Genomic DNA, 82,187 nt, shown 5'->3' with positions numbered 1-82,187 from the left:
GGCGGACGTGGCCGAACCAGTCGCGGTGAAACTCGTGATCACCGACGAGACGTTGTTGGGCGGTTCGCAGGTGCCTGCCCATATCAGTGGCTATGGTCCGGTGCCCGCGGCGGTGGCCCGCCAGTTGGTGGCCGACGCGGTCGGTGATGAGCGGTCGAAGGCGACGTTGCAGCGGCTGTATCGACATCCCAAAAGCGGGCAGTTGGTGGCGATGGAGTCGCGTGCGCGGTTGTTCCCCAAGGGTTTGGCCGAGTTCATCGCATTGCGTGACGACACATGTCGCACGCCGTACTGCGATGCGCCCATCCGCCACACCGATCACGCCCAGCCCAGCGCCCGCGGTGGTGCCACCAGCGCGGCGAACGGTGAAGGGTTGTGCGAGCGCTGCAACTACACCAAGGAGTCGGCGGGGTGGAAGGTGCACACCTTCGATGAAGACGGGGTACACACCGCGTATTTCGTGACGCCGACCGGTGCGGTCTACCGTTCCACCGCGCCGCCGCTGCCCGGCGCGCGCGAAGAGTTCGAGTGCCCAACCGAACTCATGTTGGCGATCGAATTCGCCAGGCCCCACGCCGCCTAGCCGCGGCGAAGTTAGGGTTGGCGCATGGCCAGCCCGGTGTCGGTGCTCTCTGAGGACGAAAGCTGGCGTCTGCTCGCAAGCGTCGCGCTCGGGCGGTTCGTCACCACGATCGGTACCCGGCTGGAGATCTTCCCGGTCAATTTCGTGGTGCAACGCCGCACGGTGTTGTTCCGTACCGCCGAGGGCACGAAGCTGATCACCGCGGTGATGAGTGACCGCGTGGCGTTCGAGGCCGACGATCACAACATCATCAACGGCTGGAGCGTGATCGTGCGCGGCACTGCCGAACTACTCGAATCGCCCGAGGACATCGCCGCGGCCGAGCGGGCTCAGCTGCTGCCGTGGACCGCGACCGAGAAGCGCCGTTTCGTGCGGATCACGCCGCAGGAGATCTCGGGCCGCTACTTCACCTTCGGGTCGGATCAGACCCAATAAGGCACGCGCGCGCGGTATTGCCGCATGGCGAACGCCGCGAGGATCCAGCCGACGACGGTCAGCGTGAGGACCACCAGCCAGTGGCGCAGTTCCTGATCGGCGCCCAATAGCGGTGCCCGCACGATGTCGAGGTAGTGCAGCAGCGGGTTGAGTTCGACGATCTTGGCCCACGAACCCGCGCCCTGCTGTTGCAGCGTGGCCTCGTTCCAGATGATCGGTGTCATGAAGAACAGCAGCTGCACGAGGGAGGCAAGCAAGGGGCCGATGTCGCGGTAGCGGGTGGCCAGGATGCCGAAGCACAACGACACCCACACGCAATTCAGCACGATCAGCCCGAGCGCCGGTATGACCGCGAGATCGGTCCACTTCCACGGTTTCGGATAGATGATCGCGATGATCACGAAGATGATGATGTTGTGGCCGAACAGGATCATCTGCCGCCACACGAGCCGGTATACGTGCACGGAAAGCGGCGTCGGCAACTGTTTGATCAAGCCTTCGTTGGCGATGAACACCTCGGCGCCCTCGAGGATGGACGCGTTGATCAGGTTCCAGACGATCAGCCCGAGCGTCACATAGGGCAGGTGCTCGGCGAGTTCCAGCTTGAACAGCTTCGAGTACAGCACGCCCATCGCGACGGCGGTGGCGCCGGTCGCGATGGTGATCCAGAACGGCCCGAGCACGCTGCGCCGATAGCGCTGCTTGATGTCCTGCCAGCCCAGGTGCAGCCACAGCTCGCGTTTGCCGAACCCTTCGACCAGGTCGCGGCGTGCGCGGGCAAAGGTCCTGGACTGCGCCGCGGCGTCGGTGAACGTCACTTGTTGCCTTTCCCGTCGCTTCGCTCGTCGCGGAAGAACCTTTCGTTTCTGCCCAACCGCCGCAGGCGAATCCATTCGCGCAGACCCGCAGGGTCGCGGCGCGACACCAGAAAGTACCAGCCGAACCGCACCCACTCCTGCGGCAGGAGCTTGCGCAGGCCTGGCTGCGACAGTAGGTAGCCGCGGTTGCGGTAGGTGAAGAAGCGCTTGGTTTCGTCGTCGGGGTACTGCGTGTGCATGCGCCCGCCGAGGATGGGTTTGAACTCCTCGGTGCCGCACGGATGCAAATAGCTTGCGGTCAAACAGGTTCCGAATGGCAGTCCGGAGCGGACCAGCCTGCGGTGCAGTTCGACCTCGTCGCCGCGCACGAACAGGCGGAGGTCGGGCACCCCGACGGCTTCGACCGTCGCGGCGCGGAACAGCGCCCCGTTGAACAACGACGCGATACCGGGCAGCAGATCGCCGCTCGCCTCGGTTCGCAACTCGTTGACCATGCGCCGCCACACCAGGCCGCGACGCAGCGGGAAGGCCAGCCGCGCTGGATCTTCGAGGTTGCACACCATCGGTGACACCTCGGCCAGGCTGTGTTGCTCGGCGCACGCCAGTAGAGTGCCGAGCACCGTGGCGTCGGCTGGCCTGCCGTCGTCGTCGGCAAGCCAGATCCAATCGGCGCCCGATGCCAGCGCGTGCAGCATGCCCAACGCGAAACCGCCTGCGCCGCCGAGGTTTCGGCGGGATCCGAGGTACGTGGACGGGATGGGTTGGCCGGTCACCAGTTCGCGCACCGCCGGATCGTTGTCATTATCGACGACGATCAGGTGATCCGGGGTGCGGTCCTGGCCGGCCACCGCGTCCAGCGATTTGGCCAGCAGATCGCGGCGGCGGTGGGTGACCACCACCGCGCACACCAGATCAGGGTTTGTCGCTTCCTCGCGCAAGCGCTCGTCAGCCACGCGCGGTTTCCTCAAGCACCTCACGCACATGCCGCGCGGCGTCGTCGCCCTCGTAGGCGCGGACCACGTCCTCGATTCCGCCGGTCATCTTGATGGTGCCGTGGTCGATCCACATGGCCGTCTTGCACAACCGGGCCAGGAATTCGTTGGAATGGCTTGCGAACACCAGGATTCCGGATCGCTCCACCAGATCCTGCAACCGCGTCTGCGCCTTCTTGAGGAACTCCGCGTCCACCGCGCCGATGCCCTCGTCGAGCAGGAGGATCTCGGGGTCGATGCTGGTCACGACACCCATCGCCAACCGCACCCGCATGCCGGTTGAGTACGTGCGCAGCGGCATCGACAGGTAGTCGCCGAGTTCGGTGAACTCGGCGATCTCGTCAACCTTGGCCAGCATCTGCTTGCGGGTCTGCCCGAGGAACAGGCCGCGGATGATGATGTTCTCGAACCCCGAGATCTCCGGGTCCATCCCGACACCGAGGTCGAACACCGGTGCCACGCGGCCGGTCACGGTGGCCGAGCCGCGGGTCGGTTCGTAGATGCCCGACAGCAGCCGCAGCAGCGTGGACTTGCCCGCGCCGTTGTGCCCGACGAGCCCGACGCGGTCACCCATCTCCAGCGACATCGTGATGTCGCGCAGCGCCTCGATGACGACGACGTTCGACTCGTTGCGCCCGATCGCGCCGCCGGCCTTGCCGAGGAACGCCTTCTTCAGCGACCGCGACTTGGCGTCGAAGATCGGGAACTCCACCCACGCATCGCGCGTGGAGATGTGCGGATCAGACACCGGCGACCTACAGGTACTGCCCGGTGCCAGGGTGCGACGGGCCACCGCGCTGGCCACCCGGGACCTGCAGTCCCGGCGGGAGCGCTCCCTGGCGCATCTGCTCCAGCTGCGCGCGGGCCGCCATCTGCTGGGCGAACAGCGCCGTCTGGATGCCGTGGAACAAGCCCTCGAGCCACCCGACCAGCTGGGCTTGCGCGATACGCAGCTCGGCGTCGGACGGAGTGTTGTCGTCGGTGAACGGCAGCGTCAGACGCTCCAGCTCTTCGCGGAGCTCGGGTGCCAGGCCGTCCTCGAGCTCGCTGATGCTGGTCCGGTGGATCTCCCGCAGCCGGTTGCGGCTCGCGTCGTCGAGCGGAGCCGCGCGCACCTCCTCGAGGAGCTGCTTGATCATCGTTCCGATGCGCATGACCTTCGCCGGCTGTTCGACGAGGTCGGTGAGCGACTTGCCGTCAGCGTCCGCGTCGGCGTCGGTGTCGCCGGCAGCGCCGGTAAGGATCTCGATGTTGTCGTCGTCCGGATTGATGGTCATGGCCTTCCAGTCACTTGTCGTTGTTCGGTTGCTCGTCCCCGCGCCAGCGGTAGATGCGGTCCTCGCCGTTGTCGTAGATCTTCTCCCACGACCGTGAGGTATCTAGCGACACTAGCCCGTCCGGCATGACGAACCCGCGGACCACCGGGCTGCTGGTGATCACATAGCGGATGTTGAGCGCTCGTACCGCTTCAGCAACCCGCGGGTCGGTGTCGGCGTCATCGGCGTATGCCCAGAAGATGAACCGGTTATACCCGGGTCCCTGCTGCACCGGATAGTCGTAGTGGGTCCACAGCGGGTGCAGATCGGCGATCGCGTACATCCATGCGGTGCCGTCGGTGTTGGCGTTGCCGATCAGCGTCGTGCCCGCGTCGGGCAGTTCGGCGAGGAATGCGAACGCCTCCAGATCCTTGGCGTCCATGATCACGGAGTCGTATTTCTCACCGAACAGGAACTTGTGGCGCGGGAAATAGTGCCAGGCGCTGACGATGCAGATCACTGCCAGGGCGACGCCGGTGACGCTGAACCACGTCGCGTCACCCCCGCGCCCGGCCCGCCGCCGGACCAGCGTCACTGCGGCTGCCACCGCGGTGAACACGGCGATACCGGCGACCGCGGCCAGCAGGAGGGTCACGACCGCCGACAGCCGGCGTGGGTCGCTGTAGAAGAGATCGCTGAACAGTCCGGTGAGGGCGCCGACGGGTCCGCCGAAGGGTGCCGACGAGTGCACGATCGACACGACGAGCAGCACCCATACCGCGAGAAGCCACCAGATGCGTTTGGCGATCAAGTACACCGCTCCGCCTGCGGCCGCGACGATCAGTGCCCACTGGATCGGGAAGTCGTTGAGGTGGCGCGTGTGCTGCACGACGGCGTCGATCAAACCGCGCTTCTTGCCTTCGTGCGTGACGAACTCATGGCCGACGATGATCTCCGCCTGCTGCAGTACGCCCAGAAACTGGGGGAGCAGCAGCGCAACGGTCGGTGCGCCCACGATCAGCAGCGTGCCGAGGTCCGCCAACCGCCCGCGTACTGGACGCCACAGCGCATCGAACAACCACCACGCACCGACCAGCAGAACCGTCACGACGCCGCCGGTGATGTGCACCGAGAACACCCCGAGCAGGGCCAGCACTGCCAGCGGGATCCGGTCACGGTGGCGCACGGCGGATGTGACCAGCGCGAAGGTGGGTACCGCGATGCCGTACGCGGCCATGTTGGGCATCGACGCGGTGTCGAACTCGACGTAGGGCAGCGCCGTGAAAGACGCCGACAACGCGGCCGCCGTCGCAGCCGCACCCGCGGTCCACCATTGCGAGGCATGGCCGCGCACCAGGTGCCAGGTCAGGATGCCGGCGCTGGCGGGGATGAGCCACACCGCCGCGGTGACCGAGCTGACGGTGTAGGCGGTCGTCGGCGCGGCTCCTGTGAGTTGACTGAAAATCGCGGCGAGGGCATGGAACGCCGACGGGTAGTAGAGCGCCTCGTGGGTTTCGACGTTGCGAAGTTCGCCCATGTGCGTCGGAGACGCCTGACCGGTGTCGAGAATGAACCGCACGGTGTTGGCGTGCCAGACGGAATCCCAGTTGCTGGGAATGGACTGCCAGTGCGCTATGCCTGCCGCGGCCGCCGCGAAGGTCAGCACCGCACCCAGCGCCACGCCCAGCATGACCACCAGGGCCGGGCCCCGGGAGACGGCAAGTGCCTCGGCGTCGCGGTCGCGGTAGCGGGCAAACATCCGCCGCACCGCCGCGGAAACGCCGCTGATGGCGATCACAGCAAACAATGCCGACCACAAGTTCCACGGCACGCCGAGCGCGCCGAATGGAACGATTGCCAGCGCGACGAGCCCGTAGGTCAAGGCCGGGCCCACTGCGGCAGCGGTCGGCAAGGTGAGCCCGCCAGCCCGTCCGATTACGGCTCCGGGGATAACCAGCAACAACAGTGCGATTAGCACTCCGAACCCGAAGCCCACTGGACTAGTATGGCTGCCCAGGGCGACCCGGTCCGAGCATGGCCTCGGTAGCGGAAACGCGCGGTCGGGCGCCCACCAAATCGTGTCGGTTTGTGATATTTGCGGACGCTCTAAGGTGGCTGGCATGGCATACGACGTCGCCCGGGTGCGTGGCTTGCACCCTTCTCTGGGCGATGGATGGGTGCATTTCGATGCGCAGAACGGCATGTTGGTACCCGACTCGGTCGCTACGACGGTCTCGACCGCATTCCGTGGCTCGATGCCGACCGCGGTCGGACCGCATCCTTCTGCGCGCCGCAGTGCCGCCGTCCTCACCGCCGCCCGCCAGGCGGTCGCCGATCTGGTCAACGGGGATCCACGCGGCGTGGTGCTCGGGGCTGACCGGGCCCACCTCCTGACCTCACTGGCAGAAGCGTCCTCGGCGCGGGTCGGCCTCGGCTACGAGGTGGTGGTGACGCGGCTGGACGACGAGGCGAATATCGCCCCGTGGCTGCGCGCCGCGAATCGTTATGGCGCCAAGGTGAAGTGGGCCGAGGTCGACATCGAGAACGGTGAGTTGCCGGCCTGGCAGTGGGAAGGGCTCATCGACAAGCCGACCCGCCTGGTGGCCATCGCGTCGGCATCATCGACCCTCGGTACCGTCACCGATCTGCGCGAGGTGACCAAACTGACCCATGAGGTCGGTGGCCTGGTGGTGGTCGATCATTCCGCAGCCGCGCCCTATCGACTGCTCGATCTCGACGACATCGATGCCGACGTCGTCGCGCTCAACGCGGTGCTGTGGGGTGGTCCGCCGATCGGTGCCCTGGTGTTCCGTGATCCATCGCTCATCGATTCGTTCGGCTCGGTGTCACTGAACCCCTACGCCACCGGCCCCGCGCGCCTTGAGATGGGCGTACACCCGTTCGGCCTGCTCGGCGGCGTTGTCGCGAGCATCGAGTACCTGTCGAACCTCGACGAGTCCGCGAACGGAACCCGGCGCGAAAGGCTCGCTGTCTCAATGCAATCGGCCGCGGCATACATGGGCCGGCTGTTCGAATACCTGCTCACGTCACTGCGGTCGTTGCCCTTGGTGATGGTGATCGGAAACCCGGAGACCCGGATTCCCGTGCTGAGCTTCGCGGTGCGCGACGTGCCTGCCGAGCGCGTGGTGCAGCGCCTGGCCGACAACGGGATCCTGGCGATCTCCAACGCCAGCTCCAGGGTGCTCGACGTGATCGGCGTCAACGACATCGGCGGCGCGGTGACCGTCGGGCTCTCGCATTACTCGACCACGGCCGAGGTCGACCAGCTCGTGCGCGCCCTCGCGTCGCTCGGTTAGACCGTCAGCAGGATCTTGCCCGACACCTCGCCGGAGGCGAGCATTTCGTGGGCTCGCTGAGCCTGCTCGATCGGCAGTTCCGCGCCGATGATCGGCTTGACGCGGCCCTCGGCGATCAGCGGCCAGACGTTGTCGCGCACCGCCGCGACGATCTCGCCTTTACCGCCGGGACCGTCGACGGGCCGGGGGCGCAACGAGGTCGCGATGACGCCCGCGCGCTTGGCCAGCAGCTTGCCGATGTTGAGTTCGGACTTCACGCCGCCCTGCATGCCGATGATGACGAGCCGACCACCGAACGCGAGTGCGTCGACGTTCCGATCCAGGTACGCCGCGCCCATGATGTCGAGGATCACGTCCGCGCCGTTCTCGGACCGCAGCCGTTCGACGAAATCCTCGTCTCGGTAGTTGATCGTGATCTCGGCGCCCAGTTCACGGCACAGCTCAAGTTTGTCGGCGGAGCCGGCGGTGACGGCGACCCGCGCGCCGATCGCGCGGACGACCTGGATGGCGTGGGTGCCGATGCCGCTCGCGCCGCCGTGCAACAGGACGAGATGGTCCGCGGACAGCCCGGCCGTCATCACGAGGTTCGACCAGACGGTGCACGAAACTTCCGGCAAGCCGGCAGCATCGCGAAGACTGACGCCCTCGGGCACCGGAAGCACCTGGGCCGCGGGCACCGAAACATACTCGGCATAGCCGCCCCCGGCCAGCAATGCGCATACGGGTTGCCCGATCGACCATCCGGTGACACCCGCGCCAAGTGCCGCGATCGTGCCGGAAACCTCCAGGCCGATGATGTCACTGGCGCCCGCCGGGGGTGGATAGTTACCCGCGGCCTGTAGCAAGTCCGCGCGGTTGACACCCGCGGTGTGAACCTTGATCAGGATTTCAGAATTTGCTGCCGTGATATCGGCGACGTTTTCCCAGGTCAGTTGACCGTCCGCGGCGGCGGCGATTGCATGCATTAAATCAACGCTACAACCCTGCAATTTCGGCCGCGCAGCAATACTGACGTCCCTTACGATTGCGCCCATGGAGGGGATGATCGCGGGGCGCACGGCTGGTGACATGCCGGGTCTCGATATCGCCGAGCAGAGGTCGTGGCAGAACTACCTCGACTCGGCCCTGCGCTTGTATGCGACGTTGAATCGCTCGCTTGTCGATGCGCATCACTTGACGCTGAACGATGTGCGTCTGCTCGACATTCTGGACAAGTCACCGACCGGCTCGGCGCGGATGGGGGATCTCGCCGAACGGTTGATGTCGTTGCCCAGCCGGGTCACTCGGCAGATCCGTCGGCTCGAAGTCCAGAACCTGGTGACCAGGTGTGCCAGTCCCGACGACGGCCGCGGCGTGATCGCCACGATCACCGACGACGGTCGGACCGCCGTCCGTGAGGCGATGGTGACCTACGGACAGGGCGTACGCGCACACTTCCTCGGTCGGCTTTCCCGACCACAGATGGCCGCGATGGGCGAGAATTGCCGCCGCATCAGCGCCGCGCTGAAGAACGGAGCGCCGCCCGCCAAGATCGGCCGGGTGTGAAGGCCGTACTCTTGTCGACGGTGGCGTGGCAGAGCGGCCTAATGCACTCGCCTTGAAAGCGAGAGACGGCTAACACCGTCCGGGGGTTCAAATCCCTCCGCCACCGCCAACAACCACCGGTAGCGAGAGCTGCAAGGTCCATGGCGACACTTGTGTCAATAGGTGTCGCCATCACTGGAGCGTTGGCGACACCTATGCCCAACGGCGGCCGCGCGGGCGCTCAGATGATTCTCGAGCGCGGACGCGCCGATGGACTGCCGAGCTTGCTGAACGACGAGGTGCCCTTCCCCGGCGGTGACGATCCGGATATCGCGGCTGAGTACGCGGCGCTAGAGGTGGGCGCGGTGGTGGCTTCGGTGACAGAAGGCGGGCTGACTTACATCGTCGCCGCCGGCGGTGGCACCCTCGCTGTGCTACTACTCGGCTACCGCGGAATTCGATGGCTACGCGCGGCTCACCGCGCTGCGGGGAACGCTGAGCGGGCATCACGTCTCGGGGTAGACGTGACCGCCGTCGGCGGTGTAGCCCTCGACCGGCCGCAGGACGTAGTCCTCACCGATAGTGTCTGTGCGGTAAAAGGTTTCGAAGAGACCGGCCGCTTGGTCGGCAGTGAACACTTCATCCCGGCTGATTCGCTCGATGCTGCGCGGAAGGATGATCTCGACATCACGCTCGGCGCGGCCGGCGCTCGGGTGACCGACGACAGAGCGCACCGAGACGGCGCCGATATCCGCCCCGCCCGGCATGCACAGTTCGACCACCATCGCCTCGGCGGTACCCGCGGCCTGCAGGTAGCGCGACGTCGTGAAATCTTCAGGCGCTCCGAGCGGTGCGCGGGCACTCAACACGACCGCCCACGGATCCGCGCCGTTCATGCTCTCGAGATCGCGACGCATCATGCCTCGATGATGCTCGCGGCTCAGGCCCACCGAAATATCGCGATCAGACTCGTGCAGAACCTGGTAGTCGTGGGTCGGCGCCAGGGTGGCTGTGAATGCCGAATACGCTTCCGGGCCTTTGGCATACGCCGAGAGATACTTCAGCACATCGACAGTCGAGGACATGGATCCGCGCTCACCGCGCGCGATTGCCTCGTCGGCGATGTTCGCGGCTTCGGTGTTGTCGCCGGCGGCGATCAGGGCAGTGACGAGGCGCGTGAGCCCCCTGGACGGGGCGATGCCGTCGTCGGCACGACGCAGCGCCGACACGAAATCGGCGGCGGTGGGATGCGCGGCGATGAAGTCAGCGCGGATACGTTCGAAGTCATCGAGCACCGGATCCCAGTCGGGCTGGTCGGTGGCCGCGACGTCGCGTGAAGCCCGGCTCAGGCGTAGGGGCTGAATCGTGAAGGCTCCGTTGATGCGTCGGTTGATCCGCATCTTCGGGCCCATATTCACGTCGGGAAGGAACGCAGCCCAAAGAACCTCGTCGACGGCCAGCGGTTTGATGGTGACACCCCACGTGATCCGGAGCGCCTCGGAGCCCTCGTGAAAAACCTGCGTGCTGATGGAGGTCAGGTAGACGTCGTCGAGCAGAAATCCTTCCTCGCTGACGAAGCGCATACCGCGGGCACGGCACGCCGGGCGGAACGCGTCAGCCCACGCCTGACGGGCCGATGACCGCGGCATCGAGTACGCGCTTACACGCGCTGCGCGACATAGGACGCGGCTTCGTCCACCATCCCGTTCGTCGCGTAGAGGTTGTGCGTGCCCGCGTCGCCACCGCTCGGTGAGCACACCGGATCGGTGTCGATGCACAGGTCGATGGTCTTGTCCGCGTAAAGGTGACCGATGTTGATCGGCGGGGCGGTGGATTGGACGATGTTCATGAACCCGGTCGACGGCTTGCCGAACAGCGTCACCGCGGCCACGCTGTCGGCGACGTCCGGCGGCATCGGGCCCGTGATTCCAGGGGGCAGCACGAAGTTCGCTGGGACGGCATCCGCGGTGATGTACGCGGCGACCGCGGCGCCCTGCGAGTAGCCGCCGAGCACCGTCTTGGTGTTGGGGCAGTTGGCCGCGATGTCGCGAACTTTGTTACTGGCGTCGATGACTCCGTCGGCGGCCCTCGGAAAGTCCAGGGACGCCGGGTAGTTCACCGCGTACACGTCCATCGACTTGTCACCGAGTTTTCCGCGCAGCGCATCGGCGAACGCCTGCCCGGTGACACCGACGCCTGGCGGTTCGAACGTGCCGCGTGCGAAGACCACCTGCACATCGGGGCAGGGCGGCGCAGCCCCGGCCAAGGGAGCGGCGATCAACGACACGAACGCCAACGCCACAGTCAAAACCCCCGTCGCTACCGCGACAGCCAGCCGCGGCAGACCTGAGCTTGAGCTCATTGTCGACCCCTTGGTCCGGTAGTTCCGATCCAATCGGCTGACCCGACTGCAACTCTGCGCGAGCGCCGACATCGGAATTCTCTAGCACTTCTAACCGTAGGCATCTGTTGCCGCGATCGCACCAATCGAAACGGTTCGATTGTGTGGTTTAGTTCACAGTCGGGCCGCGGCCCGCGCCAACATCTGCACTCCGGAGACGATCTGCGATTCCGTGAGGTTCGCATACCCGAGGATCAGGCCCGGAGGCGCGGTGGCCGGATCGGAGTAACACGGCGCGAGCGGTTCGACCCGCACGCGCAGGTCGGTGATTCGGCGGACCATCGCGTCGATCGGGAAGCCGGCAGGGAACTGCACGGTGAGGTGAACTCCCGCCGCCGCGCCCAGCACCGTTGCCTGGGGCAGGTGCGCCGACAGTGCCTGGAGCAAGGTGTTGCGACGGCTGACGTAGCGCCGCCGCATCTGACGCAGATGGCGGTCGTAGGCACCGGAACTCAGCATCTGGCTGAACGCAATCTGGTCCATCACCGAACTTCCGGTATCGGCAAGGGCTTTGGCGGCCCGGACCGGCGCGACGAGCTGATCGGGCAGCACCATCCAGCCGATCCGCAGACCAGGTGCGAGGGTCTTGCTCGTCGAGCCGAGGTACACCACGCGGTCGGGCGCGACGCCCTGCAACGCACCCACCGGTGCGCGGTCGTAACGGTATTCGGCGTCGTAGTCGTCCTCGATGATCAGTCGGCCATCCTGCGCCCACTCCAGTAGTGCGGTCCGGCGCGCCGCTGACAGCACGACGCCGGTCGGTGACTGATGTGCCGGCGTGGTCAGCACCGTGGCGGCGTTGCCGCCATCCAGAGCCGCGACGTCGAGTCCGTCGGCGTCAATCGGGATCGGAATAGGATCGATACCGTTGTGTTGCAGTATCTTTCGATGTAGCCAGAAGCCGGGTTCTTCCATCGCCATCGGCATCTGCACGCATCGGGCGAGCAGCGCGACGGCCTGGCTCGCTCCCGAGCACAGGACGATGTGGCGCGGGTCGGCAACGACACCCCGGGTGCGTCGCAGGTAGTCGGCCACCGCGGCTCGAGCGGCGGACAGTCCGTGGGGTGTCACGTAACCGAATGCGCTGGACTCGATCTCGGCCAGACCCTGGCGTAATGCCCGAAGCCATGCTTGCCGGGGAAAGCTGGTGAGATCCGGTGAGCCGGGCGCGAAGTCGAGGGCGAAACGGTGCGCGACGTCGGACTGGGGCCGCGACGATTCCGGTGCTGCGGCCACCGCGGCCACCCGTGTACCTGCGCCCTGTGTGCCGTGCAGGAAACCCTCTGCGGTGAGCTGCCCGTATGCCTCGACCACGAGGCGGCGCGACACTCCGAGGTCGGTGGCCAGCACACGCGTTGACGGCATCCGCGCACCTGGTGTCAGCCGGCCCGCGCGAATGGCGTCGCGCAGCCCGTCGGCGAGTTGGCGGTGCAGCGGGGTCTTGCTGCTCCGGTCGAGTTCGACAAGCACTTCGGGACCCGAAGTGGTACCCGAAATCACCATGAAATTGGAGCCTACCCGGAGTCCACCGGCGGTCTAGCGTGAAGGCATGTCCACCACGGCGACAGGGACGCGTTCGCGCTACGCCGAAGTGGTGCTGATCGTGTTCGGGATCTACTCGGCGCTGCTCGGGTTGTTCATGCTCGTCGCCCCCGGCACGTTCTTCGACACGCTCGGCGCGTTCGGCGTCCGCAACGACCACTACATTTTCGACAACGCGTCCTTCGAACTGCCCCTCGGGCTACTTCTGCTCGGTGCGGTGCGTCGGCCCACGTGGCGGGTGCCCGCGCTGGCATTCGCCACCGCGCACTGGGCGCTGCACGCCGTGAGTCATCTGGTCGACACCGGCCACGCCGCGGGCAGGTGGGTCGGCTGGTTGGAAGCGGTCGGTTTGGTGTTCACCACAGTCCTGCTGGCAATCGCGTTGCGCGCCAGCATGTCCGATGAGAAAGCGGGGGTTCGATAGATGCGTGTTCTGGTGGCCGGTGCGACCAGTGTTCCGGGAATTCCATTGCTGCGGGAGTTGACTGCGCGCGGCCACGAGGTGATCGGCGTGACCCGTTCGCCCGCGAAGACCGGCCAGATTTCGGCGGCCGGCGCCAAACCCGTGGTCGCCGATGTGCTCGACGCCGGCCAGATCGACGCTGTGGTAGGCGAATTCACGCCTGAGGGGGTGGTCAGCCTGCTGACCACGCTGCCCAAGCTGGGCCCCATGCGGATCAAGGACTTCGACCCGGCCAAGGAGCTGTGGAGTCGAGGTGCCGGAAATCTGGTCGCCGCCGCCCAGCGTGCGGGCGTGCGCCGAGTGGTTGCGGAATCGGTGATCTTTGCCTATGGCTACGGGTCCACCGGACCGGACCTCATGGACGAGTCCGATCCGAACCCGGGACCGCCGCCGCTCGGCGGTGCCGAGATACTCGACGCGTTGCGTGGCATGGAACGCAACGTGCTCGGGTCAGGCGAGAAGAGTGATACCGAGGGAATCGTGTTGCGCTACGGCGCTTTCTACGGTCCTGGCGTCACACACGACGATATGTTCCGCCGGCTGGCGAAATGGTGGCTGCTGCCCGCGATGACCGGCAACGGCATCGTGTCATGGGTGCACATCGAGGATGTCGCCCGTGCGACCGCCGACGCGCTCGAGCGGGGCCGCGGCGGCGAGATCTACAACATCGTCGACGACCGTCCCCAGTCCTTCGGCGACTACGTCCGCGAACTCAACGCGACGCTGAACCGGCCACGACCGTGGTCGATCTCGCATCGCCTGGTGCGTCTCGTCGCGCCATACGCGGCGACGGCATTCGGGACGACCCGGCTTCCGCTGTCGAACGCGAAGGCCAAAGCCGAACTGGGCTGGACGCCTATTCCCCGGTGAACTGCGGCGGCCGCTTCTGGAACATCGCGGTGACCGCCTCGGCCAGATCCTTCGACGGCAGGAACGCCGAGTTCCACGCGGCCACGTAGCGCAGGCTCTCCGACACCCGGGCGATGCGCTGCTGATCGAGCACGTCCTTGACACCCGCGACGGTCAGCGGCGGGTTGGCGGCGATCTCGGTGGCAGTCGCGCGCGCCGCGGCGAGCGAGGCGTCGGCGTCGGCGTAGACGTCGTTGACAAGACCGATCTTCTCGGCGCGTGCCGCATCGATGTCCTTACCGGTCAAGGTCAGCTCGCGCAGGTGTCCGTCGGTCAGGATCAACGGCAACCGGGCGAGGCTGCCGACGTCGGCGACGATCGCGAGCTTGACCTCACGCACCGAGAACTTCGCGTCGGCACTGGCATAGCGGATGTCCACCGCGCTGATGAGGTCCACGCCGCCGCCGATGCACCAGCCGTGGATCGAGGCGATGGTCGGGGTGCGGCAGTCGGCGACCGCGGTGATGGCCCCCTGCATCTTCTGCAGGCGCTTGTGGAACTCGGCACGGGACTTCGCACCGGCGTCGAGGCCCGGCATCTCACCGCCCATCGCGGGCAGGTCGAGGCCGTAGCTGAAGTTCTTCCCGGATCCCGTCAGCACGATCGCGCGCACCTCGGGATCGGCGTCCAGCGTGCCGAACACGTCGGGCATCTCGGCCCAGAACGCTGGGCCCATCGCATTGCCCTTGCCGGGTCCGATGAGCGTCACCTGCGCGATGTGATCGGAGATTTCGACGGTAACGGACTCGTACGTGTCAGCCATGCAGGCGACACTACTCAGCATGGACGAACTCGAACGCGCCGAGTCGACGCTCGATGTGCTGCAGCAGGTACTACGGGGCATCGGTGACGACGACCTCGGTAACCAAACACCGTGCCGCGAATTCGACGTGGCTTCGTTGACGGACCATCTACTGAACTCGATCACCTTGATCGGCACCGCGGCCGGTGCGCAGATCCCCGAGCGGGACCGTGACGCATCGGTGGCCGATCAAGTCGTCGGCGCCGCGCGGCCCGCCGTCGCGGCGTGGCGGCAGCGTGGCCTCGACGGCATGGTGCCGTTCGGGCCGGGCGAGGCGCCCGCGGCGATGATGGCCCGCATCCTGTCGCTGGAATTCCTGGTGCACGCCTGGGATTACGCGGCAGCGACCGGCCAGACGGTGCGCGCATCCGACGAGCAGTCCGAGCGTGTGCTCGAATGGGCGCGGGCGATCATCACGCCGGAAGGACGCGTGCGTGCCGGGTTCGACGATCCGGCCGACGTACCCGACGACGCGTCGGCGCTCGACCGGCTGTTGGCGTTCACCGGCCGCAGGCCTTAGACGCGCTGCAGGTAGAAGTACAGGTAGCGCCCGTCAACCACGGCGCCCTTGCCGTTCATGATGCCCATGACGGTGTTGTCGTCGACCTTCTTGAAGTGGTCGTGCACCGGACGGCCGTCATAAACCATGGTCGCCGTCACCTCGCCGCGGAACTCCTCGAGCCACAGGCTGGCTTCGCCATTCATCGCTTCGGTGTTGGAGAACTTGTTGCCGTCCGCGTCGAGGCACACAAGCGGCTTGGCGTCGGACTGCGAGTTGAAGGTCTTGCCGAACCAGTTGAGCCGCTTCATGAATCCGTTGGCCCTGTGCCCGGTCTGGAACTCGCCGCCCCGCCACTCACCGATCATGAAATCGATGCTCACGGGCCTCAGAACGGCCCAGAGCGCGTCGAGTTCGGCGTCGGGGATCTGGCCCTCCCGCTTGGTGAAATCGTCGAACGTGGCGCGTGCGTCGGCCATGTGTCTTCTCCTCGGCGGGGCTAGATCCAGCGCTGTGCGAATTCCAGGAAGGCGTCGTTCTCGTGCGGGGCACCGATCGTGACGCGCACGCCGTCCTCACCGTACGGTCGCACCACGATGCGGTTGTCGGCGGCCCTCGCCACGAAGTCCAGCGTGCGTTCGGCCAGCGGCAGCCACACGAAATTGGCCTGCGAGGGCGGCAGCTCGTACCCGGCCTCGCGCAGCGCGGCGCTGACCCGGGTGCGTTCGGCCACCACCGCGTCGGTACGGGCGAGGAGTTCGTCGGCGGCATCGAGACAGGCGATGGCCGCGGCCTGCGAGATGCTGGTCGCGCTGAACGGCACGTACACCTTGCCCAGGGCGGTGACGATGTCCGGATCGGCGACGGCATAGCCGACGCGCAGGCCGGCCAGCCCGTAAGCCTTCGAGAACGTGCGCAGAACGACGACGTTGCGATGTGCCCGCACCAGCCCGAAGCTGTCCGGCGCCATGCCGTCGCGGATGTATTCGACGTACGCCTCGTCGAGCACGATCAGGATGTGCGGCGGCACCGCGGCCACGAACCGCGCCAGCGCGTCGGGGTCCACCACGGTGCTGGTCGGGTTGTTCGGATTGCAGACGAAGATCAGCCGGGTGCGGTCGGTGATCGCCGCGAGCATCGCGTCGAGATCGTGAGTATGGTCACGCAACGCGACCTGGACGCCGGTCGCACCGGCCGTGCGCACCTGCAGCGGATAGATCTCGAAACTGCGCCACGCGAACAGCACTTCGTCGCCGACGGTCGATGTGATTTGTATCAACTGCTGGCACAAGCTCACCGATCCGCAGCCCACGGAGATGTTCTCGGGAGCGAAGTTGACGTGCTTGGCGAGGTGTTCGCGCAGGTCCTGGTATCCGTTGTCGGGATAGCGGTTGATGTTATCGGTGGCTTTGACGATCGCATCGCGCACACTCGGCAGCGGACCGTGGACGGTTTCATTGCTGGCGATCTTGATTGCGCCCGGTACTGTTTTGCCTGGTGTGTAGGCAGGAAGGTCTGCCATTTCGGGTCGCAACCGGATACTCATTTGGCCAGCATAGGGGAGGCTGTGTACGCTGTGCCCTCGGCGGTTTCGGGCACCAGGACGGAGTCCGGTACCCTCACAGAAGTTCAAAGGAGGCGTGCCAGAGCGGCCGAATGGGACTCACTGCTAATGAGTTGTCCCCCTACCGGGGACCGGAGGTTCAAATCCTCTCGCCTCCGCCACGGTTGACCCGTCAACCGAACAACTGAATATGCACTGCGCCCGTAGCTCAACGGATAGAGCATCTGACTACGGATCAGAAGGTTAGGGGTTCGAATCCCTTCGGGCGCGCACACGAAAACGAGGCGCGGTCACCGACCGCGCCTCGTTTTGTTTCAGTGCGTGCTGCCCAGGCAGTAGGTGCGTGGCGGCAGCGGATAGTTGTAGGCACTGGTGTCGGGCGGGCACGCCTGCGCGTCGTCGCTGTCGAGCTTCTGGACGACTTTGTAGGCCTTGTCGTCGGTCGTGGCGCAGTCGAGTTGTTCGAGTAGGTCGGTGCCCGGCTGCGGGTGGTAGCAGTGGCCGACAGTCAGGTTCTCGACGAGGCACAGCCGGCCGACAGTGTCGGTGTCGCCGACGCTCCACGTGTAACCGATGTAGTTCGTGTTGGCACACGGCTGGTCGGTTTCCATCACGGCGCCCACGGTGTAGCTCGGGTCGGTGCTGCACGGGCTGCGCTGGATATCGGTCCCGGTTTCGGGCTTTCCGGGACTGATGGTCACGCAGTCCCCGACCGAGAAGCTGGTGATCTCCTGTTTGGCCTCCGACGCGGCGCGGCGTTCCTCGCGTTTCTCGGCGAGGCCGAACTTGGCGAAGAGCACAAGCGCGGTGCCGATGACCACCAGCGCGATGCGGACCTTTTTGCTGCGCCACCACCGTTGCTTGGCCGGCGCCGGTGTCTGGTTTGTGGTCATGAGCGAACCCCCTGTGATTCTCAGTTACGTGAGAGAAGGATCATAGCTACATCGATGTTCTGGCGCGCGGCGGCCGCATTTGGTCCTTCCAGCGATAGCTGAATCACCAGAGTGTGCCATTGCGCGATGGCTTCGAGATCCGCGATCAGCGCAGGCTGATTGACAGTAATCAGTGGTCATGTTGACAGATGTGCATCGCGGTACTTACGGTACCGGCACGCATTGCGCGTCGGTTGGGAGATTTGCTTATCGGGGGAAGGCGGGGGATGTGAGCCGGACGATCCGACGTCTTCAGGAAACTAAGAGACGTCATATAGCAAAGTGTTCAGCTAGGCGGATCTGCTCGACGGCTTGCGCCTGATCGGTCCACTGGCGCGGGTGCGGACGCTGCGGTGTCGGCGGTGGAGGGGTTCGCCGACACCGCGGCGAATACGTTCGAGATGCGGGCGAGAAGGGACGGCCGTGCAGCGTGAAGGAGTTGGCGACGCATTCGAGACCGGCCCGTTCCTCCCGGCCGGCCAGGTGGTCGCGTTTCCAGACGTGCTGAGCGGCTATTCGACGAGCGAAGCGCTACTGCCGTACTTGGCCGAAGGCGAGCATCGCCATGTCGATGAGGACCGCCACCTGCTCGACGAAGAAGCCATGCGTCTCGATGCCGAAAGACTGGCCCGCGATGTCGCGCGCTATCACGCGGTGCGCCATGTTGCGCGCGACGAACGCGCGCGACTCGGTGACCCCAACGTACGTAGCTGATTTGGTCAGCGTGGCCGCCGACGGCAACTCTCGTCAACGGTGACGGTGACGAGCTGGCCGTGCTCGATCCCGCATCCGTTGCGGTGCTCTATATCCTTGCGCTCATCGACTTTTGAGCGGAGCTCGCTACTTCTTGAAGGCGTCTTTCACTTTCTCGCCGGCGTCCTTCAAATTCGACTTCGCTTGGTCGAGCTTGCCTTCGTTCTCGGTGTCGCGGTCGCCGGTGGCCCGCCCGACTCCTTCTTTGGCCTTGCCGGCCACGTCGTCGAGCTTGTTGCTGATCTTGTCGTTCGTGCCCATCGTGGGCCCCCTATTGCATGTCGACTCGGACTTGAGGCAATAGCGGGATACCCGATGCTCGGCGTTTTCACTCCGAGGTGACGGTCGCCGCGATGTCGCAGGCGATTTCGTACAGCACGGCGTCGGTCACATGCTTGCGGGCGGCTTGGCGGTTGAGCCGCAAGACAGACGACAGCAGGTCGATGTGGCACGTCACCTGAACCCGCGCCAGTTCCCACGGCACGTGGAGGCCGTGGTGTTCTTCGAGGAGTCGCAGCAACACCGAGACGCGGTCGTTCAGCCACGGCGATCGCCCGGTCACGGCCGTTGCCGATGTTCGCATCTGGCCGGCGTAACGGCCCCGCCAAGGACTCTGTACGGATCTTTGATGGGACTGGCGGGGGAGGCCCGTTGGCCTGGAACGGGCCCGAACCCGGACGTCACCGTGCGGTGAACCGCAGCCTGTGAATGCTGCCGTCCGCATGACCTTGGCGGTCGCCATCGCGTGTCTATGACCCATCAACCCGTACCTGCCCCGACAAATACCGTTGTGCAACCGACTTTACGTGAACGTCAGGCCACAGGTCGGATCAAGATCAAGATTGGCGCAGGCTCATGTCCACAGGACCGCGATTCCGGCAGCGAGCAGAGGCAGAACGCCGGCGGCGACGAACAGTGGCATCACCGGCCGTCCGGAGCGGCGCTCGCGCACCCTGCCGATGCCGAGCACCGCACCCAGGGCGATCAGGATGACGAGTTTGACGCCGATCTTGGGATAGTTCAGCTCGATGCCTGCCGGCCACGGTGCGGCGAGGGCCAATCCGGTCACCAGCGACAGTGTGATCCCGTAATCCATGACCTTGGTGATCTGGAAGCGGCGGGCTGCCGCTTCGGCGACCCAGGCGCCGACCATCACGGCGAAACCGATCAGATGCAGATAAACAACTACGTTGCGTAGTAGGTCCATGGGCGGATTCTAGGGTGCGCACCGGACCAGGCATAGGTCAGCGCGCCTCGCTCAGCTAGGGAAAGGAGCGGGACGCGCCAACTCTCGCCCAGAGTAAACCTGAACCAGTTCATATTCCAGGGTTCCTCATAACTGGTGAAGCATGTCCGCGCAACCGGAGTGACGTACTGTGGGATTGATGCGGCTGCTGCTCATCGCCGATACCCACGTGCCCAAGCGCGCCCGCGATCTGCCTTCACCGGTCTGGGATCAGGTTGACCACGCAGATGTCGTCATTCACGCAGGCGATTGGGTGGAACCATCATTGCTCGACGCGCTGAGCGCGCGTGCCGCCCGGCTTGTCGCCTGCTGGGGCAACAACGACGGCGCCGAACTGCGCAGGCGCCTGCCGGAGCGCGCGGACGTGACGTTGGCGGGTCTGCGATTCACGGTCGTACACGAAACCGGTGCTGCCACCGGACGTGAGGCCCGGGTCGCCAGGGACTATCCAGACACTGACGTGCTGGTGTTCGGCCACAGCCACATCCCATGGGACACCACGGCGAAAACCGGTCTGCGCCTGCTGAATCCGGGCTCTCCGACTGATCGGCGGCGCCAACCGTACTGTACGTACATGACGGCGCAGGTGTCGGGCGGCGTGCTCTCCGATGTCACGTTGCATGCACTGGATCGGCGATGACGCGGCGTGATCGCGCGCGGCTGGACGATGTGCACGAGATCGCCGGCGCGATGCCGTACGTCAAGCGGATCGAGGGGCCGAAAGGCAACCCGATCTACCAGGTCGGCGGAAAATCGTTCGTGTTCTTCCGCACGCCGCAACCCGATGCGGTCGACCCCGAATCCGGTGAGCGCTACCCGGACGTGATCATGATCTGGGTGGACAGTGAAAGCGACAAACTCGCGCTCGTGCAGGATCCGCGATCGCCGTTCTTCACCACGGATCGTTTCGACGATCACCCGTCGGTCCTGTTGCGCGCCAGCCGATTAGGCGAAATCAGTCGCGGCGAATTGCGCGAGTTGATCCAGGACGCGTGGCTGTCGCGGGTCTCGTCGCGGCGCGCCGAGAAATGGCTGGCCGAGCACGGCGGCGGAGGCTAGCCGGCCTCGGCGGCGCAGATCAGTTCGATGTGCTTGGTGGCCCAATCGCCCAATGGCTCAAGAGCATCCAACAACGCTTCACCGGCAGGTGTCATCGAGTACTCGACCCGCGGCGGCACCTCGTGGTAGCTCTCCCGATGGACGACGCCGTGTCGTTGCAATTCCTTGAGATGCTGGGTCAGCATTTTCTGCGATACGCCGGGCAGGCTGCGGTGTAGTGCGTTGAACCGCTTGGGCCCCGCCTGCAACTCCCACAGGATCAGTGGTTTCCACTTCCCGTCGACCACCGCGAATGCCGCGTCTAATCCGCATGTGTACTTGCCCAATTGACTCATCTCATCGTCCTAGCAGCTCAGGGCCAATAGTTTCGGAAAGGTAAGTATCCCACTTTAAAGTGGGTACTTGTCGTGAAGTCAGTGTCTCTTCAACGATGGTGACATGACAACCACACCGCACACGATCAGTTTCCTCGGACTGGGAGAGATGGGTTCGAAGCTCGCCCGCACCGCCATGAACGCCGGTTATCCGGTCACCGTTTGGAATCGCAACCCGGAACGGGTCGCAGCGTTGGTCGCCGACGGGGCGAGCGCCGCACCGTCGCCGGCCGAAGCGCTGGACGCCGATGTCGTCGTGGTGTGCCTGTTCGATCACGCCTCCGTGCACGAGGTCCTCGACCCGGTGGCAGGCAAGCTGGCCGGGCGGCGCGTGGTGAACCTGACCACCACCTCGCCGGAAGGGGCGCGCGAGCTGGCCAGGTGGGCTTCGGAACTCGGCGCCGACTATCTCGACGGCGGCATCATGGCCACGCCGGAGATGATCGCCACGCCGCAGTCCGCGATCCTCTACAGCGGCGCAGCGACGGTGTTCGAGGACTATCGCGAACTGCTCGAAATATGGGGCACCGCAGAATATTTCGGCGCGGACGCCGGCATGGCATCGCTGTATGACCTGGCCTTGCTTTCCGGGATGTACGTGATGTTCGCCGGGTTCTTCCACGGTGCGGCGATGGTCGCGGCGGCCGGTGTGCCCGCCAAGGAGTTCGCGGTCCGTGCGGCCAACTGGCTGGCCGCCGTCGTGCCGGTCATCACGGAGTATGCGGCGGTCATCGACGGAGGTGACTACGGCGTCCCCGGCCAGCAGAGCCTCTACTTCTCCGACATCAGTGACATCGTCAACGCCAGCCGGGACCAGGGCATCAGCACCGAAGTCGTCGACGTCGTGCAACGGCTCATCCATCGGCAGATCGACGCCGGCCATGGCAACGACGGCTTCGCCCGCATCTTCGAGAGCATCCGCGCCGCATGACCGCGACAGTGAGCGTGCTCGGACTCGGGCCGATGGGGCAGGCGCTGGCCGGGGCGCTGATAGCCGCGGACCATCGCACGACCGTGTGGAATCGGACACCGGCGAAAGCGGACCCGCTGCTGGCCCGCGGAGCGGTGTGGGCCGACACACCGGCCGCGGCCGTCGCCGCCAGTGATCTCACCCTGGTGAACGTGGTCGACCACGCCGTGGTGGACGCGGTGCTCGGCGACGCGGGCGACGCGGTGGCGGGCCGGGTGATCGTTGGGCTTTCCTCGGACATCCCCGACGCATCGCACCGCACGGCGGAGCTTGTCGCGAGCCGCGGCGGCCGCTATCTCGACGGCGCGATTATGACGCCGACCGATACGATCGGAACCTCAAGCGCCAGTATTCTTTTCGCGGGGCCTCAGGACATCTTCGATGCCCATCGGCCGGTGTTCGACGCGCTGGCGAGCAGCACGTGGGTCGGTGCGGACATCGGTCGTGCCGCCGCATTCGACATGGCCCTGCTCGACTTGTTCTGGACCTCGGTGAGCGGGTTCGTACACGCACTGTCGGTGGCAGGAGCTAACGGCATTTCCCCGACGGAATTGCTGCCGCACGCCAACGGCATCGCCGCGATTCTTCCGCCGATCTTCGGCGAGATCGCCGAGCGGGTCGAGGCAGGCCGCCATGACGAAGCCAGCGCTCCGGTGTCTTCGGTGGCCGCCTCGGTTCGGCATCTGATCGCGGCGTCGCACGCGGCGGGCTTCGATGCAGGCGCGTTGGAGGCGTTCCGGGAATACGTCGACGTCGCGGTTGACGCCGGGCATGGCGCGGACGAGATCAGCCGCATCGTTCCGGCGAGACTGGAACAGGGCCGAGTGGCCGAGTCGCTCGCTACATAACTATACGAGTAGCTCAATCTTCTCACTTGTATTGACAAGTGTGGTGGTGTGGACCACAGTGTCCGCATGGGAAATCAACAGCACTACGACGTCGTCGTGGTCGGCGCCGGCATCGTGGGCCTCGCGCACGCGTATCACGCACATCAGCGCGGGCTCACCGTTGCCGTCATCGACCACGCCGACGGCGTCGTGGGCGCCTCCGTGCAGAACTTCGGCCACGCCTGTATCACCGCACAATCGGGCGTTGCGCTCACGTACGCCCGCAAGGGCCGCGGCCACTGGCTGAACCTGTCCCGTAAAGCGGGGTTCTGGTCGGCCGAGGCCGGCACCTACTGCGTGGCCCGGCACGACGACGAACTCGCCGTGATGAACGAGTTCGCGACCACACGGCCCGCCGGTGAGGTCGTACTTCTGGACCGCGAGGAGATTCTCGAACGGATCCCGGTCCGTGCGGCACACGTGAGCGGCGGCATGTACCTGCCCAACGACTTGCAGGTCGACCCGCGCACCGCAGCCCCATCGATCGCAGGCTGGTTGTCCTCGGTCGGCGTCGACTTCTTCTGGCGCACGGCGGCAACGGGTTTCGAACAAGGCGTCGTACACACCTCGCGCGGACCGTTGCGCGCCGGAACCACCTTCGTCACCGTCAACTACGACATCGACCGGCTCTTCCCGGAGTTGGCCGAGCGCGACGGCCTGCTGCGCTGCCGCCTGCACATGCTGCGCGCACGGCTACCGCTGGCCTTCGCGCTTCCGGCCCCGCTGTTCACCGGGTGGTCCCTGGTCAGGTACTCGGGTTTCGAGAATCTGCCCTCGACCGCCGCGGTCGCCGAGCGGCTGCGCACAGAACATCCCGCCTACGTCGCGATCGATCTCCACCAGATGTACACCCCGCAGCCCGACGGATCACTGCTGATCGGCGACACCCATTATCGCGACGTGTCCGCGCCCCCGTTCCAATCCGAGGAAGGGTTCGCCGTGCTCATCGAAGAGGCCCGAAAGCTCTTCGGGGTCAAGGACATCGAGATCAGCGAACGATGGCAGGGCGTCTACAGCTCGGCACCCGGCAAGGAGTTCCTCATCGAGGAGCCGATCGAGCGGACCCACGTGGTGACCGTGACCACCGGAATCGGCATGACCACGAGCATGGGCCTGGCCCAGGACAGCGTCGAGAACGCACTTACCCGCGACGGCTTCGTCGCACACGTCTAACCCGAGAGGAAAAACCGATGAGCACCAACCCCAATGAGCCGATAACCCTTGTCGTCTTCGACATGGCGGGAACCACGGTCGAAGATTCCGGCCTGGTCCAGCAGTCCTTCCTGGCCGCGGACAGCCACGCCGGCCTGTCGAAGACCGACACCGACCGTGAGGAGATGTTGCGCTACGTCTCCGACACCATGGGACAGTCGAAGATCGTCGTGTTCCGCCACCTGGCCCGCGGTAACGAAGAACAGGCACAGGCCGCCAACAAGGAATTCGAACGCTGCTACAGCCAACTGGTCGCCGAAGGCAACTGCAGCGCCATCCCCGGCGCCGAAGACGCGATCACCTCGTTGCGGTCCCGCGGCATCAAGACCGCGCTCACCACCGGATTCGCCCGAGAAACCCAGTCGGCGATTATCGACGCGCTCGGCTGGCACGATCTTGCCGACCTCGTGTTGTGCCCCGAGCCCGGAATGCGGGGCCGGCCGTACCCGGACATGCCGCTGACCGCCCTGATGCGCACCGGAACCGACTCGGTCCGTTCGATGGTCGTTCTCGGGGACACCTCATCCGATGTCATCAGCGGCCTGCGTGCCGGCGCACGGGCCTCGATCGGCGTCCTCACCGGTGCGCATGACAAGACCCAGCTCTCCGACGCCGGAGCCACCCACATCATCGACAGCGTTGCCGACTTGCCGTCACTGCTCGCAACCCTGCGCTGATCGACTCCCGCCTTCCGTTCTCGTCTGAGGAACCTGCCGCTGTCGCGCCAGCGCAGCTTTTGCATCACACCTATCAAAGGTGCATTTCATGTCTAACGCAACGACATTCAAGGCCCAGACTCCCATCCGGCGCTATGAGCGCTGGCGCTTCCAGATCTTCGCCGTCACCTGGATCGCCTATGCCGGTTTCTATTTCACGCGCCAAGCCTTCTCGGTGGCCAAGCTCGGGATCCTCGAGGATCCGGTCTTGAGCATGACTCTCACCAAGAGCACGATGGCGAATCTCGATGCGGCATACCTCGCCGCGTACGCCGTGGGCCAGTTCGTCTGGGGCCAGGTGTCCGACCGGTACGGCCCACGCGTGGTCGTCCTCGGCGGGCTGGCGATCTCAGCGGTCGCGACCCTGTTCATGGGCCTGCTGCCCGCGTTGGTGTTCCTGCTTCCGCTCATGATCGTGCAGGGGTTGGCCCAGTCCACCGGATGGTCCGGCACCCTCAACAACATGGCCCAGTTCTTCTCGATCGGGGAGCGGGGCCGGGTCCTCGGCCTGTGGAGCACCAACTACGCGTTCGGCGGCCTGGTCGCCGCGCCGCTGCTGGGATGGGCGGCCTACACGGTGTTCGGCAGCTGGCGCGCGGCGTTCTTCACCGGTGCGGCCATCGTGCTCGGCGTGTTCATCGTGGTGCTGCTGTTCCAGCGCAATCGGCCTCAGGACGTCGGCCTGCCGCCGATCGAGGAGTACCACGCCAAGGAGGAGATCGCCAAGCTCGACGATTCACCCGTGGCGGAGGCTGTCGCCGAACCGACACCGTCCTGGCGGGAATCACTTGCGGTCGTGCTGCGTGATCGCATGGTGAGAACCCTTGGTGCGTCGTACTTTCTGCTCAAACCGGCACGATACGCCATTCTGCTGTGGGGGCCGGTGATCGTGGCAGAGCGGTTGCAGGATGGCGACAAGTTCCAGGCGGTCACCATTCCGGTGGCGTTCGGCGTCGCGGGCATCCTCGCCCCGATCCTGCTCGGCCGCGTTTCCGACCGGGTGTTCAAGGCGCGCCGGATCCCGGCGTGTGTGCTGAGCCTCGCGGTGCTTGTGGCGGTGCTGGCGTTGTTCGCGCCGCTGACCGCGACCGGCAACGCCTGGATCATGACGGCGGTGCTGGGTCTCATCGGCCTCAGCATCTACGGTGCCGACGCGATGATCTCGTGTGTGGCGGCGGTCGACTTCGGCACCTCCAAACATGCGGGCACCGCGAGCGGCCTGATCAACGGCTGCGGCTCCACCGGCGCGATCCTCGGCGGGCTGCTTCCGGGATACCTGAGCACCTCGGCGCTGTTCTACGGTTTCGCGGCAGCCGCATTCATCGCGATGCTGCTGCTCATCCCGCACTGGAACCGGATGCCTGCCGCGGATTAAGAGCGGGCGTCGATCGTTCGGGCGTTGACGATGCTGAACGCGACCAGGTCCGGTCGGTACCGATCGTCGGCGTACTCGAACACCCGCCCGTCCTGATCGCGCGACGTGCGGCGCTCGCGGAGCAGTGGACTGCCCGGGTCGATTCCGAGGTTCTCGGCGTCGACCCGGGCAGCGGCGACTGCGTCGAGCACATGCTCCATCGAATCGAAATAGACGCCACGGCTCGCGAGATAGTCGGTCATCGAACCGGAATCGGTGTCGAAATCGAACAACAACGAACCCACGGAGTCGATGAAGGTGCTGCGTTCGATCATCGCCGGCTCACCGTCGAGCAGCCGCACGCGTACGACGTCGACCACGAATTCGTCGGGGTTCAGATCCAGTGCGACCATCGCCGGCTCGGACACCCGGCGACGCGCGACCTCGAGGGTCCGGCTGCCCGCGGTTCGGCCGTTGCGCCGAGCCCACTGGGTGAACGGCGTGAACGTATCCAGAGTCTGCGTGGCATCGTGACTTCGCACCACGGCCGGCTTGCCTTGCGAGAGTTGAATCAGCCCTTCATTTTTCAGCGTTGCGAGGGCCTGGCGTACCGGCCCGCGCGATACCCCGAACTCGGCGCACAGGGCGCTCTCGGCCGGCAGCGACTGACCGATCGCATAGTCTCGCCGCATGATGCGTTGACGCAGTTCGCCTGCGACGTGGATGTGACGCGGCTGCGAGGTGGACGAGGTCATCCCCGCATCACCCCTTCTGGCCGGTTGTCATTACAACTCAATACGCATAGTAGCCAGACCGTTCTGGAAGCCGGTGCCACGCGGGAGTGGCAGGCTCGTATGCATGGAGCAGAAGCCACCCACCGCAACCATCGAGTCCGCGCACCGTGACCACCTGCAGACCCTCCCATTCGACGACACCCGAGATTTCGAGGACACCGACAGAGGCTTCATCGCCGCGCTCGATCCGTGCGTGATCGAGGGCGCCGACGGCCGGGTGGTGTGGGACAACGACGCGTACGCATTTCTGACGGGCGATGTGCCGACTTCTGTACACCCGAGCCTGTGGCGACAGTCGCAGCTGTGCGCCAAGCAGGGGCTCTACAAGGTGGTCGCGGGTATCTACCAGGTGCGTGGGCTCGACATCTCCAACGTCACCTTCGTCGAGGGTGACACCGGCATCATCGTCATCGACCCGTTGATCTCCACCGAGACAGCCGCGGCTGCGCTCGCGTTGTACCGCTCCCACCGCGGGGACCGGCCCGTCGTGGCAGTGATCTACACCCACAGCCACGCTGACCATTTCGGTGGTGTCCTCGGGGTGACATCGCAGGCCGACGTCGATGCCGGCGACGTCGCGGTGCTGGCTCCGGAAGGGTTCGTCGAGCACGCCGTGCAGGAGAACGTCTATGCCGGTACGGCGATGCTGCGTCGGGCGAGTTACCAGTACGGGCCGTCTCTGCCGCGCGGACCGCGCGGCCACGTCGGTTGTGGGCTCGGGCAGAACACGTCCACCGGCGAGGTGGCGATGATCGTGCCGACCATCGACATCGGCCGCACCGGGGAGACGCACACCATCGACGGCGTCGAGATCGAGTTCCAGATGGCGCCGGGGACCGAGGCGCCCGCCGAGATGCACTTCTACTTCCCCAAATTCCGTGCGTTGTGCATGGCCGAGAACGCCACCCACAATCTGCACAACCTGCTGACACTCCGTGGTGCACTGGTGCGTGACCCGCACGCCTGGGCGGGCTACCTGACCGAGGCCATCGACACGTTCGCCGATCGGACTGACGTCGTGTTCGCATCGCACCATTGGCCGACATGGGGCCGCGAACGCATCGTCGAGTTCCTTTCCCTGCAACGTGATCTGTACGCCTACCTGCACGACCAGACCCTGCGACTGCTCAACCAGGGGTACACCGGCGCCGAGATCGCCGAAGATTTCCACCTGCCGCCTGCCCTGGAGAAGGCCTGGCACACCCACGGCTACTACGGCTCGGTCAACCACAACGTGAAAGCCATCTATCAGCGCTACATGGGCTGGTTCGACGGCAATCCGGCAAGGCTGTGGCCACATCCGCCCGAGGCGCTCGGGCCGCGCTACGTCGCCGCGATGGGCGGCACCGAACGCGTCGTCGAACTGGCGCAACGTGCTTTCGGTGAGGGCGATTTCCGTTGGGCCGCAACCCTGCTCGACCACGTCATCTTCACCGACGCCGACCATCCAGCGGCGCGTACGCTCTACGCCGACACGTTGGAGCAGCTCGCGTACGGCGCCGAGAACGCGACGTGGCGCAACTACTTCCTGTCCGGGGCCACCGAATTGCGGTCCGGAAAGTTCGGAACCGCAGGCCAGGTCGCGTCACCGACCATGCTCGCGCAGCTCTCGCCCGAGCAGCTGTTCGACACGCTGGCCATCAACATCAACGGGCCGCGGGCATGGGATCTCGACGTCGCCCTCGATGTCACGTTCGCCGACACCGGCGACAACTATCGTCTGACGGTGCGGAACGGGGTGCTGGTCTACCGCAAGGTCGCCGCCGACGAGTCGACCGCCTCGGCGACGGTCCGGCTCGCGAACAAGCTTCGTCTGCTCGCGCTCATCGGCGGCGACAGTGATTCCGCGGGCCTCGAAATCGCGGGCGATGCTTCAGCTCTGGCATCGGTCGTCGCCGTACTCGATCGACCGGACCCGAATTTCGACATCGTCACGCCCTAGGGCAGCCCACCGTCGGCGCGCAAGATCGAACCCGTGGTGAAGCTCGATGCGTCAGACATCAAAAACAGTGCCGCGCCGACGATCTCGGCCGGATCGCCGGCCCGTTGCAGGCTCAGATGCCCGAAGGGCTGGCCCGTCATGTCCCACGCCTTGCTGATGTCGGTGAGGAACGGGCCCGCCATCAACGTGTTGACGCGCACCGTGGGGCCGTAAGCCTTCGCGAGCCCTTCGGTCAGGGTGTTCAACCCGGCCTTCGCGGCCGCGTACGGCAGCATGTACTGGTCCGGCCGCAGCGAGCCGGACGAACTGACGTTGACGATCGAGCCGCCGCCGTCGGCAACCATGCGCTCGCCGATCAACGCCGACAACCGGAACGGCCCTTTGAGATTGAGGTTGAACACGGCGTCGAAGAGCTTCTCGGTGACCGATCCGAGCGACTCGTACAACGGGGACATCCCGGCGTTGTTGACCAGTACGTCGACTTTGCCGAACCGGTCATAGGCGGCCTCGGCCAGACCGTCGAGCTCGTCCCAGCGCCCGACATGCACCTGATACGGGAACACGCGCCTGCCGGTCGCGGCGGCGATCTCCTCGGCCGCCAGCACGCACGACTCCATGTTGCGGCTCGCCACCATCACGTCGGCCCCGCAGCGGGCGGCGGCCATCGCCATCTCCCGGCCGAGCCCGCGGCTGCCGCCGGTGACCAGCACGACTTTGTCGGTGAGGTCGAACAATTCGTCGGCGTAACCCATGCCTCACCTTTCTCCGGCCCGGTTCGGGCCTGTGCTCCTGCGGCCATATGGTGTCACGGTGCAACTGCTTCTGGTCCGTCATGCGCTGCCCTTACGCAGCGAACCCGGTCAAGGTTCGGATCCCGTGCTGTCGGAGACCGGCGCCGAACAGGCCGGCCGCCTGCCCGCAGCGCTGGCCAGGTTCCCGATCTCGCGTGTCGTGAGCAGCCCGCAACGGCGCGCCGTCCAGACCGCTGACCCGGTCGCGGCCGCGTTGGGGCTTTCGGTCGAGGTCGACGAGCGGCTGGCCGAGTACGACCGCGACATGTCGCATTACGTGCCGATCGAGGACATCGCCAAAGAAAATCCCGAAGAACTCGCGCGGTTGGCCAACGGGCACCTGCCAAGCGGGGTCGACGAGGACGCGTTCAAGGCCCGGATCAACGCGGCGGTCGCCGACCTCGTCGCGGCAGGCGACCACGACGACACCGTTGCGGTGTTCAGCCACGGCGGTGTGATCAATGTGCTCCTGCACGAGATCCTGGGCACCGAGCGGTTGCTGTCGTTTCACGTCGACTACGCGTCGGTCACGCGGCTGCTGTCGTCGCGCTCCGGCAGGCTCGCGGTCGCGGCCGTCAACGGCACCGAACATGTATGGGACCTGCTGCCCAGAAATGTCCGGTGGTAGACAATGACCGTGACTTCACTGGAAGGCCTCGACCTCGCCGCGTTGGACCGCCATCTCCGTACCGAGGGCATACCCCGCACGGGTGAACTGCGCGCCGAACTGATCGCCGGCGGCCGCTCCAACCTCACGTTCCTGGTGTTCGACGATGCTTCGAAATGGGTGCTGCGGCGCCCGCCGCTGCACGGCCTGACCCCGTCGGCACATGACATGGCGCGGGAGTACCGCGTGGTCGCGGCACTGGCCGACACGCCGGTTCCGGTGGCCCGCGCCGTGACGATGCGCAACGACGATTCAGTGCTGGGCGCACCGTTCCAGATGGTCGAGCACGTGGGCGGACGAGTCGTGCGTACCCAGGACGAGCTTGCCGCGCTCGGCGATCAGACCGTGATCGACGGCTGCGTCGACGCGCTGATCAAGGTCCTGGCCGACCTGCACGCGGTCGACCCGGCCGCGGTCGGTCTCGGCGATTTCGGCAAGCCGGACGGTTATCTGGAGCGGCAGGTGCGGCGTTGGGGTTCGCAGTGGGAGCACGTCCGGCTGACCGACGATGCGCGCGACGACGACGTCCACCGGCTGCACGCCGCGCTGGGCGAAGCGGTTCCGCCGCAGAGCCGCAGCTCGATCGTGCACGGCGACTACCGCATCGACAACACCGTCCTCGACGCCGATGACGCCACGAAAGTCCGCGCGGTGCTGGACTGGGAGATGTCCACGCTGGGTGATCCGCTCAGCGACGCCGCCCTCATGTGCGTCTACCGCAGCCCGATGTTCGAGTTCGTCCATTCCGACGCCGCCTGGACCGCGTCCACGCTGCCGTCGGCCGACGACATGGCGCAGCTCTACTCGGTGCAATCCGGTCAGGAACTCGCGCACTGGGACTTCTACATGGCGCTGGCCTATTTCAAGCTCGCGATCATTGCCGCGGGCATCGATTTCCGCCGCCGCGAAGGTGCGGACGGACCGGAACAGGTCGGTGAGGCCGTGGCACCGCTCATCGCCGCAGGGCTGAGCGCGCTCGGCTGATCGGCACGAGGGTCAGCTGCCCAGGGCGGCCTTGAGGTTCTTCTTCGCGGCCCGGCGCAACTGGAAGATCCGTGCGGTGCCCGCGGCAACCGTGAGCAGCCCGCCTGCCACCGCGGCCCCGAGGATGGCCACGCCCAGCGGCAGGGTCCAGTGCCAGCCGAGGAACGCGAACTCGGTCGACGTGGTGTTCTGCGCGATGAAGACGAGCAGGACGATCAACACCAGGAAACCCATGATCAGCGCTGACCACAGCGCTGCGGCGCGGGTGAACCTGGGTTGGGCTTCCGGCTTGGTTGGCTTGCCGGTCTCCGGCGGGAGCGGCGAGCCGGGCATCGGCTCCGGCAAATCGGGCGATGCTGACTGATCGCTGGTCATGCTGCCATCTTTGCCCGTATCGCTGCCAAAGCAAACCACCCTGAGGTAAAGCGCGGCGGCATGTCGGGTGTGCCGTTAGGGTCGTGAAAGGCTCGTGACGCCGAAAGGACGTGTGCATGCGGCACCGATCACTGGCACTACTCGCATTTCTGCTCGCCCTGTTGGTGCCACTCGCATCGGCCTGCGGCAGCTCCAATCCCCTCGGCGGGGGGCCGATATCGGGTGACCTCAAATCCATCACCGTGGGGTCAGCCGACTTCCCGGAATCCAAGATCATCGCCGAGATCTACGCCCAGGCCCTGGAAGCCAACGATTTTCAGATCAGCAGGCAGTTCGGCATCGGCAGCCGGGAAACCTACGTGCCTGCCGTGCAGGACCATTCGATCGATCTCATCCCCGAATACACGGGTAACCTCCTGCAGTACTTCGACGAGGAGACCACCGCGACCACCCCCGACGCGGTGCTGATCGGGTTGCTCAAAGCGCTGCCCGGTGACCTGTCGATCCTGTATCCGTCGCCCGCCGAAGACAAGGACACCCTCGCGGTCACCGAGGCGACCGCGCAGCGGTGGAACCTCAAGACGATCGACGATCTCGCGAAGCACTCGGCCGAGGTGAAAGTCGGCGCGCCGTCGGAGTTCCAGACGCGGGTGACGGGCCTCGTCGGCCTCAAGGACAAGTACGGCCTCGACATCGCGCCCGCCAATTTCGTCGCGATCAGCGACGGCGGCGGGCCTGCCACGGTGCAGGCGCTGAACAGTGGCGCGATCACGGCCGCCAACATCTTCAGTACGTCGCCGGCCATCGAGCAGCACCGCCTTGTGGTGCTCGAGGATCCGAAGAACACGTTCCTTGCCGCCAACGTCGTCCCGTTGGTGGCTTCGCAGAAGATGTCCAACGACCTCAAGACCGTGCTTGACGCGGTATCGGCCAAGCTCACGACCGAAGCGCTGATCGAGCTCAACACCGCGGTCGAGGGCAACCAGGGCGTCGACCCCGACGAGGCGGCCCGAAAGTGGGTTCAGGACAACGGTTTCGACAAGCCGGTGGTGAAGTGATCACATTCGAAGGCGTCACCAAGCGCTACCCGGACGGCACGGTGGCCGTCGACAATCTCAGCCTCGAGGTGCCGCAGGGCACGCTGACGGTGTTCGTCGGGCCGTCGGGCTGCGGCAAGACCACCTCGATGCGGATGATCAACCGCATGATCGACCCGACGTCGGGCACGCTCACGGTCAACGGCGAGGACGTGACGACGGTCGACCCGGTGAAGCTGCGACTGGGCATCGGCTACGTCATCCAGAGTGCGGGCCTCATGCCACACCTGCGGGTGGTCGACAATGTCGCGACCGTGCCGGTGCTGCGCGGCGAATCCCGGCGCAGCGCCCGCAAAGCCGCGATCGGCGTGATGGAACGCGTCGGCCTGGATCCCAAGCTGGCCGACCGGTACCCCGCGCAGCTGTCGGGCGGTCAGCAGCAGCGCGTCGGCGTGGCCAGGGCGCTGGCGGCCGACCCGCCTATCCTGCTCATGGACGAGCCGTTCAGCGCCGTCGATCCCGTCGTCCGGGAGGATCTGCAGACCGAAATCCTCCGCCTGCAAAGCGAATTGCGTAAAACGATCGTGTTCGTCACGCACGATATCGACGAGGCCGTCAAGCTGGGGGACAAAGTCGCGGTGTTCGGCCGCGGCGGCATGCTGCTGCAATATGCCGATCCGGCGTTCGTCCTGTCGAACCCGGCCAACGAACTCGTATCGGGATTCGTCGGTGCCGACCGGGGATATCGCGGGCTGCAGTTCTTCCACGCGACCGGGCTGCCGCTACACGAAATCAAACACGTCGACGAAAACGACATCGACGCACTCGACCTGAGCCCGGGGGAGTGGCGGCTCGTCATCAAGTCGGGCGCACCGTACGCGTGGATCAACGCCGATGGTGTCGAAGTGCATCGCAAGGGCAACGTGCTCTACGACTGCACCATCGGCGGTGGGTCGTTCTTCCCGCCCGACGGCAGCCTGCGGCAGGCTCTCGACTCTGCGCTGTCGTCACCGAGCGGGCTGGGAGTCGCCGTCGACGAAGACGGCAGGCTCATCGGCGGGGTTCGTGCCGAGGATGTGCTTGAGGCACTCAAGGAGCAACGCCGCGTGCCGGAGTTGGGTTAGCGCATGCGGTATCTGCTGACTCACCTCGACGACCTGTGGGCGCTGACGGTGATCCACCTGCGCCTGTCGTTGGTGCCCATCGTGCTGGGTCTGCTGATCGCTGTCCCGCTCGGTGCCGTCGTACAGCGCACCACCACGCTGCGGCGACTGACGACCGTCACCGCGAGCATCATCTTCACCATCCCCTCGCTCGCGCTCTTCGTGGTGCTGCCGCTCATCATCCCGACCCGGATCCTGGATGAGGCGAATGTCATTGTGGCGCTGACCCTCTACACCACCGCACTGCTGGTGCGAGCGGTGCCCGAGGCGCTCGACGCGGTGCCCGAGCATGTGCGCGACGCCGCGACCGCCATCGGTTACCGGCCACTGGTTCGCATGCTGAAAGTCGAACTGCCACTGGCCATCCCCGTCTTGGTGGCCGGGGTGCGGGTGGTCGCGGTGACCAACATCTCGATGGTGTCGGTCGGCTCGGTGATCGGCATCGGCGGGCTCGGTACGTGGTTCACCGAGGGCTATCAATCCAACAAGAGCGATCAGATCATCGCCGGGATCATCGCGATCTTCGTGCTGGCGATCGTGATCGACACGCTGATCATGTTGGTCGGCAAGGCGATCACGCCATGGACCCGGCAACCACGCGCGTCGAAGGTGAAGGCGGCCGCATGAATTTCCTGCAGCAGGCGCTCACGTTCATCTTCACCGCCGCCAACTGGACGGGCCCGGCCGGGCTGGGTATCCGCATCGTCGAACATCTGCAGTACACGGTCGTGGCGGTGGTGTTCTCCGCCCTGATCGCGGTGCCCGTGGGAATGCTCATCGGGCACACCGGACGCGGCACGTTCCTGGTAGTCACCGGGGTGAACGCATTACGTGCCCTGCCGACGCTCGGTGTGCTGCTGCTCGGTGTGCTGCTGTGGGGGCTCGGGCTGGTGCCGCCCACCGTCGCGCTCATGCTGCTGGGTATCCCGCCGCTGTTGGCAGGCACGTACGCCGGCATCGCCAACGTAGACCGCTCGGTGGTCGACGCGGCCCGCTCGATGGGCATGACCGAGAGCCGCGTGCTCCTGCGCGTCGAGGTGCCCAACGCATTGCCGTTGATCCTGGGCGGGCTGCGGACCTCGACGCTGCAGATCGTGGCGACCGCGACGGTGGCCGCCTACGCGAGCCTCGGCGGGCTGGGCCGCTACCTCATCGACGGGATCAAGGTTAGGCAGTTCCACATCGCGCTCGTCGGCGCGCTCATGGTGACCGCGCTCGCGCTGGTACTCGACGCCGCGCTGGCCTTCGCGGTATGGCTGTCGGTGCCGGGCACCGGGCGATTGCGCTCCTGGCGCACCGGCGGAGGCCGGCTGCCGCAGCCCTTGATCGACGACGAGATCGCGCTGGATTCACGGTCTCCCGTGCGCTCGGGCGGGAGTTCCGGAGTCGGCTACGAAGGCAGACCCCCGTCGCATACGGTAGAAGGGTGAGTGAAGAGGCGCACACCAGCGAGACGGAAAGTGCCTGGCCGGCGGTATTGACCTGGCGGGCGCACGACGTGCCGAGGATGGAATCGGTACGCGTGCAACTGTCGGGCAATCGAATCAAGGCATACGGCCGCATCGTGGCGGCGGCCACCGCTTCGCACCCGGCTTTTTCGGCGTCCTACGACCTTGTCACCGACGAGACCGGCGCCACCAAGCGGCTTTCTCTCACCGTCACCCTCGCGGAACGTGAACGTCAGCTCTCCATCGCCCGCGACGAGGAGAGCATGTGGCTGGTGCAGGACCACACCCAGACCAAGAAGTCCGACTACGGCGGCGCCGTCGATGTCGACGTCATCTTCAGCCCGTTCTTCAACGCCCTGCCGATCCGGCGGATGGGGCTGCACCAGCGGGCCGATTCGGTCACCCTGCCGGTGGCCTACGTGCGGTTGCCCGAACTGACCGTGGAAACCGCGACCATCAGCTACAGCAGCGCGGGCCCGGACCTCGATGCCGGCATCAAACTGCACTCGCCGGTCGCCGAGACCACCATCACCGTCGACTCCGACGGCTTCATCGTTGACTACCCAGGACTGGCAGAGCGGATCTGATCACGCCGCCGGCCCGCCCGGCGGCAGCCAGTTCGTCCCGCCAGTTGTCCGCCCCCACGACCGTCGTGATGATCTCCGGGCGGCTGAAGCTGTCGTAACGCATGCGCGCGGCGTGGCCCAGCTCGACGAGCTCGGCGACCGAACCGCTGCTCGCCAAGGCATCCCGCGCGCGGGTCAGCAGTTCGATGCCATGTTCCAAGGCAGGCAGCAGCTGTCCGGCGTTCGCCTCGCACATCGCGCGCACCAGGTCCGGCGCGGTCGCCGCGACCCGGGTGCCGTCCCGGAACGATCCGGCGGCCAACGCGAAGGCCAACGGCACCTCACCGGCGATCTCGGCGAGAGTCTCGGCGAACAGGTGCGGCAGATGCGAGATCGCGGCCGCGGCGGCGTCGTGCTCATCGGAGCGGGCCGGCACCACCACCGCCTGGCAGTCGAGCGCCAACTGCGTCACGAGTGTCCACACCTGCGCGTCGACGTGGTCGTCGACGCTGACGACCCACGGCGCGCCGATGAACAAACCCGGATTGCCCGCCACCCAGCCCGAGTGCGCGGTGCCGGCCATCGGATGGCCGCCCACGAAGCGGTCGAGCAGCCCGAACTGCTTGACCTCACGCAGCACCGCGCCTTTGACGCTGGTCACATCGGTCAGCGGACAGTCCGGGGCGGCTTCCCGGATGTGGCCGAGCAGGATCGGCAGCGCAGGCATCGGCACCGCCAGCACGATCAGCGCATTACCGTCAGCGGCCCTGTGCAGGGCTTCGTCGAGGTTCTCGGTGACATCGAAGCCGTCGAACCGCGCGGCCTGCACTGCTTCGATCGAACGGTTGTAGCCGAATACCTCCCGCCCGGCCGCCGCGGCAGCACGTACCACCGAGCCGCCGATCAGACCGAGCCCCAGCACGCACACGGGAGTGTTCGTCACGAATAAAGGTTGGCACATCGCCCCGGCCGGCGACGAGGGTGATCCCTGGTCAAACTCGCTGGTCGGCGACTACCGTAGGCGCACATGGGAGCACAGCGCGCGCCGGCAGACCTGCCCGACGGCTTCGGCGTGGCCGTTGTCCGAGAGGACGGCAAGTGGCGGTGTATGCCCATGCGCCGCGGCGCGCTCAACAGTTTGAGTGTCGCTGAGACCGAACTGCGCGAGATGCGCAGCGCAGGGGCGGTGTTCGGCTTGCTCGACATCGATGACGAGTTCTTCGTGATCGTGCGGCCCGCGCCGGCCGGAACGCGGCTGCTGCTGTCGGACGCCACGGCCGCGCTGGACTACGACATCGCCGCCGAGGTCCTGGAGAAACTCGACGCCGACATCGAACCGGACGACCTCGACGACGCCGACCCGTTCGAAGAAGGCGACCTCGGGTTGCTGTCCGACATCGGCCTGCCCGATGCGGTGCTCAGCGTCATCCTCGACGAAACCGACCTCTATGCCGACGAGCAGATCGGCCGAATCGCCCGCGAGATGGGTTTTGCCGACGAACTGTCGGCCGTGCTGGACCGCCTCAATCGGTGAGATCCGACGAACAGCTGATCCGCGCCGCGCTCGACGCCGCCGGGTCGGCAGGCCCCCGCGACGTGCCGATCGGAGCCGTCGTGTTCGCACCCGACGGCACCGAACTCGCGAGGGCGGGCAATGCGCGCGAGTTGCTGGGCGATCCGACCGCACACGCCGAGATGGTGGCGATGCGGGCCGCGGCCGTCGTGCTCGGCGATGGCTGGCGGTTGGAAGGCACAACGCTGGCCGTGACCGTGGAACCGTGCACGATGTGCGCCGGAGCACTGGTCTTGGCCCGCGTGGCGCGCGTGGTGTTCGGGGCGTGGGAACCCAAGACCGGCGCCGTCGGCTCGCTGTGGGACGTGGTTCGCGACCGCAGGCTCAACCACCGGCCCGAGGTGGTTGGCGGGGTCCTGGCCGACCAATGCGCGGGCCTACTCGAGGACTTCTTCGCGCGTCAGCGCTGAGTGTGCGCTCACGGCGCCCAGTGTGCGGCTGCGGCGCCTGCTCGGCCGATTTCTCGCCATGGTTGCACAGTCAGCGTGCTGTCCAGCGCGATTAGGGCCTACGCGGCTCGCCCGGTAAGCTGCCACACGGTGGCGTGTCCGAGCGGCCTAAGGAGCACGCCTCGAAAGCGTGTGACGGGTAACCCCCGTCCGAGGGTTCAAATCCCTCCGCCACCGCCATAACTCCTCACCTGTCAGCGCAGGTGACGGGGCGTTTTTCGTGTTTGGTGTGCATCTTCGGATGAGTCGGGCTGTGCAGGGTGCGGTCTTTCGTCCGGCCTACAACACAATCGACATCGAACTGTTCGGCGACCCACTCACGTCGTCAGATCGCCTAGGTTGTCTCAGTCTTCAGGCCACAGCTTGGCTGAAAAAAGGAATATTCCCCAACTGAATGCCGCGCCGTATTCGTCACCGTTCCATGAGAAATCGTAATGTTCGTGGGCGGGCAGATATTTCTGGAATGGCGGTGACTGATCGCGCAGCGTGAGTGGACCGAAGCGATCTGCGAACTCTGATACGCCCGCACTCCATGGTGCGACATCGGTCGGATCATCGACCTTGGGGAGTGCACCTCGAACGTATTCGTACCGTACTGAACGGAGTATCTCGTTTTCGTCGCCTGATGCGGTGAAGTCAAACTGCGGCCACAGCACGCTGGTGCGCCTCACTGAGATGGCGCTTTGGTCCGCTCCGACTATCGCCTTCAACCTAGGGAACCGTGAGGCGTTGCTGCCGAGGTCATGGACGACACGATTGCCTATGCTCTCCGCGGCCTCCAGAGAAAGATCGTAATCTGACAGCTTCGCATCAATGTCGGCGCGTTTGGGGAGCATGCCCAGCTTCATCGAAGCCAGAACGTAAATTTCGAAATCGAAAAACGTAGTTCTCTGAAGAGCATCCATTAATTACCTCTTTGCTCCAGTCGGGCTTAGCCAATGTACGGCAAGAATTGGTAAAGGTCACCTTTGAAGACCTTTACGGATCCGTCGGGGAATACTTGCATCGCTACCCGCTGGGGCAACATCGCCGGTAACACCATGTTTGTTCCATCAGGAAGGTTCGCGATTCCACCGGTCGCGCCATAAGCGGTTCTTGAAGCGATGTTCACTGCCTCTGCCGCCTCGGCCTGACTGAGGTGCAAGTCGGTGACTCTCTGGGCCAGAGTCGCATTCTGGGACACGCCCGCGCCTTTGGGAATCGCGGCAACATCGTGACCGATCTGGGTGGCGATCGAGGTCAGGTCCCCTCCCGTGCCGGGGTAGATGCCGAAGTCGGCCAGTCGGGCTCTGAGTATCGCTTCCTGCGCCTCGAGCGAGGCTAATTCGGCTTGGCAAGCGCTGTATTGCGGCGGCGGGAGCGGACCGACGATTTGCACGGCGCATCTGGAGTTGTAGGAAGCGATGTCGGCTTGAAGTTTTTCCCACGCTGCCAGTGCCTGCTCTTTGGTGAGGAGTTTCGCGTCGTCAATTGGCGATTCTTTGAACTCATTGCTGACGAGCTGAATCGAGCCGTCGCGTTCGCCGTCGAACCGGATGCCGTCCAGTTCGGTGGCCTTGGCTTGCAAGCGTTGGCCGATGAGTGTGTCGGTCTGGACGAGCTGCTCGGCGGTCCAACGGACGTCTTCGGCGTGTTCGGTGGCAGCGGTCTGGCGTGCGGCCATGGTGAAGACGTCGACTCGGCGGGTGTCGGTGATCGAGAGGTTCTCGCCGACGCGGAAGCCGTCGTTTTCGGCTGCGGTGATGGCCTCCACGGCTTTGCGTCGCGCCGCTTGGATGTCTTGGCCGCCGTGCTCGGCGATGTCGGCGGCCTCGCGCAGAACGCGGACCTGGCTCTCGACGACGGCCGTGTCGGCGGTCACGCGGTCAAGCGCGGCATCCTTCGCGTCGCCCTCCCACGTCGTGCCACCGGGTGCTGCGACGTGCTGCCGATGCTGTTCGAAAACCTCTTCGGACTCTGTGGCCGCGGTCCGCCAACCCACCGCCGCGTTGGTCAAGTCCGGGGTGTCCCAGCCCTCGATCTCCGACCGGCGGGGCAGCGACCCGGAGGACGCTGCGCTCACACGGACACCGTCGTGATCGCGTCAGATTCGTTGCCATCGGTCGTGTCATAGCGGGCGCCGCTAGCCGACATGTCACCGGCCTGGCCTGCGATCCGGCTGGACTGCCGCCCGCGCGCCGCGGTGAGCGCCGCGTTCACGGCGGCCACGCCGGCGCTACTGGGCCGCGAGGCCGACAACCCGCCGAGCTCGGCACCGGCCAGCGCCGCCCGGGCGGTAGCTTCACTGCTGGCGGCGGCCGCCTGCAGACCGCTCGCGTTCACTTCTAGTTCGTTTGCCACGCCAATCCCCCAACCGGCCAACACACAGGTCGTGAGCGTACCTGAACGTTGCCGAGGCAGTACGGTCTCGAGTACGCCGCATCAGGCAGGGCCACTTGCATTTTCGAGGTCAGCTCGAACTAGTCGGGATGATCCGACACGGGCACGGCAGGACTTGAGGCCATTTGCTCCGTCGCGGACCGCCAGCCGGGCGGGCGCGTTTGGCTGAGCTAATGAGGGCTAATGGTTCGCTGCGCTTCTAGATAACCGCGAATAGTCTGCTCCAAGTTGTTGGTCCGACGATCCCATCGGCGCTGACTTGTTCTGCGGTCTGGAAGTCGATTACAGCCTGCTTGGTCAGCGGACCGAAAACGCCGTCAGAGAACAACCCGGAGGCAGCAACCAGATTGAGCTGCCGCTGGATGCGCTTGACGGTGACCCCCAGTGCGCCCTCGGCAACCGGTGTGCCGGGGAACGGCCTTGCGCCAGCAACGAGTTCCCACAAAGCCGAGACCGCATCGCCCCCGCGAATGCAAAACCACAGCGCGAGGTTTTCGCCCGATTCGCTGGTACTCATGGTCACGAGCAGCTCGCCCCCGATCCCCTTCATCTGCCCCTCAGGAGACTCGATGTTTCTGGGTAGCAAGCGGATCGGAGCAGCCTGCTCAGAGTCGAATACACCACCGTTGCCGTTCGTGGACGACCCTCGGACGCCCTCACCCGGGCCCTTGCCGATACCGTGCACTCCGATGCCCGTTTCACTGGTGCCGACGACAGCGGTGTTGGACTTGCTGTCGCCGTGTAAGCCAAAACCTGACGTACTGAAACCGACGACCGCGGTGTTGGTCTCACTGATGCCATGTACACCCCAGCCGGATGTACTGTCGCCGACTGTCCCGGTGTTGGACGCACTTATGCCGTGCACACCTATTCCCGACGTACTGGAAGCGACAACCGCGGTGTTGCTCTCACTGACGCCGTGAAGGCCGAACCCGGTGTTGCTTGTGCCGTGGACGCCAGTGCCCGACCCGCTCGTACCGAAGACGCCAGTTCCGCTTCCGCTACCGGGGTTGGGCAGGTTATCGAAGCTGCTAAGCGGGTTTCCGAGGCTGCTGACGTTTACTCCTGCCACGGCCGTGCCGCCACTCATGACAGCACCGAGTACGCCTATTTGCCCGGAGTTGTCCTGGCCGTACACACCGGCGACGCGCACGATTCCACCGCTGACGGTCTTGCCGTAAACCCCGATCGTGTTGCCGCTGCCATACACGCCCACTCCCTGCACATCTGATTCGCGTGGATCGTTCCCACTAGTCGCCCCCGCTGCGAGTCCTGCTGGGTGGCATGTACCCACCACTCCGGCACGGTTGCCGACGACGTTGACGCCGTAAACCTGGACGGTCACGTCAGTGGAGAATCCTGAATGGGGAAAGCCTGAACCGGCAGAAGAAGGTCCCAAGGCGGAGAATTGGTCCGAATTCGGCATGGAGGGAGTCCTTTCTTGAACTGGAGCCTATTGCTGCACGCGATCTGACAGGTTTTCTGCCAACCGCATGACGGGGATCGTCCTGATCCCGTCGGTCCGCTGCTCGTAGACGTTCCAACCCTTATTCAGGCGAGCGGCGGCGAGGGCGTAGAGCCGGTCGCGGTCGGCATCCTCGGCCTCGCGGGCGACGAAGGATCCGCCGCGCGGTCCGATGTGAAGTTCGCAGTCGGGATGGGCTCGCAGGTTGTGGAACCAGGCCGGATGACGGTCGCGGCCGTAGTTCGACGCGATCAGGATGACGTCGTCGCCGTCGGTGAAGTAGGCGAGCGGCGTCTCATAACGCTTGACACTGCGGGCGCCGATCGACGTCAGCACCAGGACCGGGATACCCACACTCAATCGCAAGCGTCCACCCGTGGCCTTCTGGACCGGCGCCTCCAAGGGCACCACGAGTTTGCGCCACATCGTCGAGAAAGGCTTGGTGGAGAACAGCTTTCCGCCGAACCACCACGCCATGTCACGCTTCCAGGTGGGCCTGTTCTCAAGTTCGACCCGCGGAATCCCGTTCACGGTGCCAGCGCGCATGACTGCCTCCCAACTTCGTGACCAACGCAAGCCGCCCGGGCCCGCTGATGAGCAGGCTCACCACGCCCGCGAGGATCAGGAGTGCCTCCCGGAACTCGGGCAGCGGATCGCCGCCCGGCAGTGGCTCGGGGATGCCGCCCGCGATGAAACCGAGCACCAGCAGCCCCGCGACGTTGAGCGCGTTGACGATGGTCGCGACGCGGAAGAAAACGCCGAGCAGGATGCCGATCCCACCGCCGAACTCGACCACGCCCACGATCCATCCCACGAAGTCGGCGAACGGCACGCCGAGTTGCCCGACGAGGTAGGCGATGTTGGCGTGGCCACCGGGCGCGAAGAGCTTGATGCCGCCGTGCAGGATGAGTCCGCCGCCGAGAAACACGCGGAGCGGCAGCGGTGCCCAATCCCGCCACACGGTCATGGCAGTGCCGCGAGATAGCGCGTGGCCGCGATGCCTGGCATGAAGAAGTACGCGCCGCCGACCGTGCGGACGAAGCGGGGCAGGCCCGTGACGCGCTTGCGGATCGGCTCCTGCTGCACGGTGAAGGTGCCGCCGGCCTCACCGTGCCCGTTGCCGCGCGGGCCCGTGATCGGATCGTCCTCGGCGTAGCTGCCGTCGAACTTCGTGCTGTTGACCCAGGTGTGCTGGATGAACTCGAACTGCCTGCCGAGCTGGGTGTTGAAGCAGATGAAGTGCAGGCCGCGGTCGACGCCGTCATCGGCCGCGCCGATCAGGTCGGCGGGCTCCATCGACGGGGCCAGCGGCGGCCCGTAGACCCGGCCGCGCCGGATGATGCGATGACGCTTGCCGACGTCGATCGATCGGTCGGAGCCGGGGAACGGGTCGAGCGCGTCGCGCGGGTTCGACCGTCGAAGGTGTGAGCCGATCGGGCACTTGAGGCCGTCCGCGTCTTCGGACCGGAAATACATGAAGTCGTTGTCGTCGGCCAGCGCGGGATCGTCCGCGGTCGGCGCCTTCACGAGCGGTGCACCGCTGGGCCAGCGGCCGACCATTTTCGCCGCCAGGCCGACGCACGCGGGCACTCGGTCGAGCGCGTCACCGGACCTGTCGGCCAAGCTGTTCCAGAAACCGGCGACATCCTGTCTGAGCTGACGGACGACCAGGTAGCTGCCGTCTTTACCGAAATCGCGACGGCCGCGATCGTCGGCCGCCTCTGGCAGTAGGCCGCGAGGGTCGGACGCGGGGTCGATGAGGGGCCGGTCGGTGAACTGCCCGTAGGCATTCGGATAGCCGAGCACGAACTCGCCCGCCGCCACGGTGTTGCCCGCCGGACCGCCCGCGTCGTAGCCGTCGATCAACGGCTGCGAGATGCCGTCCCGAAAACCGAAGTGCTCCTTGCGTCCCGGCAAGGTCAGCGAATCTATACGCGAGATGACGCGAAACCCGTTGCCGGACAGATCGTGACGGTCTTCGAGGCCGGAAACCACCTCCGCGTCACGCCCGTAGAGCATCAGGAGCACATCGACGCCGCTGCCGTCCCAGCGCCAATGGTCCGGCGAACTCCCGTCGTAATCACCGAGGATGCGGCGGCGATGATCGGTGCCGGTCATGCCTTCCCGGAATTCGCCTGCCAGCATGCCGACATGCTCGGCTGGCAGGCCCAGCCGCACCAGGCCTGCCGGGGTGAAGGCGATGTTCGTGCACGTGTCGGTCGGTTCGGGCCGAACGGTGCTGTCGCGCAGGGGAAGCCGACCGATCCAGCGCTTGGCGGCCGCAACGTCGTCGATCCCCAGCAGCAGGAACGCCGCGTTGTCCAATGCGCCGTAGCCGTGCAGGATGATGCCCTGAATGTCGTCGAGTTGCAGCGTCATAGCCGGTCCCATGGGATGCTGTCGAGCCGCTTGGCCACCCAGTTGGATTCGGGAAGGTCGTTGCCACATCCGAATCGGCGCAGCCAGCGGCGCGTTCCGGCGTCGTCGGTCTTCTCGGACAGGCCCTGCCGGATCGCCTCGTTGTTCGCGATGTTTTTTGTCGTCAGGTGCGGGTAGGCGCTGTACCAGACGTTGCTCGGGGCTTGACGGGTGGGCAACAGCCGCTTGTATGCCTTCTCGTCGGTGATGCCGCCGAAGAACAGGAAGCGGGTACGCGGAAACCCTTCGCCATTGCTGAAGATCGCGTTGAGTCCCCAGAAGGCCTTGTCGATGAAATCGTTCATGTAGCTCTCCAGGCTGCCGTCGTAATTACTGGAGAAGAACAGGCCCCGGTTGTCGTTCATCCGCACCCACCGGGCGAAATGAATGGTGTTGAGCCCGGAAAGCGTTCCGCGGTTATAGATGTGGCGGGTCGCGTAGTCGGTGAGGAACAGGATCGCGGTGGTGGTCAGCCGCCGGAACGGTCCGGGTTTGAGGAACCCGACGGCGACGATCTGGTTGTGCGCCCAGAAGTCCTCGTCGTCGCGGAACTTCTGCACCGCATCGGGTGCGGCCGCGCGGGTGTCGGGCACATCGCGCTTCTCGTGGTAGCGCAGCAGCACCGCGAAGAGGCCGAGCCCGAGAATCACCAGAGGCAGAAACAACACGGTCACCAATGCGAACGCGGTGATCCAGAAGTACTGGTGGGTGGCCTCTTTGGCCCGCCACAGCAGCGAAGGTGGGGAGGCGGGCCGCAGCGCCCAGGCCAGGTCGTCTCGATCGCGCACGTAGTCGGCGATCGCGCTCTTGATCTTCCCCGGGTCCAGCGATCCGAAGTCGTTGGCATCCAGGAACGCGTTGATCTCGCGCTGTAGTACATCTTCCTGCTGGATCTGCACGAGTGAGCGGCCCCGGCGGTTGATGTGGGCGGCGGCGGCCTTGACGGCATGAGCCTGCAGGAACGCCCGCCGATCACTCACCGACGCCGGAACCGGATAGCCGACACAGTGTGAGAACACTGCGTCGAGTCCCGGTCCGCAGACCGTGGCCAGCTCGTCGATGTGCCTGCCGAGCGGTGCGTCGACGTCGGTCAACAGGGCGAGCTGCGCGGGCACGGGTTTGCCGTCGAGATCCTCGGTCGGGTCGAACAAAACGAGCCTCGCGAAGTGCACGCCGCTGAGCCGTTCGAACGGCATGATTTCCCACCGCTCGACGTGCTCGGGGATGCGCCCGAGCAGTTCTCGCAGCGAGTCCAGTCGGTCGCCGCTGACTTCGGCGAGTACGGTGAAGGCTTCCTGGTGCGGCATCGGTATCACCCCGTCGGGCGAATGACGAACCACCCGACGCGTTTTCGCCAGAGCCATACGACGCCGAGGTAGAGGCCGGGGCTCACCAGCCGGATCTCGTCGCGCACCATCCGGGCGAGCCACGAGGTCTTCGAGTAGTCGATGAGGACGCAGTCGCCGCCGTCGACCCAGCTGTCGGCAACCGACAGCCGGGCCTTGACGAGACGCAGACCGAACGGCGTGACCTTGTTGCGCAAGACCGCCTCGCGGCGGTCGAGCACCTTGCCCTGCCACACGATGACCCGCACGAGCAGCGCCAGCGGCTTGGCCAGCCAGGTGCCCGGCCAAGCCAGCAGCGTGCCGCTGGTGTCTCCGTCGGGTATGGGGCCGGCCGGCGACTGCCGGAACAGCGAGTCGAGCATGCTGTTGCTGTAGCGAAGCAACGCCGCCTCGTTGAGCGGTGTCGCCCGGTTCAGCTCCGGCCCTGGGCTTGTCATCGCTTGGCCTTGCCCAGACGCGCCCACGGCGCGAACGCGTTGCGCTGCCCACGCAGCACGGGCTCGAGCTCGGGATAGTGCCGGATCAGCACCGAGCACATGTCGTTCTCGTCGATCCACGTCATGCCCTCCGGCGTATAGACGCGTGGGGTGAAGTCGACCGTGAAGAACCGGTCGCTCTTGAGTCGCCGGGTCGCCATCAGCACGAAGATGCGAAACGCGGTGTCGCTGAAGCCGAAGCCGTCAGGCAGCTTCTCGCCGAACATGCCGACCATCGCGTCGACCTTCTCGATGTCACCACCGTAGATCTCGCGCATCTTGATGGCAGTGTCGCGGTCCCCACCACTGATCTCCTCGAACGACGTGGCCGGCTTGAGCCGCAGCTGACGGCGGAACTCGTTGTAGCGCGGCACCCCTCGCTCGCGGGACCGGATGAGGTCGGTGGAGATCAGGTCGATGACCAGGTTGTCGGTGCGGTCGAAGCGGCGCATGAAGTTCGGGCTGTTGTGCAGCGTTACCGCGCCCGGGTGCGCCACGCCGAGCGAGTACAGGCAGTTCACCGCCCCCACGCTCTTGAGCACACCGCGCGAGTTCGCGCCGCCGTGAATACTGTCGAACGAAAGCTGCTGCGGTTCAGCGGCTCCCGACAGGCTCAGAAATTCGTAGTCGTCGGGCACCAACGGGTGCATGCGGTAGACGGTGACGAAGTCCTCGGTGATGGAGTACGGCGCGGAGTGGTGGTCGGTGGCCGACCCCAGGACCCCGCTGACCGCCTCGCTCGGGCTCACCCGGCCGAACAGTTCCTTGACGCGCTCGCCGGCGAGTCCGAACCAGTTCGCGCGCATCCCGATCTGCAGCGTCGGATGGCCGAGAATCGCGGGCGTCCATTCGATGGTGTGGATCTTGGCGATCAGTGCGGCGTTGATCATGCGCGCCTTGTTGAAGATCTGATCGCCGGTCCACGTCGGATAGGCGGCCTTCAACCGGTCGCAGATCGCGTTGTGCTCGCGCAGGAAGATCGTGCCCATGAGTTCCAGGCCGAGCCACCAGCCGTCCGCCCCGCCGGACGCCCCGAGCAACTTCGGGTCGAGTTCGATGAACCCGTCGGCGTCGATGCGCACCTTGCCGTCGTTGAGCTTCTTGTCCGTTCGGATCGCATTCTGGAAGTCCGGAGTGCTGCCGTAGATCTGCGACGCATCCCACCAGTGGGTCTCGGTGTTGATGAACGTCGTCTGCCCGGGTGTCGGGTTGGGGTCGGCAGGCGTCGACGGAATGTTGATCGTGTCACCGGACCATTCCGTGTCGCCCTCGGGCACCGGAATCTCGATCATCTTCTTGGGATCGGTGTCGTGGCTGAACCAGTCGCGAGTTTCGAACTGCAGCCAGGCCGCCGCAAGGACATTCAGGGTTTCGGCCGGTTTGAACTCGTCTCGGCGCAGCAGCTCATTGCTGATGACACGCGGATTGGGGTCCATCAGCTGCGGCATCGACTCCGCATGTCCCTTGTCCAGCGGCACATTGCGGCCGAAGCGGGTGTTCGCCATACCCATCGATGGCGCGGCGAGATCGTTGTAAGACCCGTCGACCGTTCGGACGGTCAGGTACTCGGCGGGCTTGTGGTCCGGCGCCGCGGGCGGGTTGCCGCGGTAGGAGTCGTAGAGGTTGTGCTCGCGCAGCGCGTCGCGGATCCCGATGAGTGCGCCGAGCCCGAGCCACGGTGGCAGCTTGTCCCACCCGATCCGGCGGTCGACCGCCTCACTGACTTTGATGGACCACCTCATGAGCAGTGATGGCATCCTGGCCTCCTTTCCAAGCGGCGATGGCAAGTGCGGTGTTGATTGCGGAGATGACGACAGCCACCCGTCCCTGTTTGCGTGGCAGGTCGCCGCGGGCTGCGGTGACGGCGGCAGACACAGTGTCGGTGGCGTGGATGAGTACCGCGAGCTTTTCGGCCCGACGCAGTTCGTCGCCGCTGAGCACGAGAAGGTCGAGCCCGATGAGAACGGTTCGGATGCCGAACATCCGGAATGGGTAGGTGCCGGAGCGGTCCGCGGTCGTATCGACCCCCAATCGGGTCAACAGCTTCTCCGGGGCCAGCAGCCCGGCCGTCCCGTTGAGAATCCTGATCACTGCGAGCGTCTTGCGCGCGGCCGTTGGGATCGACACCCGGACACCTCCACTCGACGACTCGGCGTGTGGATAGATCGTGCGGCCACACCCGCGAGATCGAACGAGTAGTCGGCTACCTGTTTTCGCCCGGCGCGGACCGGATCCGCGTTGAATGGGCGCATGGAGCTCATGTCGCCGACCGATTCGATGTTCTTGATCGCCGAAACGCGTGAGCATCCGTTCCACGTCGGCGGGCTGGCGCTGTATGAGCCGCCGCAGGACGCGAGCCCGAGCTTCGTGCGTGACCTGTACGAGGAGATGATCGCGCACACCGACTTCCAGCCGGTGTTCCGCAAGCATCCGGCGACGATCCTCGGCGGCATCGCCAATGTGGGCTGGGCCTTCGACAACGACGTGGACCTCGACTACCACCTGCGCCGCTCGGCGTTGCCGTCGCCCGGCCGGGTGCGCGACCTGTTGGAGCTCACGTCGCGGTTGCACAGCGGCCTGCTCGACCGGCACCGGCCGCTGTGGGAGGCCCACCTGATCGAAGGTCTGCAGGACGGCCGCTTCGCGGTGTACACCAAACTGCACCACGCACTGATCGACGGGGTCTCGGCGATCAAGCTCATCCAGCGCACGCTGACCGAGGACCCAGATGACACCGAGGTTCGTGTGCCATGGACGCTGCCGCGCCGCAAGCGCGCTCACCAGGGCGGCTCGCCTACGTCGATGTTGCGAACCGCGGCGGACACGGCATCCTCGGTCGCCGCGCTCGCGCCGTCGACGCTGAAGCTGGCCCGCGCAGCTCTTCTCGAGCAGCAACTCACCTTGCCGTTCGGCGCCCCGAAGACGATGTTCAACGTCAAGATCGGCGGCGCCCGCCGCGTCGCCGCCCAGTCGTGGCCCCTCGAACGGTTCCACCGGGTCAAGTCGGCGGCCGGCGTCACGATCAACGACGTGGTGCTCGGGATGTGCGCCGGTGCGTTACGCGCGTACCTGACCGAGCAGGACGCATTGCCGGACCGCCCGCTTGTCGCGATGGTTCCGGTGAGCCTGCGCTCGGAGAGCGAGGCCGACGCCGGCGGCAACATGGTCGGCACGATCCTGTGCAACCTCGGCACCGACCGCGAGGATCCCGCCGACCGGCTCTCGGTGATCAGCCAGTCGATGCGCGACAACAAGAAGATCTTCTCCGAGCTGCCGCGCGTGCAGGCCTTGGCGTTGTCGGCGCTCATGATCGCGCCGCTGGGACTGGCAGGCGTGCCGGGGTTCACGCGGGCGACCGCACCGCCGTTCAACATCGTGATCTCGAATGTGCCCGGTCCGCGCCAACCGCTGTATTGGCGCGGCGCGCGCCTCGACGGTAACTATCCGCTTTCGATCGCGCTGGATGGCCAGGCCATGAACATCACGGTGGTCAGCAATGCGCGCAACCTCGACTTCGGGCTCGTCGGCTGCCGCCGCAGCGTTCCGCATCTGCAGCGGATGCTCAGCCATCTCGAGAGCTCGCTCAAAGCGCTCGAGCGCGCCACCGGCGCATGAACGCAAAGGCGTAATGGGTAGACCAAATACGCCGTATCGCGCAAAATGGTTGCCGTGACGGATAACGGCGCCGACGCCCTCGGTCGGATGCGGATTCTCGACGCGAAACCCGTGAACCTTGACGGTTTCAGTGTCGCCAACCCTGATCTCGGCCTGGCCGCGATGAGCAGCCCCAACGACCCGGACCCGTCATTGGTCGTGCGAGACGGGCACGTCGTGGAAATGGACGGCAAGGCCGCCGAGGACTTCGACGTCATCGACGAGTTCATCGCCCGCTACGGCCTCGACCTCGACGTCGCACCCGAGGCGATGGCGCTCTCGGACGTCGAACTCGCCCGCATGGCCGTCGACCTGTCCGTGCCGCGTGCTGAGGTCGTCCGGCTGATCGGCGGCACCACCCCGGCCAAACTGGCCAAGGTCATCGCGGTCCTCACCCCCGTCGAGATGCAGATGGCGATGGCCAAGATGCGGGCCCGCCGCACCCCGAGCAACCAGGCGCACGTGACCAATCAGCTCGACGATCCGATGCTGATCGCCGCCGACGCCGCCAGTGCGGTGGCGTACGGCTTCCGGGAAGTCGAGACGACCGTCCCGGTGCTGGGCGATGCGCCGTCGAATGCCGTTGCGCTGCTGATCGGTTCGCAGGTCGGGGTGCCCGGGGCGATGGCGCAGTGCTCGATCGAGGAGGCGCTCGAGTTGCGGCTGGGCCTGCGCGGGCTCACCAGCTACGCCGAGACCATTTCGATCTACGGCACCGAGCAGGTGTTCGTCGACGGCGACGACACCCCGTTCTCCAAGGCGGTCCTCACCTCGGCCTACGCGTCGCGCGGTCTCAAGATGCGGGTGACGAGCGGCGGTGGGGCCGAGGTGCTGATGGGCGCCGCCGAGAAGTGCTCGATCCTCTACCTCGAATCGCGTTGTGTGTCGCTGGCTCGGGCGCTGGGCTCGCAGGGCGTGCAGAACGGCGGCATCGACGGAGTCGGCGTGGTGGCCTCGGTGCCCGAGGGCATGAAGGAACTGCTGGCCGAGAACCTCATGGTGATGATGCGCGACCTCGAATCCTGCGCGGGCAACGACAATCTCATCTCGGAGTCCGACATCCGCCGCAGCGCCCACACGCTACCGGTACTGCTGGCCGGCGCCGATTTCATCTTCTCCGGCTTCGGCTCGATCCCGCGTTACGACAACGCGTTCGCGCTGTCTAACTTCAATTCCGATGACATGGACGATTTCCTTGTGCTGCAGCGGGACTGGGGTGCCGACGGCGGGCTGCGCACGGTATCGGCCGAGCACCTGGCCGCGGTGCGCCGCCGCGCCGCAACGGCTGTGCAGGCCGTCTATCGGGACTTGGGCCTTGCCGACTTCGACGACAGCCACATCGACGAAGTTGTGCTTGCCAACGGGTCCCGCGATCTCCCGCCCGGAGATCCCAAGGCGGTCGCCGAAGCCGCCAACGCTATCGAGGCCAAGCAACTCACGGTGTTCGACATCGTGGCCTCGCTCAAGCGCACCGGCTACGACGAGGAAGCCGAGGCGATCATGCGCCTGACCGCCGAACGCCTCCGTGGCGATCAACTGCAGACCTCGGCCATCTTCGACGAGCGATTCCGGGTGCTGTCCAAGATCACCGACCCCAACGACTATGCCGGGCCCGGTACCGGATACACGCTCAGCGATCAGCGTCGGGCCGAGATCGACAACATCCGCCAACAGCGCACGGCGGCTGAGCTCACGGCCGATCAGGCCGAGCATGCCGGACACATCGTCGTCGCCGACGTCGAGCCGGCCCGGCAGGGCAGCGATCCGCGCGAGGTGTGCATCGGGTTGTCGCCGGCACTGGGCCGCAGCGTGTGGCTCACGCTGTGCGGGCTTCCGATCGGGCAGGTGATCCGGCAGATCTCGGCGGGGCTCGAGGAAGAGGGCTGTGTGCCGAGATTCGTGCGTATCCGCTCGACGATCGACGTCGGCCTGATCGGGCTGACGGCCGCCAAGCTGTCCGGATCCGGCATCGGAATCGGCTTGCAGGGCAAGGGCACTGCGCTGATTCACCGCCGCGACCTGGCGCCGTTGGCCAACCTGGAACTGTTCAGCGTCGCCCCGTTGCTCACCGCGCGGAACTACCGGGAGCTGGGCCGCAACGCCGCGCGCCACGCCAAGGGCATGGCGCCGGTTCCGATCCTGACCGGTGGCACCGACGAATCCATATCAGCGCGCTACCACGCGCGGGCCGTTGCGCTCGTCGCGCTGGAACGTGACGCGAGCGAATCGGGCCAGGCGCCCGTCACGGTGGAGGTCACCAGGAAATGAGCGAGAAGTTCACTGTCGATGCCGCCGTCGACGGCAAGCTCGAACTGTCCGATCTGCGGATGGATCCGGCTGTTCTCGCGCACCAAGCCGTGATCGCCGAGGAGAACGGCAATCCGCAGCTAGCCGAGAACTTCTTGCGGGCAGCCGAATTGGCGACCATCGACGACGAAGACGTGATGGGCCTCTACGAGGCGCTGCGCCCACACCGATCGACCGCGGAGGATCTGGCTGCCCTGCAGGCCTCGTTGGAAGGGCGTGGTGCGGCGCGTTGTGCCGAGCTCGTGCGCCAGGCCGCCGACGTCTACGCGCGCCGGGGCCTGTTGCGGTGAATGGTGTCGCGAGGATCGTCGCGGGCATCGATGTCGGCAACCACACCACCGAGATCGTCCTGGCCCGCGTAGCGAACGGCGCGGTGCATCCCGTCGGACACGGGCAGGCACCGACGCGGGGACGCAAGGGCTCGCGGGACTCTCTTGAGGGTGCGGCCGCGCTGCTGCACCGCATCGAGGTCGAAACCGGCACCCGGGCCGACGAACTCGTGCTCTCGGCGATCCGGCCGGTCGACACCGAAACAGCGCCACTCGCACCGGCCGCATCGCCGCACGCGCCGGTGCGCAGCCTGCGCCGGCCCGATGCCAGTACGCCGGCAGGAACCGGGTACGCGGTCGGGCGCCATGTGCCCTTGGCCGACCTGAGCGGTGCCGTATCGAACGGCCCGGCGATCGTATCCGTCGACGGCGACACCGATTTCGAGGACGCGGCCGCGGCGATCGGCGATGCGGTCGGGCGCGGCTGGAACATCGTCGGCGTGCTGGCCGCGCAGGACGATGCCGTGCTGATCCGCAACCGCATCCCGGTTGATGTGCCAGTGGTCGACGAGGTGAACCTCGCCGATCTGGATGACGGAGCGCTGGTCGCGGTCGAGGTCGTGGAAGAGGGGCGCGCGTACCGCGCCCTTGCCGATCCGATCGCGTTGTGCGCAGCACTGGAACTGGGGCATGACCAGATGCGTGAGGTGGCCGAATTCACCAGAGAGCTTTCGGATTCGCCGGCCATCGCGGTGACGCCACGCACCGGACCGCCCGATCCGCCCGCGGTGGACGACGACTACGTTGAGTTCACGGTTGACGGGGAGGGCGTGCGCTACTCGCCCGCACAAGCCCACAGCATCCTGCGCCGTGAGCCTCCCGGTAATGTGGCGCGGATCCGGTTGCGGTCGCTCCCGACCCGCGAAATGGCGGTCGACGACGCCTTTTTCACCGATCTTTCCGCGCTGGACAACGGAGCCTGGCTGCGCCGTGGCGTCGCCGACGCCCGGGGTACCGTCGTCGCACTGCTGGCCGCCGACCATGTGGAGGATGCCGCGGTGACGCTCGGTGAACTCACCGGCCGGCCCGCCCGCACGATCGCGACCGAACCCGAGGCCGCGGCCCGGGGTGCGCGAACCACACCGGGCCTGCCGACGGATTCCGTGGTGTGCGATATCGGTGGCGGCACAATCGATCTCGTCGGCGAAGACCGCATGGTAACGGCCGCGGGTGCGGGTGAGACCATCACCGTCGCGGTCGCACGCATGCTGAACATTCCACGGGCCCTCGCCGAGCGCGTCAAACGGACCCCGGCCATCCGGGTCGAGGGGCCACATGTCGCGCACGAAGAAGACGGACGTCGACTGTTCTTGGACTCCCCGGCACCGGCCGAGGCGATCGGACGGCTGTGCACGCGCGGCACCGTCGGTTTGGTGCCGTTCTCGAACAAGCTGGCCGCCGAGGAATGGCGCAGCCTGCGGCTGGCCATCAAGCAGGAAACCGTCGCGGCGAACATCGCGCGGTGTATGAAGGCGTTCGAGAAGCCGCCGACCGCATTGGTACTCGCGGGCGGCGGCGCCCTCGACGACGAACTGCTGCGCACGGTGGGTGAGTCGCTGCGGACGGTCCCCATCGTGGTGGGGCGCGCCAACATCGACGGCATACACGGACCTCGGTTCGCTGTCGCGTCGGGCCTCGTGCATCTGTCCGCAGCCGGACATTAGAACGGCAGGTCGACCCCGCCGCCGGTGGTGTTCGCTTCGTCGTGGTTGGAGTCGACGTAGCCCAGCCGATAAGGAATCACCGGGTCGGTGCCGACGGGCACCAGGGGATCGGTATCGGAGACCTGTGAGTGAGTGTTCGTGTCGGCGGCGCTGGCGATCGGTGCGAAGGCAACGGCCCCTCCGATCGCGGCCGCGGCCAGCCACGGTGCGATGAACTTGATCGGCATCTTCATGATGGCCTCCTGAGTCGGTGTCGCGTTTGCGATACCAACTATCGCGCCGCGGCGGCCCGAAGTCGCCACCGCTGACACCCATTCGGCGGGTACGGCTAGCCGGTAGCGGGCCGCAGGAAGTCGCCGGAGATCTTGACCGCGGGAGCCGACGAATCCCCGCCCACAACGAGAGTTGCGAACGCGATGTCACCGGCGATACCGGCGAACCAACTATGGGCATTGGCGTGGGAAAGTGCTTCGCCGCCGAACTCGGCTGTGCCGGTCTTGCCGCCGAGATCGGCGATATCGCCGAGCTCGCTGGCAGTGCCCTCGGTCACGGTCTTGCGCATCATTGCGCGTAACGCCTCGACGACGTTCGGCGGCAACGACACCGACTCCGTGTCGGCCGTCGTCTTCTCGCCGTCGACCAAGGTCGGCAAAACGGTCGAGCCGTGTGCCAGGCTCGCCTCGGCGACCGCGAGCCCGAACGGGCTGACCGTCACGGTGCCCTGCCCGATGCCGTTCTCGACCTTCTGAGCGGCATTGTCCGCGTTGGGAACTCGGCCCGTCACGGTGGTCAGGCCGGGGATGGTGAAGTCGACGCCGATGCCGAAGTCGCGGGCGGTGTTGGTGAGCGCGTCGGCAGGCAGCTTGTCGGACAGCGCCGCCATGCTGGTGTTGCAGGAGTGCGAGAACGCCGACGTCAGCGGCACCGTACCCAGATCGAAGTTGTCGTCGTTCGGGATCGTCCGGTTTTCGATCGTGAGTTGGCCGGGGCAGGCCACCGGGCTGTCCGGAGTCGCCAGGCCGGCCTCCATTGCCGCGGCGGTGGTGATGGTCTTGAACGTCGACCCGGGCGGATACAGACCCGAGAACGCGATTGCCCCTTGCGGGTCAGCGGCGGGATTCTGTGCGGCCGCAAGGATGCCGCCCGTGGAACCCGAGATCGCGACCAGAACCGCGGGGCGGGTTTCCTGAGCGACGGCTTGCTGGGCGAGCAGCTGCATGCGCAGGTCGAGCGTCGTGCGCAGCGGATCGGTCGGTGCGGGCGGCGTCGATTTCAGCTGCTCAGCTGGAGCGCCATCCACGTCTACCAGATACACCGACCAGCCGGCGTTCTTGGTGATCCGGTCATGCCACAACTGCCCGAGGCCGCTGATCGCGGGCGACGACAACTGGCGGTCGGCCGTCAGCAGCTCACCCTGTTCGGCGACGGTGACACCCGCGATCTGGGCGAGCTGATCGCGCACCTGTGCCAGGTCGTCTTCGCGCAGTTTCATCACGGTCACGCGATCGTCGGACGTCGAATTGAACTGCGCGCCGATCGATTCCGCGGTGGTCGTGGCGTCGAACCGCGCCAGCAGCGCGGCCAGCGGCGCAGCCGAGGCCAGGTGGGTGCGGTCGAGCGTGATCACCCCGACGGTCTGCCAGGTCATCAGCGGTTGCCCGGTCCGGTCGAGCACCGGTGTCTGCAACTCGCTGTCCTGGCTGTACTGGAACGTCAGGCCGGGTTGCAGATCGCGGTGCAGCAGCGTCGGCGCCCAGGCGATCAGCCAGTCGTCGCCGGTCTTGGCGGCGGTTCCGGTGGTTTCGTAGCCGAATTCGTGTCCCTCGCCCCACGACCACTGGTACTTCAGCGTCGAGCCGGCGTCGTCGCCCTCTTGCGGTTCCGCGCTGACCTTGACCGTCGCGGCCTCGCCCATGCCGTCGAACATCGACGCGATCACCGGCTCGGCCGCTGCCGGATCGCTCGTCTGGACTGCCGCGGCGTGGGCGTCTTTGCGTTGCAGCGCATCGGCGAACGCGGCGAAGCGGTCGGCAGGGTCAGGGGACGACGAGCAACCGACGACCGAAAGCAGCAGGCCGAACAGCAGCAGCCACGCACATGCGAGACGATTCATCCCTCCAGCTTTACAGCAGTGTCCGCACCTGCTCGGGCAGGGCCACACCCAGCGCGCCGCCCAGGCAGATCACCCCCCGTCGTCCTCGGACGGCTTCTCGGCGGGTGCGTCGGCTTGGTCCTTCTTCGGCTTGAGGTCTTTCTTGAGTTTGTCGACCGCGCGAGACACCGCCTTGGGCAGCGTGTCGCGCTGCTCGGAAAGTTTCGGCTTCTTGGGCCTGGTCGGCTTCGCCGGTGTCGTCTCGTCGTTTGCTTCTTGCTGTTTCGACTCTCCGGGTTCTTTCGGCTCGTCCTGTTCATCCGGCTCGGCCTGACTCTCGGGCTTCTCGACTGTCGGCCCGTCCCGGTCGGTGGATATCGAAGGCACCGTCGGGAATCCGTTGCGGAAGTTGTCGACGCCCTCGTCGATGGCCTCGGGCAGCGCTTCGATGGCGTCGGCGATGCGGTCGTGCGGTGTGAACAGTGAGAACCGCGTCGGCTTGTCGGCATCCTGGTAGTCGCGGTCGGTGTAGCCCATGTCGATCACGACTCGAAGCGTTGGCTCGATGGCGCCGAGCACGGGCTCGGTCAGCGCGGTCGTCTGCAGTGCGGCGGAGAAATCACGTATCGGCTGCAGCAGCGGGAGGTGTTCGGCCCGGATCAGTACGTACGTGTCGGTGCCGCCCTCCGGGGTCGTCACGACCAGCACCGCTTGTTCGTCACCGTCCAGGTCGACGTTGTCGGGCCCATGGTCTCCGTGCACGTATTTCATGCCGGCCACCGCGTTCGCGATCGACAACGGGTTGGCGTAGGCCGGGAAATCGGCGATCAGGTCGTATTCGAGCGATACGAAGGTTTCGTCGTAGGGCGACGGGACCGCGGCGCCGGTACTGACGAATCCGGGGAATGCCATGCCCGGGAAGCGTGAGTAAATGCCGCCGTTGGGCACGAACGGCGAAGCCAGGAACAGGAACTTGAGGTCGTCGGTCGCAGGTGCGGCCGGGTCCGACAGGAGTGAGCGCTTGTACTTCTCGGCGACCAGGGAGCCTTCGGAGTACCCGACGATCAAGACGGTCCTGTCGTCGGCGATCTCGGCGTCGACGACGTCGCGCAGCGCGGGGATCCCGGCTTCCACGCTCGGATCGACCGGCAGCAGCGCCGGATACGGCACGCCGACGAAGGGATGATCGTTCGCGACGAGTTGCCCTTGGAACTTGTTCTTGATCCGGTCGCTTGTCGTATTTCCTGCGCCGCCCACTCCGACGACGACGTCGTTGGACGGAATGGCGACCGCGGTGGCGCTTGGGGCTTGGCCAAAGGTCAGTGCCGTGGTGATGCCTGCGGTGGCTCCGGCCACCATGACTGCGGATCCGCGCTGACGTTTGCGATGCCTTGCCACCTTGCTCCTCTGGTCGACTGGACGGAAATGGGGTGTGGGCCCGGGGATCCTCCCGGGCCCACACTTGGCTGATGACCCGTTACGGGCAGGTGACTTCGAGCTCGAACGGCTTGGTGACCGCTCCCGCCATCGGATTGGCCATATCGGCACCCGTCGCATTGCCCTTGATCGTGTACTTGTTGCCGTCCTTGGTGGCTTCGGCGCTGCCGCCCGGCACGCCTGGGGTGTAACCGAGGCTGACGCCGTCGATGTTGCCCAGCGCGACAGCGCTGACGGTCGGCTGGTCGCCTTCGGACAGCGTGGCGGTGACGGCTGACATGCCCTGGCCGACGGTGACCGAGACGTTGCCCGCGACCGTCGCACATACGACGCTGCCTTCCACCGGGGTCTCCTTGCCGTCGATGACGACCCGCGCGGTTCCCGTGCCGGTGGTTGCTGTGGCATCGCCGGCCTGAACCGACGCCGACGGCGAAACCGAGGCGGTTGCCGTCGGTGATGCCTCGCTGGAATCCGAACTCTTCTCATCAGACGAACAGCCAGACAGACCGGCGACGACGATCGCGGCGCCGCCGACAGCTACCAGGAACCCACGCTTCACCACTGTTCTCCTCACGGTTGTGCGGCCCGTCAAGATCGGCGGACCGTCTCCGAAAGTATGGGGTCAGCTCGGTTGTCCGGTACCCGATTGGGCGAATTGCTCGGGCAGGGCCGCGGCGGCCCGTAAGTTCAGCATCATGGAGACTTTGCGAACACCGGATGAGCGGTTCGCCAGCCTGCCCGAATTCCCTTATGCCCCAAAGTTCTGCGTGGTCGACGATGGGGAAGGCGGGACCCTGCGGATGGCCTGGGTGGAGGACGGCCCGGCCCACGCCGAACCGGTCCTGTTATTGCATGGGGAACCATCTTGGTCGTACCTGTACCGCCGCATGATTCCGATCCTGGTGGCGGCCGGGCACCGTGTCATATGCCCCGATCTGGTCGGGTTCGGTCGATCTGACAAACCGACGCGGATCGGCGATCACAGCTACGCGCGGCACGTCGAATGGATCCGGGCACTTGCCTTCGACGTGCTGAATCTGCACCGGGTGACTCTGGTCGGCCAGGACTGGGGCGGACTGATCGGGCTGCGGCTGGCCGCCGAACACCCCGACCGGTTCGCCAATATCGTTGTGGCGAACACCGGTCTGCCCACCGGTGACATCCCGATGCCCGAGATCTGGTGGCAATTCCGCTCGGCCATCCAGGGCCTGCCGAAAATCGAAGTAGGAAGGTTCGTCGCGGCGGGGTGCCGCCGCCCCATGAAGGAGGCGGTTCGGGCGGCCTACGACGCCCCGTTTCCCGACGATTCGTACTGTGCCGGGCCCCGCGCGATGCCCGGTCTGGTGCCCACCACGCCAGACGATCCGGCCGCCGAAGCCAACCGTTCAGCGTGGAAAGTGTTGTCGGCGAGCCAGACCCCGATGCTTGTCGCGTTCAGCGACGGTGATCCGATCACCGGCGCGATGGCCCCGATCTTTCAGCGCGAGATGCGCGGTGCGCGAGGCATCGAGCATCCGGTGATCGCCGATGCCGGCCACTTCCTGCAGGAGGATGCCGGCGAGGAACTCGCCGCGGCGATCGTGGCATTTCTCAGGGACAGGTGACCGCGATGTCGAACGGCATGTCGACGGGTATGCCAGGGTTGGCCGCGTCGGTACCCGCGCCCGTACCTGTGATGGTGTAGCTCTTGGCGTCGCGCGAGGCCACGACCGGTGAGCTCGAGAGCCCTTCGATGTAGGCGAGTGACGGCTGGTCGGTTCCTACCTCGCCGATGCTCACCGACTCCACCGCGGGCGCCTCGCCGTCGGTGAGGATCACCGTGGTGCGCAGGCTGCCCTCGATGTTGATGGTGGTGAAACCATCCTTCGTCTCGCAGCCGACCGAGGTGACCGGCCCGGTGTCGTTGCTGCCGAACGTCACCTTGGCCTCACCCGACTGCGAGCCGCCCGTCGAATCGGATTCCTGCGACGAACACCCGACAACTGCGGCCAGCATGGCCGCGCACCCAGCGGTGGTGGCGGCGATTCGGTGCATCACGAGCAGCAGTATGGTGCCGTCCGCCCCGATGACGGAAATCGGACGCGCATCCGGTTGAATACCTGCTGTGGACCAGCCGTACTTCACCGTGGAGGCCGAGTTAGCCGGCCGACTCGGCCGGGTCGGGACCATCCACACCCCGCACGGCGACATCCACACTCCGGCTTTCATCGCCGTGGGCACTCAGGCGACCGTCAAGTCGGTGCTGCCGGAGACAATGAAACAGCTTGGTGCGCAAGCCATCCTGGCCAACGCCTATCACCTGTACCTGCAGCCGGGCCCCGACATCGTGGCGGAGGCCGGTGGGCTTGGCGCATTCATGAACTGGCCCGGGCCGACGTATACCGACAGCGGCGGGTTCCAGGTGCTGTCGCTGGGCGTCGGATTCAAGAAAGTGCTGGCCATGGACACCCAGCGCGTGCAGGCCGACGACATCATCGCCGACGGCAAGGAACGCCTGGCGGTCGTCGACGACGACGGCGTCACGTTCCGGTCGCACCTCAACGGCTCGACCCACCGGTTCACGCCGGAGGTGTCGATCGGCATCCAGCATCAGCTCGGCGCCGACATCATCTTCGCGTTCGACGAACTCACCACGCTCGTCAACACCCGTGGCTATCAGGAACGTTCGGTGCAACGCACCCACGAGTGGGCGGTGCGATGCCTGGCCGAACACCAGAGGCTGCAGGAGTCGACACCCGAGCGGCCACGGCAGGCACTGTTCGGTGTCGTACAGGGCGCTCAGTACGAGGATCTGCGGCGCCAGGCCGCGCACGGGCTGACCACCATCGTCGGCCCGAACGGGGAAGGCTTCGACGGGTACGGCATCGGCGGGGCTCTGGAGAAGCAGAACCTGGCGACCATCGTCGGGTGGGTCAGCAGCGAGTTGCCCGCCGACAAGCCGCGCCACCTTCTCGGCATCAGCGAGCCGGACGATCTGTTCGACGCGGTCGCGGCCGGAGCCGACACGTTCGACTGCGTATCGCCGTCACGCGTGGCCCGCAACGCCGCGGTGTACTCGGCGAACGGGCGCTTCAACATCACCGGGGCCCGGTACAAGCGGGACTTCACCCCGATCGACGCCGAATGCGATTGCTACACGTGCGCCAATTACTCGCGCGCGTACATCCGCCACCTGTTCAAGGCCAAGGAAATGCTGTCGGCGACGCTGTGCACGATCCACAACGAGCGGTTCGTGATCCGGCTTGTCGATCAGATCCGGGCCGCGATCGTCGCTGGCGAATTCGACGAACTGCGCGCGCATGTGCTCGGCCGCTATTACGGCACCCCCGTCCGGTAGCTGACCTGGCGCCTTCTTCGACGCGTGCACAATAAAAGCATGACGACCATCGCGGAAGGCGAGGCTCCGCAGGCCTTGATGCTTCAGCTGTTGGACCCTTCCAACCGGGCCGATCCATATCCGCTGTACGACCGGATCCGGGCGTTCGGGCCGCTGCATGTGGCCGACGCGGCTCTCACGGTGTTCAGTTCGTACCCGGACTGCGACGAGGTGTTGCGCCACCCGTCGTCGTGCAGCGACCCGATGAAGTCGACGATGGCGCAACGCCAGTTGGCCGAGGAAACCGAACCGCGGCCGCGAGGCACGACCAGCTTCCTGTTCCTCGATCCACCCGACCACACGCGGCTGCGCAAGTTGGTCAGCAAAGCCTTTGTGCCCAAGGTGATCAACGCACTCGAACCCGATATCACCGCGCTGGTCGACGGGCTGCTGGACGCCGTCGAGGAGCGGGGCAGGTTTGAGGTGATCGCCGATCTCGCCTACCCGCTCCCGGTCGCGGTGATCTGCCGGCTCCTCGGCGTCCCGATCGAGGACGAGCCTCAGTTCAGCCACGCCTCGGAGCTGTTGGCGTCGGCGCTGGACCCGTTCTTCACCGTGACCGGTGAATCGTCGGATCTGTTCGATCAGCAGATGAAGGCCGGGCAGTGGTTGCGCGACTATCTGCGTGAGCTCATCGAAAAGCGCAGGCACGCACCGGGTGACGACCTGATGTCGGGGCTCATCGCGGTCGAGGAGTCCGGGGATCAGCTCACCGAGGACGAGATCATCGCGACCTGCAATCTGCTGCTGATCGCCGGCCACGAAACCACGGTGAACCTGATCGCCAACGCGATCCTCGCAATGCTTCGTCATCCCGCGCAATGGGCGGCGCTCGCCGGGGACCCGGCCCGGGTGTCGGCCGTGGTGGAGGAAACCATGCGGTACGACCCGCCGGTGCAGCTCGTATCGCGAACCGCTGGTGACGACATGACGATCGGTGACACCGCGATCGCCAAGGGCGACACGATGTTGCTGCTTCTGGCCGCCGCACACCGCGACGCCGCGGTCATCGACCGGCCCGGCGAGTTCGATCCGGACCGCGGCGCGATCCGCCACCTCGGGTTCGGCAAGGGGCCGCACTTCTGCCTGGGTGCGCCGTTGGCTCGGTTGGAAGCCGCGGTCGCGCTATCGGCCGTGACGCGGCGCTTCCCGCGGGCCGGCCTGGCCGCTGAGCCGGCGTACAAGCGGAATCTGACCTTGCGGGGAATGTCGACGCTATCCGTCGCTATATAGCGTCTTCAACGCTGATTACGTATCGAAACCGATCAAACCCGACGAAAATCGCACGTTCCCGGTACGGTCGTGCGCATGCGCATCCTGTTGGTGGGCGCCGGTGGCGTTGGCTCGGCATTCTGTGCGATCGCGGCGCGGCGCGATTTCTTCGAGCAGATCGTGGTGTGCGATTACGACGAGAACCGGGCGCGCCAGGCCGCCGACGCGGTCGGTGACCCGCGGTTCAGCGCCGCACAAGTCGATGCGACGTCGGCCGACGCGGTGGCCGAACTGGTCCGCAGGCATGGCATCACGCACGTGATGAATGCCGTCGACCCGCGGTTCGTGATGCCGATCTTCAACGGTGCACTGGCCGGTGGGGCCGACTACCTCGACATGGCGATGAGCTTGTCGCAGCGCCACCCCGACCGGCCGTACGAGCTCACCGGCGTGAAACTCGGTGACGAGCAGTTCGCGGTTGCCGACGACTGGGCCGGCGCAGGCCGGCTCGCACTGGTCGGCATCGGTGTCGAGCCAGGGCTGTCCGATGTCTTCGCGCGGTACGCGGCTGACCACCTGTTCTCCGAGATCGACGAACTCGGCACGCGCGACGGGTCCAACCTCGTGGTCGAGGGATATGACTTCGCGCCGTCATTCTCCATCTGGACCACGATCGAGGAATGCCTGAACCCGCCGGTGATCTGGGAGCGCGACCGCGGCTGGTTCGTCACCGAACCCTTCAGTGAGCCCGAGGTTTTCGACTTTCCGGAGGGCATCGGACCAGTTGAGTGCGTCAACGTCGAGCACGAGGAGGTGCTGTTGATGCCGCGCTGGGTGGAGTGCAGACGCGCGACGTTCAAATACGGTCTCGGCGGGGAGTTCATCGACGTTCTCAAGACGCTGCACAAGCTCGGGCTCGACCGGACGGAGAAGGTGCGCGTCGGCAGCGCGAACGGACCCGTCGAGGTGAGCCCGCGCGATGTCGTCGCCGCCTGTCTGCCCAATCCGGCGACCCTCGGCCCGCAGATGCACGGCAAGACCTGTGCGGGTTTGTGGGTGACGGGCACCGGGAAAGACGGTCAACCGCGCTCGACGTACCTGTACCACGTCGTCGACAACCAGTGGTCCATGGCCGAATACGGCCACCAGTGCGTGGTGTGGCAGACCGCGATCAATCCCGTTGTCGCCCTTGAGCTCCTGGCATCCGGGGCGTGGAGCGGGGCGGGTGTGCTTGGCCCGGAGGCATTCGACGCCGTGCCGTTCCTGGACTTGCTCAAGGACTACGGCTCGCCGTGGGGCGTCAAGGAACTCTGAGCGGCAGTCGTTGTTCGGCAGGCGTCACCTCGCGTTGACGCCGCGGTGAGCACCATGGCAGCCACGATCGCCGCGGCGGTGACGAGGGCGGTTGCCGGCCAGCCCATCCACCCCACGGCGGCCGCTCCGAACGCAGTCCCGGCACTGCCGCCGATGAAGTACACCACCATGTAGGCGCTGTTGAACCTGGCCGGCGCGGTGGGTTCGATCGCCAGCACCGTGCTCTGGTTGGCTACTTGGGCCGCGAAAAGGCCCGCATCGAACAGCGCCAGACAGACGAGTGTGGCGACGGTGTTCGACAAGCACAGCCCGAGGATGACCGTGGACAGAGCCGCGATGACGAGCCCGACCAGAATCACCGTCCTGGCGCCGACTCGGTCGGTCCATGAGCCGGCAACGCGAGTGGCCACCATGCCGAGAAGTCCGGCGACCGCGAACAGGCCGATCTGTTCGGCCGAGTACGAGAACGGTGGTTGCGCAAGGGCGACCGCAATTCCCGCCCACACTGCGCAGAACGCGAAGAACCACAGTGCCCCGCGTCCCGCTGCGATCCGCAACGCCGGGAAACGGACATACAGGCCGGGAAGCCCACGCAACACCGCGAGGTAGCTCGTGGTGACGCTGCCGCGTGCGCCAGGCAGAACGCTGAATGCGAACAATGAGACCGCGACGCAGAGCAGGGCGAAAACCAGAAGTGTTCCGCGCCAACCGAGTATCTCGGTCAGCCAGCCGCCGAGGATTCGACCGCCGATGATCCCCGCCGAGATGCCGGCAGTGACGGTCCCAAGGACGGTGGCTCGCTTTGATGCCGCCGCGAATCGTCCGGCAACCGAGCTCAGTTGCGCCCCGACCGTCGAACCGGCGCCGATCACGCCGACGGTCAGACCCAGCAGCCAAACCGTGCTCGCGGCGGCATTCGCCGTCAGCGCGAGCGCAAGCATGCCGAACTGAACGGCGAGAACGTATCTCGGCGGGAATCGATCCACGAGCGGTACGAGCACCGCCAGTCCGAACAGATAACCGAGCGGCCCGAAAGCCAGTGCCACACCGATCTCGGCGATCGAGATGTCAAGTGATGCAGCCACGTCCGCGACGGCGGGCTGTAACGGATAGATCGTGGCCGTGCCGAGCGCGGCGGCGAATGCCATGAACCACATGGCGGTTCTGTGCAGCGCCGGGGAGTGGGCGACTGAAGCGGTTTCCATGCTCGCGACGCTATGGGCGCGAACCGTGACAGTGCTGGCGGAAATCGGACGGTGCAGTCGGTGGTTGACGCGCCAGCGGCCGAAGCCTAACTTACAACTTGTAAGTTAGGTGAAGGGCTCACAGCATGGGTGACGACGCGCGGCGCTACGTGGTGATCGGTGGTGGGCTGGCGGGGCTGGCCTCTGCGGTATGGCTGGCCGAGGCAGGCAAGAACGTGACGCTGCTGGAACGCCGCGGCAGGCTCGGCGGTCGCACCCACGCGATGCGCGCAGACGCGGTCGACGACATACCTGACAACGGCCAGCACGTCATCGCCAGCGGCTATCAACATCTGTACCGCTACCTGACCAGTATCGGCACCCGGCGCCACATCGCCTTCCCGAAGTCGTCGACCTTGCGCTGGCCCGATGGACGCAAGGTGCGCATGCAGACCACGGGCATCGGTGCGATCCGCACGCTGTTCGGTGTCCACCCCGATGCCGGCTGGGGCGACCGCCTACGCGCTGCCCGCGCGACGCTCCGGCTGGGCTGGCAGGCACTGCATAAGCCCGACGATCTCGCCGACCTGTCCACCGAGCAGTGGTTCGAGCGGGTCGGCATGCCACCCCATGCGCGAGAAGCGTTGTGGGACTGGCTTGCTCTCGGCATCGCGGCCGAGCCGGTATCGCGGGAATCGGCGAAAGTCTTCGCCAACGTGATGGCCACCGGCTTTCGCCTCGGCATCAAGCACCGTACGCCGGTCACGATCGGCTACCCCACGGTCGATCTGGACACCCTGTACGTGACGGGCGCAGTCAACCTGTTCGAGGAGCGCGGTGTCGAGGTGCGCTACCGCTCGGTGGCCCGGCGGATCAGAATCGTCGACGGCCGCGTCGTCGGGGTGCTGCTGGCGGACGGGACGGAGATACCGGCCGATGCCGTCGTGTGCGCGGTGCCCAACTCCAACATCGGCGGCCTGCTCGACGACCTTCCCGAGCACCCGGAAATCTACGCGGCCGCAGACAAATTGGGGTACACGCCGATCGTCAGCACCAACCTGTACCTGGACCGGCCCCTCGGTACGGAATCGGCGTTCGAAGGGCTGATCGGCGGCACGGGCGTCATCGATGAAGTCTTTGACCGGCAAATCATGCACGGTCGAAAGACGGACCGGGCATGGCTCTACTGCCTGACCACCAGCGGTGCCTACGAACAGATCCACAAGTCCAACGAAGAGATCGTCGCCGAGCAGATGGACCTGCTGCGTCGCTACTACCCGAAGGCGCACGACGCGAGAGTGCTTGAAGCGCAGGTGGTGAAGATGCCGAAAGCGACGTTCTCCCAGGTGGTCGGCACCGATGCGCTGCGTCCGGGGCAACGCACGTCGGTGCCGTCGCTCGTGATCGCCGGCGACTGGACCGCCACCGACTGGTCGGCCACCATGGAGAGCGCCGTGCAGAGCGCGGCGATTGCCGTGGATCTGCTGCTCGGCCGCACACCGTGACCAGGCGGCGCATGCCGGGCGCGCAACGCCGCGCGCAACTGCTCGACGTCGCGCGTGACATCGTCGCCGCCGACGGATTCGCCGGGCTCACGATCGAGCGCGTCGCCACTCAGGCTCATGTCACCCGCACGGTGGTCTATCAGCAGTTCACGGACCTGCCCGGGCTGACCACGGCACTGCTCGACCGCGAGTCGGCGATCGCCTTCGCCGGCATGGGCAGCGTCGATCGACCCGATACCGACCCGGATCGCCTGGGCCGCGGAATCCTCGCGTACCTGCATGCGGCGCCGACCAGTTGGCGCATCATCCTGCGTCCGTCCGACGGTGCGCCGCCCGAGGCGCGCATCCGCATGGAGCTGGGCCGCGGCTACGCGCGGAAGGTGGCCGCGAGATCGCTGGCGTCGGCCGTGAATGCCGATGTCGATCCGGATGGCCCCACCGTGCGAATCCTGTTGTCGGGCATCGAAGAGTTGGCCAGGCTTCATCTGGAAGACCCCGCCCGCCATCCCGACGATCTGGTGATCGCGTACCTGCGTTCGCTCATTGCGTGGGCAGGCGAGGCGGAGCGCGCGGCTACAGCGGGTTGAGGATCCGCTGCAGGAACTGCCGGGTGCGCTCTTCGGAGGGCTCGCCGATCACCGACGCCGGCGGACCCTGCTCGAGGATCACGCCCTGGTCGGTGAACAGCACCTGATCGGAAACCTGCTTGGCGAACTGGATTTCGTGCGTCACGATCACCAAGGTCCAACCTTCGACCGCGAGATCGCGGATCACCGCGAGCACTTCACCGACGAGCTCGGGATCGAGTGCCGAGGTGGGCTCGTCGAACAGCACCACCTTTGGCTTGAGTGCCAGGGCCCGGGCGATGCCGACACGCTGCTGCTGACCACCCGACAGTTGATAGGGGTACTGGTCGCGTTTGTCGGCCAGCCCGACCTGGTTCAACAGCTCGACGGCTTCCGCTTCGACTTCGTCACGCGGTCGCTTCTGCGCGACCAGCGGGCCTTCGGTGACGTTCTGCAGCACGGTCTTGTGCGGGAACAGGTTGTGGGACTGGAATACGAAGCCGCTCTGCGCCCGGTAGCGCCGTAGTTGGTCGCGTGGCACGGGCGCGGAGAAGTCCAACTCGACATCGCCGACCCGCACCACGCCTGAGTCGGGTGCGTCAAGCGCGTTGAGGGCCCGCAGCAGCGTCGTCTTACCGGACCCGGACGGGCCGATGATCGTCGTCGCACTTCCGCGGGGCACGGTGAAAGAGACACCCTTGAGTACTTCGTTGTCGCCGAACGCCTTTCGGACGTCTCGGGCATCGATCCGATTCTCGGTCATCTGGCCACGTACCTTTCCAGTCGGCGTTCGATGCGACTCTGGCCGAACGACAGCACCAGGCAGATCACCCAGTAGTACACGGCCGCAGTACCGTACAGCGCGAAGAACTCAAACGTGGGTGCGGCGATGATCTGGGCCTGCCGGAGCAACTCGGTGACGAGGATCGTCGAGGCCAGTGACGTGTCTTTGACGAGTGAGATCAAGGTGTTCGAGAGCGGCGGCACCGCGACCCTCGTGGCCTGCGGCAGGATGATGCGCCGCAGCGAGCCGACATAGCTGAGCCCGATGGTCTCGGCCGCTTCCCACTGCCCCTTGGGGATGCTCAGGATCGCCGAGCGGATGATCTCCGCGGCATAACCGCCGACATTCAGGCTGAATGCGATCACCGCCGCCGGGAACGGGTCGATCTTCACGCCGAATTCCGGAAGCGCGAAGAACACGATGAACAGCTGTACCAACAGCGGCGTGCCGCGGATGATCGAGATGTACAGCCGGGCCACATTGCTGAGCACCACGTTCGATGACAGCCGGGCCAGTGCGACGCCGAGCGCGATCACCAGCCCGATGACGAAGCTGATGATCGTCAACGGAATCGTCATGGTGATGGCCGCTTTCGCGAGTGGCCACAGATTGTCGGTGATCAGCTGCCACGTCGAACGCGGTGCGGGGGCGCCTTCGGCCGCCGGTGCAGGCGCGCCGGACGCATTGGCCTTGAGGTAGCGCTGTGAGATGTCGGCCAGGGTGCCGTCGGCGCGCAGTTCATCCAGTGCCCGGTTGAGTTCGGGCAGCAGGCCGCTGTCCTTGCGTGCGGCAAATCCCTGCTCGCTCTTCTCGCCGACCTTGCCCGCGATCTTCACCGACTGATCGTTGGTTTCGGCCAGGTACGCATACACCGCGATGCTGTCGTTGACCACGACGTCGACGCGGCCCTGGTTGAGCAGCGTGATGGCTTGCGTGAACCCTTCGACCGCCTCGACCCGCGCGCCGGCGTTACGCGCGATCTCCGACCAGTTGCTGGTGGCGTTCTCCGCGGCCACCTTGCCTTTGAGATCGTCGAGCGAGCTGATCGAGTTGTCGTCGGCGCGCGTGACAATGACGCCTTCGCCGACTGTGTACGGTTGCGACAGGTCGTATTTGGCCTGGCGCTCGGGCGTGATCGTGACTTGATTGGCCACCACGTCGAATCGGTTCGCCTCAAGCGCGGCGAAAATCGAATCCCACGGCGTTTCAACGAATTCGACCCGAACGCCGATCTTGTCGGCGACCGCGCGGGCGACGTCGACGTCATAGCCGGTCAATTGTCCGGTGGCGGCGTCGTGGTAGCTGAACGGTGCGTACACACCCTCGGTGCCCACTCGTAGCACACCCGACGACTTCAACGGGTCCTCGGTCGTGGCCGCCTGGCCTCCGCACGCCGACAGCACAAACATCACGAGCAGCAGGATCGCGGGTAGGCATCTTCGTAGGAAGCGCATCGCCGGACGCTAACAAGCTCGCGCCCGTAGGTGAAGGGTTCTGCTCAGTCGGGCCGGTAGATCCACGGCTGGCGCGGCAGCCGCGCCGGATCGAACTGCGCCAACAACTCGTCCATGGTCGTCGCAGGCCAGCCCAATGACTCGGTGATCTGCGCGAAGGCGCGCTCGACCCCGATCTCGGCGAGCGTGATCGCACCGTCGCGTTTGGCGAGTCGCGCGCCGTCCTCGTTGAGCACCAGCGGGACGTGCGCATATGTCAGCTCCGGATAATCCAGCAGGCGGGCCAGATAGGCCTGACGCGGTGACGAGCTCAACAGGTCATCGCCCCGCACCACCTGGTCGATTCCACTCGCCGCGTCATCGACCACGACAGCGAGGTTGTAGGCCGGTATGCCATCGCCGCGGCGCACCACGAAGTCGTCCACGATGCCCATGTACGAGCCGTGGACCAGATCGGTGACCGTGTAGACGAACGTGTCGGTCCGCAGCCTCAAGGCGGGCGGACGGCCGGTCTCGTCGCGGCGTTGTGCGCGTTCGGTTTCGGACAGATCGCGGCACGTACCCGGATACGCGCCCTGCGGCGCATGCGGCGCCCGCGGCGCTTGCGCGATGTCCTTTCTGCTGCAATAGCATTCGTACAACATGCCGTCGGCGGTCAGCCGGTCGATGACCGTGTCGTAGCGGGCGCGGTGGGTCGTCTGCCATTCGACGGGCTCATCCCACGTGACGCCGATCGCCGCGAGATCGTCCACCTGGCGCGCGCCGATGTCGGTGAAGGTGCGGTCATCGAGGTCCTCGACGCGCAGCAGGAACCGGCGCCCGGTCGAGCGCGCGAACAGCCACGCCAGCACCGCGGTGCGCAGGTTGCCGATGTGCAGATCGGCCGATGGACTCGGCGCGAACCGTCCGGCGGGGGAGAGGTCCACGCCCGCAATCTAGCTAATCGCGTTCCCAGGGCGCCGTCTCGCCCATCTTCTCGTAGTACTTCGCGAGGTGGCTCTTGACGCGCTCGATGTCGTCTTTCGGCAGGTCGATGCCGCCGCGGGCGCCGTCCATGATGCCGCCCGCGGCCATCACGCCGCGTGGCACCACTTTCAGCTTGCCGTTCACCACATCGGCGATGAGCAGCTTGTAGGCGGTGAAGTTGTCTTTGTTGTCTTTGTCATACCAGACGTGTGCGTCGCGGTACTTCTCGTTGGGTTCGTCCTGCGCATCTGCCCACTTACGGACACGCTTGTCGGCGGCGTCGCCGTCCCACTCACGGTCGCGATCAGCGAGCGGCAGGTCCTGAAATGCGGTAACGGACATACAAAAGGCGTGCCCGAACCATTCGGCCGATAAACCTGCCTAGAGCCGTCACGCACCACTCCGGCGCTCCAGCGCGTCGATCACCACCGGACAGATGTCGACGTCGTAGAGGCGCTCGATGGCCTGCAGGCCGCCCGGGCTCTCGGCGTTGATCTCGACGACCTTGTCGCCGATCAGATCGATGCCCACGAAGAACATTCCGTCGTGTACGAGCTTGTCGCGCATCATCTCCACAACCGCCCGCTGCTTGCCGCTGACGTCTTCGGAGCGCATCCGCCCGCCCTTGCAGATGTTGGCCCTGGGATCATTGCCCTTCGGGACACGCCGGAACGCCGACACATGGCCGTCGGCCTCGATGAGCTCGCCGTCGAGCAGGAAGATCCGCATGTCGCCGTCCTCGGCGCCGTCGATGTATCCCTGTGCGTAGATGTAGCCGTCTTCCCGTACCGACTCCATCATCTGGTTGAGGTTGGGCTCGTCGGCGCCCTCGACCAGGAACACGTTGCGGCCCTTCGCACCGTACAGCGGTTTGATGACGCATCGTCCCTCCGCGGCGATGAACTTCCGGATGTCGTCGCTGTTTCGGGTGAGCAGGGACCGGGGCCGCACCTCGGCCGGGAACTCGTCGAGGTAGAGCTTGGCGGCCGCCCGCATGAGCACCGTGGGGTCGTTGACGACTGTCACGCCCCGCGCCATCAGCAGCTGCCCGAACATCGACCCCAAGCTGCTGGCCCACGGTCGCTCCTGCAGATCCTCGATCGAATCGTTGCGCAGGAACGCCGCGTCGAGTTCGTCCAGCCGGATGCAGTCGGGCGAGCTCTCTTTTACTCGGTCGACGAATGCCGTGAGCGTGTCACCGTCGCGGGCGACGCCAGGGCGTGCGTGTGCCCGTATCTCGCCGTCGGGTTCGCCGATCCGTACATCGTCCAGGCCGACGTACCAGACCTCATGGCCCATCAGGGCTGCGCATTTCGCGAGCCGGGTGGTCGTGTACTCGTCGACCTCGGTCTCCACCCGGTTTACCAGGAACGCCAACCTCATGCGATCACGTCCGTCTCTATCAGGTCGGCGGCGGTCATTCCGGCGCGCACGCGTTCGAACCGCTCCTCAGAGCCGGGGGCGCACAGCCAGTGTGGACGCGCCCACGGAGGTTTGAGCACGCCCTGCTGGATCAGCTCGTCCACGAGCGGCGCATGGTCGAGCGACAACTTGCCTGCCAGCAGCGGGTCGATGCTGCGTCCCTCGGCGAAGTATCGGAGTACTCGCTCGATGCCCCGCAGATAGATGATGTCTTTGGTGGAACCACCGCCGTAGGTCGCGCGGCTCGTCACCGACCACGCGGTGCGTGGTGCGAAGCCGTGATGGTCGGTGAGGTGCTTGAAGATCGCGACGAAATCCGTATGGGCCAACATCATCGACGCGGCGACGACCCTCGCGGCGAGGACACGCATGCGGCGCGGGTCCAGCCCGCCGACGACGTACTCGGCCAGGAGCGCCAGGCCCTCCTGCGTCTCCTCGTAAGCCGGTAGTCCAACGGCCAAGAGCTGCAACGGTTGTGCTTCACCGTTGCGATAGGTCAGCACATGGGTTCCTACCTCGTGCTGGATGAGGGGCTCCACCCGGTCTTTGCGGAACGCGGCGGTGGCCGGAATGTAGAGCCGGCCGAACGACACCATCAAATCGGCTGCGTCGTCGCGGATCTCGACTACGACGGGAAACTCTGGATAGGCCGATCGATAGGACTCGAGTTCGGTTCGGGCCGCCTCGGCGAAGGCTGTCGCGGTGACGCTGGGTGAGGTGATCGGCTGCGGATCGATCGCATCGAGCAGTGAACGGGCTGTCGCGCACAGCGATTCACCGGGTTCGCCGTAGAGTTGCAGCGCACCGTATCTGAACCGGGTCGTCCCGCGATCCTCGAGCATGGTGATCTGCCGGGCGATCTCGTCGCGTTTGGCCCGGAACAGTGAGTTGAGCGGCTGGCTCTCGACCCGCTCGATCTCGATGTCGTAGAGGCCGCGCCTGAGCAGATCCGCGTCGAACTCGAGTGCCCTCGACTGCAGGGTCGGCACCGACTCGAAACCGGACCGTTCGAAATCCCGCCACGCGTCGGCGCCGTTGACCGGAGTGACGTTGAGCAGAAGGTTGAGCTCGCGCTCGATCTCCGTCAGACGTGCGTCGACGTCCAAGGCGTCCTGCGCTAAGGGCGAAGCTTGACCCATTGAGTATCGATACCCAATTGACGGTGTGGTCAATCCAGGGTGCGGCACCCCTCCTCGTCGACCGGCTAACGTTCGTGAAGTGACAGAGCGGCAGATCAGCGGCGGCACCATCCGGCTCGACGCACGAGACGGGCTCGAGCGTGCGCGAGGCGTTCCGTACGGCACGGCCACGCGGTTCGGTGTCGGCGAGCCGGCCACCTGGCCAGGCGTCCGCGACGCGACGCAGCCTGGGCCGGCGTGCCCCCAACGGCCGTCCCGGCTGGCCGGGGTGACGGGATCGGTGCTGGACGGCTTGACGACGAGCGAGGACTGTCTCGTGCTCAGCGTCACCGCGCCTGCCGATGCGCACGACCTGCCGGTCATGGTGTGGTTTCACGGCGGTGCCTATGTGTCGGGGAGTGGCGAGTCGCAGAAGTACGACCCGGCGCTGCTCGTGCGTGACGGCAATGTGGTGGTCGTCAACGTGACGTACCGGTTGGGCATCTTCGGCTACCTGGGCCCTGTCGGCGAAGACAACCTCGGCCTGCGCGACCAGATCCTCGCGTTGCGCTGGGTGCGAGACAACATCGCCGCATTCGGTGGCGACCCCGGCAACGTCACCGCATTCGGACAGTCCGCCGGCGCTCACTCGGTCATGTCGCTGATGCTGTGCGAGCCCGACCTGTTCCACCGGGCGATCGTGCAGAGCGGCCCCCTGGAGATGGACAACGGCCGCGACGACATGGCGATGGCGATGCAATCGGCCCTGACCGCGGCATTGGCCGACAGCGATCCGGTGCAGGCCGCCGTCGAGCAGCTTCTGGCGGCGGAAGCCGCCGCGGTGCTGGCGGCGCAGCCGTTCGGATTCCTCGGCGGGCTGGCATTCGCGCCGCGGCTGGGCCGCGACCCGCTGCCGCCCGCGGACGAGGTCGACAGCCGAATCGCCTACGCCGCCAGGCGAATCGAATTGCTGGCCGGATGGACGAAGGACGACGGTGCCCCATTCGTGGCATTGGCTCCGGAGGCCAGCGCCGAGGCGCTGACGAAATACGCGTTCGCCGATCCGACGCGGCGGTTCGTCGAGGCATGGACCGAGCACGGTGGCCGGGCGGCTACCTATCGCTTCGACTGGACTCCCGACCAAGCCCCGATCGGCGCCTGCCACTGCATGGAGTTGCCGTTCTTGTTCGAGTCACCCCAGGCGTGGTCGGATGCCCCGATGCTGGGCCCCGACCGGAAGATCGATCAACAACTCGCGTTCGAAATGCGCACGCGCTGGACGCAATTCGCGCACCACGGGGTGGAGTCGCTACCCAGTGCGTCACTGCGATTCGGCTAGGCTGTTGTCTCACATCTTTTCGCCGGGCATCTTGCTGGCCTGCACGATCCACGACCGCAGCTGCTTGTCATCGAGCTCGTCATCCTCGCGGATGTCGAGGTAACGCACCTCGGGATGTTTTGACGCCTTCGGCGGCATGGGATCAAGCGAGGTCCCTTTGAGGAATTGCACCTGTACGTAATTCGTATAGCAGCGGAACGACAGGAACCAGCCGTCGTCCTTGTGGCCGTAGAACGGCTGGTTCCATTTGACGGCCTTGTGCACACCGGGAACCGCGCCGACGATGAGTTTGTCGAGGTGCTTGCCGACGTCTCGTTTCCAGTCGGGCATCGCGGCGATGTAGTCGCGTACGGGGCCGTTGCCCTCGCCCTTCGGTATCTGCGGGTTGCCGCCCGACAGCAGCTTCGGCTCGTTCATGTTGTCTCCCACATGAAGCCGTCGGGATCCGTAAAAGACCCGGCCGGCCCGTTGACGGCGAGGCGGTGCGAACCGGTGCCGTCGGAAGGAACTCCGGCGGTCTTGGCCAGACTACGCCGACCGTAGAGCGCCAAAGTGACTGGTGCGCTGGAGAACTGGACGTACTTGCTGCCGTAGCTCTTCGCCACTTCGAGCCCTTGGTCGACGTAGAACTGCTTGCTCGCGCGTACGTCGTCGACACCTAACTGCAGGACGAACTCGTCGATCTGATGGTTCTGCGGCCCGCGGTTCTTCTTCGACGACGCCGCGACCGTCCAGATCGTGCCGTCGGGGCTCGCTATGACACCGCCGTAACCCCAGAAGGACTTCTTGGCCGGCTTCACCTCCGTCGCGCCCGCCTGTAGGGCCGCACCGACGAATGCGTCGACGGTCGACGGCTGCGGCACCACAAGCGACAGCGTGAACCCACGGAATCCGCTCGTCGGCGCATCCGACTGGCGGGCGCGCACCGGCAGGTCGCGGCCGAACGCGGCCTTGTGAAAGGCGTCGGTCGCGGCAGGATCGGGCGTTTCGATGGTGACGTACTCGATGTGGGTCACGTCGGTTCCTTTCATCGCTGGAACGCTTCACTAGCTTTGAGAGTAACACTCTCAATTTGAGAGTAGTAGTCTCATCTTGTGGCATCTTCGAACAGGCCGGGCCAGGCCAGGACCCGCTTGGCACGCGCCGCCGTCATCGCGGCAGCCCGCGCTCTGTTCCTCGAGCGCGGCTATGGCGCCACGACGGTCGAGGCCATCTGCACCCGGGCGGACGTGCCGCCGGCCACCGTGTACCGGCTGTTCTCGTCCAAACGCGGAATCCTCAAGGAGATCCTCGACGTGTCGATCGCCGGTGACGACGAGCCGGTGTCATTGCCGGGACGGTCGAAGATACGAGTGCTCGTCGACGACCCAGATCCCAAGAACCAGCTCGCCGGCTGGGTCGCGGTCGCCTCCGACGTGAACTCCAGGACCGCGCCGATCTACCGAATCCTCGTCGGTGCGGCGAATTCGGATCCCGACGCCGCAGCGCTCCTCGACGATCTGAACGGCCAACGGCGGGAAGGCCAAGGGCAGATCGTGCGCTCGTTGGCCCGGTCGGGCTCATTACGACGCGGCCTCGGGGAGCGCGATGCCGTCGACATCGTCTACACCCTCATGTCGCCCGAGGTGTACCGCCTACTCGTCGTCGACCGGGAATGGACCACCCGGGATTACGAGCGTTGGGTCACCCAGGCCCTTGGCGATGCCCTTCTGCGCTCAACCGGCTAGGCCCGGAACGATGTCGTCGAGGCTGAAGGAGACGGGCTGCTCGAGCTGTTCGTAGGTGCATGACCGGGTATCGCGGTCGGGACGCCAGCGGTTGAACTGGGCGGTGTGGCGGAAACGACGGCCCTCCATGTGGTCGTAACGCACCTCGACCACCCGCTCGGGACGCAGCGGTACAAACGACAGATCCTTGCCGGCGTTCCAGCGTGACCCGCCGCCATACCTGCGCGCGAGGTCCGGATCGGCCGCCACCTGTGCGGCCCAGTTCCACGGGTGGCCATCGAAGTTCGTGACGAGCGGTTGCAGCTCGTCGAACAGCTGGCGCCGCCTGGCCATGGGGAACGCACCGATCACGCCGACTGAAGCCAGCTCGCCGTCGTCGGTGTAGAGCCCCAGCAACAGCGAGCCGATCGCATCGTCAGCCGATTTGTGCACGCGATACCCGGCAACCACGCAATCGGCTGTCCGTTCGTGCTTGATCTTGAACATGACCCGCTTGTCCGGCTGATAGACGAGGTCAAGCGGTTTGGCGATCACCCCGTCCAGGCCGGCACCTTCGAATTCGTCGAACCAACGCTTTGCGGTCGGCAGATCGGTCGTCGCGGGAGTGACGTGGATCTTCGGGCCCGCCTGCGCGAGCGCCTCGCCGAGTGCGGCCCGGCGCTCGGCGAACGGGCGTGTCGTGTAGTCGTCATCGCCCAGCGCGAGCAGGTCGAACGCGATGAACGCCGCCGGGGTCTGCCCGGCGAGCATGGTGACCCGGCTGGCGGCGGGGTGCAGACGCAGTTGCAGCGCCTCGAAATCCAGGCCGTCGCCCGTCGCGATGACGATTTCCCCGTCGATCACACACCGGCTCGGCAGTTCGGCCTTGGCCGCCGCCACCAGTTCCGGGAAGTACCGCGTCATCGGGCGTTCATTGCGGCTGCCGAACTCCACGTCGTCGCCGTCGCGAAAACAGATCGTGCGGAACCCGTCCCACTTCGGCTCATACGACATGCCCTCGGGGATCTTCTTCACCGGTTTCGACAGCATCGGTGAGACCGGTGGCATGACGGGCAGGTCCATGGAGCCATTGTTGCGTGCGGCGATGACATTGCCGATGTCCCACCAACCGAGGTGGACTGGCGAATCGAAATCGGGTGCAGGAGCACCGCACTTTCTGCGCCTTAGGTCGGTTACGGTGGCTCCAGCGAAAAGGCGCTATTAGCAGGTAGTTTCGAGTCAGGGGCGTAGGGTCGGCCGGTGGATGGCGGCGAGCCTGACGGCGGTTTAGGCTGCAGCCATGAGGGGGACTCTTGTTGCTTGTTGCTTGTTGCTTGTTGCTTGTTGCTTTGACAGGCTGCCGCCAAGCACCAACCATGCCCGAGCCGACACACGTCACGCTCACCCCGCCCGGAGGGCAGTCCTCGGCAGTCGCTGCACCGTCGTTGGCCGCTACGAAACGGATCGCGGTCATCGGTGACTCGTACACCTCAGGTGCTGGCGCGCAGCCGTGGCCGCAGATCGTGTGGGACCGCCTCAGCGAAGATGACATCGACGTCGAAGCCGACGTCAAGGGCGAAGGCGGCTCGGGCTATGTCACACCGGGCAGCAACGGCGGCACGACCTTTGCCCAACGAGTGGCGACCACCGTACGCCCCGATGACACAATGGTCGTGTTTTTCGGCTCGCGCAACGATCGCGGCGTGCCCGCCGACACGCTCGGTGAAGCGGTCCGATCAAGTTTTGCCGAGGCCAAACAGATCGCACCGGACGCCCGATTGCTCGTTATCGGCCCGGCGTGGCCAACTGCCCCAGCGCCTCCCGAAATCGAAGCAGTGCGAAATGTCGTGCGCGACCAAGCCGCCGCCGCCGGAGCCACATTCATTGACCCCCTTGCCGAGGGATGGCTGGTCGGTGATCCCGCATTGATCCAGCCTGACGGCATCCACCCCACCGACGCTGGTCAAGTCATCCTCGCCGATAAGCTCGCCCCGGTTATCAAGGGCCAACTGCAACAAGCATCCCCATCTGCCCCGTGAGGCGAAACTAGGCATGCCAACCGGGGCGAGAACTCCCGTCTTCGCCAACTTCGATGATATTGCCCCGGCTTGCTGGTCTACGTGAGTATGGAAACCGTGGACTTGCCAGTGCAGCCCCCGATCGACCCGATGCTCGCCAAGGCGCAGGTGAAGGTGCCCGACGAGGCAGGGGTGTGGTCCTACGAGCCCAAATGGGACGGCTTTCGCGCACTGGTGTTCCGCGACGGCGACGACGTGGTGCTGCAATCGCGCAACGGAAAAGAACTCGGCCGGTATTTCCCGGAGATGCTCGACGCGCTGCGCGACGAGCTCGTCGACCGCTGTGTGCTCGACGGCGAGGTCGTGGTGCCCCGCGAGATCGGCGGCCGCATCCGGCTCGACTGGGAATCTCTGTCGCAACGCGTCCATCCCGCCGGCAGCCGGATCAAGATGCTCTCCGAGCAGACGCCCGCGCACTTCATCGGATTCGACGCGCTGGCCACCGGAGATCGCTCGCTGATGGGCGAGCCGTTCCGGGCCCGCCGCGACGCGCTGGTGGGCGCCGTCAAGAACAAGCAGTGGTGCCACGTCACGCGCACCACCGAGGATCCGGAAGTGGGCACGCAGTGGCTCAAGACCTTTGAGGGTGCCGGGCTCGACGGCGTGATCGCCAAGAGACTCGACGGCCCGTATCTGCCCGGTAAACGCGAGATGGTCAAGGTCAAACACCACCGCGACGCGGACTGCGTGGCGATCGGATACCGCATCCACAAGAGCGGTGAAGGCATCGGGTCTATCCTGCTCGGCCTCTACCGCGACGACGGTGAACTGCAGATGGTCGGCGGGGCAGCATCATTCACCGCCAAGGACCGGCTCAAGCTGCTGGCCGATCTGGAACCGCTGCGCGACGGCGACGAAATGCGCGAGGGCGATCCGAGCCGGTGGAACTCGGCAGCCGACAAGCGCTGGATCCCGGTACGGCCCGAGAAGGTCTGTGAGGTTGCCTATGACCAGATGGAGGGAAACACCGCACACGGGCAACGGTTCCGGCATGCGGTGAAGTTCTTGCGGTGGCGGCCCGACCGGGAACCGTCGAGCTGCACGTTCGACCAGCTGGACACCCCGCTGAACTACGACCTCTACGACGTTCTGGAGAAACGCTGATGGCAACGACCGCAACGGAACTCGATGTCGAAGGGGTGAAGGTCCGGCTGACCAGCCCGGACAAGGTGTACTTCCCGAAGCTGGGCAAGGCCGGTACGAAGGGCAAGCTGGTCGAGTACTACCTCAGCGTCGCCCCCGGCCCGATGCTCGCGCTGCTGAAAGACCGGCCCACGCACCTGCAGCGGTTCCCAGACGGCATCGAGGGGGAGGAGATCTACCAGAAGCGGGTGCCGCAAAAGCATCCCGACTATCTGGAGACCTGCGTCGTCACCTTCCCGTCCGGCCGCACGGCCGACGCGCTGAAGGTCACGCATCCGGCGTCGATCATCTGGGCCGCCCAGATGGGCACGGTCACGCTGCACCCTTGGCAGGTGCGTTGCCTCGACACCGAGCATCCCGACGAGTTGCGCATTGACCTCGACCCGCAACCCGGGACAGGTTTCAAGGAAGCCCGCACGATCGCGTGCGACGTGCTCAAACCGCTGCTCGACGAACTCGACTTGATCGGTTACCCGAAGACCTCGGGTGGCCGCGGTGTGCACGTGTTCCTGCGGATCAAGCCGGACTGGGACTTCATCGAAGTGCGCCGGGCCGGGATCGCACTCGCCCGCGAGGTCGAGCGTCGGGCCCCCGACGCGGTGACCACATCCTGGTGGAAGGAGGAACGCGGCGAGCGGTTGTTCATCGACTACAACCAGAACGCGCGCGACCGCACCTTCGCCTCGGCGTACTCGGCCCGCAAGACTCCGATTGCCACGGTGTCGACACCGTTGAGCTGGGACGAATTACGCGACGCCGACCCGGACGACTATACGATCGCGACCGTGCCGGATTTCCTTGCCGGACGCGAGGATCCGTGGGCCGACATCGATTCGAAGAAGCAATCGCTCAAGCCACTGCTCGACATGGTCGCCGCCGATGAAGAACGCGGCCTCGGCGATTTGCCTTACCCGCCAAGCTATCCCAAGATGCCCGGCGAACCGCCGCGCGTGCAGCCCAGCAAGAAGGTCGCCGAGCACTGGGACGAGCAAGGCAACCGGCGCCAGGACTAACCATCGCCGTTTGTCGGTGGGTCCGGTGCAGGGTGGTACTGCGGGTGCGGGTGTGGTCGGTGTGGTGAGCATGCAAACCACGGGTCGCAGCGCAGCCGGGCACCACACAGTACAGTCGTGATGCTCGAGGGCACGGCGTAGCCGGCGGTTGATCTGGCGGGTCGCGCGACCCCGCACCGATCGCCTGGCCGTGCCGTTCGAACCTTACTTCGCAGGTCGCATTGCCCACCGACAACGAGGATCTGAGACAAACGGTGTGAGACAAGAACCGAGCACCACAACTTGGGGCGACAAGGCGAGGAGGGGCGGTTCGGACGTTGTCTCGTTTCAGAAACGAGACAATCGAGGCCGTGGCCGGGCGGTAAGGCTCATCTGAGAGTGAGATCGCGACCTGGCGTGTCGGGGCCGCCGGGACGGATTGTCACTCTTGTGGGGGTTGGTTCGAGCCCTCGGACTGTGGGCTCGATAGCACTCCATAGGTTCTCGCAGTCGGGTCCGTAGAGGTAGATCATCGCGGTGCCGCTGCCGACTTCATTTCCATCAACCTCGCCGAGCCCGGGTCGGGAGTCAACGACTTCCATAAGGCGATCTTCCACGGCCAGAATGAAGTCGAGCGGTGGCTCGACGTCTTCCCACTCGAGAAGGACCGCATGCTCCTCGGGCACCGAATCTTCCGTTGGTGATGGCGACATCTCGGGGGTCCTTTCGGGAGAGGCAGGCTACTTTTGGCCTTTACGCCGTTTCTTGTTGGTACTTTGCTTTTTCTTCTTCTCGCTCTTGCGGTCAGACTTATCCCCGGACTTCGATGATCCCGAATCGTCGCTACGCTGGCTACCGGACTCGTTGGCTTGCCGCGCGCTGTCGCGGGCAGTGTCGCGTTGTTTGTCGGTGACGGCTTGTGCCTGGACTACGTCTTCGGCGCGACGCTCTTTCGGTGTGGAGGTCCGCTCCGGGGATTGAGTTCCCCATCGCTCGTGGTGGGCGCTGGCCGCTTCTGTGTATTCTGCTGCACGTTTGTTACGGGGGTCGATTCCGTTGATCTTGTCGAATCCGCCGTTGGACTTATCAGCGGTGTCGAAGTTCTGCTCGCGAACCTCCTGCTCCAGGCCCCGTTGCTCTGCATGATCGTCGGTGCGATGAACTGGAACCGTCTCATGGGGAGGGAGATCTTTGCGGCGTCTGTGTTCGCCGGCGCGGCGTTTCAGGTCGTTGGTGCGTCCCGTCTTGACCACCCCATCGGTCGCATGAACTTCGTAGACACCGCCTTTAGCGTCCGAGGCCAGGCATCCACATGGCCCGTCCGCCGCATTATCAGTTGCCACTGGCGGTTTCGCCGTTGCCGGGGGCGCGTTCGGGGCTTTGGGAGTGCTCACACCAGGCACCGGTGGTTTCGCCGCGGCTGCGGCAGCTACGTCCTGAGCGAGTTGCGCGGGTGGGGTGGGGGTGGCCTTGGCGACGTCGATGACGTCGTCGGCGTGCTTGGCCAGTTGTTCGGCGGCGAGTTCGGCGCCCTCTGTGACGACTTTTTTGGTTGCGCCTTGTGGGGTGACCATGGAGGCGGCGCCGAGCACCGTGGAGGCGATGCCCAGGGCTTGGTTGTCGGGCATCGCGGCCGCGGCGATATCCACGGCGGCACTGGAGATGTTGACGGTGGCCGAGGCGATCATGGCAGCACCGGCGGGTCCGCCGACGCCGGTGACCGCCAATGCGACACCGCCCACGAGCAGTGCCGATTCGAGTGGGTTTTCCTTGACGAATCCACCCACGGCTTTGGCGCCGGAGACGGTGGCTGACACCGCCGTCGACGCTGCCGAGGTCACGGTGTCGGCGACCGAGCTGACCGCGTTGGTGACGGCATCGAAAAAGCCCAACGGCACCGCGCCGGGCCCGGCCAGGTGCAGGGGTGGGTCGATATAGACCGGCCAGGTGGTGTGCGGTTGGGGGTCGATGACCTCGGCCAGCACATACAGCTGGGGGGCGAGTTGTTTGACCACATACGAGCTGGGCACCAATGTGCCGGTGGCATCGCGGGTTTCGGCGGGT

General features: G+C 65.9%; 88 protein-coding genes and 4 tRNA genes. 44 read left to right on the top strand and 48 right to left on the bottom strand.

The window, feature by feature from the left end:
* Both ACRCUN_RS30235 and ACRCUN_RS30230 read left to right on the top strand, forming a co-directional pair.
* Positions 1–583: HNH endonuclease (locus tag ACRCUN_RS30235; RefSeq protein WP_462145302.1), on the top strand; the 583-nt coding region annotated here is incomplete at its 5' end.
* 24 nt (positions 584–607) lie between these two features.
* On the top strand, positions 608–1,018 hold the full coding sequence (locus ACRCUN_RS30230; RefSeq protein ID WP_462145301.1) for a pyridoxamine 5'-phosphate oxidase family protein: 411 nt from the start codon (positions 608–610) through the stop codon (positions 1,016–1,018).
* Here ACRCUN_RS30230 and wzm read toward each other — a convergent pair.
* Genes wzm through ACRCUN_RS30205 form a run of 5 tightly spaced genes read right to left on the bottom strand, consistent with a single transcriptional unit; the run spans position 1,006 to position 6,080 of the window.
* Positions 1,006–1,836 (bottom strand): galactan export ABC transporter permease subunit Wzm/RfbD, encoded by an 831-nt coding sequence (wzm, locus tag ACRCUN_RS30225; RefSeq protein ID WP_462145300.1) that lies wholly within the window; start codon positions 1,834–1,836, stop codon positions 1,006–1,008. The two genes, ACRCUN_RS30230 and wzm, sit on opposite strands and share 13 nt — an antisense overlap.
* The gene (gene glfT1 / locus ACRCUN_RS30220) at positions 1,833–2,747 is read right to left on the bottom strand and encodes a galactofuranosyltransferase GlfT1 (protein ID WP_462145308.1); all 915 of its coding nucleotides are present in this window, start codon (positions 2,745–2,747) and stop codon (positions 1,833–1,835) included. Before glfT1 ends, wzm begins: the two co-directional genes overlap by 4 nt.
* Positions 2,748–2,781: 34 nt before the next feature.
* Positions 2,782–3,576, bottom strand: a complete 795-nt coding sequence (gene wzt / locus ACRCUN_RS30215) for a galactan export ABC transporter ATP-binding subunit Wzt/RfbE (protein ID WP_462145299.1) — start codon at positions 3,574–3,576, stop codon at positions 2,782–2,784.
* A 7-nt stretch (positions 3,577–3,583) separates the two neighbouring features.
* Positions 3,584–4,105, bottom strand: a complete 522-nt coding sequence (locus tag ACRCUN_RS30210; RefSeq protein ID WP_462145298.1) for a bacterial proteasome activator family protein — start codon at positions 4,103–4,105, stop codon at positions 3,584–3,586.
* A gap of 10 nt (positions 4,106–4,115) precedes the next feature.
* On the bottom strand, positions 4,116–6,080 hold the full coding sequence (locus ACRCUN_RS30205; RefSeq protein WP_462145297.1) for a DUF6541 family protein: 1,965 nt from the start codon (positions 6,078–6,080) through the stop codon (positions 4,116–4,118).
* Positions 6,081–6,204: 124 nt separating this feature from the next.
* Here ACRCUN_RS30205 and ACRCUN_RS30200 point away from each other — a divergent pair, with 124 nt between their 5' ends.
* Positions 6,205–7,401: a cysteine desulfurase-like protein gene (locus ACRCUN_RS30200; protein WP_462145296.1), complete on the top strand. Its 1,197-nt coding sequence runs from the start codon at positions 6,205–6,207 to the stop codon at positions 7,399–7,401.
* Here the strand turns inward: ACRCUN_RS30200 and ACRCUN_RS30195 are convergent.
* Positions 7,398–8,366 (bottom strand): NAD(P)H-quinone oxidoreductase, encoded by a 969-nt coding sequence (locus tag ACRCUN_RS30195; protein ID WP_462145295.1) that lies wholly within the window; start codon positions 8,364–8,366, stop codon positions 7,398–7,400. The genes ACRCUN_RS30200 and ACRCUN_RS30195 overlap by 4 nt on opposite strands.
* Before the next feature lie 67 nt (positions 8,367–8,433).
* Between ACRCUN_RS30195 and ACRCUN_RS30190 the strand changes: the two genes are divergently transcribed.
* Both ACRCUN_RS30190 and ACRCUN_RS30185 read left to right on the top strand, forming a co-directional pair.
* Positions 8,434–8,946, top strand: coding sequence for a MarR family winged helix-turn-helix transcriptional regulator (locus tag ACRCUN_RS30190; protein WP_067851500.1), 513 nt, complete (start codon positions 8,434–8,436; stop codon positions 8,944–8,946).
* A gap of 19 nt (positions 8,947–8,965) precedes the next feature.
* Positions 8,966–9,055 (top strand) — tRNA-Ser (locus tag ACRCUN_RS30185).
* A 376-nt stretch (positions 9,056–9,431) separates the two neighbouring features.
* Here ACRCUN_RS30185 and ACRCUN_RS30180 read toward each other — a convergent pair.
* The 3 genes from ACRCUN_RS30180 to pdxR all read right to left on the bottom strand — a co-directional run bounded on the left by ACRCUN_RS30180 (position 9,432) and on the right by pdxR (position 12,829).
* Positions 9,432–10,574, bottom strand: a complete 1,143-nt coding sequence (locus tag ACRCUN_RS30180) for a hypothetical protein (protein ID WP_462145294.1) — start codon at positions 10,572–10,574, stop codon at positions 9,432–9,434.
* An 11-nt stretch (positions 10,575–10,585) separates the two neighbouring features.
* Positions 10,586–11,287 (bottom strand): cutinase family protein, encoded by a 702-nt coding sequence (locus tag ACRCUN_RS30175; RefSeq protein ID WP_462145293.1) that lies wholly within the window; start codon positions 11,285–11,287, stop codon positions 10,586–10,588.
* A gap of 153 nt (positions 11,288–11,440) precedes the next feature.
* A complete protein-coding gene (gene pdxR, locus ACRCUN_RS30170; RefSeq protein WP_462145292.1) occupies positions 11,441–12,829 on the bottom strand; it encodes a MocR-like pyridoxine biosynthesis transcription factor PdxR in 1,389 nt (462 codons plus the stop codon).
* 46 nt (positions 12,830–12,875) lie between these two features.
* Between pdxR and ACRCUN_RS30165 the strand changes: the two genes are divergently transcribed.
* Both ACRCUN_RS30165 and ACRCUN_RS30160 read left to right on the top strand, forming a co-directional pair.
* Positions 12,876–13,292: a hypothetical protein gene (locus ACRCUN_RS30165; protein WP_462145291.1), complete on the top strand. Its 417-nt coding sequence runs from the start codon at positions 12,876–12,878 to the stop codon at positions 13,290–13,292.
* Positions 13,293–14,201 (top strand): NAD-dependent epimerase/dehydratase family protein, encoded by a 909-nt coding sequence (locus ACRCUN_RS30160; protein WP_462145290.1) that lies wholly within the window; start codon positions 13,293–13,295, stop codon positions 14,199–14,201.
* Here the strand turns inward: ACRCUN_RS30160 and ACRCUN_RS30155 are convergent.
* A complete protein-coding gene (locus tag ACRCUN_RS30155) occupies positions 14,188–15,003 on the bottom strand; it encodes a crotonase/enoyl-CoA hydratase family protein (protein ID WP_462145289.1) in 816 nt (271 codons plus the stop codon). The genes ACRCUN_RS30160 and ACRCUN_RS30155 overlap by 14 nt on opposite strands.
* 19 nt (positions 15,004–15,022) lie before the next feature.
* Here ACRCUN_RS30155 and ACRCUN_RS30150 point away from each other — a divergent pair, with 19 nt between their 5' ends.
* Positions 15,023–15,562: a TIGR03086 family metal-binding protein gene (locus tag ACRCUN_RS30150; RefSeq protein WP_462145288.1), complete on the top strand. Its 540-nt coding sequence runs from the start codon at positions 15,023–15,025 to the stop codon at positions 15,560–15,562.
* Here the strand turns inward: ACRCUN_RS30150 and ACRCUN_RS30145 are convergent.
* Both ACRCUN_RS30145 and hisC read right to left on the bottom strand, forming a co-directional pair.
* Positions 15,559–16,020: a DUF4334 domain-containing protein gene (locus ACRCUN_RS30145; RefSeq protein WP_462145287.1), complete on the bottom strand. Its 462-nt coding sequence runs from the start codon at positions 16,018–16,020 to the stop codon at positions 15,559–15,561. The two genes, ACRCUN_RS30150 and ACRCUN_RS30145, sit on opposite strands and share 4 nt — an antisense overlap.
* 20 nt (positions 16,021–16,040) lie before the next feature.
* On the bottom strand, positions 16,041–17,087 hold the full coding sequence (hisC, locus tag ACRCUN_RS30140) for a histidinol-phosphate transaminase (RefSeq protein ID WP_462145286.1): 1,047 nt from the start codon (positions 17,085–17,087) through the stop codon (positions 16,041–16,043).
* Between the two features lie 88 nt (positions 17,088–17,175).
* On the opposite strand from hisC, the gene ACRCUN_RS30135 reads away from it, so the two are divergent.
* Both ACRCUN_RS30135 and ACRCUN_RS30130 read left to right on the top strand, forming a co-directional pair.
* Positions 17,176–17,266: transfer RNA gene (locus tag ACRCUN_RS30135), tRNA-Ser, on the top strand.
* A 36-nt stretch (positions 17,267–17,302) separates the two neighbouring features.
* Positions 17,303–17,375 (top strand) — tRNA-Arg (locus ACRCUN_RS30130).
* A 44-nt stretch (positions 17,376–17,419) separates the two neighbouring features.
* Here ACRCUN_RS30130 and ACRCUN_RS30125 read toward each other — a convergent pair.
* A complete protein-coding gene (locus tag ACRCUN_RS30125; RefSeq protein ID WP_462145285.1) occupies positions 17,420–17,998 on the bottom strand; it encodes an LppU/SCO3897 family protein in 579 nt (192 codons plus the stop codon).
* A gap of 462 nt (positions 17,999–18,460) precedes the next feature.
* On the opposite strand from ACRCUN_RS30125, the gene ACRCUN_RS30120 reads away from it, so the two are divergent.
* The gene (locus ACRCUN_RS30120; protein ID WP_462145284.1) at positions 18,461–18,751 is read left to right on the top strand and encodes a hypothetical protein; all 291 of its coding nucleotides are present in this window, start codon (positions 18,461–18,463) and stop codon (positions 18,749–18,751) included.
* Between the two features lie 126 nt (positions 18,752–18,877).
* Here ACRCUN_RS30120 and ACRCUN_RS30115 read toward each other — a convergent pair whose 3' ends face one another.
* The 3 genes from ACRCUN_RS30115 to ACRCUN_RS30105 form a co-directional block, all read right to left on the bottom strand.
* Positions 18,878–19,051: a CsbD family protein gene (locus ACRCUN_RS30115; RefSeq protein ID WP_462145283.1), complete on the bottom strand. Its 174-nt coding sequence runs from the start codon at positions 19,049–19,051 to the stop codon at positions 18,878–18,880.
* A gap of 67 nt (positions 19,052–19,118) precedes the next feature.
* Positions 19,119–19,373: a hypothetical protein gene (locus ACRCUN_RS30110; protein WP_462145282.1), complete on the bottom strand. Its 255-nt coding sequence runs from the start codon at positions 19,371–19,373 to the stop codon at positions 19,119–19,121.
* Positions 19,374–19,643: 270 nt separating this feature from the next.
* Complete coding sequence (locus ACRCUN_RS30105) at positions 19,644–19,997, bottom strand: Fe-S protein (protein WP_462145281.1); 354 nt, start codon at positions 19,995–19,997, stop codon at positions 19,644–19,646.
* A gap of 178 nt (positions 19,998–20,175) precedes the next feature.
* Between ACRCUN_RS30105 and ACRCUN_RS30100 the strand changes: the two genes are divergently transcribed.
* Together ACRCUN_RS30100 and ACRCUN_RS30095 are read left to right on the top strand one after the other, a co-directional pair.
* Complete coding sequence (locus ACRCUN_RS30100; RefSeq protein WP_462145280.1) at positions 20,176–20,676, top strand: metallophosphoesterase family protein; 501 nt, start codon at positions 20,176–20,178, stop codon at positions 20,674–20,676.
* Positions 20,673–21,095, top strand: a complete 423-nt coding sequence (locus ACRCUN_RS30095) for an MmcQ/YjbR family DNA-binding protein (RefSeq protein ID WP_462145279.1) — start codon at positions 20,673–20,675, stop codon at positions 21,093–21,095. The genes ACRCUN_RS30100 and ACRCUN_RS30095 overlap by 4 nt, the downstream gene beginning before the upstream one ends.
* Here ACRCUN_RS30095 and ACRCUN_RS30090 read toward each other — a convergent pair.
* Complete coding sequence (locus tag ACRCUN_RS30090; RefSeq protein WP_067851531.1) at positions 21,092–21,430, bottom strand: winged helix-turn-helix transcriptional regulator; 339 nt, start codon at positions 21,428–21,430, stop codon at positions 21,092–21,094. The two genes, ACRCUN_RS30095 and ACRCUN_RS30090, sit on opposite strands and share 4 nt — an antisense overlap.
* Before the next feature lie 103 nt (positions 21,431–21,533).
* Between ACRCUN_RS30090 and ACRCUN_RS30085 the strand changes: the two genes are divergently transcribed.
* The 5 genes from ACRCUN_RS30085 (at position 21,534) to ACRCUN_RS30065 (ending at position 26,629) form a co-directional block, all read left to right on the top strand.
* Complete coding sequence (locus ACRCUN_RS30085) at positions 21,534–22,400, top strand: NAD(P)-dependent oxidoreductase (protein WP_462145278.1); 867 nt, start codon at positions 21,534–21,536, stop codon at positions 22,398–22,400.
* A complete protein-coding gene (locus ACRCUN_RS30080; RefSeq protein WP_462145277.1) occupies positions 22,397–23,287 on the top strand; it encodes an NAD(P)-dependent oxidoreductase in 891 nt (296 codons plus the stop codon). The genes ACRCUN_RS30085 and ACRCUN_RS30080 overlap by 4 nt, the downstream gene beginning before the upstream one ends.
* 66 nt (positions 23,288–23,353) lie before the next feature.
* On the top strand, positions 23,354–24,499 hold the full coding sequence (locus ACRCUN_RS30075) for a TIGR03364 family FAD-dependent oxidoreductase (protein ID WP_462145276.1): 1,146 nt from the start codon (positions 23,354–23,356) through the stop codon (positions 24,497–24,499).
* A 17-nt stretch (positions 24,500–24,516) separates the two neighbouring features.
* Positions 24,517–25,215, top strand: a complete 699-nt coding sequence (locus ACRCUN_RS30070) for a phosphonatase-like hydrolase (RefSeq protein ID WP_462145275.1) — start codon at positions 24,517–24,519, stop codon at positions 25,213–25,215.
* 88 nt (positions 25,216–25,303) lie between these two features.
* Positions 25,304–26,629 carry an MFS transporter gene (locus ACRCUN_RS30065; protein WP_462145274.1) on the top strand — a complete coding sequence of 442 codons (1,326 nt, stop codon included), beginning with the start codon at positions 25,304–25,306 and terminating at the stop codon, positions 26,627–26,629.
* On the opposite strand, the gene ACRCUN_RS30060 is transcribed toward ACRCUN_RS30065, so the two are convergent.
* Positions 26,626–27,363 carry a GntR family transcriptional regulator gene (locus ACRCUN_RS30060; protein WP_462145273.1) on the bottom strand — a complete coding sequence of 246 codons (738 nt, stop codon included), beginning with the start codon at positions 27,361–27,363 and terminating at the stop codon, positions 26,626–26,628. The genes ACRCUN_RS30065 and ACRCUN_RS30060 overlap by 4 nt on opposite strands.
* A gap of 103 nt (positions 27,364–27,466) precedes the next feature.
* Here ACRCUN_RS30060 and ACRCUN_RS30055 point away from each other — a divergent pair, with 103 nt between their 5' ends.
* Positions 27,467–29,344, top strand: coding sequence for an alkyl/aryl-sulfatase (locus ACRCUN_RS30055; RefSeq protein ID WP_462145272.1), 1,878 nt, complete (start codon positions 27,467–27,469; stop codon positions 29,342–29,344).
* On the opposite strand, the gene ACRCUN_RS30050 is transcribed toward ACRCUN_RS30055, so the two are convergent.
* A complete protein-coding gene (locus ACRCUN_RS30050) occupies positions 29,341–30,096 on the bottom strand; it encodes an SDR family NAD(P)-dependent oxidoreductase (RefSeq protein ID WP_462145271.1) in 756 nt (251 codons plus the stop codon). The two genes, ACRCUN_RS30055 and ACRCUN_RS30050, sit on opposite strands and share 4 nt — an antisense overlap.
* A gap of 58 nt (positions 30,097–30,154) precedes the next feature.
* Between ACRCUN_RS30050 and ACRCUN_RS30045 the strand changes: the two genes are divergently transcribed.
* Together ACRCUN_RS30045 and ACRCUN_RS30040 are read left to right on the top strand one after the other, a co-directional pair.
* Positions 30,155–30,763: a histidine phosphatase family protein gene (locus ACRCUN_RS30045; RefSeq protein ID WP_462145270.1), complete on the top strand. Its 609-nt coding sequence runs from the start codon at positions 30,155–30,157 to the stop codon at positions 30,761–30,763.
* A gap of 3 nt (positions 30,764–30,766) precedes the next feature.
* The gene (locus tag ACRCUN_RS30040; protein ID WP_462145269.1) at positions 30,767–31,786 is read left to right on the top strand and encodes a phosphotransferase family protein; all 1,020 of its coding nucleotides are present in this window, start codon (positions 30,767–30,769) and stop codon (positions 31,784–31,786) included.
* Between the two features lie 12 nt (positions 31,787–31,798).
* Here the strand turns inward: ACRCUN_RS30040 and ACRCUN_RS30035 are convergent, their stop codons facing one another.
* Positions 31,799–32,161, bottom strand: coding sequence for a LapA family protein (locus ACRCUN_RS30035; protein ID WP_462145268.1), 363 nt, complete (start codon positions 32,159–32,161; stop codon positions 31,799–31,801).
* A 116-nt stretch (positions 32,162–32,277) separates the two neighbouring features.
* Between ACRCUN_RS30035 and ACRCUN_RS30030 the strand changes: the two genes are divergently transcribed.
* From ACRCUN_RS30030 to ACRCUN_RS30010, 5 genes are read left to right on the top strand one after another with little or no spacing between them, the layout of a single operon-like run.
* On the top strand, positions 32,278–33,219 hold the full coding sequence (locus ACRCUN_RS30030; RefSeq protein ID WP_462145267.1) for an ABC transporter substrate-binding protein: 942 nt from the start codon (positions 32,278–32,280) through the stop codon (positions 33,217–33,219).
* Complete coding sequence (locus ACRCUN_RS30025) at positions 33,216–34,322, top strand: ABC transporter ATP-binding protein (RefSeq protein WP_462145266.1); 1,107 nt, start codon at positions 33,216–33,218, stop codon at positions 34,320–34,322. Before ACRCUN_RS30030 ends, ACRCUN_RS30025 begins: the two co-directional genes overlap by 4 nt.
* A 3-nt stretch (positions 34,323–34,325) precedes the next feature.
* On the top strand, positions 34,326–34,988 hold the full coding sequence (locus ACRCUN_RS30020; RefSeq protein ID WP_462145265.1) for an ABC transporter permease: 663 nt from the start codon (positions 34,326–34,328) through the stop codon (positions 34,986–34,988).
* Entirely contained in the window at positions 34,985–35,791 is an 807-nt protein-coding gene (locus ACRCUN_RS30015) for an ABC transporter permease (protein WP_462145307.1), read from the top strand. Before ACRCUN_RS30020 ends, ACRCUN_RS30015 begins: the two co-directional genes overlap by 4 nt.
* Positions 35,788–36,396: a putative glycolipid-binding domain-containing protein gene (locus tag ACRCUN_RS30010; RefSeq protein WP_462145264.1), complete on the top strand. Its 609-nt coding sequence runs from the start codon at positions 35,788–35,790 to the stop codon at positions 36,394–36,396. Before ACRCUN_RS30015 ends, ACRCUN_RS30010 begins: the two co-directional genes overlap by 4 nt.
* On the opposite strand, the gene ACRCUN_RS30005 is transcribed toward ACRCUN_RS30010, so the two are convergent.
* The gene (locus ACRCUN_RS30005; protein ID WP_462145306.1) at positions 36,359–37,303 is read right to left on the bottom strand and encodes a prephenate dehydrogenase; all 945 of its coding nucleotides are present in this window, start codon (positions 37,301–37,303) and stop codon (positions 36,359–36,361) included. The two genes, ACRCUN_RS30010 and ACRCUN_RS30005, sit on opposite strands and share 38 nt — an antisense overlap.
* A gap of 99 nt (positions 37,304–37,402) precedes the next feature.
* Between ACRCUN_RS30005 and ACRCUN_RS30000 the strand changes: the two genes are divergently transcribed.
* From ACRCUN_RS30000 to ACRCUN_RS29990, 3 genes are all read left to right on the top strand, one after another.
* On the top strand, positions 37,403–37,909 hold the full coding sequence (locus tag ACRCUN_RS30000) for a tRNA adenosine deaminase-associated protein (RefSeq protein WP_085142898.1): 507 nt from the start codon (positions 37,403–37,405) through the stop codon (positions 37,907–37,909).
* Positions 37,906–38,358 (top strand): nucleoside deaminase, encoded by a 453-nt coding sequence (locus ACRCUN_RS29995; protein WP_462145263.1) that lies wholly within the window; start codon positions 37,906–37,908, stop codon positions 38,356–38,358. The genes ACRCUN_RS30000 and ACRCUN_RS29995 overlap by 4 nt, the downstream gene beginning before the upstream one ends.
* Positions 38,359–38,486: 128 nt before the next feature.
* Positions 38,487–38,577: transfer RNA gene (locus tag ACRCUN_RS29990), tRNA-Ser, on the top strand.
* Positions 38,578–38,741: 164 nt separating this feature from the next.
* Here the strand turns inward: ACRCUN_RS29990 and ACRCUN_RS29985 are convergent.
* The 11 genes from ACRCUN_RS29985 to ACRCUN_RS29935 all read right to left on the bottom strand — a co-directional run bounded on the left by ACRCUN_RS29985 (position 38,742) and on the right by ACRCUN_RS29935 (position 48,608).
* Positions 38,742–39,302 (bottom strand): hypothetical protein, encoded by a 561-nt coding sequence (locus ACRCUN_RS29985; RefSeq protein WP_462145262.1) that lies wholly within the window; start codon positions 39,300–39,302, stop codon positions 38,742–38,744.
* Between the two features lie 26 nt (positions 39,303–39,328).
* On the bottom strand, positions 39,329–40,393 hold the full coding sequence (locus ACRCUN_RS29980; RefSeq protein ID WP_462145261.1) for a WXG100 family type VII secretion target: 1,065 nt from the start codon (positions 40,391–40,393) through the stop codon (positions 39,329–39,331).
* A 62-nt stretch (positions 40,394–40,455) separates the two neighbouring features.
* Positions 40,456–40,737: a hypothetical protein gene (locus ACRCUN_RS29975; protein ID WP_462145260.1), complete on the bottom strand. Its 282-nt coding sequence runs from the start codon at positions 40,735–40,737 to the stop codon at positions 40,456–40,458.
* A gap of 238 nt (positions 40,738–40,975) precedes the next feature.
* Positions 40,976–41,986 carry a peptidoglycan-binding domain-containing protein gene (locus ACRCUN_RS29970; RefSeq protein ID WP_462145259.1) on the bottom strand — a complete coding sequence of 337 codons (1,011 nt, stop codon included), beginning with the start codon at positions 41,984–41,986 and terminating at the stop codon, positions 40,976–40,978.
* 243 nt (positions 41,987–42,229) lie between these two features.
* Positions 42,230–42,787, bottom strand: a complete 558-nt coding sequence (locus ACRCUN_RS29965; protein WP_462145258.1) for a nitroreductase family deazaflavin-dependent oxidoreductase — start codon at positions 42,785–42,787, stop codon at positions 42,230–42,232.
* A complete protein-coding gene (locus ACRCUN_RS29960) occupies positions 42,744–43,208 on the bottom strand; it encodes a DoxX family membrane protein (protein ID WP_462145257.1) in 465 nt (154 codons plus the stop codon). The genes ACRCUN_RS29965 and ACRCUN_RS29960 overlap by 44 nt, the downstream gene beginning before the upstream one ends.
* On the bottom strand, positions 43,205–44,620 hold the full coding sequence (locus ACRCUN_RS29955; protein ID WP_462145256.1) for a Dyp-type peroxidase: 1,416 nt from the start codon (positions 44,618–44,620) through the stop codon (positions 43,205–43,207). The genes ACRCUN_RS29960 and ACRCUN_RS29955 overlap by 4 nt, the downstream gene beginning before the upstream one ends.
* Complete coding sequence (locus ACRCUN_RS29950; protein WP_462145255.1) at positions 44,617–45,966, bottom strand: hypothetical protein; 1,350 nt, start codon at positions 45,964–45,966, stop codon at positions 44,617–44,619. The genes ACRCUN_RS29955 and ACRCUN_RS29950 overlap by 4 nt, the downstream gene beginning before the upstream one ends.
* Positions 45,967–45,971: 5 nt before the next feature.
* Complete coding sequence (locus ACRCUN_RS29945; RefSeq protein WP_462145254.1) at positions 45,972–46,442, bottom strand: hypothetical protein; 471 nt, start codon at positions 46,440–46,442, stop codon at positions 45,972–45,974.
* Complete coding sequence (locus ACRCUN_RS29940; protein WP_462145253.1) at positions 46,439–48,238, bottom strand: peroxidase family protein; 1,800 nt, start codon at positions 48,236–48,238, stop codon at positions 46,439–46,441. Before ACRCUN_RS29940 ends, ACRCUN_RS29945 begins: the two co-directional genes overlap by 4 nt.
* Complete coding sequence (locus ACRCUN_RS29935) at positions 48,198–48,608, bottom strand: hypothetical protein (RefSeq protein ID WP_462145252.1); 411 nt, start codon at positions 48,606–48,608, stop codon at positions 48,198–48,200. Before ACRCUN_RS29935 ends, ACRCUN_RS29940 begins: the two co-directional genes overlap by 41 nt.
* Before the next feature lie 123 nt (positions 48,609–48,731).
* Here ACRCUN_RS29935 and ACRCUN_RS29930 point away from each other — a divergent pair, with 123 nt between their 5' ends.
* The 4 genes from ACRCUN_RS29930 (at position 48,732) to ACRCUN_RS29915 (ending at position 54,435) form a co-directional block, all read left to right on the top strand.
* On the top strand, positions 48,732–50,096 hold the full coding sequence (locus ACRCUN_RS29930) for a WS/DGAT/MGAT family O-acyltransferase (RefSeq protein WP_462145251.1): 1,365 nt from the start codon (positions 48,732–48,734) through the stop codon (positions 50,094–50,096).
* Positions 50,097–50,183: 87 nt separating this feature from the next.
* Positions 50,184–52,403 (top strand): propanediol/glycerol family dehydratase large subunit, encoded by a 2,220-nt coding sequence (locus ACRCUN_RS29925; RefSeq protein ID WP_462145305.1) that lies wholly within the window; start codon positions 50,184–50,186, stop codon positions 52,401–52,403.
* The gene (locus ACRCUN_RS29920) at positions 52,400–52,732 is read left to right on the top strand and encodes a diol dehydratase small subunit (RefSeq protein WP_462145250.1); all 333 of its coding nucleotides are present in this window, start codon (positions 52,400–52,402) and stop codon (positions 52,730–52,732) included. The genes ACRCUN_RS29925 and ACRCUN_RS29920 overlap by 4 nt, the downstream gene beginning before the upstream one ends.
* Positions 52,729–54,435: a diol dehydratase reactivase ATPase-like domain-containing protein gene (locus tag ACRCUN_RS29915; protein ID WP_462145249.1), complete on the top strand. Its 1,707-nt coding sequence runs from the start codon at positions 52,729–52,731 to the stop codon at positions 54,433–54,435. Before ACRCUN_RS29920 ends, ACRCUN_RS29915 begins: the two co-directional genes overlap by 4 nt.
* On the opposite strand, the gene ACRCUN_RS29910 is transcribed toward ACRCUN_RS29915, so the two are convergent.
* The 4 genes from ACRCUN_RS29910 to ACRCUN_RS29895 form a co-directional block, all read right to left on the bottom strand.
* Entirely contained in the window at positions 54,432–54,668 is a 237-nt protein-coding gene (locus tag ACRCUN_RS29910) for a hypothetical protein (protein ID WP_462145248.1), read from the bottom strand. The genes ACRCUN_RS29915 and ACRCUN_RS29910 overlap by 4 nt on opposite strands.
* A gap of 95 nt (positions 54,669–54,763) precedes the next feature.
* Positions 54,764–56,548, bottom strand: coding sequence for a penicillin-binding transpeptidase domain-containing protein (locus ACRCUN_RS29905; RefSeq protein ID WP_462145247.1), 1,785 nt, complete (start codon positions 56,546–56,548; stop codon positions 54,764–54,766).
* A gap of 69 nt (positions 56,549–56,617) precedes the next feature.
* Positions 56,618–57,925 (bottom strand): PE-PPE domain-containing protein, encoded by a 1,308-nt coding sequence (locus tag ACRCUN_RS29900; RefSeq protein ID WP_462145246.1) that lies wholly within the window; start codon positions 57,923–57,925, stop codon positions 56,618–56,620.
* 79 nt (positions 57,926–58,004) lie between these two features.
* On the bottom strand, positions 58,005–58,523 hold the full coding sequence (locus ACRCUN_RS29895) for a lipoprotein LpqH (protein ID WP_462145245.1): 519 nt from the start codon (positions 58,521–58,523) through the stop codon (positions 58,005–58,007).
* A 136-nt stretch (positions 58,524–58,659) separates the two neighbouring features.
* Here ACRCUN_RS29895 and ACRCUN_RS29890 point away from each other — a divergent pair, with 136 nt between their 5' ends.
* Entirely contained in the window at positions 58,660–59,568 is a 909-nt protein-coding gene (locus ACRCUN_RS29890; protein WP_462145244.1) for a haloalkane dehalogenase, read from the top strand.
* Here ACRCUN_RS29890 and ACRCUN_RS29885 read toward each other — a convergent pair.
* The gene (locus ACRCUN_RS29885) at positions 59,555–59,998 is read right to left on the bottom strand and encodes a lipoprotein LpqH (RefSeq protein ID WP_462145304.1); all 444 of its coding nucleotides are present in this window, start codon (positions 59,996–59,998) and stop codon (positions 59,555–59,557) included. The genes ACRCUN_RS29890 and ACRCUN_RS29885 overlap by 14 nt on opposite strands.
* Before the next feature lie 70 nt (positions 59,999–60,068).
* On the opposite strand from ACRCUN_RS29885, the gene tgt reads away from it, so the two are divergent.
* The 3 genes from tgt to ACRCUN_RS29870 all read left to right on the top strand — a co-directional run bounded on the left by tgt (position 60,069) and on the right by ACRCUN_RS29870 (position 63,866).
* Entirely contained in the window at positions 60,069–61,301 is a 1,233-nt protein-coding gene (gene tgt, locus ACRCUN_RS29880; protein ID WP_462145243.1) for a tRNA guanosine(34) transglycosylase Tgt, read from the top strand.
* A 39-nt stretch (positions 61,302–61,340) separates the two neighbouring features.
* The gene (locus tag ACRCUN_RS29875) at positions 61,341–62,573 is read left to right on the top strand and encodes a cytochrome P450 (RefSeq protein ID WP_462145242.1); all 1,233 of its coding nucleotides are present in this window, start codon (positions 61,341–61,343) and stop codon (positions 62,571–62,573) included.
* Between the two features lie 75 nt (positions 62,574–62,648).
* Positions 62,649–63,866, top strand: coding sequence for a saccharopine dehydrogenase family protein (locus ACRCUN_RS29870; RefSeq protein WP_462145241.1), 1,218 nt, complete (start codon positions 62,649–62,651; stop codon positions 63,864–63,866).
* On the opposite strand, the gene ACRCUN_RS29865 is transcribed toward ACRCUN_RS29870, so the two are convergent.
* Entirely contained in the window at positions 63,833–65,071 is a 1,239-nt protein-coding gene (locus ACRCUN_RS29865; RefSeq protein ID WP_462145240.1) for an MFS transporter, read from the bottom strand. The genes ACRCUN_RS29870 and ACRCUN_RS29865 overlap by 34 nt on opposite strands.
* Before the next feature lie 125 nt (positions 65,072–65,196).
* On the opposite strand from ACRCUN_RS29865, the gene hpnE reads away from it, so the two are divergent.
* Both hpnE and ACRCUN_RS29855 read left to right on the top strand, forming a co-directional pair.
* Complete coding sequence (hpnE, locus tag ACRCUN_RS29860) at positions 65,197–66,555, top strand: hydroxysqualene dehydroxylase HpnE (protein ID WP_462145239.1); 1,359 nt, start codon at positions 65,197–65,199, stop codon at positions 66,553–66,555.
* Between the two features lie 11 nt (positions 66,556–66,566).
* Positions 66,567–67,142: a TetR/AcrR family transcriptional regulator gene (locus tag ACRCUN_RS29855; protein WP_462145238.1), complete on the top strand. Its 576-nt coding sequence runs from the start codon at positions 66,567–66,569 to the stop codon at positions 67,140–67,142.
* On the opposite strand, the gene ACRCUN_RS29850 is transcribed toward ACRCUN_RS29855, so the two are convergent.
* The 6 genes from ACRCUN_RS29850 to ACRCUN_RS29825 form a co-directional block, all read right to left on the bottom strand.
* The gene (locus tag ACRCUN_RS29850) at positions 67,129–67,884 is read right to left on the bottom strand and encodes an amino acid ABC transporter ATP-binding protein (RefSeq protein WP_462145237.1); all 756 of its coding nucleotides are present in this window, start codon (positions 67,882–67,884) and stop codon (positions 67,129–67,131) included. The genes ACRCUN_RS29855 and ACRCUN_RS29850 overlap by 14 nt on opposite strands.
* The gene (locus ACRCUN_RS29845; RefSeq protein WP_462145303.1) at positions 67,881–69,314 is read right to left on the bottom strand and encodes an ABC transporter permease subunit; all 1,434 of its coding nucleotides are present in this window, start codon (positions 69,312–69,314) and stop codon (positions 67,881–67,883) included. Before ACRCUN_RS29845 ends, ACRCUN_RS29850 begins: the two co-directional genes overlap by 4 nt.
* Positions 69,315–69,403: 89 nt before the next feature.
* The gene (gene gluQRS / locus ACRCUN_RS29840) at positions 69,404–70,285 is read right to left on the bottom strand and encodes a tRNA glutamyl-Q(34) synthetase GluQRS (protein ID WP_462145236.1); all 882 of its coding nucleotides are present in this window, start codon (positions 70,283–70,285) and stop codon (positions 69,404–69,406) included.
* A gap of 13 nt (positions 70,286–70,298) precedes the next feature.
* Positions 70,299–70,667, bottom strand: a complete 369-nt coding sequence (locus tag ACRCUN_RS29835) for a hypothetical protein (protein ID WP_462145235.1) — start codon at positions 70,665–70,667, stop codon at positions 70,299–70,301.
* A 48-nt stretch (positions 70,668–70,715) separates the two neighbouring features.
* Entirely contained in the window at positions 70,716–71,708 is a 993-nt protein-coding gene (locus ACRCUN_RS29830) for an ATP-grasp domain-containing protein (RefSeq protein WP_462145234.1), read from the bottom strand.
* The gene (locus ACRCUN_RS29825) at positions 71,705–72,886 is read right to left on the bottom strand and encodes a peptidase MATCAP family protein (protein ID WP_462145233.1); all 1,182 of its coding nucleotides are present in this window, start codon (positions 72,884–72,886) and stop codon (positions 71,705–71,707) included. The genes ACRCUN_RS29830 and ACRCUN_RS29825 overlap by 4 nt, the downstream gene beginning before the upstream one ends.
* 79 nt (positions 72,887–72,965) lie before the next feature.
* Between ACRCUN_RS29825 and ACRCUN_RS29820 the strand changes: the two genes are divergently transcribed.
* A complete protein-coding gene (locus tag ACRCUN_RS29820; RefSeq protein ID WP_462145232.1) occupies positions 72,966–74,204 on the top strand; it encodes a carboxylesterase family protein in 1,239 nt (412 codons plus the stop codon).
* 9 nt (positions 74,205–74,213) lie between these two features.
* Here the strand turns inward: ACRCUN_RS29820 and ACRCUN_RS29815 are convergent, their stop codons facing one another.
* Positions 74,214–74,621, bottom strand: a complete 408-nt coding sequence (locus ACRCUN_RS29815; RefSeq protein ID WP_462145231.1) for a DUF1801 domain-containing protein — start codon at positions 74,619–74,621, stop codon at positions 74,214–74,216.
* On the bottom strand, positions 74,618–75,235 hold the full coding sequence (locus ACRCUN_RS29810; protein WP_462145230.1) for a glyoxalase: 618 nt from the start codon (positions 75,233–75,235) through the stop codon (positions 74,618–74,620). The genes ACRCUN_RS29815 and ACRCUN_RS29810 overlap by 4 nt, the downstream gene beginning before the upstream one ends.
* A gap of 63 nt (positions 75,236–75,298) precedes the next feature.
* Here ACRCUN_RS29810 and ACRCUN_RS29805 point away from each other — a divergent pair, with 63 nt between their 5' ends.
* On the top strand, positions 75,299–75,931 hold the full coding sequence (locus ACRCUN_RS29805) for a TetR/AcrR family transcriptional regulator (RefSeq protein ID WP_462145229.1): 633 nt from the start codon (positions 75,299–75,301) through the stop codon (positions 75,929–75,931).
* On the opposite strand, the gene ACRCUN_RS29800 is transcribed toward ACRCUN_RS29805, so the two are convergent.
* Entirely contained in the window at positions 75,920–76,993 is a 1,074-nt protein-coding gene (locus tag ACRCUN_RS29800) for an ATP-dependent DNA ligase (protein WP_462145228.1), read from the bottom strand. The two genes, ACRCUN_RS29805 and ACRCUN_RS29800, sit on opposite strands and share 12 nt — an antisense overlap.
* A gap of 230 nt (positions 76,994–77,223) precedes the next feature.
* Between ACRCUN_RS29800 and ACRCUN_RS29795 the strand changes: the two genes are divergently transcribed.
* The 3 genes from ACRCUN_RS29795 (at position 77,224) to ACRCUN_RS29785 (ending at position 80,144) form a co-directional block, all read left to right on the top strand.
* On the top strand, positions 77,224–77,949 hold the full coding sequence (locus ACRCUN_RS29795; RefSeq protein ID WP_462145227.1) for an SGNH/GDSL hydrolase family protein: 726 nt from the start codon (positions 77,224–77,226) through the stop codon (positions 77,947–77,949).
* Between the two features lie 87 nt (positions 77,950–78,036).
* Positions 78,037–79,092 carry an ATP-dependent DNA ligase gene (locus tag ACRCUN_RS29790; protein WP_462145226.1) on the top strand — a complete coding sequence of 352 codons (1,056 nt, stop codon included), beginning with the start codon at positions 78,037–78,039 and terminating at the stop codon, positions 79,090–79,092.
* Positions 79,092–80,144, top strand: coding sequence for a DNA polymerase domain-containing protein (locus ACRCUN_RS29785; protein WP_462145225.1), 1,053 nt, complete (start codon positions 79,092–79,094; stop codon positions 80,142–80,144). Before ACRCUN_RS29790 ends, ACRCUN_RS29785 begins: the two co-directional genes overlap by 1 nt.
* Positions 80,145–80,863: 719 nt before the next feature.
* Here ACRCUN_RS29785 and ACRCUN_RS29780 read toward each other — a convergent pair.
* Positions 80,864–82,108, bottom strand: a complete 1,245-nt coding sequence (locus ACRCUN_RS29780; protein ID WP_462145224.1) for a hypothetical protein — start codon at positions 82,106–82,108, stop codon at positions 80,864–80,866.
* Between the last annotated feature and the right edge of the window lie 79 nt (positions 82,109–82,187).

It is taken from the genome of Mycobacterium venezuelense (genome assembly GCF_054919535.1).
This window is presented reverse-complemented; position numbering and strand designations above follow the sequence as displayed.

Bases quoted from the DNA above. Each gene is read 5' to 3' on its own strand.
- ACRCUN_RS30230 (WP_462145301.1), top strand. From the start codon at position 608: ATGGCCAGCCCGGTGTCGGTGCTCTCTGAGGACGAAAGCTGGCGTCTG.
- ACRCUN_RS30210 (WP_462145298.1), bottom strand. From the start codon at position 4,105: ATGACCATCAATCCGGACGACGACAACATCGAGATCCTTACCGGCGCT.
- ACRCUN_RS30200 (WP_462145296.1), top strand. From the start codon at position 6,205: ATGGCATACGACGTCGCCCGGGTGCGTGGCTTGCACCCTTCTCTGGGC.
- ACRCUN_RS30195 (WP_462145295.1), bottom strand. From the start codon at position 8,366: ATGCATGCAATCGCCGCCGCCGCGGACGGTCAACTGACCTGGGAAAAC.
- ACRCUN_RS30190 (WP_067851500.1), top strand. From the start codon at position 8,434: ATGGAGGGGATGATCGCGGGGCGCACGGCTGGTGACATGCCGGGTCTC.
- ACRCUN_RS30180 (WP_462145294.1), bottom strand. From the start codon at position 10,574: ATGCCGCGGTCATCGGCCCGTCAGGCGTGGGCTGACGCGTTCCGCCCG.
- ACRCUN_RS30175 (WP_462145293.1), bottom strand. From the start codon at position 11,287: ATGAGCTCAAGCTCAGGTCTGCCGCGGCTGGCTGTCGCGGTAGCGACG.
- pdxR (WP_462145292.1), bottom strand. From the start codon at position 12,829: ATGGTGATTTCGGGTACCACTTCGGGTCCCGAAGTGCTTGTCGAACTC.
- ACRCUN_RS30165 (WP_462145291.1), top strand. From the start codon at position 12,876: ATGTCCACCACGGCGACAGGGACGCGTTCGCGCTACGCCGAAGTGGTG.
- ACRCUN_RS30160 (WP_462145290.1), top strand. From the start codon at position 13,293: ATGCGTGTTCTGGTGGCCGGTGCGACCAGTGTTCCGGGAATTCCATTG.
- ACRCUN_RS30155 (WP_462145289.1), bottom strand. From the start codon at position 15,003: ATGGCTGACACGTACGAGTCCGTTACCGTCGAAATCTCCGATCACATC.
- ACRCUN_RS30150 (WP_462145288.1), top strand. From the start codon at position 15,023: ATGGACGAACTCGAACGCGCCGAGTCGACGCTCGATGTGCTGCAGCAG.
- ACRCUN_RS30145 (WP_462145287.1), bottom strand. From the start codon at position 16,020: ATGGCCGACGCACGCGCCACGTTCGACGATTTCACCAAGCGGGAGGGC.
- hisC (WP_462145286.1), bottom strand. From the start codon at position 17,087: ATGAGTATCCGGTTGCGACCCGAAATGGCAGACCTTCCTGCCTACACA.
- ACRCUN_RS30125 (WP_462145285.1), bottom strand. From the start codon at position 17,998: ATGACCACAAACCAGACACCGGCGCCGGCCAAGCAACGGTGGTGGCGC.
- ACRCUN_RS30115 (WP_462145283.1), bottom strand. From the start codon at position 19,051: ATGGGCACGAACGACAAGATCAGCAACAAGCTCGACGACGTGGCCGGC.
- ACRCUN_RS30110 (WP_462145282.1), bottom strand. From the start codon at position 19,373: ATGCGAACATCGGCAACGGCCGTGACCGGGCGATCGCCGTGGCTGAAC.
- ACRCUN_RS30105 (WP_462145281.1), bottom strand. From the start codon at position 19,997: ATGGACCTACTACGCAACGTAGTTGTTTATCTGCATCTGATCGGTTTC.
- ACRCUN_RS30100 (WP_462145280.1), top strand. From the start codon at position 20,176: ATGCGGCTGCTGCTCATCGCCGATACCCACGTGCCCAAGCGCGCCCGC.
- ACRCUN_RS30095 (WP_462145279.1), top strand. From the start codon at position 20,673: ATGACGCGGCGTGATCGCGCGCGGCTGGACGATGTGCACGAGATCGCC.
- ACRCUN_RS30090 (WP_067851531.1), bottom strand. From the start codon at position 21,430: ATGAGTCAATTGGGCAAGTACACATGCGGATTAGACGCGGCATTCGCG.
- ACRCUN_RS30085 (WP_462145278.1), top strand. From the start codon at position 21,534: ATGACAACCACACCGCACACGATCAGTTTCCTCGGACTGGGAGAGATG.
- ACRCUN_RS30080 (WP_462145277.1), top strand. From the start codon at position 22,397: ATGACCGCGACAGTGAGCGTGCTCGGACTCGGGCCGATGGGGCAGGCG.
- ACRCUN_RS30075 (WP_462145276.1), top strand. From the start codon at position 23,354: ATGGGAAATCAACAGCACTACGACGTCGTCGTGGTCGGCGCCGGCATC.
- ACRCUN_RS30070 (WP_462145275.1), top strand. From the start codon at position 24,517: ATGAGCACCAACCCCAATGAGCCGATAACCCTTGTCGTCTTCGACATG.
- ACRCUN_RS30065 (WP_462145274.1), top strand. From the start codon at position 25,304: ATGTCTAACGCAACGACATTCAAGGCCCAGACTCCCATCCGGCGCTAT.
- ACRCUN_RS30060 (WP_462145273.1), bottom strand. From the start codon at position 27,363: ATGACCTCGTCCACCTCGCAGCCGCGTCACATCCACGTCGCAGGCGAA.
- ACRCUN_RS30055 (WP_462145272.1), top strand. From the start codon at position 27,467: ATGGAGCAGAAGCCACCCACCGCAACCATCGAGTCCGCGCACCGTGAC.
- ACRCUN_RS30050 (WP_462145271.1), bottom strand. From the start codon at position 30,096: ATGGGTTACGCCGACGAATTGTTCGACCTCACCGACAAAGTCGTGCTG.
- ACRCUN_RS30040 (WP_462145269.1), top strand. From the start codon at position 30,767: ATGACCGTGACTTCACTGGAAGGCCTCGACCTCGCCGCGTTGGACCGC.
- ACRCUN_RS30035 (WP_462145268.1), bottom strand. From the start codon at position 32,161: ATGACCAGCGATCAGTCAGCATCGCCCGATTTGCCGGAGCCGATGCCC.
- ACRCUN_RS30030 (WP_462145267.1), top strand. From the start codon at position 32,278: ATGCGGCACCGATCACTGGCACTACTCGCATTTCTGCTCGCCCTGTTG.
- ACRCUN_RS30020 (WP_462145265.1), top strand. From the start codon at position 34,326: ATGCGGTATCTGCTGACTCACCTCGACGACCTGTGGGCGCTGACGGTG.
- ACRCUN_RS30015 (WP_462145307.1), top strand. From the start codon at position 34,985: ATGAATTTCCTGCAGCAGGCGCTCACGTTCATCTTCACCGCCGCCAAC.
- ACRCUN_RS30000 (WP_085142898.1), top strand. From the start codon at position 37,403: ATGGGAGCACAGCGCGCGCCGGCAGACCTGCCCGACGGCTTCGGCGTG.
- ACRCUN_RS29985 (WP_462145262.1), bottom strand. From the start codon at position 39,302: ATGGATGCTCTTCAGAGAACTACGTTTTTCGATTTCGAAATTTACGTT.
- ACRCUN_RS29965 (WP_462145258.1), bottom strand. From the start codon at position 42,787: ATGCGCGCTGGCACCGTGAACGGGATTCCGCGGGTCGAACTTGAGAAC.
- ACRCUN_RS29960 (WP_462145257.1), bottom strand. From the start codon at position 43,208: ATGACCGTGTGGCGGGATTGGGCACCGCTGCCGCTCCGCGTGTTTCTC.
- ACRCUN_RS29955 (WP_462145256.1), bottom strand. From the start codon at position 44,620: ATGACGCTGCAACTCGACGACATTCAGGGCATCATCCTGCACGGCTAC.
- ACRCUN_RS29950 (WP_462145255.1), bottom strand. From the start codon at position 45,966: ATGCCGCACCAGGAAGCCTTCACCGTACTCGCCGAAGTCAGCGGCGAC.
- ACRCUN_RS29945 (WP_462145254.1), bottom strand. From the start codon at position 46,442: ATGACAAGCCCAGGGCCGGAGCTGAACCGGGCGACACCGCTCAACGAG.
- ACRCUN_RS29940 (WP_462145253.1), bottom strand. From the start codon at position 48,238: ATGCCATCACTGCTCATGAGGTGGTCCATCAAAGTCAGTGAGGCGGTC.
- ACRCUN_RS29930 (WP_462145251.1), top strand. From the start codon at position 48,732: ATGGAGCTCATGTCGCCGACCGATTCGATGTTCTTGATCGCCGAAACG.
- ACRCUN_RS29925 (WP_462145305.1), top strand. From the start codon at position 50,184: ATGCGGATTCTCGACGCGAAACCCGTGAACCTTGACGGTTTCAGTGTC.
- ACRCUN_RS29920 (WP_462145250.1), top strand. From the start codon at position 52,400: ATGAGCGAGAAGTTCACTGTCGATGCCGCCGTCGACGGCAAGCTCGAA.
- ACRCUN_RS29910 (WP_462145248.1), bottom strand. From the start codon at position 54,668: ATGAAGATGCCGATCAAGTTCATCGCACCGTGGCTGGCCGCGGCCGCG.
- ACRCUN_RS29905 (WP_462145247.1), bottom strand. From the start codon at position 56,548: ATGAATCGTCTCGCATGTGCGTGGCTGCTGCTGTTCGGCCTGCTGCTT.
- ACRCUN_RS29890 (WP_462145244.1), top strand. From the start codon at position 58,660: ATGGAGACTTTGCGAACACCGGATGAGCGGTTCGCCAGCCTGCCCGAA.
- ACRCUN_RS29885 (WP_462145304.1), bottom strand. From the start codon at position 59,998: ATGCACCGAATCGCCGCCACCACCGCTGGGTGCGCGGCCATGCTGGCC.
- ACRCUN_RS29875 (WP_462145242.1), top strand. From the start codon at position 61,341: ATGACGACCATCGCGGAAGGCGAGGCTCCGCAGGCCTTGATGCTTCAG.
- ACRCUN_RS29870 (WP_462145241.1), top strand. From the start codon at position 62,649: ATGCGCATCCTGTTGGTGGGCGCCGGTGGCGTTGGCTCGGCATTCTGT.
- ACRCUN_RS29865 (WP_462145240.1), bottom strand. From the start codon at position 65,071: ATGGAAACCGCTTCAGTCGCCCACTCCCCGGCGCTGCACAGAACCGCC.
- hpnE (WP_462145239.1), top strand. From the start codon at position 65,197: ATGGGTGACGACGCGCGGCGCTACGTGGTGATCGGTGGTGGGCTGGCG.
- ACRCUN_RS29855 (WP_462145238.1), top strand. From the start codon at position 66,567: ATGCCGGGCGCGCAACGCCGCGCGCAACTGCTCGACGTCGCGCGTGAC.
- ACRCUN_RS29850 (WP_462145237.1), bottom strand. From the start codon at position 67,884: ATGACCGAGAATCGGATCGATGCCCGAGACGTCCGAAAGGCGTTCGGC.
- ACRCUN_RS29845 (WP_462145303.1), bottom strand. From the start codon at position 69,314: ATGTTTGTGCTGTCGGCGTGCGGAGGCCAGGCGGCCACGACCGAGGAC.
- ACRCUN_RS29835 (WP_462145235.1), bottom strand. From the start codon at position 70,667: ATGTCCGTTACCGCATTTCAGGACCTGCCGCTCGCTGATCGCGACCGT.
- ACRCUN_RS29830 (WP_462145234.1), bottom strand. From the start codon at position 71,708: ATGAGGTTGGCGTTCCTGGTAAACCGGGTGGAGACCGAGGTCGACGAG.
- ACRCUN_RS29825 (WP_462145233.1), bottom strand. From the start codon at position 72,886: ATGGGTCAAGCTTCGCCCTTAGCGCAGGACGCCTTGGACGTCGACGCA.
- ACRCUN_RS29815 (WP_462145231.1), bottom strand. From the start codon at position 74,621: ATGAACGAGCCGAAGCTGCTGTCGGGCGGCAACCCGCAGATACCGAAG.
- ACRCUN_RS29810 (WP_462145230.1), bottom strand. From the start codon at position 75,235: ATGAAAGGAACCGACGTGACCCACATCGAGTACGTCACCATCGAAACG.
- ACRCUN_RS29800 (WP_462145228.1), bottom strand. From the start codon at position 76,993: ATGGACCTGCCCGTCATGCCACCGGTCTCACCGATGCTGTCGAAACCG.
- ACRCUN_RS29790 (WP_462145226.1), top strand. From the start codon at position 78,037: ATGGAAACCGTGGACTTGCCAGTGCAGCCCCCGATCGACCCGATGCTC.
- ACRCUN_RS29785 (WP_462145225.1), top strand. From the start codon at position 79,092: ATGGCAACGACCGCAACGGAACTCGATGTCGAAGGGGTGAAGGTCCGG.